Source organism: Bacillus sp. BC08 (assembly GCF_054326875.1).
In genome coordinates, this window is record NZ_JBTGPA010000035.1 from 1 (window position 1) to 113,023 (window position 113,023).

Sequence of the window (113,023 nt, forward strand, 5' to 3'; positions counted from 1 at the left end):
GTAACACCCGAAGTCGGTGGGGTAACCTTTTTGGAGCCAGCCGCCTAAGGTGGGACAGATGATTGGGGTGAAGTCGTAACAAGGTAGCCGTATCGGAAGGTGCGGCTGGATCACCTCCTTTCTATGGAGAATTGATGAACATTGTTCATCAATATAAGTTTCCGTGTTTCGTTTTCGTTTAGTTTTGAGAGTTCAATTAAGTATTGACTCTTAAATGAGGATATGATATAAATAAATCCTGCAATTTGTATGGGCCTATAGCTCAGCTGGTTAGAGCGCACGCCTGATAAGCGTGAGGTCGATGGTTCGAGTCCATTTAGGCCCACCATAATTGTTCCGCAGTAGCTCAGTGGTAGAGCTATCGGCTGTTAACCGATCGGTCGTAGGTTCGAGTCCTACCTGCGGAGCCATATTATAGAGAAGTACCCAAGTGGCTCAAGGGGCTCCCCTGCTAAGGGAGTAGATCGCGAACGCGGTGCGAGGGTTCGAATCCCTTCTTCTCTGCCAGAATTGGCCCGTTGGTCAAGTGGTTAAGACACCGCCCTTTCACGGCGGTAACACGGGTTCGAATCCCGTACGGGTCATACTAAAAGAGATAGCATAATCTGCTATCTCTTTTTTGTTGTGTAAAAGTGGACTTTAGATAGTCTGCTTTTTTTATGGAATAAAAGAAAGATGAAGGATACAGTTGAATAATAAAAATTGAAATATGGGTCGCTCAACCAAAGGATGCTTTAATTGAGCTTTTTAATATTGAAATTGCTGTATTAGGAGCTAATGCGGAAAATAAATAGTATAAATAGAAAAAAGCTGTCTTTCAATAGGTGATCTACTGGAGACAGCTTTTTTATGCTGTTATTATTGTCGGTAAGTCAATATATTGCAAAAATCGCTGATATAATTTCACCTACCGAAAAAACTTTTCACAATCTAAAGAAAACGCCTCCATTGAGATTGATTTCATACTTGATTTAATAACTTTACACTCTATGTGAAAAAGTTCACAAATAGGTCATAATTTGTGAACTTTTTCACAATAATACGTGCTACAATATGAATGTAAAGAAGTTAAACAACATTAAATTAGTATTTTAATTAATTACTTAAACAATCATAAAAAAATAGATGTGAACAATAGAGAGGGGAAACTAACATGAAAAAAGGTATCAATCGTGTAGTATTAGTAGGAACAGGAGCTGTAGGTTGTAGTTACGCTTACTCAATGATCAACCAAGGTGTAGCTGAAGAATTCGTACTTGTAGATGTTAATGAAGCAAAAGCAGAAGGGGAAGCAATGGACTTAAGCCATGCGGTACCATTCTCTCCATCACCAACAAAAGTTTGGAGCGGTAGCTATGCAGATTGTAAAGATGCAGATTTAGTAGTTATCACTGCTGGATTACCACAAAAGCCAGGTGAAACTCGTTTAGATTTAGTTGAGAAAAACACAAAAATCTTTAAACAAATCGTTCGCGGTATTATGGATAGCGGATTCGATGGAATCTTCTTAATCGCAACTAACCCAGTTGATATTTTAACTTACGTAACTTGGAAAGAATCTGGTCTACCAAAAGAACGCGTAATCGGTTCTGGTACTACTTTAGACTCTGCTCGTTTCCGTTACATGTTAGGTGACTACTTAGATGTAGATCCACGTAACGTTCATGCTTACATCGTTGGTGAACACGGTGACACTGAACTTCCAGTATGGAGCCATGCTACTATCGGTGTACAAAAACTAGAAACAATCTTAGCTAACAACGAACAGTACAAACAAGAAGACTTAGATAAAATCTTCGAAAACGTACGTGATGCAGCTTACCATATCATCGAGCGTAAAGGTGCAACTTACTACGGAATCGGTATGTCACTACTTCGTGTAACTAAAGCAATCTTAAGCAACGAGAACAGCGTATTAACTGTATCTGCATACCTTGAAGGACAATATGGTGAGAAAGATGCTTTCGTAGGTGTTCCAGCTGTTATTAACCGTGAAGGTGTACGTGAAATCGTAGAACTTGAGCTAAATGAAGATGAAAAAGCGAAATTCGCTCATTCTGTAAAAGTATTAAAAGAAACAATGGCACCAGTACTATAATAATTGTTAAACCGTTCAGAGGCGGGACACTGCTTCCTACCTCTGAATTCATATAATTTAATATAAATTCCTTTTCCGGTTTCCCTTGTATATCCCCAATATACCCCTTTTGCTGGATAAAGGTCGTTTATAGAAAAGAGCACTCTACTTTATATAGAGTGCTCTTTATTATTATTTTTTAGGAGTTAGTCCTAATTTCTTTAAAATATCTGCAAGTGTGCCGCTTTTTGATTTTTCAACAGGCGTTTGTGATTTAGATGCATCTGGACCTTTCTTCAAGAAGTTCTTTTCAACGAAGCGAATATCTTTTTCGTCGACAATACCATCTTTGTTAAGGTCGCCGTCTTTCACAGATAGTCCTTTTTTACCATAGTTGCTAGCGATAATTTCGGTTTGATTTAGTTTTCCTATTTATTTTGCCTCTGATATAATCAGCCTTATAAGAGGAGACTTTTGGTATAACCATGAAATTAAATAATAGTAGCTCAATGTTCATGTTGTGTTATCACCTTTGGTGGCTCGCCGTGGATAAAGTAAAACAGTTTATGGGAAATCAAGGTGAAAAGTGAGATGAATTAATATGACAAAGCATAATAAGGCGTAAAAATTTCCTTCATCATAAGTCTAAAGAATTAGCTACAAACTTTGATGTTGTAGCAATCGAAGACTTACATATGAAAGGAATGTCACGAGCACTTCGCTTTGGTAAGAGCGTAGCAGATAACGGTTGGAGGATGTTCACGACATTTTTAGCGTATAAGCTACAAGAACAAGGAAAACAGCTTGTAAAAATAGATAGGTGGTTTCCTTCTACAAAGATGTGTAGTAATTGTGGAAACAGAAAAGATATGCTACTATCTGAACGCACGTATGAGTGTTCTTGTGGACTAACAATAAGTCGCGACTATAACGCAGCTATTAATATTAAAAGAGAAGCCATACGCCTATTAGCTAGCGATAGCGTAAATAACACAAAATAACCTTTGGAACAAGGGTGTTAGCTCGGCTGTCCTAGGACAAATTCGTTAGCTATCAAAAGTAGCGACTAACCGAGAAGCCCCCACTTCAAGTAAGCTCGTAAGATATGCTAAGTGGTGGGTAGTTCACTTCTGATAGTTTTGTTTCCCACAAAATTTCATGATCATCGTTTGGATTAGATGGCTTTCCATCATTCACTAAAAATTTGACGATGATGTGATCGCCTAAATCTTCACCATCATTATTTTGCTTTGCATCTGTAACTTCATAGGATGTTTCAAGTGCTACCTTTGCAATATCCAATGTCCCTTTATTTTCAAGCTTGAAGTTTCTTTCGATCAAATCACCTGGTTTTAAATCTTTCACATTAACAATTACACTTGGGTTAATAGAAAGATCTAGTGTACCAGCTTGAAATGAGTTACTAGATGTTTTAGAATCACTGAAATAGGCGGCGAATACCCCGCCGAATGTAAGGGATAAACCAAGTGAAGCTGTGACAACTCCCATCCCAACCTTTTGTTTTAATGACATAAGAAAGCCCCCTAATTTAATTTTTATCAAACTTTCGCCTGGAGTATGGATAGAGTAAACATAGTATTTCAGTATGAATTATATTTGCGAAGGTTCTATGTTCTTTATTGAGAACAAGTATATGCTTATGAATTTTCCATTTCAATAAAATTATGACAAAAAATGTTGAGAAACATTTTTTTATGACAGATTATTTTGTTGTGATTTTAAGTGATAAATAGCGGGCAAAATAGGGTCAATCTAATAAAATAAAGGTTGAGAAATAAATAATAGGATGAAAGACTAGTAGGAAATGAAGCGTTTGCAATGAATATTCGTCAAAATTCGATATTTTACACAGTAAATTTGAATATTTTAAGTGAAAATAAAGAAAAAAACGAATATTTTTTAAAAAATAACAAGGATATTTCAGTTTTTCGCAGAAATGATAAAGAGTAAAAAATTTCTGTCATCTTAGTGAGGTGAACATATTGGATGTAATAAATTGTGAAGAAGTGAAACGAGATGAGTTTCATACAGAAAAGTACTATGACAGTTATAACATCTTTGGGGCACATATTGTGACGGAAGATGGGATGCGAGGTGTACGATTCACAGTATGGGCTCCTCATGCGAAAGCAATGAGTGTTGTTGGAGATTTTAATGAATGGGATTATGAGCAACATAAGATGCTACAAGTGACAGAAGAGGGGATTTGGTCCTTGTTTGTACCGTATATTGAAGAGAATGAGATATATAAGTATGCGATTGAAACGATGGACGGTAACGTGATTTTAAAAGCAGATCCTTACGCAGTATATGCAGAAGTAAGACCAAATACGGCATCTGTAGTTTTTGATATAGAGGGATATGAATGGAATGATAAAAACTGGATTCGTAAGAGAAAGAAAAAATCGATTTATAAAGAAGCGATGACAGTTTATGAATTACATTTCGGTTCTTGGAAAAAGAAAGAAGATGGCGCTCTGTACTCTTACAGAGAAATGGCCGAGGAGCTCATTCCGTATGTGGTGGAACATCAATTTACACATATTGAAATTATGCCGCTTGTTGAGCATCCATATGATCGTTCTTGGGGATATCAAGGAACGGGATATTATGCAGCGACAAGTAGATTCGGCACGCCACATGATTTGATGTATTTTGTCGATGAATGTCATAAATATGGAATCGGTGTCATTTTGGATTGGGTGCCGGGGCATTTTTGTAAAGATGCTCACGGTTTATATTTGTTTGATGGGACACCGACTTATGAATATAAAGATATAGATGTACAAGAAAACCTGGTATGGGGAACTGTTAATTTTGATTTAGGGAAGAGGGAAGTACGTAATTTCTTAATTTCAAATGCGTTATTTTGGATGAAGTATTTCCACATTGATGGTTTCAGGGTGGATGCAGTTGCGAATATGTTGTACTGGAATAAAGAAGGACAGGAACAAAGTAATGAGCACGCTGTTTCATTTTTACGAGAGCTAAATGAAGCGGTATTTGCAGAAGATGAAGATTTTCTTATGACAGCAGAAGATTCAACAGCTTGGCCACTTGTAACAGCTCCAACGTATGAAGGTGGGCTTGGATTCAATTACAAATGGAATATGGGCTGGATGAATGATGTGCTGAAATATATGGAGTGTGCGCCTGAGTACAGAAAGCATATTCATGAGAAAATAACGTTCTCATTACTATATGCTTACTCTGAAAACTTTATATTACCGCTTTCTCATGATGAAGTCGTTCATGGGAAAAAGTCGTTATTAAATAAAATGCCAGGAGATTACTGGGATAAGTTTGCTCAACTTCGTTTATTATATGGATATTTCTTTACTCACCCAGGTAAGAAATTACTCTTTATGGGTGGAGAATTCGGGCAGTTTGATGAGTGGAAAGATCTTGAAGATTTAGATTGGAATTTACATGACTTTGAAATGCATCGTTATATGCATGATTACTTTAAAGAGCTCATAGCATTGTATAAGCGCTCCAAACCACTTTGGCAGCTTGATCATTCACCGGAAGGATTTCAGTGGATAGATGCTAATAATCATGAGCAAAGTATTTTCTCATTTATCCGCCAAGGGGATAAACAAGAAGATGCGTTAGTTGTCGTATGTAATTTTACGAAAGCTACATATGAAAACTATAAAGTAGGTTTGCCAGATTTCGAGTATTATAACGAGATTTTAAACAGTGACGCTGAGCAATATGGCGGATCGGGGCAAGTGAATAAGAAACGTCTCAAGACGATTCAGGAACCGTATCATAATCAAGCAGCACATGTAGAAATTACAATTCCACCATTTGGCGTATCCATATTACGACCAGTGAAGACGAGAAAGGGGAGCAAAAAACAAGATGGCTCAAAAACAAAAATGCGTAGCAATGTTACTAGCAGGGGGAAAAGGTAGTCGATTAAGTGCATTAACAAAAAATTTAGCTAAGCCAGCTGTGCCATTTGGTGGTAAATATCGCATTATTGATTTTACGCTAAGTAACTGTGCGAATTCTGGTATTGAAACGGTTGGGATTTTAACGCAATATCAACCACTCGAACTTCATAATTATATCGGAATCGGCAATGCTTGGGATTTAGACCGAGTAAGCGGTGGAGTCACAGTGTTACCTCCTTATGCGGAGTCTTCAGGGGTGAAATGGTACACAGGTACGGCAAGTGCCATTTATCAAAATTTAAACTATTTAAGTCAATACGAACCAGAGTATGTTCTGATTTTATCAGGCGACCATATTTATAAAATGGATTACAGTAAAATGCTAGATTACCATGTGGAGAAAGAAGCGGACGTTTCGATTTCTGTTATTGAAGTACCATGGGATGAAGCGAGTCGTTTCGGTATTATGAATACGAACGAAGAGATGGAGATTGTTGAATTTGAAGAAAAACCGCAATTTCCAAGAAGTAATCTTGCATCAATGGGAATTTATATTTTTAACTGGGCAATTTTGAAAGAGTATTTAGAGATGGATGCAAGAAATCCTGAATCTAGTAATGATTTCGGAAAAGATGTACTTCCGCTTTTATTAGATGAAGGGAAAAAGCTGATGGCGTATCCGTTTGAAGGATATTGGAAAGATGTTGGAACGGTGAAAAGCTTATGGGAAGCGAATATGGATTTACTTCGTGATGAAACATCGCTGAATTTAAACGATCGTAATTGGCGTATTTATTCTGTGAATCCAAATGAGCCACCTCAATATATTGCGGAACAGGCAAAAGTAGAAGAATCACTTATTAACGAAGGATGCGTCATTGAAGGGGACGTGAAGCATTCTGTGTTATTCCAAGGGGTGACGGTGGAAGAAGGTAGTATGGTTATTGATTCTGTCGTTATGCCGGGGGCGAAGATTGGTAAAAATGTTGTGATTGAAAGAGCGATCGTTGGATCAGAAATGGTTATTGAAGATGGAACCATTATTCGTCCAGAAAAAAATGTCGACGATGTAGTACTCATTGCTGAAGGGAAATAGAAAAGGGGGATGAAATGAATGGGAGAAAAAATGTTAGGAATTATTAATGCAACGGGAAGTTTTCCTTCCTTAAAGAAAGTAACAGGGCATCGTTCACTAGCGGCGTTACCGTTTGGGGGCCGCTATCGACTCATTGATTTCATGCTTTCAAATATGGTGAATTCTAATATTCATAGTGTAGCGGTTTTTACAAGTCATAAAAACCGTTCGTTAATGGACCATGTTGGTTCAGGAAAACAGTGGGATTTAGATAGAAAAAGAGACGGACTGTTTTTATTCCCTCCAAATTGCCAATGTGACCAAGATGAATTTGGATCTTTTGCACATTTTAGAAGACATATTGATTATTTTCTAAGAGCTAGAGAAGAATACGTTGTTATTACGAATAGCCATCTCGTAACAGCATTAGATTTTCAAGCGGTGTTAGAGCGACATATACATACGGCAGCTGATATTACTGAAGTTTGCCATGAAGGGGTTTCGCTTCAAACATACGTGTTAAAGAAACAATTATTGTTAGATTTATTTGAGACATATAAAGATGTAGAGCAATACAGTTTATTTGATGTAGTGAGAGAAAAGCGCGGAAAATCACTGCACATTGCTACGTATGAGCATACAGGATATGTAGCTATTATTGATTCGATTGAAAGTTACTATAAACATAGCTTAGAAATTTTGCAGCCTGCTATTTGGAAGCAATTATTTAAGAAAGAAGCACCGATCTTTACGAAAGTAAAAGATGAACCACCAACTCGTTACCTGAAGGGTGCAGCCGTGAAAAATACAATGATTGCAAACGGCAGTATTATCGAAGGTGAAGTAGAAAATAGTGTTATCTCCCGTTCTGTTAAAATTGGCAAAGGTTCAATTGTTCGTAATAGCATTATTATGCAAAAGAGCAAAATTGGAGATAATTGTATAATAGATGGTGTTATTATTGATAAAGACGTGAAAATTGGTGACGGTGTTGTACTAAAAGGAAACGCCGATGAGCCATATGTTATAGAAAAAGGAAGCGTTCAAAATAGTACGATTAATAGTTATTCTTAAAAGAATCAGTGGGGGTTTTTCCTCCACTGATTAAAGCATTCATTTAAATGAAAACTCGAAGGGAGGAAGCTGCAAGGGAAGTAGTATAAGCTTTTCGTGCAGTGGGACAACAAGTGAATATTTTATTTGCAGTATCAGAATGTGTACCATTTGTTAAATCGGGAGGATTAGCTGATGTAGCAGGTGCGCTCCCAAAAGAGCTAAAAAAATTAGGCGTGGACGTTCGCATTATACTTCCGAATTATAGTCTTATTCCGCAAAAATTAAGAGATGGATGTACGTTACATAAAGTAATTAACGTCCCGCTTGGGTGGAGAAATCAATATTGCGGAATTTTAAAAGGTGAGCAAGACGGGATTACGTATTACTTAATAGATAATGAATATTATTTTAAGCGAGATTCTCTATATGGTCATTATGATGACGGAGAGCGTTTTTCTTATTTTTCTAAAGCAGTTTTAGAGTGTATTCCTCACCTTGATTTCGAAGTGGATGTTCTTCATAGTCACGATTGGCATACAGCTATGGTGAATTTCTTACTACGTGAAAAGTATCAAGATAATCCATTATATGAGCATATTAAAACGGTATATACGATTCATAACTTGCAGTTCCAAGGTGTATTTTCTCCTGAAGTGATGTACGACTTGTTAGAACTTGGCGACGAATATTTTCATAGTGAGCAGCTAGAGTTTTATGGAAATGTGAACTTTATGAAGGGCGGGATTATCGCTTCTGATCAAATTACAGCGGTTAGCCCGACATACAAAGAGGAAATTCAATATGAGTTTTTTGGTGAGAAGTTAGATGGGTTGTTACGAAAAAATAATGGTAAGCTTAGCGGCATCGTAAATGGAATTGATACGAGCGTATATAATCCAGAAACGGATTCGTATATTACTGCTCAGTACGATGCAGAGTCATTAGAGGAAAAGAATGAAAATAAACGCGCCTTGCAGCGTTATTTTGGTTTGCCAGAAAAAAAAGATACACCAATTATTTCGATGGTAACGAGATTAACGAAGCAAAAAGGTCTTGATTTAGTGCGTACTGTATTCCGCGAAATAATGGAGGAAGATGTACAATGTATTATTTTAGGATCAGGTGATTCGGAATATGAGCAATTCTTTGAGTGGATGGCATACGAGTATCCTGAAAAGGTAAGAGTGTATATCGGATTTAATGAAGAATTAGCTCACCAAGTATATGCGGGAAGTGATTTATTCTTAATGCCATCATTATTTGAACCGTGTGGACTTGGACAACTTATCGCATTAGCGTACGGTACGATTCCGATTGTAAGAGAAACAGGCGGATTAAATGACACGGTACAATCTTATGATGAAGAAACTGGAGAAGGAAATGGTTTCAGTTTCACGAACTTTAATGCACATGACATGTTGCACACGGTTCGTCGTGCAATTGAATTTTATCATGATAAACCGGTATGGGAGCAGCTTGTAAAGCAAGCGATGACTGAAGATTATAGCTGGGAGAAATCAGCTCTTGCTTATAAGAAATTGTATAAAAGTCTCATGGAATAACATGTAGGTGGTGAAGAAATGTTTACTCATGTTGAAAGTTTCAAATCAGCTTTTCTAGAAAAGTTAGAGACGATGTATGGTAAAAGTTTCAAAGACTCTACAACTCGTGATCAATACAATACGCTTGGATACATGGTACGTGAGTATATGAATAGCCAATGGATTGCAACGAACGAAAGCTATCGGTCTGGAGAGCAAAAGCAAATGTATTACTTATCCATTGAGTTTTTACTTGGGCGTTTGCTTGGAAGTAACATATTAAATTTAGGCATCAGGGATGTATGTGAGCAAGGACTTTCTGAGCTTGGGATTTCGTTGCAAGAATTAGAAGAGGTGGAAGCAGATGCAGGTCTTGGAAATGGTGGACTTGGACGATTAGCAGCCTGTTTTCTTGATTCACTTGCATCGTTAAATTTACCAGGTCATGGCTGTGGCATTCGTTACAAACACGGCTTATTTGACCAAAAAATTGTTGATGGTTATCAAGTTGAATTTCCAGAGCAGTGGCTTCTTCATGAAAACGTATGGGAAGTAAGAAGGCATGATCAAGCTGTAGAAGTAAGCTATTTCGGTAATGTTGAACCGCTATACATTGATGGACGTTTAGAGTTCAGACATACGAATGCAGAAGTGATTATGGCAGTACCATATGACGTTCCAGTAGTAGGTTATGAGACGAGTACTGTAAACACACTTAGACTTTGGAATGCTGAACCAGTTCCTTTCCCGCAAAATTGCAAAGATATTTTGAAATATAAGCGTGAAACAGAGGCGGTATCGGAGTTTTTATATCCAGATGATACGCATGATGAGGGAAAAATACTTCGTTTGAAACAACAGTATTTCCTTGTATCAGCAAGTTTGCAAAATATCGTTCGTCTGCATAGAGAAAGATATGGTGATCTTCGTCAATTGCATGAGAAAATTGCGATTCATATTAATGATACACATCCAGTTTTGGCGATTCCAGAACTGATGCGTATTTTATTAGATGAAGAAAAACTAGCATGGGAAGAAGCTTGGCACATAACGACGCAAACAATTTCTTATACGAATCATACGACGTTATCAGAAGCACTTGAAAAGTGGCCAATGCACATTTTTAAACCGTTATTACCGAGAATTTATATGATTATTGAAGAGATTAATGAACGTTTCTGTCATGAACTTTGGGAACGTTATCCATATGAATGGCATCGTATTGAAGAGATGGCGATTATTGCGCATGATCTTGTGAAAATGGCTCATTTAGCAATTGTCGGTAGCCATAGCGTTAATGGTGTAGCGAAAATTCATACGGAAATTTTAAAGCAACGTGAAATGCGATTATTTTATGAGTTTTATCCAGATAAGTTTAATAATAAAACGAATGGAATCGCTCATAGACGCTGGTTAATGAAGGCGAATCCGCAGCTGACGAACCTTATTTCAGAGGCGATTGGAACAGAGTGGAAGAAAGAACCGATTAAGCTTCAAGCGCTGCAATTAGTTCAATACGATGCGAGTTTCCAGGAGAAATTTGCAGAGGTAAAACAAGAGCGTAAAGAGATTTTAGCGGAGCGTATTCATAATAAAATGGGGATTACAATTGATCCTAATTCTATTTTTGATGTGCAAGTAAAAAGACTGCATGCTTACAAACGACAATTATTAAACGTTCTTCATATTTTATATTTGTATAACCGTTTGAAAGAGGATGCTAGTTTTACATTTTATCCGCGAACTTTTATTTTTGGAGCGAAAGCATCACCTGGCTATTACTATGCAAAAAAAATTATTAAATTAATTAATGAACTCGCAAGGAAAGTGAATAATGATCCGTACGTCAGCCAATATATGAAAGTTATCTTTCTAGAAAACTATCGAGTGTCTTTAGCAGAAGATATATTCCCAGCTGCGGATGTTAGTGAGCAAATTTCAACTGCGAGTAAAGAAGCATCAGGAACAGGTAATATGAAATTTATGATGAATGGTGCGATCACACTCGGCACGTTAGACGGAGCTAATATTGAAATAAAAGAGAGAGTCGGTGATGATAACTGTTTCATTTTCGGTTTAACGGCCGATGAGGTTCTTCATTACTATCAAAATGGTGGATATCGTGCGAGTGATTATTATCACCACAATATGCATATTAAAAAAGTAGTAGATCAGTTAACGAATGGTTTCTTTGCACATTCGGGAGCTGAATTTGAAGCGATTTACGATTCTCTCGTAATTCAAAATGATGAATACTTTGTTCTGCGAGATTTTGGTCCATATGCGGAAAGGCAAGAAGCTGTTGGTAGAGCTTATGAGAACCGAACGAAGTGGCTAGAAATGTCGATTTTAAATATTGCACAATCTGGTCATTTTGCGAGCGATCGAACGATTTTGCAGTATAGTAACGAGATTTGGGGTATTGGTAATGCGGTTACACAGTATTAAATGAAAGTCCCTTTTAAAAGAGGAATATAATCGCTTAAAAAACCGAGCTTAATCTCATTAAGCTCGGTTTTCCTTTTTTGCTTAAGAAAGAAATGGAATAGCGGTATAGATTATACCAGTTCCACCATATTCTCCTGTCGCAAAGTATGAAAATGTAAAGAAACCTGTAAACGTAAAAATTACAATGAGAAAAAGTGCAAAGATAAATTTTAGCATGTAAGGTCCCCTCATCCAAAAATAACTTCATATATTATTATAGTATAAGGATATTCAATTTCCAATTGTTTACTGGTTAAAAATGAGAAGTCAGACATGTTTTGTATGTTGTAATGGCATGATTATTTGTAATAGATTTTGTGTTTTTTGTAAATGTCATGTTGTGATGAACGTGTGCATATTCCCAGTCTTGATCATTAAAATGGACATTGCGCGGAGGGAGAAGGGGAACGACATCAAATAAATTAACGAAGCGAAAGCTACTAGCTACTTGTAGTTTATAATAATTCCGAAATGCAATATCGCCCACTTTGGGAGAGGCAAATGTATAAAGACCGTACTGTGCAAATGCGGTGTTGATACGCGCATCGAGTATATGTAGTGTAGCGAGTGCACCACCTAAGCTATGACCGGTTGCAAGAAGTTTTTTATGGGCTGGTAGTGATACGAGCATATCCATAATAGAATCTCGGCAAGATTCATAAATGGAAAGAAAGCCGTTATGGACATTTCCGCTGTTTAAAGCATATGGGTATGGTTTTTGGTTAACGAGTGAATCGATAATCCAGTCTGTATCTGTTTGTGTCCCGCGAAAAGCTACAATAATCGTATCCTCAGACTCTAGTATGAATCCGAACCATTCTGTCGTTTGAATGGTTTTTCCTTGAAAGCCTTGTACATATTGAAAACCATCTGGTATTTCGAAAATCCCATTTTGTTTATATTGTTCATACGTTAACTCACAACAAGAAGCTAACAATATGGCAGTATCTTTATCGAAGGATAAAGGAGTACGCATTAAGGAAGCCCTCCTTAAGAAAAGGTATAGTTCAATATATGCAGTGAGGGACTTGATTCATTCTTTGGAGGAAGTTTGAAAATTAAGCTTGAACCTTTATAAATATGAAGAAGAAGCGCGGCCAAATGAGGCTATGGAATTCAAAGTGGTTTATACAGTCAAAAAAAAGATAGTTCCCTATGAAGGAGACTATCTCTTTTTTGTTTTATCCCGCTTTAATGGGCAGTAAGACCCCCACCTCAAAGTTCAGTGAAAGCAAAGAAGTTAGGTGGGGGTCGGGCTGCCCATTAAAGTCCGATTGGTGAGGGCTGATTAAAGTTTCACTTTATTCTTTCCCATCTAAAAGACGTCCAAGTCCGCCTAAAACGCTGCCTTCACCGCTGTTTTGAGCTGCTGGGCTTGTAAGGCGTGCTGCTAAACGGCTAAGTGTTAAGGACTGAATCCAAACCGTTCCAGGGCCTTCTAACGTTGCGAAGAATAAACCTTCGCCGCCAAATAGAGCTGTTTTTACTTTTCCAACGAATTGAACATCGTAGTTAACGTCTTTTGTCATGGCAACGAGACAACCTGTATCGATGCGAAGTCTTTCGCCAGGTTTTAATTCACGCTTGTATACAGTTCCGCCTGCATGCATGAAAGCAAGTCCATCACCTTCAAGTTTCTGCATGATGAAACCTTCCCCACCGAAGAAACCAGTTCCGATTTTTTTCGTAAACTCGATTCCGATAGAAACGCCTTTTGCTGCACAAAGAAACGCATCTTTTTGGCAAACTACCTTTCCTTGATATTCTGTTAAATCTACAGGAACAATCTTACCAGGATAAGGAGCGGCAAAAGATACTTGGCGCTTGCCGTGACCTGTATTTGTAAAGACAGTCATAAACATACTTTCACCTGTAACGAGACGTTTACCAGCGCCCATTAATTTACCGAATAGACCACTAGATGGGCCAGAACCATCACCGAAAATGGTTTCCATTTCGATATGATCTTCCATCATCATCATTGCGCCAGCCTCTGCGATAACGCTTTCTTCTGGATCTAATTCAATTTCAACAAACTGCATATCATCGCCATATAATTTATACTCGATTTCATGTGCTTGCATTTTTTCACCTCATCATATGTAGTAATTATATTGTACCGAAATCAAAGAAATTAGAATACTGTAGATTTGTTAATTTGTGAATAAAAATAGAATGAAAATTTAAGGTTATACTAGGATTATAAAAAAAGATGGGTTGAAAGTGTTCTCATTTGACGTTTTTGATATAGCATGATATAGTGAAAGCACTATTGAGCTACATAATGTGGTACGGAAATAAAGCACGTTGTATTAAAGGCTGTAAGCTTGTTATACATTCATGTCCTTTATATCCACCTTTTCATGTGGATTCATAGTTTCATTTTTATTTAGGAGGTACATGACATGCAAACAGGTAAAGTTAAATGGTTTAACGGCGAAAAAGGTTTTGGCTTCATCGAAGTTGAAGGCGGAGAAGACGTATTCGTACATTTCTCAGCTATCCAAGGCGAAGGCTTCAAAACTTTAGAAGAAGGTCAAGAAGTTTCTTTCGAAATCGTTGAAGGAAACCGCGGACCACAAGCAGCTAACGTTACAAAAAACTAGTTAGCTAGCGATAAAAAGCATTCCGATTTTCGGAATGCTTTTTTTTATTCTTTGGAACTCGATTCATTTGAGGATAATTCGCCCTTAAAGGTACGCTCTTCAAAGTCATCAAGCATTTGTTCATATTCTTCATGCTCTTCTGTAGCGAAAATTTGCGGATTTTTTCCATACATATCTGTACCGATAAAGTTTTCGAAATCCTCTACGTAGCCTACATTTTCCTCGCTATTTACGTACATGCCATTATAGTTTTTGGAATCTTGTCTTTCTAAATCAGACGGCGTTTCAGACGTTCCGTAATTGGCAACATCTTGCCATGCGTCTTCCGCATCGTATTCAACAGAATGATCTTCATCGTGTTTGTGGAAAGAAGGGGACAACACTTCTTCTTCAACTGGTCGTGTATTCATATTTAACTTACTTGTCGTGTGCTGGATGCATGTTGTAGCGGTCGGCATTGCTTCTAATCTTTCAAATGGAATTTCTTCGCCAGACACTTCGCAAATGCCGTACGTACCTGCTTCTATTTTTTGCAGGGCGTGTTTCGTATCCTCTAGCTGTTTATGCCAAAGTTCAATAAGCCCGAAGTCTTTTTCGCGTTCATATAGCTCTGTTGCCATATCAGCTGGATGGTTATCGTAGCTAGATAATTCTCCAACGGAATCACGTTCAGATGCACGATCTTCATTTTCATGTGTTTGTATCGTTTGCTCTAGTTCTTGTTTTTGTTTTTCTAAAACGGATTTAAATTGATTTATTTGTTGTGGAGTTAACATAGTCGTCCACCTTCCTACAATTCAGTTTCTTTACATAGTATGAACGTTGAGAGTGGGAATTATGAGCTGAAATTGGTATACGAAAAAGGAGCCGCGTCAGCAGCTCCTTTCTATAGAAAATATCCAAGCAATAATCCGATTCCCATGAGGAGACCGAAGATTGTATTTGTTTTTGCTGTGGCGATCATTGCAGGTACCATTTCCATTGGAATGCTTTTGCCGATAAAGCCTTTCGTCGCTTTAAATGCTTTCGGTGCACTTAAAAATACGATAAGCATCCATGGTGATACGATGCCCACGATAATTAGAGCAATTGTCCAAATGTAGGAAACGATGAACATAGAAGCAAGTACACCAACGGCTCTTTCACGTCCAACGAGAATCGCTAACGTTTTACGGCCATTTTCTTTATCACCATCTAAGTCACGAATGTTATTAGCTAATAATATGGCACCAATTAAAATGGAGCTTGGGATAGATAGTAAAATGACTTCTGATGTTACAGTTCCAGTTTGAATAAAGAATGAAATCCCAATAATAATGACACCCATAAATAGTCCGGCTGTTAACTCTCCAAATGGTGTATATGCAATTGGAAGTGGACCGCCTGTATAAAGGTAAGCAACAGCCATACAAACAAGACCGATTGCCGCAAGCCACCAGCTAGAATTCATACAAATATAAACACCTAATAGTATTGCGATGCCGAAAAATCCAAATGCTAAGTTAAGCACCGTTTTTGGCTGAATGCCATCGCGAACGATAGCGCCGCCGATACCAACTGACCCTTCGTGATCAAGTCCTCTTTTATAATCAAAGTATTCATTAAACATGTTTGTTGCTGCTTGAATGAGAAGACAAGCAAGAAGCATCATAAGGAAAAGAGGGAGATGTATTTGATTTATGCCTCCGACCTGCATTGCATATGCTGTTCCGATGAAAACAGGAACGAAAGCTGCTGTTAATGTATGGGGACGTAGTAAACTCCACCAAATGCGCCAGCCTGTTTGCTTACTTGGCTTTGGCGCCGTAGGAGAGGAATTCGTTTCGACGTTCATTTCCATGTTGAATCCTCCTTTGGTCACATATTGTACACAACTAAGTGTAGAAAAAGCATCATTTAGTGTCAACGTTTATTTTCTAGGAAGAGAAGGTGAATTTCTCAGAAATGCTAAACGTTGACAGGCCTTTCGTTTGAGGTGTATCTTAAAATCAAGCGTAATTATGACTATTTTTCGCCCATAGGGGGGAGACAATTGTGATTCAAACGAAACAAATAGGCTTGCAAGAAGTTCTTGCTGCAGCTATTAAGCGTGCAACTGATGAAAAAATATTGGTGAGCTTCGTAAGACAAATAGACTGGATGGATCCGCTTCTGTTTTATGCAGCAGGTAAAAGGATTGCATTCGAAAATAGATGTTATTTTGCAGACCCAGCTCAGCATGTAATATTTGCTGGAATTGGCTCTGTTTTCACTATAGCAACTGCTTCTCAAAAACGCTTTCAAACTACTCGTGACGAGTGGGATAAAGTAAAAGAGAAAGCATTTGTACAAAGAGAAAAATACGAATTTGGAACAGGTCCTCTTTTATTTGGTGGATTTTCATTTGATCAAGAAAAAGAGAAAACGGACTTATGGAAAGAATTTGATGATACGACATTTTCACTACCAGCATTTTTATTAACTGTAAAAAATGAAAAAGCATGGTTAACAATGAATACATTCGTTTCAGCAACAGATTGTGCAGAAACTCTTTATAAAGAAATTGTTTCTTTAGAGGAGGAAATTTTACGAGAGAGTAAATGCGCACTAGAAGGATCGAAATTAACAGTTACTTCTAAAGTAGAAGTGGATCCGAAAGGCTGGATGAAGGCCATTGAGAAAGTGCAAGATGAAATGAAGCAGGGGAACGTGCAGAAGGTTGTATTAGCGAGAGAGCTAAAAGTAGAGATGAATCATCATATTGATTCTGCTCTCGTTTTAGAAGCACTTCGTATAGGGCAACCAGATTGTTACGTATTTTCTTTTGATTATAAAGGAGCATGCTTCTTAGGAGCGACGCCAGAGAGATTAATTCGCAAAGAAGATGAGAAGTTTACTTCGATGTGTCTTGCTGGTTCAACTGGTCATGGTCAATCTATAGAAGAAAGTAAACGAAATAGTAATGCGCTTCTTCATGATGAAAAGAATTTAGCTGAACACGGTTATGTTGTGAACATGATCAGGTCGGTATTAAATGAGCACTGTGAATCTGTTAATATTCCGGAAAGTCCGGGCTTATTAACAACGAAAAACTTAATTCATTTATATACACCTGTAGAGGCAAAAGGCGATGCGAGTCTTTTAACAATGGTAGAAGAATTACATCCAACACCAGCTCTTGGCGGGACACCTCGTTTGGAAGCGATGAAACTGATTCGTGATGTTGAATTGTTAGACAGAGGATTATATGGTGCACCGATTGGCTGGATAGATGATGAAGGAAATGGTGAGTTTGCGGTTGCGCTTCGCTGCGGATTATTAAATGGCGAGAAAGCATCCTTATTTGCCGGTTGTGGGATTGTAATTGATTCAGTACCGCAACTTGAATATGAAGAAACAAGCTTGAAGTTTAGACCGATGCTTGGTGCTTTGGAGGAATTAATGAAATGAACAATCATATAGAAGCATTATCATATTATTTAGGCGCGTTCGTGGATGAACTGACGCGTCTAAATGTATGTGATGTTGTCATTAGTCCAGGCTCACGGTCAACGCCGATTGCTTTACTAATGGAACAACATGAAGGAATGAACACATATTTACATGTAGATGAAAGGTCGGCAGGATTTTTTGCGCTCGGCATTGCAAAAGCGAAAAAACGTCCGGTTGCATTATTATGTACATCAGGAACGGCAGCAGCGAACTACTATCCAGCTGTATGTGAAGCTTTTCATTCGCGAGTGCCGCTTATCGTCTTAACGGCAGATAGACCACATGAATTGAGAGACGTCGGTGCACCACAAGCGATGAATCAAATTAATTTATACGGTACATTTGTGAAGCAATTTACAGAGATGGCACTTCCAGAAGCGAGTGAAGCGATGTATCATTATGCTCGCATGACGACGCAGCGCACGATAGCAAGCGCACTTCTAGCGCCGCAAGGACCTGTTCATCTTAATTTTCCAGTTCGCGAACCGCTTATCCCGGACTTTTCATTAGAAAGTTTATGGGATAAAGGACGCAGGGAATATACAGGAGTAGTTCAGCAAGGGAACGTGACGATGCCGAGTGAATATGTAGATTCTCTTGTAGGGCGCCTTTCACATATGGAAAAGGGGCTTATTATTTGTGGAGATGATAGCGATCCAGAAATTGCAGCGTTTGCAACGCAACTAGCTGAAAAAACGGGATATCCAATATTAGCGGATCCACTTTCTAACATTCGTAGCGGACATCACGATAAAACGATGGTAATCGACTGTTACGATACATTTTTACGAAATGAATTGTTAAAGGAAACGTGGAGGCCAGAAGTCATGATTCGCTTTGGTGGTATGCCTGTTTCGAAAGCATTAACGCAGTTCATTAAAAAACAGACGAAAGCCGTTCATATCGTTGTTGAGGAGTCTGGACAATGGAGAGATCCAGCTCTCGTTGCGACAGAAGTGGTTCAAGCGAGTGATATTGCCTTTTGCAAGGCACTAATAGAAAAAATGCCAGTTATGAGAAAGAATGATTGGTTCGGAATGTGGCAACATATAAACGAAAAAACGAAGGAAACGCTTCGTGAAATGGAAACATATGATACTGCATTTGAAGGGAAAGTTATTACGGATATTGTCCGCGTATTACCAGAAGGGGCAACGTTATTTGCGAGTAATAGTATGCCAATTCGTGATACAGATTCATTCTTCTTCACATCGGATAAAAATATTCAAGTGATGGCAAACCGTGGTGTAAACGGGATTGACGGAATTATTTCGACAGCTTTAGGAGCGAGCGTTATTTGCGATCCGCTCGTATTAGTAATTGGTGATTTATCATTTTATCACGATTTAAACGGGTTATTAGCTGCAAAATTACATGAATTAAATATAACGATTGTTGTCGTAAATAATGACGGTGGCGGTATTTTCTCATTCTTACCACAATATGAGAAAAAGGAACACTTCGAATCATTATTTGGAACACCGATTGGGCTTGATTATGAGCATGTTGTCAAAATGTATGGCGGTTCATTTAGCCGTGTAAATGGTTGGGAGCAATTCCGAGAAGAGGTACAAAAAGGAACGACGACGGAAGGTTTACACGTTGTAGAAATTTGTACGAACCGTGATGAAAACTTAACGTTGCACCGTAAATTATGGGCAAAAACACAGGATGTAATTACTACATCATTGCACGGTGAATCAAAATGAACGTAACGCTGCAAGGTGTATCGTATGAATATGAAGTAGTCGGAAGCGGAGAACCACTTCTACTTCTTCATGGTTTTACGGGAAGCATGGAAACGTGGCGTTCTTTCGTTCCTTCTTGGAGCGAGCAATTTCAAGTCATTTTAGTAGACATTGTTGGGCACGGAAAAACGGAAAGTCCTGAAGGTGTGACTCATTATGATATTCGAAATGTAGCATTGCAAATGAAAGAACTACTAGATTACCTTCATATTGAAAAAGCGCACATACTTGGCTATTCGATGGGCGGTAGACTGGCGATTACGATGGCATGTCTATATCCAGAGTATGTACATTCTCTTTTATTAGAAAATTGTACAGCTGGGCTCAAAAGTGAAGAGAACAGAAAAGAACGTCGTGAAAAAGATGAGCGACTTGCTCATAAAATTGAGCGAGAAGGCATCGAAAGTTTTGTATCAATGTGGGAAAATATTCCGCTGTTTGAAACGCAAAAAAGTTTAGCACAAAACGTACAAGAAGCGGTGCGAAAAGAACGACTTGCTAACGATCCAAAAGGACTTGCAAATAGCTTGCGCGGCATGGGAACAGGGGTTCAGCCTTCATGGTGGGACGAGCTGCCAAACTTAAAAATGCCTATTCTTTTAATGAACGGGGAGTATGATGAAAAGTTCTTTCACATATTAAAAAACATTGAAAAATGCGCCCATGACGCGAAATTTGTCAAAATTGATGGTGCTGGCCATGCAATTCATGTGGAACAACCGGAAAAGTTTGATACAATAGTAAAGGGATTTCTAAAAACTATGCAGTGATGCTTTTTTTCATCTAAGAAGGAAGCCACACTTATAGAGGAGATCAGAAATATACAAGGAGGTAGTTGTAATGGCTATTGAATGGGTAAAAGAAGGCAATTACGAAGATATTATTTATTCAACATACAATGGTATCGCAAAGATTTCGATTAACCGCCCTGAAGTACATAACGCATTCCGTCCTAAAACGGTAATGGAGTTAATCAACGCTTTTGCACACGCTCGTGATGATGCAAATGTTGGCGTTATCATTTTAACAGGTGAAGGTGGACGTGCATTCTGTTCAGGCGGCGACCAAAAAGTTCGCGGTCATGGTGGATATGTAGGTGACGACCAAATCCCTCGTTTAAACGTATTAGACTTACAACGTCTAATTCGCGCAATTCCTAAACCAGTTATCGCAATGGTAGCGGGTTATGCAATCGGTGGTGGACACGTACTTCATATCGTATGTGACTTAACAATCGCTGCAGACAACGCTGTATTCGGACAAACAGGTCCTAAAGTAGGAAGCTTTGACGGTGGATACGGAGCTGGTTACTTAGCTCGTATGGTAGGCCACAAGAAAGCTCGCGAAATTTGGTACCTATGCCGTCAATACAGTGCTGGGGAAGCGCTTGATATGGGCTTAGTAAACACAGTAGTACCATTAGAAGAGCTTGAAGCAGAAACAGTACAATGGGCACAAGAAATCTTAGCAAACAGCCCAATGGCACTTCGTTTCCTAAAAGCTGCATTCAACGCAGACACAGACGGTCTAGCTGGTATTCAACAACTAGCTGGAGATGCAACGTTATTGTACTATACAACTGACGAAGCAAAAGAAGGTCGTGACGCGTTCAAAGAAAAACGCAGTCCGGACTTCGGTCAATTCCCTCGTTTCCCGTGATCAAACCAAAAGCGGAAGCGGCTTGCTTAGAACAAGAGGGCGTTGGAACTCCTGACGTAGAGGCGCTTTTTGCCTCGTAGGGAGGCGTGAAACGGCCGACTGTTCTAGCCGCTATAGCTAGATGAGATCAAACCGGAAACAAAACAACTAAGAGACTTGATGTCATATCAAGTCTCTTTCTTTCATGAAAGGAGAATGGATGATGGAGACGATGCCAAATTGGTTAAAGCAACGTGCATTTTTAACACCAGACCGCACTGCAATTGAAATAGAGGATGAAAAGGTTACTTTTATGCAGCTGCATGAAAAAGTAGTATCTGTTTGTGAACACTTCACGCATGTAGGAGTGAAGCGTGGGCAAAAGGTGGCTGTTCTGATGAAAAATGGTATGGAGATGATTACAGTTATTCACGCCCTATCTTACGTAGGTGCAGTAGCTGTGCTTTTAAATACGCGTCTTTCAAGAGAAGAGCTACTTTGGCAAATGGATGATGCTGAAGTTATTTGTTTAGTGACGGATCAAGATTTTGAGGCTAAAGATGTTCCTGTATATTCATTTGCTGAAGTGATGAATGGACCGAAGGCGGAAGCCTCTATACAAGAAGAATTCTCTTTAGGAGAAGCGATGACAATTATTTATACGTCTGGGACGACAGGTAAACCGAAAGGCGTTATTTTAACGTACGGCAATCACTGGGCAAGCGCGGTTGGCTCTTCGCTTAATTTAGGGCTTCGTGATGATGATTGCTGGTTAGCTTGTATGCCGATGTTCCACGTTGGCGGGTTATCGCTTCTAATGAAAAATATTATGTACGGCATGCGCATTTTACTCGTTCCGAAATATGATGCTGATTTTATTCATAAAGCACTTCAAACGAGAGGCGTAACGATTATTTCTGTCGTTTCTAAAATGTTAACAGATCTATTAGAGAGACTAGGAGAAGAGACATATCCATCTTCTTTACGATGCATGTTACTGGGCGGAGGACCAGCGCCGAAACCGTTACTTGAAACATGTGTAGAAAAAGGAATTCCTGTGTATCAAACGTACGGTATGACAGAAACGTCGTCGCAAATTTGTACGTTATCAGCAGATTACATGTTAACGAAAGTAGGATCAGCCGGAAAACCACTATTTCAGTGCCAACTTCGTATTGAAAAAGATGGCGTAGTAGTGGCGTCGTTTGCGGAAGGCGAGATTGTAGTAAAAGGACCAAACGTAACAGGTGGTTATTTTAACCGTGAAGATGCGACGCGTGAAACCATTCAAAACGGATGGCTGCATACTGGTGACCTCGGTTATTTAGATGACGAAGGATTTTTATACGTATTAGATCGACGCAGTGATTTAATCATTTCTGGTGGAGAGAATATATATCCAGCTCAAATTGAAGAAGTGTTGCTTTCTCATCCGATGGTAGCGGAAGCAGGTGTTGTCGGGATGACTGATGATAAATGGGGCCAAGTACCTGCTGCTTTTGTTGTAAAAAATGGAGAGGTAACAGAAGAAGAAATTCTTCATTTTTGCGAGGAGAAATTAGCGAAATATAAAGTACCGAAAAAAGCATGTTTCTTAGAGGAAATGCCACGAAACGCTTCGAAAAAATTGTTAAGACGAGAGTTAAGACAATTAGTGGAGGAGATGTAGGTGGAAATAAAAAAAGCGACACTTCATATAACGGAAATGCCACTCGTAATCCCGTTTGCTGCAAGCTACGGAACGTATGAGAAGCGTGAGAGCATCGTTATTGAATTAGAAGATACAGATGGACACATTGGATTCGGCGAGGTCGTTGCTTTCTCTGAACCGTGGTATACGGAAGAAACAGTGAAGACAGCATTGCATGTACTTCAAGATTTTTTATTACCTGATTTATTAAAGGCGGAGATTTCTCATCCGAATGAAGTGCCAGGTTTGTTCCAACATATAAAGAGAAACAGAATGGCAAAGGCGGGAATTGAAGGGGCTGTTTGGGACTTATATGCGAAGCGTGAACAGAAATCGCTAGCGATGTTACTTGGCGGAACTAGGACTGAAATTGAAGTTGGTGTTGTGGTTGGTATCAATACAATTCCAGTTATGTTAAAACAAATCGAGAAGTACGCAGAAGAAGGGTACGAGCGTTTTAAAGTGAAAATAAAGCCAGAGCATGACTACGAGTTATTGAAAGAAATTCGTAAAGAGTTTCCGCACATCCCGTTAATGGCTGATGCAAATTCAGCCTATACACTAGCGGATACGGAGAAGCTGAAACGATTAGATGAATTTCAATTGATGATGATTGAACAACCACTAGCGGATTACGATTTTCTCGATCATGCACAGTTGCAAAAGAAAATTGAAACGCCAATTTGTTTAGACGAAAGTATCCATAGTTTAGAAGATGCGCGCGTTGCGATTACGCTTGGCAGCTGCCGCATCGTTAATATTAAACCAGGGCGAGTGGGCGGATTAACAGAATCTATTCAAATCCATAATTATTGCATGGAGCATAATATACCCGTTTGGTGCGGCGGTATGGTAGAGATGGGGATTTCAAGGGCGCAAAATATTGCGCTTGCTTCACTGCCAAACTTTACGATTCCAGGTGATATATCTGCCTCTAGTAGGCACTGGGAGAAGGATATTATTTCGCCGGAAGTGATGCTTGAGGGCGGAAAAGTGATTGTACCACAAAGTGTTGATACTGAGTATGAAGTAAACCGCGGAAGGTTGGCGGAAATTACGAAGCAGCGAATTGTTTTGGAGCGGTAGGTTGAATCTTGAAAATAGCGGGCGAATTTCGTCGTTAATTGTCGGTAAGTCGATATAATTGGAAAATCGTCGATATAATTTCATTTACTAAGGTTACTCCCGTGAGTAACCTTTTCGTATTGTACAAATTGGATAGACTAGTTTACAATCGAGCGTATAAAGTGAAACTTTAATCAGTGGGGCATCCCCACTGATTATTAGCCCGCACCAATCGGGCTTTTATGGGCAGTGGATCTCCCACCTAACTTCTTTGATTCATTCGAAATTTGAGGTGGGAGTCTTACTGCCCGCAAATAGCGGGATAAAGGGGGAGTAATATGAAGCGCATTTCAATTTTAATAGCGGATGATGAGGCAGAAATTGCTGATTTAATTGAGATACATTTAGAAAAAGAAGGCTACCACGTCGTGAAAGCAGCTGATGGAGAAGAGGCAATTCATATTATTGAAACGCAGCCAATCGACTTGGTGGTTTTAGATATTATGATGCCGAAAATGGATGGTTATGAAGTGACGCGCCAAATTCGTGCGAAGCACCATATGCCAATCATTTTTTTAAGTGCGAAAACATCTGATTTTGATAAGGTGACAGGTCTTGTATTAGGTGCAGATGATTATATGACAAAACCTTTTACACCGATTGAATTAGTTGCGCGTGTAAATGCACAATTACGCCGATTTCTTACGTTAAATCAGCCGAAAGTAGTGGAGAATAAATCTGCTTTAGAGGTAGGCGGAGTCGTTATTGATCCTGAGCGAAGAACAGTAAATGTGTACGAAGAACAAGTTGAATTAACACCGAAAGAGTTTGATATTTTATATTTATTAGCGAGCCATCCGAAGAAAGTGTACAATGTAGAAAATATTTTTCAGCAAGTATGGGCAGATGATTATTTTGAAGGCGGAAATACAGTTATGGTACATATTCGTACGTTGCGGAAAAAACTTGGGGAAGATAAAAGAAAGAATAAGTTAATAAAAACAGTGTGGGGAGTAGGTTATACTTTCAATGGCTAAAAAGATGAGAAGCTTTCGCTCGAAGATGGTTATGCTATTTGCGTTAAGTATGATATTTGCTGGCGGTGTAACGTATATCATTTATGAAGGGTTACGTATCTATTACAAATTAGCCGTTCGTTTTGAGGATCCGTTAGCTCAATTTCGTTCCATGGTAAGGCAAATTGGGGATGTTAATTTCTTTTTAATTATTTTCATCCCTCTATCCATTATGTTTTTCTTCTTCCTTACTAGGCCATATTTAAAATATTTTGATGAAATTTCAAATGGAATTCATCATTTGGCAAACGGAGATTTTACAAATGAAGTGCGCGTGTCATCAAATGATGAGTTTGGATATATCGCACGTGAAATTAATGTAGCGAGTGAAAAATTAAAGGAAGCAGTGGAGCGAGGAGACTTTGCGGAAAGTAGTAAAGACCAGCTTATTGTTAACTTAGCTCACGATTTGAGAACGCCGTTAACGTCTGTTTTAGGTTACTTAGATTTAATTCTTAAAGATGAGAATTTGACGAAAGAACAAATTAAACACTTTTCCACAATTGCTTTTACGAAATCTGAAAGGCTGGAAAGTTTAATTGATGAGTTATTTGAAATCACAAGAATGAATTATGGGATGCTGAAGCTGGAAAAAAGATCGATTGATATAGGTGAATTGCTTATTCAGTTAGATGAAGAATTATATCCGTTATTAGAAAAGAAGGAATTAGAAGCGAGATTGAATATCACGCCGCAGTTACCTATTAACGGTGACGGGAAATTATTAGCGAGGGTATTTGAAAATCTTTTAACGAATGCGATTCGCTACGGGTATGATGGAAAGTTTGTTGATGTGAACGGGTACATTGAAGGTGAAGAGGTAGTCGTACAAATTATTAATTACGGAGATAGTATTCCGGAAGAAGATTTACCGTACCTTTTTGATATGTTTTATACAGGTGATAAGGCAAGATCTGAGCAGCAAGGTGGTACAGGTCTTGGGCTATTTATTGCGAAAAATATTGTTGAGCAGCATGATGGAAAGATTTCTGCTGAAAGTAATGTGATTAGAACGATATTTGAAGTGAGATTGCCAAAAGAAGAGAGCGAAGTAATTTAATAAAAATTTAAACTTTACCCCACTTTTTATTTTAATAGTTTTTTCTATTCTATACGTAAGTTACATTAAGGAGGAACTAGAAATGAAAAAGTGGGTATTTATTTCTTTTTTTATAGCATGCACAATCTGTGTAGGGGTTTATATATCACCATTATTTCAAAAAGAGATCGATGTTAAAATTGCCGAAAAAGATAATACGGTAAGAGCTGCGAATACGGAAAATATAGAGGTTACAAAAGAAGAAATTTATAAGGGGGATCTGTTATTAGTTAATAAAGATTACCCAGTTAAAAAAGATAGTATTAGGTCTGACATTATAAATGTAAATCATAATAGTGAATTAGTAAGAGGTTACGTCATATTTGATAGAAATCTTCGCTTATCAAAGGGTGTTGTGGAAAATTTTTTGAACGTTGTCGATGCAGCTGGAAAAGATGGAGTACAGCATTTCTTAATGAGTAGCGGATATCGAGATTTTAAAGAGCAAAGGAAATTGTATAAAGAAATGGGATCTGACTATGCACTTCCAGCAGGATACAGTGAACATAATTTAGGGTTATCACTCGACGTTGGATCTACGCAAAAGAAAATGGAGAGAGCCCCTGAAGGAAAGTGGATTGAAGAGAACGTATGGAAGCATGGTTTTGTTTTACGTTATCCGAAAAATAAAAGTCATATTACAGGCATTCAATATGAGCCGTGGCATATACGTTATGTCGGCTTACCTCATAGTGCAATTATGCAAAAAGAGAAAATTACATTGGAGGAATACTTAGACTTCTTAAAAGAGAAAAAAGAAATCACAACCGATGTGGAAGGTAAGAAATATACGGTTTCTTATTATAAAGTGTCAGGGAACAGGAAAGTGAATGTTCCAGCGAATAAGCAGTATGAAATTTCGGGGAATAATATGGATGGGATTATTGTGACGGTTCAGGAATAGATAAAGAGGTTGTTCCCTTTTGGAGCAGCCTTTTCGTATATAAGAAGGGGATTGGCGTTTTTTGTCGGTAAATCGATACTCCTTGTTGAAGCGGTGATATAAATTCCTGTACTATCATTATTTTGAGGAGTATCTTTTATTTCACCTTTAAACATTATAACGTTATATTTACTTCTCCCTTTTTTTGTGTTACGCTAAATGTGTGAAAGAGATATAAAATGAAACTTTAATGTAAGCGTATTCTTATGGCTTCTTATAGAAAAGGGTGGAAATACAATGACAGAACGATTCGTACTACGTAATGTGAAACGTGTGAACGGGGAAGAGATTGACATTGTAATTGAAAATAACAAAATCGCACAGGTGACGAAAGCTGGTGCTGGTGAGGGTGGAAAGGTTCTTGATTACTCTGGTACTTACGTATCGAGTGGCTGGATAGATTTACACGTTCACGCTTTTCCAGAGTTTGATCCGTATGGCGATGAGGTGGATGAAATTGGCGTTAAGCAAGGGGTAACGACAATTGTTGATGCGGGTAGCTGCGGAGCTGATCGTATTGCAGATTTAGTAAAAAGTAGAGAGCAGGCGAAAACGAATTTATTTGCCTTTTTAAATATTTCTCGCATCGGTTTGAAACGAATTGATGAATTATCCAACATGGAATGGATAGATAAAGAGAAAGTAATAGAAGCAGTAGAAAAGTATAAAGGTGTAATCGTTGGGTTAAAGGCGAGAATGAGTAAAAGTGTCGTTTGTGACAGCGGAATTGAACCGCTTCATGTTGCACGCTCGTTATCTCGTGAAACATCATTGCCGATTATGGTACATATCGGTTCAGCCCCTCCTCGCATTGAGGAAGTTGTACCTCTTTTAGAAAAAGATGATGTGATTACACATTATTTAAACGGGAAAGAAAATAATTTATTTGATGAAGAAGGCAAACCGCTACCTGTATTACTAGATGCAGTGAAGCGCGGTGTTCATTTAGATGTTGGTCACGGCAATGCTAGTTTTTCCTTTAAAGTAGCAGAAGCGGCGAAGCGTCATGATATTGCTTTTAATACAATTAGTACAGATATTTACCGGAAGAATCGTATACACGGTCCCGTGTATAGTATGGCTCACGTTCTTTCGAAATTCCTTTACTTAGGTTATCCGCTAGAAGAAGTAATTGATGGGGTGACGAAAAATGCGGCAGAGTGGCTGAAAAAACCAGAGCTTGGTCGTATTCAGGAAGGCGATATTGCAAACTTAACTTTATTTACGGTGAAAGATGAACCGATTACGTTAATTGATTCAGAAGGGGATCAGCGCATTGCTGAAAGAAGAATTGATACGAAAGGGGTTGTAATCAATGGGTCATTCATTGAATGCTAAGTACGGATTAAAAAGAGTAATTAATGCGAGCGGTAGAATGAGTATTTTAGGTGTATCCGCTCCTACAGATACAGTTATGGATGCGATGAAACATGGTGGACAAAATTATGTGGAAATTGCTGATTTAGTAGATAAAGCGGGAGACCATATTGCGAGAATTCTAGATTCAGAGGCAGCGGTCGTTGTGAATTCAGCATCGAGCGGAATTGCACTTTCTATCGCTGGTATCGTGACAGAAGGAAATCGCCGTAAAAGTGAAAGACTTCATCAAGAGGTCATCGCGAAAAACGAAGTGATTATGTTAAAAGGACATAACGTTCAATACGGTGCTCCAGTCGAAACGATGATTTATTTAGGCGGCGGTAAACTTGTAGAAGTTGGCTACGCAAATGAAGGGAAAGCAGAGCATATTGAAGATGCGATTGGTGAAAATACAGCAGCCATTCTGTATGTGAAATCCCATCACGCCGTTCAAAAAAATATGATTTCTGTTGAAGAAGCATGGGAAGTTGCGCAGCGAAATAACGTACCACTTATCGTTGATGCGGCAGCTGAAGAAGATATTCAAAAATATGTGAAGTATGCAGACCTTGCCATTTATAGCGGTTCAAAGGCAATTGAAGGACCTACTTCTGGTATTGTTGGCGGTAAACGAAAATATATTGAGTGGCTGAAAGTGCAATTACATTGCATCGGAAGAAGTATGAAAGTAGGGAAAGAAACAACTTTCGGTTTACTTCAAGCGCTTGATGAGTACGGAGTAAAAGAAGATAAAAGTGAACAAGAAAAAGAGTTATTACAAGTACTTATGCCGCTGAAAGAATTAAACGGTGTAAATGTAACGATTGTTCAAGATGAAGCAGGAAGAGCGATCTTTAGAGCACGTATTCAAATTAACGAGAACGAGTTAAATAAATCAGCAAAAGACGTCGTAACAGCATTACGCGAAGGGGAAATTGCCATTTACACACGTGATTACGGTGTAAGACAAGGATTCTTTGATATTGATCCACGTCCACTTCAAGGTGATGACATACATGTAATTGAAGAAAAAATGAGAGAAATTGTAGGGGGAAACTAAAATGACAAACATTCAAAAACGTTTTTATAAAGGCCGTGTAGCATTAAATGTATTAGCGAACAATACCCGAAATGCGAAAGATATTTTTGAAGCAGCAGAAGGTTATGTAGTAGTAGGAGTGTTATCAAAAGACTATCCAACAGTAGAAGAAGCAGTTACAGCGATGAAAGCATACGGAAAAGAAATTGATGACGCGGTATCGATCGGACTAGGAGCAGGAGATAATCGCCAAGCGGCAGTTGTAGCTGAAATTGCAAAGCATTATCCTGGCAGTCATATTAACCAAGTGTTCCCTTCAGTTGGAGCGACACGTGCAAATCTTGGCGGAAAAGATAGCTGGATTAATAGTTTAGTATCACCAACAGGAAAAGTAGGGTACGTAAATATTTCTACTGGTCCAATTAGTGCAGCTGGAGAAGAAAAAGCAATCGTTCCAATTAAAACAGCGATCGCACTTGTACGTGATATGGGCGGAAATTCATTGAAATACTTCCCAATGAAAGGTTTAGCTCATGAAGAAGAATATCGCGCAGTTGCGAAAGCATGTGCAGAAGAAGGATTTGCATTAGAACCAACGGGTGGAATTGATAAAGAAAACTTTGAAACAATTGTGCGTATTGCATTAGAAGCAAACGTAGAGCAAGTTATCCCGCACGTGTACTCTTCTATTATTGATAAAGAAACTGGTAATACGAAAACAGAAGATGTTCGTGAATTATTAGCGGTAGTGAAGAAGCTAGTTGATCAATATGCGTAAGAAAATTGCAGCATTTGGCGAAGTAATGATGCGCCTGCAAGTACCAGGATATGAATTGTTGTCGCAAGCAAATACGTTAAAATATTCATTTTCTGGTACAGGTGTGAACGTTGCAGCAGCACTTTCTCATCTTGGACATGAAGGCTTTCTTATTTCAATCTTACCGGAAAACTCTGTTGGGGATGCTGCGATATCACATATTCAAAAGTTAGGCATTCGGGCGCCGTTTATTTCAAGAGGCGGTAAATATGTCGGCATGTACTTTTTAGAAAATGGATTTGGCGCACGTGCAAGCCGCGTTACATATTCAAATCGATTAGAAAGTAGCTTCAATACAGCGTCTGAAGAGATGTACCAGTTTGAAGAAATCGCCAAGGAAATTGATATCGTTCATTTTTGCGGGATTACACTTGCGATGAATGATACGGTGCGCCATCATATGAAATCTTTAGCGAAAGCAGTTAAAGAAAACGGAGGCATTGTCGTTTTTGATTGCAATTATCGTCCATCGCTTTGGGGAGAAGATGGATATGAGCAGGCGAAACCGCATTATGAAGAAATGCTAGTTCTTGCTGATATCGTTATGATGAATGAAAAAGATGCCATGTTCGTTCTTGGAATGCAAACAGAAGAGACAGATCGAGAGGCGCAACTTGTTGATCTTATTCCGAAAGTGGCTGAAACATATCATATTGCTACAATTGCTGGTACACATCGCTCTATTAATAGCGATAATACACACTCGCTTCGCGGGTTTATATGTAAAGATGGTGCGTTCACTTTTGCAAAAACACTTACGTTTTCTGTATATGATAGAATAGGTGCTGGAGATGCTTATACGAGCGGGATTATTCATGGCGAGATAGAAGAGTTTGCACCAGAGAAAGCTGTTTCATTTGCGTCAGCAGCTGGAATGCTTGCACATACAATCGTCGGTGATACGCCAATGTCATCAGAGAAGGATATACTTCGGGCAATGACGGCATCAGTAGGTGATGTAGAAAGGTAGTGGGTGTAACGGTGAACGTAACGAGAAAAAAAGGACCATTATATTTACAAATAAAAAATATTATTCGTGATCGAATATTGCATGGTGTATATGCGATTCATACAAATATTCCTTCCGAACCGCAGTTAGAAGAAGAGTTCAAAGTAAGCAAAATTACAGTGCGGAATGCGATTAAAGAACTTGCTCAAGAAGGATATTTGGAAAAGAAAAGCGGTAAAGGAACGAAAGTCATTCGTAATACTTCTGCGACAAAGTTGTCAAAGGGTAAGAAATTTACAGAAGTGTTAGTAGAAGAAGGATATAAAGTACAGAAGAAATTGCTAAAAGCAGAAATCGTTCATAATGAAGAAGGAACAGTGCCGTTTCGATTATTCGGTAAAGAGAGTTTCCGTATCGAACGTTTATATGCGTTAAACGATGCGCCGTATATTCATTATACGCACTATTTCTCAGCACACATGGCAAGTACAGATTTATCGGACTTTGACTTGCAATCACTTTATGATTTAGTTGAGGATCGAGGTATACATTTAGAAAACTTCAGAGATGAATTCGCTGTTGGACTTGCGCCTAATTTCGTTGCAGAGGCGTTAGGTGAAAAAGAAGGGACAGCGTTATTAAAACGTATGCGCTATTCTTACGATGAAGTTGGCGAAGTAATTGAATATAGCGAAGGCTACTACAATACAGAAATGCAGCATTATGTAGTGAATTATGACGTATAAAAAGAGGGGATTGTCCCTCTTTTTTTATAAAGTGAAACTTCAATTGGATTCATCCCGCATCAATTAGGTATTTACTGCCTGCAAATACGGGATAAAAGTAAGGGGAATGAGAGATGGATATATACTTATTAATCGTCACGTTACTTGCAATCGCGATTGTTATTTTAGGGGTATCATGGTGGAAATGGCATGCATTTATTAGTTTAACAGTTGCGAGTTTATTTTTAGCTATTATGTCTGGACTGAATTTAACGAAAATAGTGACTGCCTATGAAACTGGTGTTGGTAGTGTACTAGGGCATTTAGTTGGTATTTTGGCTCTCGGAACAATTTTAGGGAAAATGATGTCCGATTCGGGGGCAGGCATGCAAGTGGCAGATTTCTTTATTCGATTTTTCGGTGTGAAGAAACTACCTTGGGCTATGTTATTTGCAGGATTTGTTATAGGGATTCCAGTATTTTTCGAAGTGGGGATCGTCATTTTATTACCACTGGTTATTTCAATTCGAAAAACGACGAAGCAAAATATATTATTAATTGCGTTACCTGTTATTGCTGGATTATCTATTGTTCACGGGCTCGTGCCACCACATCCAGGGGCGATGACAGCAATCGGTATTTATAACGCGAACTTAGGAAAGGTTCTTTTATATTCATTAATTATTGCGTTACCAACAGCTATTATCGCAGGGCCGATATTTGCAAAGTGGGTACATAAAAGGGTTATACCTGAAAATGAACCAGAGCTTGTTCGAGTTACGACTGTATCAACAGATTTACCAAGTCGTAAAGTTTCATTCTTTATTATTTTATTACCAGTTGTATTGATGATTTTATCAGTAGTTGCACCATATATTTCATTACTGAAAAAGATAACTGAATTTTTTGTGTTTATAGGAAGTCCAGTAATTGCTTTACTTATTTCATGTTTCGCAGCGTTCTATTTACTTGGAATAAGACAAGGAATTAATAAAAAGGTAATTAAAAAATTAACGGATGAAAGTTTACTACCAGTCGGTTCCATTATTTTAATTATCGGTGCAGGCGGTGGGTTTAAACAAATATTAATTGAAAGCGGCGTTGGAACGGCGATTGCGCAAATGGCAGAGCATATATCGTTATCACCAATAGTATTAGCTTTCATGGTAGCTGGATTAATTCGAATTGCAACAGGTTCAGCGACAGTAGCATTAACGACAGCAGCAGGAATTGTTTCACCTGTTATTCAGCACATGTCTGGTGTAAATTTAGAATTGCTCGTTATTGCAACGGGCGCGGGATCATTAATGTTTTCTCACGTAAATGATGCAGGATTCTGGCTTGTAAAAGAGTATTTAGGATTAACGGTGAAGGAAACGTTTAAAACGTGGACAGTGCTGGAGACATTGTTATCATTTATTGCATTTGGTTTTGCACTTTTATTGAATATGTTTATTTAGAAGATACCTTAATTGGTATCTTTTTTTTGATAAAGCCCATTTCCGAAAACAAGCCCGTTTTTAAGAAAGCCAAGCTTCCTATTCGCCCTGAAAACATACTATAAATGGAATCCCCTCATTTAGAGCAAGGTGAACTTGTTATGAATGATACTAAAGGAGGAATAGAGTAATGAGCGAAAAGTGTGAACACAGACATGATGATTGTAACCGCAGACACCATGGTTGCGGAGGCGGTTTTGCGCTTCTAATCGTATTGTTTATTTTATTAATTATCATCGGTGCTAGCTGCTTCGGCGGAGGCGGCGGTTGTGGTTATGGTGGTTACGGCGGTTATGGCGGCGGTTATGGTGGATATTGCTGCTAATTAAAAACTATTGAAAATAGCCTTGTGCATACTGCACAAGGCTATTTTATTCATACTTTAATATGCTGTGATAATTTATTAATGTACAGAGAACGGATTAAGAAGAAGAAAATGATCTCGATAATCCCGAAAAAGGTGAGTATAATCAATAACTCTTTTAGTAATGGGAAAGAAAACATGCTTTGTAAAAACTTAACCGCAAATAATGTGTGAATACCAGCAACGATGTAAGGAACGAAAAATAAAATTCCTAACTGAATCGTTGCAGAGTGAAACATTTCTGATTCAGTTAAGCCAAGCTTTGTAATCGTAATATACTTTTGTCTCTCAGTTGTTAAGTCATTATACATACGGAAGTATAAAACACTAGCTGCACCGATAAAGAAGATAAAGCCAAGAAATGCCCAAATAAAGAATTGAGCAACTGCATTTTCTTTATTGTGAATGAGTTCATCGGTAGCCGTATGAATGTAAAAAGGAGGCTGCACATTTTCTTCTTTATGTTTTTCAAAGAAATTACCCATATCATTATTAATCGTACGTAAAATATTTTTGGTCGGAACAATCGCATTTTCCCACTCTTCAACGAAATAGTTATAAACTATGGTCGTTTCAATATGAGGAATCATGTTATCAAAGATATAATCTTGTATAACAATGGAATGAGGCAATGCAAAAGATGGTTCGATTCCTTTATTAATAAAACCTTTAATATGAAATTCTGTTTTGTTAGAACCAAGCGTAATCGTATTTTGTTTAGCAAATGGGTTTGATACAAGATTTAAAAGTTCTGGTGAGTGACGAGAAATAATATAAGCTTCTGTGGAATCAAGTGTTATTTCCGGTCTCTTTAATTGTTTAGCAATTGCGTTATAATCACTCATTTTCATTAGCACAATGTCTTCTTTTAATGCTGTATCTTTTAATACTGTAAATTTATATTTTTTGTAATCAAAATTGTTATTTATAAGCTCGGTTTCAATTGCATTAATATGTTTTTGTTCAAGTACATTCTCTCCTTCAGATGTATATGTGAAGGGAATAGGGTATCGCTCTAGTATGGATGCCTTCGTATTATTATTAGCAGCGAATAATCCGATAATAATTGTAAATGCAAGTGCAGATAACATAGAAACGATAAAGAGCACATTAATATTACTACGGGTACGGGCGACTAAATCTGAAATCCATAACATATTTATTTGTTTTAAATAAAACTTTCTGCGCTTCTTTAAAATATAGATAAAAAGAAGAAATGTTTGTGAAAAGAATAAATATGTTCCGACTACTACGAGCGGCAAAATAGATAATATAATAAAGAGGACAGATCCATTTTGCACATTTTCTTCTGTTACGTAGCCTTGCGGATAACCAGCGATGTAATAACACAGCCCTAAACAAATTAAAGCAAATAAGGAGATGAGTATAGACGGCCTTTTTTCGGCTTTCACTTTCTTGTTCCCTTTAATAAGATGAACTGTTTTACGAGTACGAATGAACATCGGTGTAAACGTAGAAACGATTAAAAATAAAATGATAAATGTTATGGTTGTAACGATAATCGCCTCTGTTGGCCAATATAAATAGAGGCCTTTCGCACTTGTTAATTTCGAAGTGACTAATAAGAAAAAGTTAGAAAATACAAGACCACCTTGTATCCCGATAAAAATAGATAATATCCCGATGATCATGTTTTCAGTAAATAGCAGTTTTTTTAATTGTCTCTGTGAGATACCGAGAATCGTGAGTATCCCGAATTGTTGCTTCCGTACATTTAAAAATGTTCCAATTGAATATAAGAGAAAGAAGAACGAGAACATAACGATAACAAGCTGTGCTGTACTAGCTAAGTTCATTAGAGGATCACGTTCTTGAAAGCTTTGTACATCTTGTAAGCGCGGATGATACGCGTATACAGTAAATGAAAAGAAAACCATGATAGAAAAAGCACTACTTACAAAATAAGCGAAATATGCTTTAGAATTACGCGAGACATTTTTAAATGCAAATTGCCAAAATGTCATCCACGTCTTCCTCCTAATAATGCTAAAACATCTAATATTTCTTGATAAAACTTCTCGCGATATAGCCCGCGATGTAGTTCGTTGTAAAGCTCGCCATCTTTAATGAAAATGACGCGGTTACAATAACTTGCTGCGAATGGATCGTGCGTAACCATTAAAATTGTTGCATCTTCTTCTTTATTCAACTTCGTAAATAACTCCATTACGTCAATTGCCGCTTTTGAATCTAAGTTTCCTGTTGGTTCATCGGCAAGTAGAAGTGACGGATGATGAATAACAGCACGCGCTACTGCGGTACGCTGTGCTTGTCCCCCAGAAACTTCAAAAATACGTTTGTCTAAAATATGATCAATGCCAAGCTTTTTTGAAATGTTATCAAGCTTTTCGTCCATTTCTTTTAACGGAACATTATCTAATGTTAAAGGTAGTACGATATTTTCACCGATTGTTAGTGTATCTAGTAGGTTGAAGTTTTGGAAAACAAATCCTAACTCTTGTCGGCGGAAAATAGCTAACTTCTCTCTGCGAAATGTGTGCGGTTTTTTTCCGTTAATCACGACATCACCAGAAGTAGGTGAATCAATTGTAGAGATAACATTTAAAAATGTAGATTTACCGCTACCAGATGGTCCCATGATAGCGACAAATTCACCCTTATCTACATGTAAATTTATATTTTTTAAAGCAGTATGAGGGACTTTTCCTTCATACACTTTTGAGACGTTTTTTATGTGTAAAACTTCTTCCATAGTAATCACCTTTCTATCCTTTAGAACTTAATGTGTTGTGATAATTTTTGCATATAGAAGGAACGAATTAAAAGGAAAAATAAAATTTCAACCGTTCCAAAAATCATAAGTACGACTGTAATCTCAGCGAAGAACGAGAGATGTAAAACTTCTTGTAGCATCTTTGTCGCAAACATCGTATGAATCGATGCCATAATGTATGGGACAAAGAAAAGAATCGCAAGTTGAATTGTAGCAGATCGTTTCATCTCAGCTTCTGTTAAACCGATTTTTGTAATCGTTACATACTTTTCTTGCTCATTTGTTAAATCTGTATACATCCTGAAGTAAAGAACACTGCCAGCACCAATAAAGAAAATAACACCTAAGAAAGTACCAATTAAGAAGAACGAAGCGACATTTTGTTTTGTTGTGTATAGAGAATCGCTCGCTTCACTTGCATGGAAAGGCTTGTGCTCTGCTTGAATGTTGTTCCCGTCGGTATTAATTTTGTCTATGAATAACGAGCCGATGTTATTAGCTTTTTCCCAGTCCTTAACTTTAAAGCTATATACACTCATCTGTTTTGAAACGGATGATAACGCTTCTACATTTTCATCGGATAATACGAGTAATTGTGAAATTAAGCTGTTTGGGAATGGGTTATAACTTTTATATTCTTTTATGTGTAACTGCAAAGAATTTTGATTTAAAGTAAGAGCATTTCTCGTTTTTTGATCATGAAGTGTTTCAAAAACTTGATTATCTAAATCTTTTATAAGGACATACGATTCATTATTCTTCACGTGGAGATTTTCCCAGTTTAATGCTTTAGCCATTATATTATAGTCACTTTGTTTAATTGCATAATAACGCTGCGGGGGTTCTTCCGCTGAAGATACTTCATATATATCCGTTTTAAATTGTTTATAAATAAATTGCTCTTCGTTAAACTTTTGTTTTAACCAATTCAAATGTTCATCCGCTAACGTATTTTCAGTATGTGATAAATATGTAAAAGGAAAAGGATTTTCCCTTACAGCATCAAATTTTGTGAATTTCCCAAAACCGTATAAGAATGTAATCATAGTAAAAGCGAGTGTTGATAGCATTGCTACAATAAAGAGCATGTTAATATTTGTCCGAATACGCGCTGCTAAATCAGAAATCCAAAGCATATTCGTACGCTTCATATAAAATGTTCTTCGTGTTTTTAATATACGAATGAGTAAAAAACTAATTTGTGAAAAGAAAAAGTATGTTCCAGCTGCAACAAGTGACGGAATGAGAAATATACTGGTGGTGGCGTACAAAATCCCAATTACGTCGCCAAGAGATATGAAATATAGCGGATTTGCTGCTAGTATGTACCCACATATTAAACATGTCGCACCAAATAGAGAGATGAGCACGGATGCTTTTCTTTCTTTTTGTTTTGTTCCTTCTTTTAAAAGACGTACAGCCTTTCTCGTCCGAATGAGCATCGGCGTAAAAGATGAGACGAGAATGAAGAGTCCTAGAAAAATGATCATAGTTAAAATAATGGCACCCGTTGGCCAATATAAATATAAACCAGGCACATGTGTAATTTTTGCGGTAACTAATAAAAAGAACTGCGAGAAGACAAGGCCAAGTTGAATACCGAAAAAGATGGAAAGTACACCAATTAGCATGTTTTCTAGAAATATGAGTCTCTTTAATTGTTTTTGAGATATGCCAAGTACTGTTAAAATCCCAAATTGCTTTTTGCGTACTTTTAAGAAAGTACCGATTGAATAGAGTAAAAAGAAAAACGAAAAGAATACAATGACAACTTCTGAAATTGTCATTAATATGTTTAGAGCAGCATTCACGCCTGTCATATGCAGTTTAGGATGAAATAAATAAACTGCAAACGAGAAAAAAATTGCAATGGAAAATGCACTACTTACAAAATAGGCGAAATAAGCTCTGGCGTTCCGCGTTACGTTTTTGAATGCAAACTGCCAAAATGTCATCCACCTAAACCTCCTAATAAAGTGAGGATGAAAAGAGTTATGGAAGATACTCTTTTCATCACGTTTGTTTTAAATAATTTGTCCATTCGTATACTGTGATAATTTTTGCATATAAAGTGAACGAATGAATAAGAAAAATACAATTTCAACGACTCCAAAAATAATAAGAACAGCTGCAACTTCTTTGAACAAAGATAAACCAATTACATCTTGTAGCATTTTCGTTGCAAACATTGTATGAATAGATGCCATAATGTAAGGAACGAAAAATAAAATACTAAGCTGAATGGTTGCAGATCGTTTCATCTCTTTATCTGTCACACCAATCTTAGAAATTGTTATATACTTCTCTTGTTCATTCGTCAAATCTGTATACATTCTAAAGTAAAGAACGCTACCAGCTCCAATGAAGAAAATAACTCCTAAAAATGTTCCGATTAGGAAGAATGCGGCGCTACCAGATGTTATTTTGTATAATAATCCCGCTGATTCAAAGGCATGAATAAGAGGTCCTTCATACTGGGATTTGTTGCGATCTTTTTGCACCTTTTCTATAAAATCATCCGCAATTTTATATGTCTGTTCCCAGTTTTGAATTTTGTAATTGTATGCTGATATATGTTTTACCGTGTTGGGTAAGTTATTTACGAGAATATCAGGCAAAACTATCGTTTGATATGAAAAGGCAGATGGAATTGCATTAACATGCTCATAGCCTTTTACTTTTAATTTCGTATTTGTACTAGAGAGTGTAATGTAATCTCTTTTGTAGCTTTGCTCAAATTCATTAAATATAGTGATATAAGAGGTCCCCGTTAACACGTATGCTTCGTTATCATCCATAAATAGTTGTTTCATTCGTAAAGAAGCAGCAAGTTTGTTATAGTCACTTTGCTTAATTGCGTATACGTCATTATAAATGGATACACCTTTATCTTCTTCTAGTGGTGTTTCATATATATCAGTTTTGATTTTCTCATAAGGAAAATGCTCTTTTTGTAACTGTTGTTCAAGCCAATTTAAATGCTCAGTAACAAAAGGATTTGCATCATAAGAAAAATAAGAAATTGGGAAAGGAGAAATTCTATTAACCTCTAGCTTAATAAACTTCCCAGATCCATATAGGAACGTAATCATTGTGAAAGCAATTGTAGAGAGCATCGCTACAATAAAAAGCATATTAATATTCGTTCGAATACGGTTTGCTAAATCAGAAATCCAAAGCATATTAACACGTTTCATATAAAACTTTCTTCTCGTTTTTAAAATGTAAATGAGTAAGAAACTAATTTGTGAAAAGAAAAAATATGTCCCGATTGTAACAAGCGTTGGGATAACAAAAATACTTGAAAGCATATATATAATACCTATTTGCGGGCTTACTGATACGAAATATTTAGGATTTCCAGCTAAAGCATAACCACCTAATAAACAAAGCGCACCAAATAAGGAAACGAGTATGGATGGTTTTTTTTCTTTTTGTTTTCCTCCATTGGTTTTTAAAAGGCGTACCGCTTTTTTGGTACGGATAAGCATTGGTGTGAATGTAGATACAATGATAAAAAGACTAAGGAAAACGATAGTCGTTAAAATAAACGCGTTAATAGGCAAGTATAAATATATGCCTGGCACGTGCGTAATTTTTGCTGTCACTAATAAGAAAAATTGCGAAAAGACAAGTCCAAACTGCATACCGAAAAAGATAGATAAAATACCGATTAACATATTTTCCATAAAAACAAGACGATGTAATTGCTTTCTCGATATTCCTAAAACGGTCAAAACTCCAAATTGTTTTTTTCTAACTTTTAAAAAAGTGCCAATGGAATATAGTAAAAAGAAGAAAGAGAAAAATACAATTACAACTTCTGAAAATATCATTAATCCTGAAATTTCAGCGGTCATGCTAACGTTTTGTAATTTCGGATGGAATAAATAAACAGCAAACGAAAAGAAAACAGCAATGGAAAAGGAACTGCTTACGAAATAAGCAAAATAAGCTCTGGAATTACGCGTTACATTTTTAAAGGCAAACTGCCAAAATGTCATAATATGTACCTCCCGCTAGAAGGCAAATATGTAGTTTTATTGCAAAAAATGTATGAGAGTAAGTTCTCATACATTTTGCTAGCATATGTTAGGGTCATGCTTCGGTCACCTTCTCTGTATGTTCTGCTTGATTATTTGCAGCATTGTGGAAGATGATTTTAATCGTCGTTCCTTTACCAACTTCAGAGTCTAGTTTGACAGAGTGACCTAAATAATCACAAATTTTACTTACAATATAAAGTCCCATACCAGTAGATTCTCCGAATGCGCGACCGTTTTTCCCAGTGTAAAACGGTTCAAACACTCTTCGAATATCTTCTTGCGGAATACCAACACCTTCATCGCGAACTTCTAAAATAATATCTTTTCCGTTTCGATAAGCAGATAAGAAAACTTTCTTCCCGCGCTCACCAGAGTAACGAACTGCATTTGTCATTAACTGATAAATGATGAACTTTAGCCATTTCGCATCAGAAGCAACTTTTAAATCGGAATGAACTTCTAAAACAGGGAAGACCCCATTTCGAATGAATAGTTCTTTTAATCCGTTAATATTTTTTGTTACCGCATCTTTTAATGAAATCGTCTCAACGTGGAAATCTTCATGGAAGTTATTTAATCTTGCCATATATAAAGCCATATCGAGTCCTTGATTTAATCGTTCTAATTCTTTTTTGAATTTCGGAATCAAATGTTCATCTTCCATTTCGAGCACCATGAGTTGCATAACAGACACAGGTGTCTTCATTTGATGCACCCAGTGGTTAATGAATAATTGATGTTCTTGTTGTTTTACTTCATACGACTGTAGTTCCTTTTGGAAGAGACGGTACTGTGTGCGCACGAGTTCATTTACACCGTGAGGCATCGGAGCAGTTGCTCTTTCAATAAACGCATCTTCCATTTTCTCTGGTTGCTCACTTAATCTATGGTACATTCTACGATTACGAACGTAACGATAAGCGAGGAAACAAATGAATAAATATAAACTTAAAACGACGAAGTAAAATTTATTATTTTGAAATCCATCTACTGCATCATAAAGAACGAAGATGATACCGAAGTTTAATACGTATAGTAGAAAAACTGCAAAATGATCACGTAAAAATAGCTTCATGCTTATTCACTCCAAGTTGCGTTAAAACGATACCCAAGTCCACGTACTGTTTCAATAGCATTTTCAATACCAAGCTCATTGAACTTTTTACGAAGACGCGTAATGTTTACGTTTAATGTATTTTCTTCAACGAAGCTTTCGTCGTCCCATAGGGCAGCTAATAAATCTTCACGGCTCGCTGTACGAGGGAATTTAGATAATAACATTTCTGCTAAAATTGCCTCTTTCTTCGTTAAAAGAACTTGCTCAGCACCGAAATGAATTTCTGGGCGTTCTGGGAATAGTTTTAAACCTTCTACTTCAACGATACGTTCAGAAATATTTGGTGCATAATCACCGTAAATACGGCGTAATTGACCTTTAATTTTTGCCATTACAACATCGTAGTGGAACGGTTTTGTAATATAATCATCCGCACCGCTTTCAATCGCCATAATTTGTTCCATTTCACCAGCACGAGCTGAAATGAAAATAATAGGACAAGTAGATTCATGACGAATTTGACGGCACCAGTAGAATCCATCGAATTTCGGTAAGTTTACATCAAGTAAAACAAGATGTGGTTTCACTGCGTTAAACGATTCCATAATGTCATCGAAGTTCTCTGCAACAACAGCTTCATAGCCGTATTTTTGAATGTGAGATTGTAGTAATGATGAAATATTTGGATCGTCTTCAACGATTAAAATTTTATACATATGTATATTCCTCCTAAGAAAACAATTGTAGCTATAGTGTATCATGTGTTTCAAGTCTTTTCATTATGTTGAAAGATAAGCTAATAAACAGTATAGGTCAAAAGTGTGAAAAGTAAAAAGTATTATATTTTTTTATGAAATTTGGAACTTTATTTTGCTTACTGTCCAATATATAGTGAGAACATCGTTAAGGAGGGGGCACTACTTGGTAAGTAATGAAGAGATACATATTTGGATAGAGCGTTTACTACAAGGTGACGAGGAGGCTTTTGAATTTATATTTGACTTAACGAGTCAGAGAATCTATGAAACCGTCTTTGCTATAGTTAAAAATCGACATGATACAAATGAAATCGTAAATGAAATCTACTTCCAACTTTGGAAATCTATTTCAACATATGATCAATCTAGACCGTTTCTATTTTGGTTGAATGGAATTGTTTATAAGCAGATTAGTCAGTGGAGAAAGCACATATGGAAGAGGATGCGCTTATTTGAAAAACAACAATTAAATGATGAGACAGTTGTAGAGGTTCCGGAAAAAATATTATTAAGAAAAGAAACAGAAGAGCAGTTATTAACGGTGATACGAGAACTACCATTTAAGTTTAGAGTAGTGATCGTTTATCGCTTTTATCATGATTACACGTATGAAGAAATTGCAGAACTATTACAAATTCCTATAGGTACAGTAAGGTCTAGAATTCACAGAGCGTTAGAAAAAATTCGGAATCAATCTAGTATAGAAATAGATGAGGAGGAATCTAATTCAAATGTCGTTTTCAAATGAATGTAAAAAAGCAATGAAACAAGAGGTCCCAAAAGAGGTTAAAGAGCGTGCTTATCAATCCTTTAGTCAAATGTATAAAAAAGATAATAAAAAGAAAACGAAAAAGAAATTATTAATAGCAGGTTTAATAGCGGCTGTCATTATACCGACGAGTACAATGGCATTAAACAATTCCTATTTTGCAAAGCCAGAGGTAAAGTTAAATGAAATGATTGGTGAAGAAGTTAAAAAGGATGCTGCGAATGGAAAGTCTATACAGTTAAACGAAAAAGTAGTGGATAATGGTATTACTCTTCATGTAAAAGAAATATTAATTCAAGATGCTAAAATACTTATTTACTATCGGTTTGAACAACAAGACGGATCGCTTGTTCCTTATAAATTTAATACAACGGGGCTCGATATTACAAACGATGGTAAAGAAGACGGGAAACAAGTAGGGAGCCCACATTATAAAAATAAGAAATTCAATGCTGTTCAATATTTGCATTTTCTTAGTAACACGCATATGGATAATTATCAAAAAGATCGTATTGGTAATCCGGATGCAATAGAGAATAGTACACTGTATTTAACGAATCAAGCGGGAGAAAGTTTTGAGACGGTGTTAGCTGATCATGATAAACCAGAGGGAGTAATAGTTTTTGAACCGTTAGAAGGTGAAAAATTCCCAGAGCTTTTATTTATAAATATTAATATTAACAGAGTTGGAGGAACGGAAGGAACTTGGACAACGAAAATTCCAGTGGATATGGTGCATAAAACTGTCCAAAAGGACTCTGCAAAGAACGAATGATAATCCATACTAGGTGTGTGAAAGCATGATTAGTTATTGGCTAGATGAATTCGGAACGATAGTAGGTATGTCCTTTATTATAAGCTTGCTAATTTTTTCGATTTGTTCGTTTGTTAATAAAATAATAAAGTTTAAATAAAGGTTGCTCTTTCTTTGATGGAAGAGCAACCTTTATTTTTTCCAACGTGTAATCTATGCAGTTTTAAGTAGTATAGTAATTGATGTTGGTCAAAAGCGTGAAAAGTAAGGGCGTATGCCGAATTGACAATTAACTAGAATCATTTTAACATTTAGATAAATATCTAAATGTCTAATTAGTGAAGGGAAGAAAGACATTGAATCAAGCATTCAAAGCATTAGCAGACCCAACAAGGCGAAAAATTTTGGACTTATTAAAAGAAAATGATCTAACTGCGGGTGAGATTGCTGAACATTTCAATATGACAAAACCAAGTATTTCACACCACTTAAACGCACTTAAAAATGCTGAACTTATTCAAGATGAAAAAAAGGGGCAATTCGTTATGTACTCTTTAAACACAACTGTATTTCAAGATTTGTTAACTTGGGTGTTTACGTTTACGAATAAGGGGGAAGAAGGGAAATGAAAAAACATATATTTCCGTTACTACTAATTGCTTTAACGATTATTGCATGGTGTGCCGCGTGGCCGCATTTACCGGGAGAGATTCCGAGTCATTGGAATGTGGCTGGTGAGGTAGATGGGCGTATGTCAAAAATGGGCATGATGATTTTAGATGTTGCAGTTATGGTTTTTATATATGCTTTATTGACTTTATTGCCTAAGATAGATCCGAAGCATGAGAATTATGAGAAATTTTCTAAAGGGTATAATGTAATAAATTATAGCGTATTATTCCTATTATTTTTAGTAAGTATCATTGGAATTGGAGCTGGATTAGGTTATGACATTCCCATGAACAGTGCACCGTATATTCTTGTTGGTCTTTTATTTATAGTCATCGGAAACTATTTACCACAGTGCAAACCAAACTACTTTGTAGGTATAAAAACACCTTGGACATTAAGTAACGAGGAAGTGTGGAGGAAGACACACCGTTTTAGTGGAAAGGTATTTGTTGTATTAGGAATTATTATGATGTTAAGTATTTTTGCTCCAGTGGCATGGAAAGGTTTCTTGATAATTGGAATTATTATCGGTGCAGTAGGAATAACGATGGGATATTCTTATGTCGCTTATAAAAAAGAAATAGGGGCTTAATAAAAAAATTATGGGGGAGAGAAGATGAAAAGGCATGTACTACCATGGAGTTTAATTATTGCAATTGCAATTGGATGGTATATTGTATGGCCGTATTTACCAGAACAAATTCCACGTCATTATAACGCTGCGGGAATGGTAGATGGATATTTCTCGAAAGTGGAGGCAAGTTCTTTTTCAATAGGCAGCATGGTGTTGCTGTATTTGATAGGGCTAGCTATGGGGTATATTGATGTAACGAAAGATAAGTATGAACAGCATGTTAAAGTTCTTTCTGCAATTCGTTATGCCATTCTCTTTATAGGATTTGGATGTAACATATTTGCGCTATTAGCAGCGTCTAATTATATTGCATCGGCCTCCATTGCGTTTAATTTCGGGCTTGGAACGTTGTTTCTTGTACTCGGCAATTATATGCAACAAACGAAGCCCAATGGTTTAGTAGGAATCCGATTGGACTGGACATTAGAAAATCCTGTGGTTTGGAGAAAAACACATAGGTTTGCTTCGAAAGTATTTGTAATAGGTGCACTTTGTATATATGCTGGGGCGTTACTTCCAGATCCATTTAATATTTTTATGGGGATTGGAATGATATTAATATGCCTCTTTATATCAACGATAAAGTCATATGTTATTTATAAAAAAGAACTAAAAATGTAAAAACAAAGCTGCTTTTCCTTCTAAGGAAAAGCAGCTTTGTTTTTAGGATATTCGGATTACTATATTTAATAAGTTATATTCAAATTTTTAATTAACCAAGGCTTTATTAAAGGCAGAACTGTTATAGGTTGCATAGCTTTAGTATGATCCATATCATTTCCTTTTAAGATTTCTATATTCCATCCAAGATGTTCTAACTTTTGTTTGTTTTTTTGAAGTATACCGATAATATCAACTGTTACACTGCCAAAGTTTTCTCCGTAAACAATAGTGTCTTTTTCTCCAGCAAACGCCAATCTTGGAATCACTAATTGATGTTGAATGTCTTGATCATCAAACTCCATCAAATTTTTGTACATGGTAACAAACTGTTTAGTCTGATTCGTGTCGATCTTTATCTGTATGTTATCCCACTCAATTTTTCCTGGACTAAGATGTTCTTGATCAACAGCAGGAGAATTTTGATTATGCACAGCTTGCTCGTATGTTTTATTTGTCACTATCATCATTTCTTTATATGGACCATCTATTGGCGGAAACCCACCCATGATTATACTATCTAACCTGTCCGTTCGAATGGCTAATTGTAATCCAGCTAAAGCTAACCAAGAGTAACCATAATAGCTAAACTTATTAATATTCATTTCATCAGCAACTGTTAATAGGTCTTTTACTATATTTTCAGGTGTGAGGTTCTCTGGATTTGGATGTTGCAAACGATGGCTTTCGTAGTCAAAATATAAAATCTGAAACTTGTCTATGAGTCCATCAATAAAATGTTTTCCAAATTCAGGATCTACTCCCCACAATTTTAAAGTTTCGGCATCTTGTCCATATACAGATTCTTTAGCAACTGGGAGCATAATTGTTCTGAATTTTGGATTTCCAACCAAACGAACCTTTAATTCTGATTCATCCGTAAGTTTTATGATTTTCTCCATTTCTATCACTCCTAAATTGTTTATACTAAAATCATATAACATTCATGCAATCTTCCGGATTGATGTTTTTCAATCCCGTATATATCCGGATTTTATTTGAAATGTGTTACTGTAGCACTTGAAGGTTTTACTTTAAAAAGGAGTTAATAAATGGAGACATATAGCCCTAAACAAATTGCAGATGTCTTAAATGTTAGCACAACAACTTTGAGAAGATATGAAGAACAAAATCTCATTCCTGTTGTACCAAGAACGGAAAGTAATCACCGTTTCTATACATCGATACACTTCCAAGCATTTATTACCATTAGAGCATTGTTAAAAGGATATGACATACCTATTGTTTACAAAGTCATGAGAATGATTAAAAACGTAAAGTTTGAAGAATCACTTTGGTTAGTTAATGAACAGCAATTCAATATTCAAGTGGAGAAAAAACGAGTAGAAGAAATACTTAACATGATTCGAAATGCTGATTTTACGAAATATAAAAATATAGAGTTAAATGAAAGTATGAGTATTGGAGAGGCTGCAAAAATAGCAGGCGTAAATACTTCGGCTATCCGTCATTGGGAACATGAAGGGTTAGTCCGCTCAGAAAGAAATAAAGAAAACGGTTATAGAATGTTTTCAATATCTGAACTGCGTAAAATACTAGTCATAAGTAGTTTGAGAAAAACCGTGTACTATATAGAAAATATGAAAAGATTGCTAGAGGATTTAGACTCATCACACTATGACAAGATCGAACGTTCCTTTCAGTTGGCTTTAGAAAACTTGAATAATCAATTATTACTTCAATTGAAAGGAATCGAAGAACTGATGAAATACATACACTTTTACGAGTAAGTAAATATGTAAAAAAGAGCTAAGCACAATGCTTAGCTCTTTTCTTTTTGTTATTATTTCTTCAAAACCGGTATCCAAATTTCACTTTTAAAGTTTGGAGAGGATGTATCTTTCTGTTCATTCCACAATATTTCCGGTCCTTTTGCTAGTTCATAGTTGGAAGAAGGAAACCATTCGGAATAAATGCGTCCCCATACATTTTGTAATGTTTCAGGAAATGGACCGACAGCTTCAAAGATAGCCCACGTTGAAGCTGCGACTTCAAGTTGTGCGAATTGCTCTGGACAATCTTTCGTTGTGGCTACTCCAATGTAGTGATCGAGTTCTCCCTTTTCCTCCATTCTTCCTTCAGAAAAGTTAGTAGAGGCACTAATGATTCCATTTGGTTCCATGTTTGAAAGTGACTTTAACATTTGAATGGACTCTGGATTTAAACTTTTCCACATAGAAGCAATTTCTTCATTTACACCGTTAAATACAATCGGTACGCGTTTTGTAATACCAATGATTTGAAATTGTTCTTTTTCTTCAATTCGATAATTCATTTCGTTTCCTCCTTGAATCGATAACTGGAAGGTCATTGGTGAATAAGCTTTCAAAGAATGACTACTCTTTCGGGCCTCTGAAGGTGTTATACCGTGCAAGTTTTGAAAGGCACGTGCAAAAGAATCTGGTGAGTTGTACCCATATTTGATAGCGACATCAATGACTTTCGCATCGCTATCTTTTAGTTCAAAAGCAGCAAGAGTAAGACGTCTACAGCGAATATATTCTGATAATGATATGCCAGCTAGAAAAGAAAACATTCTTTTGAAATGATATTCAGAGCAGTACGCTATTTTTGCGACTTCTTTAAAATCAATTTCATCTGTTAGATTGTTTTCAATATACTGCATTGCCGCATTCATGTTTTTAAGTGAGTCCATATGATGACCTCCTTGTTAAATAGAATAGCAGGAACAAACTAAGTCCATCCGACATTTCATGCACAACTTTGTAGGGTACATTTTTAACCTTACAAAATTGTAATGTTCCTGTAAGGAGAATGAATGGATGGCATGATATCCCAATGTTATAGTAACAAAGTACTTTCGTTCAGTAGGTTAAATTTTGATTTCTCTGCTTACCGGTCTTACATAACTGTCATGTTTGTGTAAGAAACATCGATAGTGGCAAGAGTAGAGAGTGTATATAGTTAAAAATAGAGAATAGAAGAAATGAGGGATGTCGAGATGAAAACAGTGTTAGAAGCAAAAAATATTGAAAAAGTGTATGACACGGGTGGTAATAAATTTGCAGCGTTAAAAGGTATTAACTTACAAGTAAAAGAAGGTGAGTTCGTTGGAATTATGGGACCTTCTGGTTCAGGTAAGACGACTTTACTAAACGTTCTTTCTACAATTGATAATGCGACGAACGGTGAAATTTTAATTGATGGAAAAGATATCGTGAAGATGAACGATGATAAGCTAGCGTTATTCCGCCGCGATCATTTAGGGTTCATTTTCCAAGATTATAATTTATTAGATACGTTAACGGTGAAAGAGAATATAGCGTTACCTCTTGCGTTATCAAAGGTGAAAGCGAGCGAGATTGATCGCCGCGTTCTTGAAATTTCAAAGAAATTCGGTATTGATCATATTTTAAGTCAGTTCCCATATCAAGTATCAGGCGGACAGAAGCAGCGCTGCGCAGCATCACGTGCGATCGTTACAAATCCAAGTATGATTTTCGGGGACGAGCCGACTGGAGCGCTTGATTCTAAATCAGCGACAGATTTATTAGAAAGCATGAAGTCGTTAAATGAATATGATAATTCTACAATTTTAATGGTAACGCACGATGCATTTGCGGCGAGTTATTGTAAACGAGTTATTTTCATTAAAGATGGTGAGTTATATAAAGAACTGCACCGCGGTGAAGCAACGCGTAAGCAGTTCTTCCAAAAAGTTGTTGACGTAATGTCTTCTATTTCCGGAGGTATGGCTGATGACCTTATCTAGCATTGCCCTCCGCAACATACAGCGGAACTTTAAAGACTACTTTGTATATTTTGCATCTATGATCTTTAGTATCGTTATTTATTTTACATTTAAGGCGTTGCAGTATAATTCACAAATGGAAAAAGCTGCGGAAGGTTCAAAAAAAATTAGCGGTGCGTTTCAAGTATCAAGTGTCATGCTAATCATTTTCGTGGCAGTGTTCATTATATATTCAAACGGCTTCTTTACAAGGAAGCGTAAAAAAGAAGTTGGACTATATTCCTTATTAGGTATTCGAAAAAGACAAATTGGTAAAATGCTCTTTTATGAAAATATGTTAATGGGATTAATGTCTTTAATTATCGGAATTGCGATTGGTAGTGTCCTTTCGAAACTATTCCTTGAACTGCTCGTAAGCATGATGGGATTAAATTTAAATGTTCATTTTGAAGTACCGATGGCTGCAATTGTTGATACAGCACTTATTTTCTTTGTGATTATTTTGTATACATCACTGCAAGGATATCGTTTAATTTACCGATTTAAGCTTATTGAACTTTTCCGAGCAGAACGTGAAGGAGAAGCAATGCCAAAAGGATCAGTAGTGATGGCATTAATTTCAGTTTTCTTAATCGGTTCAGGTTATTTCTTAGCGTTAATGTACGTGAAGGCACTGCAGTACGCAGACTTTATGGCAGTCGCACTTTACATTTTACTGGCGACAGTATTAGGTACGTACTTACTATTTATGTTCTTTACAGTATTCGTATTAAAACGCGCAAGAAATAATAAATCATCGTTTTATAACGGCATGAATATGGTAACAACATCACAGTTACTATACCGTATTAAAGGGAATGCAAAGTCACTTGCGACAATTTCTATTTTAAGCGCAGTAACATTAACAGCGGTTGGTACGTCAGTTACGATGTATTACAACACATTTACACAATCAAAAGCAGTCGCACCTTATAGTTACTCTTATGAGAAAAAAGATGCAGAGCTTGATAAGAAAGTAAATGCAATTTTTGCAGAAGAGAAGCAGAATCATCCTGTCAAAGATCAATTTGAAATTGAGACAGTTCCTGTAAAAGGGAAGTTTGAAGGAGATAAAGTTGATTTCATTCTGAATATGAACTATACGATTTCAGAGAAATATCAGTTTATGTCACAGTCTGAATTTAACAAACTTGCTAAAAAAATTGATGCGGAAACAGTGAATGTAGCTGCTGGTGAAGCATTTATATATGATAGTGCCTATATTGAAGGGCATGAGTTTAGTCCACAATATAAAGGAAACAAAGCAGTATTCCAAATTGGAAACGAAACGAAGCAATTAAAAATCCAAGGTGCGAATGACGTTGCACTTACAAATTTAGGTGAATTAGTTGTTGTCGTTTCAGATGAAATGTATGAGCAAGCGAAGCAAGCATTTGGAACACGCGTTGTAAAAAATATTGATGTAAAAGATGAAAAAGATAGTAAAGTGTTAACAGAAAAATTAACAAAAGTGATGCCAGCTGGTGAATCAGAAATGGTCCCACCATTTAGAGACTTCTATACTGGTTTCCAGATGGGGCTGGAAGGAACAGGATTAATGATGTTCATTGGAATGTTCTTAGGACTTGTGTTCTTACTAGCAACAGGCTCTATCATTTACTTCAAGCAATTAACGGAAGCAAATGCTGACCGTGAACGTTACGTTGTACTTCGTAAAGTCGGTGTAACGAAACAAGAGATGAAAAAAGCTATCGCAAAACAAGTAAGCTTTATCTTTGCGATTCCGTTAGTCATCGGAATTCTGCACAGCCTATTTGCACTAAAAGGCTTAGCGAACTTACTACCATTCGAAATTATGATCCCGCTCCTAATTAGTATTGGAGTATATGGCGTCATTTATATCGGATATTACTTCCTAACAGTTCGTTCTTATTATAAGATTGTGAGTGCGAAATAATAAGTGAAAATAAGAAAGCCATTTACCTAATTTTTTATGAGGTGAATGGCTTTTTTCGTTCTAAATACTACCGCGCATCGATTATGTCGATGAAACTAAAAGTATGTTTTTTGTCAAAGGCATCTATGCATATTAAAGAACGTTTCAAAGGATTTAATTCAATTACAGTCATATAACTTGTAGGGAAATAACGACCTTTATAATAAGTGATCAATATTTCTTTTTCTGAAATGAATGAGCGTAATAAAGTATCTTCAATTCTTTCTCTATCATCGTATGGTGATACTTTTCTCGATTCTTTCATGTCAGTCGATTGTTTAGACATAATAGTCATTAGAGCCGGTTTTACTATATTTGTACTACTCATGCTTTCTATTCTCCTAACAATATATTTTCTATATAGGAAGGTTAATCAGTGTAGCTACTACTGATCATTCATAAGTACCTTATGTTCGTTTTATTATGTATGATTGGAAGTCGAATTTGCTTAGTACTAAAAAATTATCAAATTCATTCACTTATTTATAGTAATTATTTGTCATTCTTGTACTTTTTTGAATGGGAGTAAAACTTTATTAAGGGGAATAAATGGATTTGAAGAAGGTGAGCCAGTAGGATAACTATTTCACCTTCTGTTAGGAAAGTGTTTTCATCCCGCTTTAATGGGCAGTAAGACCCCCACCTCAAAATTCAGCGAAAGCAAAGAAGTTAGGTGGAGGATCAACTGCCCATAAAAGTCCGATTGGTTCAACTAATAATCAGTGGGGGATGAAGAAAACCCCCACTGATTAAAGTTTCACTTTATATAACGGTATGATTTTCACGATATTGTCTAGGCGTCATACCTGCAATTTTTTTGAAGACTCTTGTGAAATAACTTTGATCATTAAAATTAAGCCAGGCACAAATATCTGATAATGGATAGGTTGTTAATGTTAATAATTTTTTTGCTTCTTCTACTCGTTCTCTTTGGATATATTCAATTAAAGGAATTCCCACTTCTTTTTTAAACAGTTTTGATAAATAAGTAGGGGAAATATGTAAAAGAGTAGCAAGATCATTCAAAGATATTTCATCGTAAATATGCTTGTTAATATAATTGAGGCACGTAGTAATGGAATTAGAATATGATTGATTACTATATTCTTTCACACGTTCTGCAAAAGTGCATAATGCATCTTCAATTAACCTATTTACGGAATACATGTTATCTAGTTTTTCAATCGTTTGTATATATAAAGTACCGAGTGAAAAAGCAATATGTGATGGAAGGTTACCGTCTATCGCATATCGAATAGCTAGTGTAATGGCGATAATACCATTATTTTTTTGGTTTCTAAGCTGATCTCCTTTAGACCAAATTGTCGCATCTTCTTGTGGGAATGAATACGCATATTGTATGACCTTTTCTGTATTGCCTTCTTTAATGGCTGAAAAAAATTTGCGTTCCAATGATATGTCATAATTTTGCGGATCATGCCGGCGACGTTTTGAAATGTATAAATCAGGATTTACGATTTTATAAGAAACATCTTCGAGTAATTTATTCTCTTTCCAGACAATATCTCTATCTAATTTTTCATTAAAAATGACGTAATGTAACCAAATACTTATATCAATTAACGTGCTTTTTTTAATCTCGGGTAGAAATTGATAGTAATCTACTCCTTGTTGCATTTTATTATTACAGTTGAAATATTTCATCAGTTTAATAGCCATTTCATCTGATACTTTTGGATAAGTAGTCGGGCCAATTATAATTGTTCCTTTTATATGTTCATGATTTGTTATATGGATACTAATGAAATTCTCAAGATACTTATTTCCTTTAAAAATTGGAAAATTGCAAGGTACGTTTTCTTGATACACTTCATTAAGATGTTCTTCTTTAGCAGAATAAAATGGACTACTAATTGTATGAGAAGTAGATTCATATACAATTTTTTTATCAGTAGATAGAAATTGAACAGGAACATGAAACGTTCTATGTACAAGGTCACATAAGTGCTGTAGGTCGATGGAATTATTCATTATCTTCTCCTTTTAAATAGTTTTGAGTACGTATTAATTAAATCTACATTTGTTTCTATAAAATATAAATTTCTTATTATTTGAATTTTTTGCTCGCACAAAAGGTGATGTACAGATTAATCTCCGCAGATGTTGTATGAAAATAGACGTAGCGATAGCACCTTCCATAAAAGTCCATTTTATATCTATTATACCAAATTAATAAATATAAAAGAGGTATTTATATATGGAATAAGGAAATGTTTCATTCTTCATAAAATCTTAAGAAATCTCCTTAATTTTTGTTAAGAAACGATAGTTATACTTAGAACCAAGTTAAAAACTATTGAACGAATGGGGAGAGGTTTACATGCAACTCATAACATTCTTACATGAATTTATTAAACATCCGAAACATACTGGTGCGATAGCGCCAAGTTCAAAAATATTAGCAAGGAAAATGGTAGATGTAATTGATTTTAATAGAGCGAAATGCATTGTAGAACTAGGACCTGGTACAGGGGTTTTCACGAAAGAAATTATGAAGAGAAAGAGGAAGGAAACAATATTTCTTCTTATTGAAATTAATGAAGTGTTTTGCAAAGAGTTAACGAGAAAGTTTAAAAATGAGCAGAACGTCATTGTTGTACACGGTTCAGCTGAAAATATAAAGAAGTATATGGAAGAATTCAATATAGAATGCATTGATTACGTCTTATCGGGATTACCTTTTACTTCTTTACCAGAAGAAATTTCAAAGCGTATTTTAAACAATGTAATGGAAGCGATACATGAGAACGGTGAATTTATTACATTTCAATATTCACTAGTGAAAAAAGGGTTTATACAGCATTTCTTTCCTAAAATTACGCTCGAAAAAGTGTGGTTCAATTTCCCGCCAGCTTACGTCTTTAGTTGTAAAAAAGAGCTAAGGAGAGCATATGCATAATGGAATTACATGAATTATTATCTTATATTGAACAATACGGTTATTGGGCATTATTTTTCTGTTTATGGTTAGGTATTATCGGTATGCCAATTCCAGACGAAATGATCGTAATGAGCGGTGGTTTTGTCTCTTCACTAGGGATATTAAGTGTCATTCCTGCATTTGTATTAACCTATTTAGGCGTTGTATCTGGGCTATCTTTAGGTTATATATTAGGAAAAATATTTGGTACGAAAGTACTTGATAAGCTAACGAAAAAGAAAAAGGCGAAATATCTTTTGAAATCTCAACAAATGGTAGAAAAGTATGGTCATTACGCGTTAGTCACAAGTTACTTCATACCAGTTGTAAGACATATCGTACCGTATTTAGTGGGAATGAATAATATGTCATTTAAGACATATGCTTTGTATTCCTATACGACAGGATTTGTTTGGACATTCGTTTACTTTGTGCTCGGCTCTGTATTTGGACAACATATTGAAAGTATTGTAGCAGTTGCGATAGAGTATGGCGTGTATTTTGGCGGGATTGTTTTTGTTGTTGCGAGTGGTACTTATTTGTATAAGCAAAGAAGAAGTACAGTGATGAGTAAGTAAATAGAAGCAAGGTTTACGCTTATTAAGAGCATATAAAAGGGAGCGTTATTTTGTAAAATAACGCTCCCTTTTAATGTAATAGTTCCTTATTACTTTCATTAGGTGTTGTCTGAAATACAGTTATATAAATTGTTAATATGGTTGTATTGATTAGATTAGCTAATACAGTCATAAAATCACTTGATGGAGCGATAAGAACGAAGATTGAAAGTATGGCAGAAGCAAGTGGAATAAACTTTTGTAGTGTAGTTAACTTTCCATTTTTATGAAGATTCGAAGATTGAAAGAAGCAAAGTAAGAAAATAAAGGATGTAAATAATAATCCTAAATATCCCCATCCATCTTCAATATACCAAGGTAAAAAGCTCATTCTTGATGTGAAAATAAATAAATTGAATACTAACGTGCTAATGATTAGCGTGTTTAAAATGGTAATATTACTCTGTTTTTTCATTTGAATTACACTCCGTAATTTATTTTATACTGCTATTTATGGGCAGCAAAAAATACTGATTAAAATTTCACTTTACTGAGATGTTTTTGCCATTTCCATAAATCGCTGTTCAATTTCATCTAGTTCGAATGAATGGCATATTCTACGGTCTTCTTTATCTAAAATTCTATAATGTTGAGATAAAATATTTTGTTGTATTTGATAACCGTTTAATTCTTTTATTTGTCGCCACCAAACTTTTCCTCCTAAAGTCTTCGGGAAGTTCGTATTGTAATGTGTAAAAGCGATTGTTTTTATAATTTCATTCACATCATCTCCAAATGTCATTTGGACTGTATCACACTGTTCGAAGAGTGTTACGACACAAACTGCACCTGACCATGTTAGCGTGCGTCTTCCTTTTTCAATTTCGACTAATGTTTTCTTTGATAAACCAATAATTTCTGACATTTTATCTTGTGATAAATCATTTTCAACACGGATAAGTTTTAATTTTGAATTAACGAGTTCAATAAATTCTTGTTTATTCATCATGCATCTCCTTTTTCTTTATAGTGTAAAATTACACTATAGGTGTAATTTTGTCAATTGTAGTGTAAAGAGTTTCTTTTTTATTTTTTTCGCTTACTAATTAAAATTTCACTTTTAGTTTAAGAAAATGTTAAGAAACAGTACGAGTTTTTATTAAGAAATAAGCCCTATACTTAGAAACACCTTAAAGAAAACAGAATGAAAGGCGGCATATAGATGAAAAGATTTATTTTTGGATCATTACTTGTTATCGTCGCAGGAGCGGCATATTTATTAAATGGGAGTACTGCGATTGATAGAATGAATCCATTTCTTGATATAGAGCACCATTATGCAATAATTGATAACGATGGTAAAGAGTTAGGTGGAAATAAAGGTCGTGAATATAAAGTGAAAGCCTACGATGAAAATGGTAAGGAAAAAGAAGTTACAATTGAGGGAGTAGATGAATTACCAAAAGGGTCGTACTGGTATGTGCTTACGAGAGGGAAGCTTTTACATGACAAAGTACAAGTAATGCCAGATGAAATTCCTGATGGAGCGAAGGCGAAGTTAGGACTATAAGTATAAAACCGATTCTCAATGAGAGAATCGGTTTTGTTATTTTATGGTAATATTTAGTGAGAGGGGGCGAGAGAGTGATGCTACTCATTTTTAGTCTTATTTTAATCGGGGTTATGTGTAGTATGAGAATAGTATCTTTGCATATGATAGAACGAGAAAAGATAGAAGAGCGATATGTATATTGTCCAAAATGTGATGGGAAAATTAGGAGAGGTAATTCCGCTCCTTTTTGTTCGAAATGTAATTTAATATTTTAACTATAGGGAATCCGAAATCATTTTGTATGATTTTGGATTTTTCTTTTTAAGAAAATATTAAGAAACCCTGTGACTATTTGTTAAGAAAGTTTATTTATACTGAGTTCTGTTGTTTAAAGAGAACATCAAGAATCAAAACAGGAAGTATAAATAGATGAAAACAATGCTAGAAGCGAAAGGGGTTTCCAAAATATATAATACAGGTAGTAATACATTTGAAGCGTTGAAAGATATTCATTTACAGGTGGCAGAGGGAGAGTTTATCGGCATTATGGGGCCGTCTGGTTCTGGGAAAACGACACTTCTAAATGTTCTTTCTACTATTGATACAGCGTCAAAAGGTGAGATTTTAATTGATGGAAAAGATATTGTGAAGATGAATGATGATGAATTAGCATTATTCCGCCGTAATCATTTAGGATTCATTTTCCAAGATTATAATTTATTAGATACGTTAACAGTGCGAGAAAATATTGCATTGCCTTTGGCCTTATCGAAAGCGAAGGCGAAAGAAGTAGAATCTCGTGTTGAGACGATTGCAAAGAAATTTGAAACAGAAAAGAGATGGAAAAACAATCTCTTTTCTGTTTCAATGTTCTACGCTATTATCTATTTTCTTTCGATTCACATATAGGAAATGCATCTTGTAGATAAGGAGAAAGATAATCCTTTATTTTAATATTTAAAGGGGAGAAAAGCAGGAGTTAGAGCTTTTGTAATAAACGCTCGCTACTATTCATATCATTTTTGCATAATGGACATTTTGGCTCTTCTTCTAATGAAAAATTTTTACGCATCCATCCAAGGCAGTCTTCTGCCATGCATTCCCATACAGCTATTGCTTCGGGATCTTCTACAGGTTTATCATTTTTTCTCCAATACATGTGATCGCTCCTCTAAAGTGAAAAGTTTTTCTGAAAAAATAAAAAGGTTGTTAACGTTTTTTGTTAACAACCTTTTACTTATTAATTATACTGTATTTATCGCAAAAATGCGAAGTTTAGTAATTATTAAAGTATAATAAAATATTAATTACACAACCGCAGGATTATAAATCATCGTAAAGTGTCCTTGTAATAGTTCAATATGACAAGGTGTATGAAGCGAGCTTTCTCCATCTGTATCTACTTCTTTTTCTTCCTCTGTCTCAATATGAATGGATTTCGCTTTTACGTGGAAGATGTCATTTTCATTTGAGTCTTCAAATAGTTTCTTTCCGATATAATCTTTAAATGCTTGAATGCCTGTTGATTTTACAACGAAAATATCAAGTGTTCCGTCGTCGCACTTTACGTTTGGGATAAAGGACGGGATACCGCCAAGGTACTCACCGTTTCCAACCATAACAAGGACAGCCTCGTCTTCATATACTTGTCCATCGTACGTAATTTTTACTGGGAATGTTTCAGCATTTTTGACAGTTCGAATGGTGCTTAAATAGTAACCAATTTTCCCAAGCTTTGCTTTCTCTTCTGCATCGATGTTGTTTGATACTTCAGAGACAAGTCCAATGCCCCAGAAGTTTAAAAAGTGTAGGTCATTTGCTCTTGCGACGTCAACTGGTTTTACATGTCCTTGTGTAATAAGTTTTGCAGCTTCTGCGATGTTTTGCGGAACGCCGAGTGTGCGAGAGAAGTCGTTGCAAGTTCCGCCTGGAATGATTGCAAGTGTAGGTCTAGTTTCAAGAGGTGCTAAGCCATTTGTGCATTCAAATACAGTGCCGTCACCACCAAAAACGATAATTAAATCTACTTTACTAGCAAACTCTTGGCAATATTTTGTTGCATCACCTTGCTTTTTCGTATGAAGGATATGTAAGTCAGGAAAAGCTGCCGCAAGAGGTGGTACGATTTTCGTTAAGTTCGTATGTAAATCGCCTTGTCCAGCTTTTGGATTTACGATGAGGAGTACTTTTTCAAATTTTGTCTTTTTCATTTTTATTCTCTCCCTTTGTCTTTTACGAATCGTGATAGAAAATAAACTTCCACCAGTAATTGATGGAAGTTTATTCTATTATATTATTTCGTTACAACTGAAGCGATAAATGGTAAGTTACGATATTTTTCTGCGCAGTCGATACCGTAGCCAACGATAAATTCGTCCGGAATTTGGAAGCCAACATATTCAGCTTTTAAGTCCACTTTACGTCGCTCAGGTTTATCAAGTAACGTACAGAATTTCAATGCTTTCGGTTTATGCATAAAGAAGTGATCTTTTAGGAAGTGAAGTGTTAAACCAGAATCGATAATGTCTTCAACAACAATTACGTTTTTTCCAGTAATGTTTACATCGATATCTTTTAATAGTTTTACTTTTCCAGTTGTTTCTGTTTGATTTCCGTAGCTAGATGCAGAAATAAAGTCGATTGTTACATCGTTTTTAATGTGACGAATTAAATCAGCAGCGAATACGAAAGATCCTTTTAATACAGCGATTACTACGATTTCTTCTCCTTCAAAGTCACGTTCGATTTGAAGTGCTAGTTCTTTTACTTTTTCTTGTAATTGTTCTTCAGAGATTAAAGTGTCTTTTATTTCAATATTCATTGGAGTCCTCCTACAGTGTAAAACTTGTGAACATTTCGACTGTAAAGGATAGAAAGGAAAAAGTCAAAGAAGATATAAGTTTTTTACAGAAATCCCCACAAAATAGTCAGATGATATGATATACTGATCATATTAAGAAAACGCTTCCATAAAGGGTGATTATGATGAGAAAGAAAGAGTATACAAGTGCAACATTTATAAAAGCATTACTTTTAACAATTGTTCTTGGTAGTTTGGCTTACATAATTGATGTACCAGCGATTCGGATTTCACTAATTGGAATGACTTTAGTATTAGGCGCAATTTCCCACGGTATGATGTCACAGCTGCAAGAAGCTGGAGTCGATCATATGAAAGATCATATAGATGAGAAATGAGAAACCTTCACGTATAGAGAGTGAAGGTTTTTTGTTTCTTACAAAAATGTAAGGTAGTTGTAAGGCAAATCGATAGTTGCCTAGTAGTGTTTTGGATAAACTATAGGTGTAAGGTAAAAGGCAAGCATATTTTAGGTGAATTAAGTTTTAGGCACTCTATATGTGAAAAAGGAGTAGGAGGGCATGGAGAAACGTTGGACGACCTTTTCTTTTTTAGCAACTAGCAATACCGTAATGCTAGCTGGCGAAATGGATTTTTTGCACTTGTTTGATCGAGAAGACGATCATTCTTCTTCTAAATTTACAATGAAATGGAATAAATGGAGCGAAAGTTGTAGATTTGAAGAAGAGGCCCCTAACGAAGAGCAAAAGATTATTTTGACAAACCCTATTAAAGCGTGGGTTGTTCAACGTCGTAAGTGTAACGTCAAAAATCACTTAAAGAAAACTGAGCCGAGACAATTAGTTATCGCTCCGGCCCGTTCTACTTCTACATCACGCGAAAGTAACATGTAAATATTGAGACACACACCCGAAAAAACATCGTATATATTGCGATGTTTTTTTATTTGTCTACCATGAAATCTTTAAATGAAATATATTTCATCTGCATTTTATATTTATATCTCTTGTTTATTCTAGTGATACATCCGATGCGAAGTGATGTGATGTGAATAAAGTATAAGGGGAGAATTGAAGATGAAAAAGAATCTATTACCAATCTGTGCAATGGCATTGTTAACAGTAGGATATTCTTCAGTAGCAAGCGCGGATACTGGAACAGTAACGAAGGAAGAAGCGGCGCAACTGCAGCAAGATAAAGAGAAAAAAGAAGCAGTGATTAAAGAACAGCAAAAAAGTGAAGAAGAGAAAAAGAGAATAGCGCAAGAACAATTGAAAAATGATAAGGCAAAAAAAGAAGCATTGATTAAGGAACAGCAAAAAAGTGAAGAAGAGAAAAAGAGAATAGCACAAGAACAATTGAAAAATGATATGGCGAAAAAAGAAGCAGCACAAGTACAACAAAAAAATGGTGCAGTAAAAAAAGAAGCAGCAAAGCCAGTTGTACAAGGTGAAAAATTACCAAACACAGCATCTAATAATGTAGCAATGATGGGACTAAGCGCATGTCTTGTAGGGATAGGGACATTATTTGGCTTGAAACGTCGCAATAAAGTTAAGGCGTAAATAAAATATTGTCCTATAAAGAATGGAATAATTTCATATATTAAAAATGGTAGGTTATTCCTACCATTTTTGGCATGGAGGGATGAAACATGAAGTTACTCAATTATATCGGTATCATATTGATGGCGATAGGACTATGTATGGGATCATATTACGCTATGGAATGGTATAGAGGAAAAAGCTCTGCTCAACAATTAACGAAAGAAGAACTAAAGAGCCTTGAAAATATACAACATAATCAACTTTCTTACGAAACACCTGTAACTTCCCAAGTACCTTCTTCTCAAACGGAACATAAAGAAGGAGAAAAGGTTGCACTATTAAATATACCGAAAATAAAGAAGAAGTTTTCTATATACTGGGGTGCGGATGAGACAACGCTGAAAAAAGGAGTTGGAATGTTCGTTAGTGATGTAACGACAACGCCATCTGGAGGGGGACATACTGTACTGAGTGGGCACCGGGACACTGTATTTACTGATTTAGGAGAGTTAAAAGAAAAAGACACTCTTGTTTTAGAGTATGATAATAAAACGTACACATATGAAATTCAAAAAATATGGATTACCCATGCGGATGATCGTACTGTTATTATAAAAAAAGAAGAACCGATATTAACACTGACGACGTGCTATCCGTTTGATTATATAGGGGATGCACCAGATAGATATATTATCGAGGCGAAGTTAAAGGCTAGTTATTCAAAATGAAGTTGTAGTTTTGAAAGCGAGAGGGGGATATATAAGTTATGTCAAAAAACATTTTAATTGTGGAAGATGAAGATATTTTACGTGAAATATTAAAAGATTATTTTTTGAGTGAGCAATATGTAGTGTTTGAAGCAAGAGATGGGAAAGAAGCTTTAGTTGTATTTGAGGAAGAAGAGGTTGATTTAGTTATTTTAGATATTATGTTGCCGGAACTTGATGGGTGGTCCGTTTGCCGAAGGATCCGTAAAACATCCGAGGTTCCTATTATTATGCTGACAGCTCGTGTTGATGAAGATGATACGTTACTTGGATTTGAACTTGGAGCAGATGACTATGTGACGAAGCCGTATAGCCCACCCATTTTATTAGCTAGAGCGAAAAGGTTGTTAGAAAGTAGAAAAGTAACAAAGCAACTTTTAGAGAATGAAGATGATACATTATCAATTCATGGTATTCACGTCCATTTTCCGTCGCGTACTGTTACGATAGATAGAACAGACATTAATTTAACACATACAGAATTTGAAATATTAGCGTATTTTATGAAAAATCAAGGGATTGTTTTAACACGAGAGCAATTAATTTCAAGGATTTGGGGATACGAATTTGCCGGTGATGACCGAACCGTTAATAGCCATATTCGTAATTTGCGAAATAAATTAGGAGAGAAAGCAAAGTTCATTACAACTGTAGTACGAACAGGTTATAAATTTGAGGGGAATGTATGAGAAAAGGGATTGTACTAAAATTATTTACCCTCACAACAGCATTATGCATGTTAATTTTAGCGACAATATTTATTGGACAAACAATATTTTTTAAACAATATTATGCGAATCGAAAAGTAGAAGATATTAAAGTGAATTTAAATTCTTTTGAAAAGAATTATTTGAACTATGCAGGAAATGCAGAAGGAATTCAGAAGCTAGAGCAAGATTTTTTAAGAGAAAATAATACGTGGATTACGACATTAGATCAGAACGGGAATTTAAAACATGCAGATGATTTTTATTTTGAGGTAACGATAAATCGTTGGCAACAAAAGAGCTTTGGACAACAAATATTCAAAATCCCCCTATACAATCTCGTCAATATAGAGGAGATTGATAATAAACCATCAAATCAGTTTTTAGGCCAAGAAATTTATTTTTCTGGAGTGAAAAAAGAAGATAGTTTTATTCCGTTTTCTTTCTCGCTATCTAAGCAAAATTTAAGCGGATCGAATAAACCGTTAGAAAAAGCATTTAATGAGAAGATGAGTAAATTAGATCAAGAGAAAAAGAAAGCAGTTGGGGAACAAGCTGGTAAGGAAAAGAGGCCGGCCGTTCAGGAACCAGCTGCTCAAGAGCCAGATGCTTACATAGTAGGGCATGTTACGAAAGTACAATTCCCCGATGTAAAAGGACCCGTAAATCCAATTTATAAAAACACTTTATTTTTGGATAGTATAAAAGAATTTCAAACGGATGTAGTACTAAAAGAGAGTAATCAAATAGAATATTCAACAAAGACAATGGATTATGAAAAAAATGATATAAAATATAAATTATTAATGAAACCGATAAAAGAAAAAGATGGATCTGTAACATATATATATGCGATGGCTTCCTTACAACCTGTAGATGAAGCTGTACAAATGGTGCAAGATTACTACATTTACATCATTGCATTTGTAGTCGTTCTCATTTTTCTAGCTTCGTTCTATTACTCTAAACAAATTGCAAAGCCGTTATTAAAAATAAATGATACAACGAAGAAAATAGCGCACTTAGATTTCACAGAAAAAATACCGATTACTTCAAAAGATGAAATTGGGGATTTATCGAAAAATATTAATGTGCTATCGAATAAACTCCATTCGCATATTGGACAGTTAGAAGAAGATATTGAAAAGGAAAGAAAGTTAGAAAATACGCGGAAAGAATTCATTTCTGGTGTTTCGCATGAACTAAAAACACCGCTGAGTATTATGAAAAGCTGTATTTCTATTTTAAAAGATGGAGTAGCTGAGCATAAAAAAGAGTACTATTTTCAAGCGATGGAACGAGAAGTAGACAAAATGGATACTTTAATTTTGGATATGCTGGAGTTAGCTAAATTTGAGTCAGGCACATATAAAATGAAAAAGGATCCATTTTATATTGATACAGTAATTGAAGATATATGTGAACACCTTTCTGTGGACATAGAGAAAAAAGAACTGCATGTGCATAAAAATATATGCTCATTTGAAGTAGTCGCAAATCAAGGACGGATTGAACAAGTCATCGTGAACTTCATTACGAATGCCATACGTTATACACCAAATAAAGAAGATATTATTATTTCTACAATAGATGAAAAAGATTGTATAAAAGTATGTATTGAAAATAAAGGTACTCACATTGAAGAAGAACAATTAGATAAAATTTGGGATCGTTTTTATCGCGTGGATACAGCTCGTCAGCGTTCACAAGGTGGGACGGGGCTTGGGCTTGCCATTTCAAAGAACATTTTAGAACTACATGATGCTGAATATGGGGCAGAAAATACAGAAGATGGTGTATTATTTTACTTCTATTTATCGAAAAAAGCGTAGACAATGTAATCTACGCTTTTTTAACTTATTTTCATATTATCTTTACCTAATCTTTATTTTTAAGCGATATAATCTGGTTAGAAAATGAGGTTATGTAAGGAGTCGATGAACCGTGCATAGCAAGTGGCTAAGTATAATGGTATTTATTTTCTTTTGTGCATTTATTGTATTTTTAATCGATATTACGATATGAAAAAAAGAGCGCTCATTAAGCGCTCTTTTTCTTCGAGTTCAGTTGATAAGCATTGATGCTTTTGAATAAACGTGGTGAAGTAAGAAATAAAAAGATAAGTAAAACGGTACATAGAATATAGGAACCAATCATTGTGCTACCGTTAAATATTAAAGAATATAGAACTGCTGATTGACCTTTTGGTGCATATTGTCCCCAGAAAATAATTCCAGCGATAAAGTGACAGAAGTAGCGAGCGAAGCTACCAACAAATGTAGCAAGAATAATGTAACCAATAACTTTCTTTCCTTCGTTTTGTTTTTGTAAAGGTTTGTCTTTACGGCTACTTAAACTGGATTGTTCTAAGCTATTTTCATTGGATGTTAAAAGTGCTTTTTGAATTGGACGATAGAATAGACCAGCAAATCCAATGAATGCGAAAGCAACGAAGTATTCAATTAGTACTTGAATTGGTGTGACGATAATGGCATCGCCTACGACAATTTGTAATAATCCCCAAATTAAGCCTCCTAAGAAAGCCATTTTGAAGCCCCAGCGGTATGCGATAATAAAAATAGGAATCATAGCGAATGAGATGGAACCGCCTGTTGCTGATAGTTTGATTGAAAGTGGTAAAATGTCGATGACCAAGGCGAAGGCTGCAAGAATTGCAGATTCGATCATCGCTTGTAAATTGGTGTTACGCATGTTGTCTCCCCCTAAATCCAAGTTGTACAAAAAAGAATAGATATCATAGGAGGATACGAAATACGTAAATAAAAAAGAGGTATGTATTTCGGACGTTTGCACAATCCCTGCGTTAGCATTAACTAACAGGTTCGAAGGGTCGGAACGAAGTGTTCCCTCTCAGCGGCATGGCTCCCCCAGTGATAACGAGATTCTTTATTTGCTATTGTTTATTGTAAGCGAAATGGATGAGAATGGCAAACGAATGTAGTATGACAATTATTGAAATAGAATTGTAGTGAAATGTTAATAAATATGAAGCAAAAGGGTATAGTCCAATTGAAATAGAGTGTGCTATAATTTTTCTGAAAATAATTATCATTCTCTTCTGAGGGGGAAGGTTATGAGCTTAGTAGATATTAAAATCGGTGAGAAAGTGCTAGTGAAAAGTGTTCAGTCTTTAGATTATTTACTAAAGAGAAGATTGGCTGCTTTCGGTCTTTCTGAAGGAAGCGAACTTCGCATGAAGCAAAAGGCGATGTTCAAAGGTCCTTGTACATTGGAGTGTCGTGGACAGTTAATTAGTATTCGTCATTGTGACGCGAAAATGATAAAGGTGGAATTAGCGTGAATAAGGTAGCTTTGCTAGGGAATCCAAATACAGGGAAGACATCATTATTTAATGCACTTACTGGTTCTTATGAGTATGTAGGGAACTGGAGCGGTGTAACAGTAGAAAAGAAAGTTGGTAAATTAAAAGATAAGCAAGGGACATTAATTGATTTACCAGGTGTTTATGATTTGAATCCAGTTTCGCGTGATGAAGGTGTCGTTACAAATTTTCTACTAACAGATGAATTTCATCATATGTTAAATATAGTGGATTCTTCACAATTCGAGCGAAACATGCATTTAACGCTGCAATTACTTGAATTTGGAAAGCCAGTCTCAATCGGATTAAATATGGTTGATGTGGCAAAGCAAAGAGGCATTGTAATTGATGTAAAACGATTATCAGAACGATTAGGTGTAACAGTCGTTCCTGTCGTTGCAAGAAGCGGAAAAGGCTGTGAAGAACTACTTGCTACTCTTAAAGAAAATGATAAAAACGAGAAAAAGCCATTCATTATTTCATATGGTGTACAGATGGATGAAGGAATTGGACAGGTAATTTCTCTTTTAGAGAAAGCGAATTACAAGCATCCAAGATGGTTAGCTCTTCAATTTTTAAGCAATAACGAAGTAGTAGAAAAAGAAATGAAAGCATTACCAATTTATAAGGAACTTGTAGCCATTCGATCTCGCTTAGAAGGAAAACTTGATTGTACGTTGGAAGAGCATATTTATAAAACTCGTGAAGCGTATATTGAAAAGTTAAAAACAAATGTTATGCAGCATGAGAAAGAAGGAAAGATTCCTTTTTCGGAAAAAATTGATAGATTAATTACACATAAAATTTTCGGACTTCCAATCTTTTTAGCAGTTATGTTTTTTATTTTTCAGGTTACGTTTACGTGGATTGGTACACCTTTATCGGATATGTTAGATGAGTTTTTTGGTGGACAGCTTACGGATTGGGTAACGGCTGGGCTTACAAGTGTTGGAGCTTCTGATTTTATTCAAGCACTCGTTACAGAAGGTATTATTGCCGGTGTTGGTGCTGTATTAGTATTCGTTCCACAAATTTTTGCATTATTCTTTTTCATTTCATTATTAGAAGACTCAGGATATATGGCGCGAATTGCAGTTGTTATGGATAGAATTATGGAGTTTTTCGGCTTAAACGGAAAAGCGTTTATTCCGATGATTATCGGTTTTGGATGTAATGTTCCAGGTATTATGGCAGCGAGAACGATTGAACAAGAAAAAGAACGCTTACTTACAGTTCTTGTAACACCGTTTATGTCCTGTTCGGCACGTTTACCTGTATATGCATTATTTGCGGGAGTATTCTTCCCTCATAGTCAGGCAACTGTTGTGTTTTCTTTATATGTTGCAGGTATTGTTCTTGCGTTATTAGTTACAAAAATTATGTCTCTGACAATTTTAAAAGCGGAAAAGTCTATTTTCGTCATTGAACTACCTCCTTACCGCGTGCCACAAGCGAAAACGTTATGGTTAAGTACGTGGGAGAAAGGGAAAGGATTTGTTCGTAAAGCAGGTACATTCATCTTCGGTGGTTCTGTTGTCATTTGGTTATTAAACTATGCAGGTCCATCAGGATTTGGTGTTGATATGGGAGACAGTTACTTAGCGATGATTGGTGGATTTATCGCACCACTATTTGCACCGCTTGGATTTGGAACGTGGCAAGCTGCGGCATCCCTTTTAACAGGATTTTTAGCGAAAGAAGTTGTCGTTTCTACAATGGCAATTATTTATGCGGTGAAAGAAGATGTGTTAGGAAATGTTATGGGAGCACATTATACGGCGCTATCAGCATATGCATTTATGTTCTTTATTTTATTATATGTTCCGTGTTTAGCGACAGTAGCCGTTATTAAACGTGAAACAGGATCAGCGAAGTGGACGATTTTCTCTGTCGTGTATCCACTCGTTGTTGCTTATGTATTAACGTTCATTATATACCAAGTTGGATCCTTACTCGGATTCTAGAAGGAGATGTATTAGAGTGATGGTCAATATTATAATTGGAGCTATCATTTTTGGTTATGCAGCATACACGTTAGTTAATTTTGTAAAGAGAAGTAAAAAGGGAAAATGCGCAGCATGTTCTTTAAATAAGTCATGTCAGTCTCAAACTTGTAGTCCGGATATGGAGCAAATTGCTCATAAATAGAAAAAAGCTTTGCGAATTTGAATTGAACCCAAAAAGTTAGACAAATATATTAAGCAGCTACTAAGGATTGAACTCTGTATTGCACAGGGGACAATCCTTTTAGTTTTGTTTTAATTCTTTTGTGATTGTAGTAATGAATATAAGTTTCTAGTTCTTGCTTAAATTGTTCCATTTACTGCTTGTATTTTATCTTTTGAAGAAAATTTAGCCATAAAAAATGTACCTCCAATTGTTAATTATGTGTCTAACAATTGGGGTGCACTTCATTACAGGCAGTCTTTTTAATCTACTTCAATATCTCGTCCTTCTGTCATCACTTTATTTCTCCAAAGCAAAAGTAATCTCCTAAATTCTGAAGTTTCTAATTTACATTGATTATTTGGTGGGCTAATGTAATAATTAATCGCGCTTGTATATTTAGGCTCAATAAATACAGCAGCAGCATTGTATTCTAGTTCATAACTAGGGTACTTTCCCTCTACGACATGGTCTAAAACTTCTATGTATTCATCCGCTTCATCTTCATCTAGGTTTTCTATAAAGTCAGATACAATAGCAATTTCTTTTGGTAAACGAATTCTTAGTCCACCAAATGGGTCACGCCAAAATTCATGTGAATAATTCATTAATACAACCTCACTATCTTCTCGTATATTTTGGATAAGCAGTGGTAATTTCTCCGTTTTCAATAATCATCTCAATCTTAAATCCAGAAGAAGTTTGCCCTACGTATTTATTTGGAGCGATTTGAACACGATTGGTATATGCTTCTTTAATAGAATCAACTACCTGGACTCTATTCCAATCCTTAGGAAAAAATGAAGATTTAGCTTGTTTTACAATACCATCAACCTTTACTTCTGCAACATATACTCCTGCAGGATTTGGTGGCCTAGTAACGCGAATTATCTCTCCCCCCATCATATTCTCGTGATGATAACCAACAGCTTTTAATCCCCACCATTTTTCTCTTACTTCACCATGAAAAACATGCTCCATAAGTGATGAGTCAAATTTATATGGCGTGTTCCCACTGGAAGCTCCTTCACGACTAGCAAACTGATGGGTCGATAGCTTTTCCTCAGCTGCCCTAAAATCAGGTGTATCAAATACAGAGCGTATATTATTTCCACCAGCTAAAGCAAACTCATTGCGATTACGATTGAATAAGGATGCAGCGTCTTGCAAGCTTTGATTAGAAGTTCGTGAAATCTCAGCTAATTTTGTGCCAGGATTCAACATTGTAATTTTATCCACGCCTTTTGTTCCTACGAATAGTTGTCCAACAGCCAATATAGTATGACCAGCCGCGCTTCCATACCATTCTGCACCACTATACGAGTCACCATTGGTAACATCACGATTCCAAGAATCAGAAATTGTTTGTTTTATCACATTGAACGTCTCAACTGGGTGAGAAACGGCTTCAATCGTGTTATTAAATGTGTCAATTGGATGGATAACTGCATCTGCAAGTCCTAATAATTCATCACCTATAGCGTCGCCCATTCCCTTTTTTAAGTGATAGGGGACACCTAATCCAGCTTTTTCAAAAGCAGATTCGATTTCATCATCTATAGTGTCTTTTATTTTATTCACATCTTTATACGCTGCATCAATACCATGTTTAAATTTATCATATAAAGACTCATCGGAATTTTTTACTTTACTAAGATCCTCATAAGTTTCCTTGAGACCATGCCAAACCTTGTCACGTAAAGATCCATCATTTTTCTCACTATTTAACTTACCACACATTGCTCCTTCTTCAAGATTTCCATCATATGAAGCATCTGCGGTACGGAATTTTTCGGCAATTCGTTTCAAATCCTCTTCCACTTTTATAATCGAATTGATAGATGTAAAAGCTTTTGGCCTTGCATCATTGAACATTTGAATGAACTGTTGGTTAGAGGCACCAATCCATTGAAAACACAAATGATCTATTTCATTACATAGATTATTATGTATAGTTTCTAATGCGATTCTGGTATTATTTGCACGATTAGCAACTTCTTCTAGCATTTCAGGTGTTACTTTGATTTGAACCATTTTTTTCTCCCTTTCCCCAATTAAAATTATGAGATAAAAAGAAAAAAATATAAATACGGAAACTTTAGATTAGTATAATAATATTTATGTGAAATAAAATCTGCTTAATTGTAAATAAAGCTTATGTGTATGTAAAGTAACAATAAGAGACACGATTGTGAGCGGTTTTTTATTTTGCATCAATAATATCAATAAACTTCAAAGTCATATTATTATAAAATGCATCCGTACAAATTATAGATTTATTCAGCGGATCAATGTCAACGACAGTCATATAGCAAGTAAGTAAAAAAACACCTTCAGTACATTCTAGATATCGTTTTACTGCTTGTATTTTATCCTTTGAAGAAAATTTAGCCATAAAAAATGCACCTCCAATTGTTAATTATGTGTCTAACAATTGGGGTGCACTTCAATTTCGCAAAGCTTTTTTTGTTTTACTTTTTAATTTTTACAAGCTGAGAAGCTTCTACTCCATTTGCTCCAGGTAGCTCTTTGCTTGGGTCTTTATCAAATTTCAAAATACCTACAGATTTTTCTTCACCTTTTACATTTACATATGTTGCATCATCAACGATAGCAAACATATCTGCATAAGAACGGCCATCACCGATAATTGTGTTGCCTTCATATTTTAATTTTGCTCCATCAAGCGTAGCATTTTCTACCTTTTCTTTTGCAAATAGCACGCCTTCTGCTGCTGTTACAGCTGGTAATTTATCGATTGCCTTTGTATCATCATTTTTACCGACTTTTTTAAGTAGTTCTTTCTTAACAAGTTCATCACCAGTTTTCTTATCCATTACAAGTACTTTTTTACCTTCTAATGTTGCCATTTTCATTTTATAGAAGTCTTTTTCTTTTACTTCTTTCTTATTTTGATCTGTAATTTTTTGAACTTGCTCTTCTGATCCGTATAATACTAAGCCGTTCGCTTTCTCTCCTAATAAAGAACAACCTGATAATGCTCCAAGTGAAATTGCTGCTGCTAATCCGATTCCTACTAATTTTTTCATGATGATTTCTCCTTTTATATGTTTTATAGTCAATACATTTTTTGTATTAGTTCTGAAATGATGAGAAGCTTGTTTGTTGCTTCTGGTATTAGTGTATAAGAAATATCGGAATGCAACTATCGAGTTAGCTTACAGTAACATTACAATAATGTAATTTAGTGAAAGTGCATAAAAATAAGTCAATTCTGAAGGGGATTAATGAGAATATATTAGGAATACAATATTTTATCTATAATGTCATATTATATTGGCTGTATTTTGGAAATAACATGTAAGGACATATTAGTTTTGTTATAATGAACACATAGGCTGTAAAAATGAATATTCTTTACTGTTAAGGGAGATTTTTCAGTTTTCCAAGTAGTGAATTTGAAATATGAGGTAAGTCATAGGAGGAATTAGAATGTCTGTATTTAAACGATTAAGAGATTTAACAATGTCGAATGTATATTCATTAATTGAAAAAGCAGAAGATCCAGTTAAGATGACGGATCAGTATTTACGCGATATGCAAGCAGATGTGCAAGAAGCTGAGAAAAGTGTAGCAGCTCAAATCGCACTTGAGAAGAAATTCAAAATATTATTTGAAGAGCAAGAAGCACTTGTGAAAAAACGTGAAGAGCAAGCTCATACGGCTGTTCAAGCAAGCAATCTTGATCTTGCGCGCCGTGCTCTTGAAGAAAAACAAAATGCAGAGCAAAAGATGAATGAGTATAAAGCAAGCTATGAGCAAAACAAAGCTGCTGCTGATAATCTTCGCCTGAAGTTAGAGGAAATGCGTAAGCAATTAACAGAGCTGAAAAATAAACGTGAAACACTTGTAGCACGTGTAAATGCAGCGAAAGCACAAAAGAATATTAATCAGGCGATGTCTGGATTTGATTCAAACTCAGCAAAAGCTGGTTTAAGCCGTATGGAAGAGAAAGCTCTTCAATTAGAAGCTGAAGCAGAAGCAAGCGGTGAAGTTTATAAAAAAGAAAAGTCATTAGATGATGAATTTGCAAGCTTAAACAAAAATTCTGCTGTTGACGATGAATTAGCTCGTATTATGAAGCAGTATGAGAAATAATATAGAATAGAGACAAATGAACCGACATGTCTAAACAAATTCATGTCGGTTTTCTATTACTTTTTAGAGGAGGTTTTGCAATGACATGGACAAATGTGTTAGCCATGCTTGTATGGACTGGAGCAAGTGCAGTACTTTTATTTGCAATTATGTGGGTTGATTCAATTTTTACTAAATACAATGATTTAAAAGAAATAAAGAATGGGAATACAGCTGTAACAACGCGTTTCGTTATGAAATTATTCGCGCAAGGGTACATTTTATCTCAATCGATAACGAAAGCAAATGACTTATGGCAAGCGCTACTTGCATCAGCAATTTCTTTCGTTATTTTATTAGTGGTAGAAATGTTTATCGAATTTGTGTTAAAGAAAATGGCTGGTTTAGATTTAGAAGAAGGTACGAAAGAAGGCAGTGTTGCACATGCGATGTTGGCCGGATCATTACATATCGTTGGTGCACTTATTTTAGGTGCTTGTTTATAAAGAGAGAAGGAGGGGTAGATCGTGAGTTTATTTAAACGAATTAAAAATATAATGAAGAGCCCAGAGCCGCCGAAACCAGAGAAGGGTTTGTTAACGTTAGCTCCTGGGGATATGATTGAAGTTTCATTAGTTATGTACGAATTAACTGGGAAAACGAGTATGCATTCCCGTAAAGAAATTGTTTTAACGCTGCAAGACGGGAAAGATATTCGTTATTTAAAAATTGAAGACCGTGAAAATACGTATTACAAATTATATACACCCATCGATGGTCGCTTAGATTCGATTGATGAAATTCCGACGACAATTGAAATGGATGATACAGAGTACCATATGGAAGAGCAATATAACGGACGTGTTGTTGTGATGGGGAAAACACCATTCTCTGCTTCAGAGGAACAGCATGTATGGGAATTCCAATCCGATAACCGAAAATTATTGCGTATTGAATGGCAAAATGGTCGCACAATGATGTATGAGGGAGAAGCAATTATTCCTGCTGATGTACAAATTATAAGAGCAACGTAAGGGGGCGTAATCATGTCAAACCGATTGTTTACCATGATTAAATCGTTCGTGATCCCTATACTTGCTATCGTTACATTACTTGTTGTTGCTGGATATGCCTTATCAGGTTGTCAAGGCGGGCAGACAAAGTCGATTCAAGATCGTTATCCACTTGAGTCTGTTGCAAAAGAAGGTAAACAAGAATCTTACGTGTATAGGGCCGCCAATCGGTCAGTTCCTGAAGTCGCGAAGGAACTTATAGCTGAAAGGAAACCGAAGCAAGCATCTAAAGAAGACGAAAATCAAATGTTCCTCGTTTATTCTGATAAAATGTATAATTTGCAAAAGGATAAAGAGAAACCATCTGATACGTTAATTGAAGTAAGCAATGAAGAATTTGTCCGTCAAAATTACCAACCATCCTTCCTGCAAGGATATATTATGGGGAGTATTTTAAACGATATATTCGGTTCACGAAAATCGTCATACGGTGATTATCGAGGATATAATGATAGACAAAATCATAAACCGATTATTCCAGAGAGACCACCTACGAAAGAAGAAAAGAAAACCCCGCCTCCAATTACGAAGGAAGGGAAAGGATCTATCATTAAGCGAGGCGATAATGTAGATTCGAAATCTTCTGTAGGAGATACAGGAAGTATTACGAAAAAAGGAAGTAATACCCCTCCGCCGTCTACTGGAAGCAAAGGGAAAATTACAAAAACACCAGGTGGCTCGAGTGGATCAGATGTGAAGCCGAAATCATCTATTAAAACGCCGCCAAGAAATACATCTCCTCCGAAAACGAGGGTCGGTGGTTCAGGAAAAATTACGAAGAGAAGATAGTTATAGAGACCGAAAAGTGGAAGTTGCTTTTCGGTCTTTTTGTTATGGGAATTTATTCCTTGTAGCTGGTACAATTAATGTATAAGGAGGGATTAGTATGACTCTATATAAAAGGTTTAGTTTGATTATGTTCCTCGTCTTATTCCTTAGTTTGTTTATTAGCACAACGATGAAATTCCACTTTGTAGTAGGTGTTCTATGGATACTATGTACATGTACTCTTTTTCTATATGTTCCGCTTCGTTTTCAACAAGAAGTACCCGTTTTTCAAAAATACGTAGCATGGATTAAGAGAGGAAGAAGATGGGGAGAGTGAAGATATATCAGCGATTATCGAAATATATCGACTTACCGACAACGACCGCAACTTCATAATAAGAAGAGGGTGTGCCAAATTGTTGGCACACCCTCATTATTCATAATGATTAATGAATATCACGTTTCTTAAAGTTACCGCCTTTTACTTCTGCTACGTCATAAACTGTAATAAAGGCATTTGGATCAATTTCATTAATCAAATCCTTCATTTTACTTTCTTCTAAACGGTTAATTACACAAGAAATTTCTTTAAATTTCTCTCTTGAATAACCACCATAAACTTCGTTGTACGTTGCGCTTCGGCCTAAACGATCACGAATTGTTTCTACCATTAATTCAGGTTCTTTCGTAATAATTTTAAATGTTTTCGAACCACTTAAACCAACTTCAACGATATGAATCACTTTCGAAGCGATAAAGTAAGCAATTGCCGAAAGGATAGCTCCTTGAAGACCGAATACTGTTGATACGAAAATAAATACGAACATGTTTAAGAATAAAATAAGGTCACTTGTTCCAAAAGGTAACTTACGAGAAAGTAATACAGCTAGCATATCGATTCCATCTAATGCGCCGCCGTTACGTAATGCTAGTCCCATACCGAAACCGATAATAATACCACCAACAACTGTAACGAGTAATGTATCGCCTTCAATAATAGTTGGTATTCCGTGCATGACAACGGTACCGATTGCTAATGAAGCAATCCCGATAATAGAATAAATTGCAAAGCTTCTACCTATTTGTTTATATCCTAACCAAACGAAAGGAATGTTAATAACTGCGATTAGAGCTCCTAATGGCAATCCAAATAATCTTGAACTAACGATACTTAAACCAGTCACACCACCGTCTGATACGTTATTTGGAATTAATACCGCTTCTAATCCGTACGCTGTGATAAATGCCCCAATAATAATCATCAAAGCTTTTGAAGCGATTTTTAGCTTATTGGGCTTGTTTTTGATAATTTTCTCCATGTAATTTCCTCGTTTCAAACTAGTTTCTTATTTGTTACGTCATTCACACCTATCTTCCATTTTAACATTTAATTTGAAAAAATTCTCCTTTAATGGATGTATGCAGGGGATATTATGACCATATTATCTTTAAAATATTTTTGAAATAAGTATAAGAAATCCCATCCTTTCAAAGGATGGGAGGTTATTAAGAAATGATAAAACTAAGTACGGATAGGAATAAAGAGAATCCTAAAATAGCTCCGCAAACTTTCATATGACGTTTACGTCCCATCACAACAATTGCAACATATTCACGAATCATTGCATTAGGCCAGTAATAAAATGCAGTTTTTGATCCGATTCCTTGGCTATTAAGCCCAGCTTGTCTTGCATATATACCAGCGCGGAAAAGGTGGAAATTATTCGTTGTAAAAATACTTCTATATTTACCTTCAGACTTTAAAGAATCCATAATTTCTTTAGAGAACGACATATTTTGATATGTGTTTACAGAGCGATTTTCTTGAACTGTATGTTCAATTGGAATTCCTTTTTCAACAGCGTACTTTTGCATCGCTTCTGCTTCTGGAAGGCCTTCATCTGGACCTTGTCCGCCAGAGAAAATGATTGTTGGCGCTGTATTCACAGCCGCCTGTTTCCAGTAAAAATCGATTGCTTTATTAATACGACTTGCAAGTAAAGGTGGTACTTTATCATTAATTAAGCCGCTACCAAGAACGATGATGAAATCTTGATTACGCCTTGGTCTGTTGAATTGATATAGAAAATAAGCGCTTAAGAAGTTAGATAAGTGTATAAAGAAATATAAGGTTATAAGAGAAATTCCACCAAAAATAGGTTGCAAATGCGGTGAGAAGAAACTTGCTGGACTTATGAAAAAGAATAATATAAAGAATAAAATACCTAAAGCAGCAATGAGTGTTAAACAGTTAGTGAAACGTCGTCCTTCTCGTTTCATTAAAATTCTAGCATTCAGAAATAGCCCAAACATTAAAGCAACAACACCGAAAGGAATCATAACGACAAATGCTAAAATAGGTAACACTATTACGTAGCCTAGGATAGTGTTACTTGAGTCCCAAGATACAATCACACAAAACAGAAGGAAAAAACAGAAAAAGACATTAAATAAAAAGCCATTTATTATTTTCCGTGGATCCTTTAAATAAGAGATAAGAAAAATAATAAATAATATAAGAGGAATAATTCCAAAAGACATAAATATAGTACACCTCAATTTGTATAATAATTTGACATACCTTTTATATTACATGATTTTATAATTGAAAATGAAAGGAAAAATGATTTTGAATTTTCTCAATAAAATATATAGATGCATATGTTACAATGTATGTAAGGCGATATATTAAAAGTAAAATGGTTGAAAAGGCACTCTATGGAGTGCCTTTTCTTTTTGGTATGTAATTATGCATATTATATTTATTTTCAAGTGAAGAGGATTAAAATATAAGTGGTAGGCAGACTATATAAAGCAGAATTGTAGACAAACATTTCCCTCTACTTTTTGTATCTAACAATCGTATAACATAAAAAAATTCTGTTTTATAGTGTTTGTTTATGAAAGGTGCCTTCTTTGAAGGCACCTTTATGTTGTTTTAATGCAGATGATTTTCACTGTTGATATAGTGGAAAGTATCTATACTAAACATTAGCAATCTTCCGTATAAACATTATCAATTTACTGTATATTCCAGTGGTGTTAACCTACATATGAAAGGCTTTCTTTTTCAAAATATTACCCCTAATAAATTTTTGAAGAAGTCAACTGTCTCCAAAATTGCCATTCATGCTTAGCAAAAAAGAATCCTGCTGGATTCTTTTTTGTGTTCGACATAATGCGACAAAATATATTTAAATAATTTGTTATATTGTTAAATGGTTATTATAGGAAAGAGAAGGAGACTCAAATATGGGATTTAAAAAATTAATTTTAACAGGTGCAATTGTTGCAACTACAGCATTTACTTCAATTGGAACAGCGCAGGCAAGTGTAAATTTTAAAGATGTTCCAAACAATCATTGGTCTTATAAAGCAATCATGGATTTAGCAAATAAAAACGTTGTTGCTGGATACGGAAATGGGATTTTTGGATTTGGTGATGATGTAACACGTGAGCAAGTTGCAGCTCTTATGTTCCGTCATTTAAAACCGACAGTAAAAGAACAGTATAACAATCCGTATAAAGATGTTACGGATCGTTCAACTATGTTTAAAAAAGAGATTCTTGCTTTAACAGAGATGGGTGTATTCGTTGGAGATAACACAGGAAAATTTAGACCGAAAGATGCGTTAACTCGTGAAGAAATGGCACAAATTTTGACAAGGGGATTCCAATTGCAAATAAGAGGCGATCATAATTTCCCGGATGTAGATAGAAATGGTTGGGCGAATCCTGCGATTACTGCAATTAAATCAAATTATATTACGGCTGGAACTGGTGACGGTAAATTCGCACCTAAAATGTATGTAAGTCGTGAACAATACGTTCAGTTCTTATATAATGCAACGTTACCATTTGAAGAAAGACCAGGAGCAAAACAACCACAACCAGAAGTGAAGCCAGAAGTAAAACCAGAAGTAAAACCTGATCCGAAACGTTTTGCTAACTGTAAAGAAGCAAACGATGCTGGATATTATGATATTACAAGAGACAGCCCGTATTATGGTAAGCATTTAGATCGTGATGGCGATGGAATTGCTTGTGAAAAAAAGAAAAAAGGTAAATAAGAAAAAGCACTCAATCTGAGTGCTTTTTCTTATTGAAACATGCTATTTTTTTAGGCGCCTTTCATAAAATAAAAGTAACGAAATGAAAGTAGGTGACAAAATGCCGTCAGTTGTGGAAGGGGTTATTATTGAAAATTGTAACGGAACAATTAACTTAGGTGATAAATATAACGTGCAGCCAATTGAAAAAACGAAAGCTTATAATGGATCGGGATCATCGAATACAGGAAAAACAGTACAAACATTTAGTGGTATTAGTACAGCAGATGTAAGGGATAGCGATGCGAATGATCAGGGAATACAATTTACTTTATAGAGAAATATGTAAAATTGCATAAAATAATAAACTTGCCCTGTGCTACAATCTAGCTGTGAGCTGTTAGTGATTCTTCAGAATTATAGTTGTTAGATTAGAAATATAACATCTTATCGAAAATCATACGTACAAAAAAGACACTTCAAACGAAGTGTCTTTTTTCATCCCGCTTTAATGGGCAGTAAGCCCCCCACCTCAAAATTCAGCGAAAGCAAAGAAGTTAGGTGGGGGATCAACTGCCCATTAAAGTCCGATTGGTTCAACTAATAATCAGTGGGGGATGAAAAAACCCCCCACTGATTAAAGTTTCACTTTATTTTAGTGATACCCTTTAGCAGAGTCTTTATGAATTTTATTTTTAAAGATACTGTAGCTCCAAAGTTGATATCCAATAACAATTGGTACCATCACCATTGCAACGAAGAACATAATTTTTAAGTTTAACTGACTACCTGCCGCGTTGTATAACGTTGTGCTGTATGCGTCGTTAATACGTGACGGTAACATTCTTGGGAACATGCCCGCAAAACCAGTCGTCATAAACATCGCGATTGTTAAGCAAACGAATGTGAAGGCAAGACCGATTTTATGTTTGTACACCATAATAAGTGCGAGTACACTCATTAACATAGCAAGTACGGGAAGAATGAATAGTACTGGATACTCTGTGAAGTTTTGGAATAAGTTTGTACGATTTGCAGTTGCTACATAGAAAATAGCTAAAATGATAGCAGCTGCCATTGAAAATGGTCTTGCGATTTTATAAGCACGATCAGATACTTCACCAGTCGTTTTGATCATAACCCAAAGGGCACCAGATACGACGAATATAGCAGTGAAGAACAGGCCACCTAAAATACCGTAATGATTTAGTAAGCTAAGTAAATTTCCTTCGTAGCCATTTTTTCCGATTTGTAGTCCGTAGTAAAGGTTAGCGAACGTAACTCCAAATAAGAAGGCGATTAGGAAACTACCAATTGTAAATGCCCATTTGCAAGTTTTTTGCCAAATTGGTGAATCGTCTTTATGCATAAATTCAAGTCCGGCAGCACGAGCAAACAGTGCGAGTAATACTAAAAATAGTGGTGTATATAGGTAACTAAACATATTTGCATACGTGATTGGGAAGGCAGCAAATGTTGCACCACCGGCTGTAATTAACCATACTTCATTACCACCCCAGAACGGGCCGATTGCTTCTTGTAATTGATTTCGTTCTTGTCGGTCTTTCGCAACGAAAGGAAAAATCATTCCGTTACCAAGTGCATACCCATCAAGAATGAAGTAAACTGTCCAAATTACGCCCCATAAACCGAACCAGATGATTGCGAGCATATCATGAGACATGAGCGGCACCTCCTTCAGTAGCAGGCTCTTCTAATGCAGCAGGTCCTTTTTTCGCGAACTTTAGCATTAAGTATACGTCTGCAATTAAGAGTAGAGTATAGAATAATATTAAGCTAATTAATGAGAACCAAATTTGCGGAACAGATATAGGTGATACAGATTCTGCTGTACGCATTAGTTTATAAACTGTCCATGGTTGACGACCTACCTCGGCAACAATCCAACCAGCGTTAATTGCGATATATGGTAGTAAAACAGACCACATTGTAATTTTTAAATAACGTTTTGAGTTTTCTAGTTTTCCTTTTCGGTTTAAATAGAAGCCATACCAAGTTAATGCCATAAAGAACATACCAAGTGCAACCATTAAGCGGAAGCTATAGTACACGAGGTTAACATTTGGACGATCTTCTTTGGGAATATCTTTTAAACCAACAATCTCTCCATCAAATGAGTTTGTGTAGAAGAAGCTTCCTAGTTTCGGAATCGTAAGGAATTCAAAGTTCTTTTCGTTTTTTACATCAGGAATTTGAACAATCGAGAAGCCTTGCCCTCTTCCAGTTTCCCAAACAGCTTCCATCGCAGCTCCTTTTGCTGGTTGATATTTAGCTGCGGATACACCAGATTGATGTCCCATAAACGGTGTAACAGTTGCGGCGAATAAGCCTAACAGTAAACCAAATTTGAATGATTTTTTGAAGAATTCCACTTCGTTTTTACGTAATAAATGATAGGCACTAATTGCCATAACGAAGAAAGCACCAACGATATAACAACCAATTACAGTATGGAAGAACATGTTCCAAGCATATGGATTTGTAACAAGTGCCCAGAAATCATTTAATTCAGCGCGGCCGTTACGTACGACGTAGCCAACCGGATTTTGCATAAAGCCGTTTGCTGTAATAATCCAAAGGGCGGAAATATTTGTTCCAAGTGCAACCATCCACATACAGAAGGCACGGAACTTTGGTGAGATTTTGTCTTTACCGAATAACCATATTCCCATGAAAGTAGATTCTAAGAAGAAGGCAACGAGTGCTTCGATTGCGAGAGGTGATCCGAAAATATCTCCCATATATTTGGAGTACTCAGACCAGTTTGTTCCAAATTGGAACTCCATCGTAATCCCGGTTATAATCCCCATGACGAAGTTAATTGTAAATAATTTACCCCAAAAATTTGCCATTTTGCGGTATGTTGGATTCAATGTGCGGGCGTATTGCGTTTCCATACATGCCACTAAAATAACAAGTCCGATTGTCAAAGGTACAAATAAAAAGTGATAAAAAATAGTAATTGCAAATTGAAAACGACTCAGTAACAGAACGTCGGACATAATAAATATTCACTCCTTTTTTACATTATCTACAATTAGTTTATAGTGAAAATAGGAGTGTAGTATGTGAGACTTGTTACAAAGCTGTGTGTATATTTTGAAAGAATTATGACGGTTATCTGAAAATATATTGATTTTATAATAATACAATATTCTTTTTGTGTTTTTCATATTTTGGTACACTGTTTATGTAGTGTAAATGAGAGAAAAGAGGGTTCCTTACTATGAAGTCATTAGAAGAGATTTTGCAGTACAATGAAAAATTCGTTAAAGAGAAGAAATATGAAGAGTTTGTAGCAGGGAAATTTCCAAACAAAAAGATGGTAATTATCTCTTGTATGGATACACGTCTTGTTGAACTATTACCGAAAGCAATGAATATGCGTAACGGTGATGTGAAAATTATTAAAGTAGCAGGCGCTGTTATTTCACATCCTTTCGGAAGTATTATGCGTAGTATTTTAGTTGCTGTATACGAGCTTGGTGCTGATGAAGTATGTGTAGTTGGTCACCACGATTGCGGTATGGCTAAAATTCAAGCAAGCAGTACAATTGAGAAGATGAAAGAACGCGGTGTAACAGAAGAAAAATTAGATACACTTCGTTATTCTGGAATCGATTTAGAACAATTCTTACGCGGTTTCTCTAGTGTAGAGGAAAGCGTAGAACATAGCGTATCAGTACTTCGTAACCATCCATTACTTCCTGAAGAAGTACCTGTTCATGGTCTTGTTATTAACCCTGACACAGGAAAATTAGATTTAGTTGTGAATGGCTACGACAATTAAGAATTTACTTTGTCATCCTTTTTATCTGGGACAGGATCAAATCCTCCCGGGTGGAAAGGGTGACATTTTAATATACGCTTACAAGTTAGCCAAAATCCTTTCAGGGCACCATGTTTTTGAAATGCTTCTAATCCATAATGAGAGCAAGTTGGGTGAAAGCGGCACGTTGGTGGTGTCATCGGAGAAATGAACTTTTGATAAAAGCGTATAATCCCAATAAAAATCTGTTTCATAATGGTCTCCTTTTCAGCATAGTCTTAAAGTATTATAGCACGACTGTACATAATACTTTACTAATGTTGATTTCCGTTATATCATATTGGATATAACGGAATTAAATTAAAAGCGGGAGAGATGTTGTATGCCATCAGTAGAAAGCTTTGAATTAGATCATACGATTGTAAAGGCGCCTTATGTAAGACATTGCGGGGTTCACAACGTAGGTAGTGACGGTATTGTAAATAAATTTGATATTCGTTTTTGCCAACCGAATAAACAAGCAATGAAACCAGATGTTATTCATACGTTAGAACATTTATTAGCATTTAATTTACGTAAATATATTGATCGTTATCCGCATTTTGATATTATCGATATTTCACCAATGGGATGCCAAACAGGATATTATCTTGTAGTAAGCGGAACACCAACAGTTCGAGAAATCATTGATTTATTAGAACTAACATTAAAAGATGCGGTTCAAATTACAGAAATTCCAGCTGCAAATGAAACACAATGTGGCCAAGCGAAGCTTCACGATTTAGAAGGAGCACAACGCTTAATGAATTTCTGGTTAAGCCAAGATAAAGATGAACTTGAGAAAGTATTTGGATAAGAAGGAAAAACTGCCTGTGAAAGGGCAGTTTTTTTATTTGTAGAAATGTATGTATGAAGAGTATTGACTTTAACGTATACGTCAAAGTTTATAGTGAAGGTAAATAAAATAAGGTGTGAGGAGGAAATAATGGATAAGTATAGCATTGGCGAAATTTCAAAGGAAACGAATGTAACGACGAGAACACTTAGATATTATGAGGAAATAGGACTGTTACAACCGTCTTATGTTGCTGATTCAGGATATCGTTACTATTCAAAAGATGATGTAATTACATTGCAGCAAATCACAACTTTTAAAAAGCTTGGTTTTAAGCTTTCAGAAATAAAAGAAGTATTAAAAGAAGAAAAGGGGATTTTAGAAGAAGAAAGATGGAAGAATGCGATTCAAAATGAAATTCAAACGATACAAGGGGAAGTAAAAAGATTACAGGATTTAGAAAAGCTACTATATACAACATTTCATTCTATTGAATTAACAGGGGAGCTTAGAACAGAAGATTTAATGTTATTTATAAAATCCGTACAGGGAATTGATCAGAGGAAGAAATTTTGGAAAAGGTATTTTAATGAGGAAGAGCAGCAGATTATTCAGGGCTTACCAACATTTGAAGAAAATGATAAAAGAACGAAAGAGTGGTTGCAAGTATTAAGAGAAATTCGCGAGCGTATAAATGAACCAGTAGATTCACCAGAAGTTCAACAATTGGCGGAAAAAGTAGTGGGTTTTTCCATGCATGTATTTCAAGAAGATGAACAATTAATAAATAAGTATTGGGAATTAATTAGACCTGAAGAGGGAGAGATTGCGAAAGTATATGGACTTGATTCGGAAACAATGAAGTATATAGATGAAATAGTAGAGTGTTATTTGAAAAAGGAGGAAGATAAATGACAGCTATGCAAAAAGAGAAGCTATATGGAAAGGAGCACGCGCGATTAGAGCGGCAATACTTTTATAAACATGTGGGTATTTTCATTCTTGCACAGCTTTTATTTATTTTTGTCATAGGGCTTGTACCAGCTCAAGTGCTACCAAGTGGATCTTATATTCTTCATATGAAAGAATGGTTTTTGAATAAACAAATAGGCTTTTATCAAAATGAGACTATTAATACCATTGTCAGTGTTTGGACATCGGTACTTATGATTCATTTTATATGGGCGATGTCTTACATTCTTTTTCCGAAAAAGAAACGTAGCTCTTCAAAACAAGAAATACGACAAGAGGTAAAAGAAGAAGTGAAAAAGAAAAAGGAGATTAGTACAAATCGGGCTTGGCTGTATTTAGTTTTTGGTGGCTTAATCGAAATATATTGGGCCACAGGATTAAAAACAAATTCAATGAGTATTTTGACACTTATTGCAATTTTAGTTAGTTTTCATCTCTTAATTGAAGTAACGAAAAGAATCCCAATTGGAACCGCATATGCAGTATTTACTGGAATTGGGACAGTGGGAACGATAGTAGTAGATATTTTATATTTTAAAGAGCCATTTTCGTTTGTTAAAATTTTCCTTGTTTGTTTATTAGCACTATTTATTATCGGATTGAAATTTAGTGGCGACAAGGAAGAGGTGAAATAAAATGGCGTGGATGTATTTAATTATAGCTGGGCTTTTTGAAATTGTCGGTGTAATTGGGATAAAGAAAGTAGCAAAAGATAATAATTGGACGAATAATATTATTTTAATTGGTGGCTTTATTATTAGTTTTCAATTTTTAACGATGGCGCTTCAAGAAATTCAGTTATCAATTGCATATGCAGTTTGGACTGGAATTGGGACGCTTGGTGCAGCAGTTGTCGGTATTTTAGTCTTTCAAGAGCCGAAAAATGCTTTTCGAATTATTTGTATCGTTGGAATTATGGGGACGATTATTGGATTGAAAATGGTGAGTTAAAGAAGAGCTGAAATGCTCTTCTTTTTTTATGAAAGTATACTAGACACCCCAACATACAAAACAAAGGCAGAACCGAGAAAATAAAGTGAAACTTTAATCAGTGGGGGGGTTCTTCATCCCCCACTGATTATTAGTTGAACCAATCGGACTTTTATGGGCAGTTGATCCCCCGCCTAATTTCTTTGCTTTCGCTGAATTTTGAGGTGGGGGTCTTACTGCCCATTAAAGCGGGATAAACAAATGCTTTTGCTTTTTGCCGCTCTTTTATTTCATCGATTCCAAAAAGGATAAACATAATACTCAAAAGGATAAAAACGTATGGTAACAGCATAGAGAGGTTTGCGAAGAAGCTAAATAGGGCGAGAATAAGTGCGATAGTGGCAATTATAATTCGAATGTTTTTTAACATATAATCCTCCTTTAAAAGAACATTATAAATGGAATAACAAAAACAATCGTAAAAAGACGTAAACCGATGCTAATAGCTCCAATTTGTTTTTGCTGTTTTTGAATCGTCTCAATTCCTACTAAAATACCATATAAACTAAAGAGGAGAAAAATGATAGGTGAAAAGATTTGAAAGTTCATTGTAAATGTGCTGTATAAACATAAGATCAAAGTAATAAAAACGATGGTTAGCTGTAATTTTCTTATATGCATTTGAACCTCCTAGTAGAAAATAATTACCGAGAGACAAAAATGATAATAGCAACGATTAAAGTGAATACACCAGAAAAGAAGGAGAGTGTACTGTGTACTTTCTTTTGTTTCTGTTTTTCTTCTGCACTCATGATGAAGGCCATAATAGATAAGGTGATGAGCATATAAGGCATTGTAACAAGAGCGTTTGTCAACATTACGGATAGAGCGAGAGCCATGACGATAAGAGCAGATACAATTCGTAATGTTTTTAGTATACAAATCTCCACCTTTTAAATAGATTATTTACCGAAATAGTTCTGAGAAGCTAAGAAATAAAGCACCGGCTCCAGCCATGAAAGCGAGTATACCGCTAGATTTTCTGTCTTGTTTTATTTCTCCTAGCGCTACAGTGAAAGCCATTAATCCTAAGAAAAAGAACATATAAGGCATTATTTCTCTATTGCCAGTAAAAAATCCATAGATTGCTATACATAAAGCGATAAGTGCAAAAGTAATTCGAATACCATTTAACATAAAAACGCTCCTTCTATTTTATTTGTTCAATGGCAATGAGAAACAGTAAAGCTCCTAATAGAAATTGTGAAAGTGGTAGAAAGTTATGTTGAACTGTCAGGAAATTAATACTGGATAGGATGTGGGCTAAAATAAGTAGTATATGAAGCGTATTATGAATTCTTCTTGCTGTTTTTTGTATAAGGATTATCTTCTGGTTTATCAACAGAATGTTTATATGCGTAGCCTTTATTAATCGTCATGACGGAGAGTACTAGTATGACTAGGACGATTATAATACCGATAATTAATATTTTGAGCATAAAATCCCTCCTTCTCTTTATTTTACATAATTTTGTAATTGATGAAAACAATAGAAATTAAAAGGATGAAAGAAGGGTGTTACATGGAGACGAAAAAAACATATTATATATCAATAGGAAACGGTCAAATTTCACAAGTGAAGACGGCGGATACGTATAATTTTGAAATTTCCGCAAGTGATGAGGAAATTACGGAGTTAAGAGAGTACTTCGATCAAGCATATGTAGAGGATTTAGGTTCATTTGTACGTTCTCACGTTCCGTTTGTTGAGTATCATCACGATTCAAATAATGACCGATATGATGAACAACTACAAAAAGCATATAAAATGATTTACGATTTAGGAAATCATGAGACGAAAGAATTAGTCGCGCAAATGGGAATAATCAATGGATTGTAATTGGATAATATTATGCAGAAAAGCGAGAATATGCTACAATTTGTGGTAGGAAAAACTTGTAACCATCAATAGGGGAGTAATGGCATGTACAAATTTAAAGATTATTACCACAACACTGTACAATTATCGTTTGAACGTTATCCATTTTCTCCTGAGCCAAAGCATGTTTGGGTTGTATGCCGGTACGGGGATCAATGGTTATTAACGCATCATTTACGTCGCGGTCTTGAATTTCCAGGTGGTAAAGTAGAACTAGGGGAAACACCGGAAGAAGCGGCAGTTCGAGAGGTTCATGAAGAAACTGGCGGCATAGTTTCTGATTTAACTTACTTAGGACAATATAAAGTATCTGGAAAAGACAAAATAATCATTAAAAACATTTATTTTGCAACAATTAGTGCGGTAGAAGAACATACGCATTACGAAGAAACGAAAGGGTCTGTTTTATTAACAGACATTCCTGACAATATTAAAACGGATAGAAAATTTAGCTTTATAATGCGCGACGATGTATTAGCGCGTACGATGAAACATATAGAAGAAATCGGCTGTTTTACGAAGTAAAGTGGCTGGTTTCTTTTTTTTTTTTTTTGTAAGAAAAATGTAAATATATCTTTACATCATTTTGGGTATATTATACAATTTTGTAAAGATATATTTACATTTTAGGAGGGGAAGATGGATAACAGAAAAGAAACAACTGTTACTGTTTCGATGGTTAAATTAAATATTTATGCATTTCTTATAATATTCGCTTTGGCGTTTGGAATTGGTTATTTGCATATATTTCTTTCAGGCGGGGTTCAATTTGAATTTACATTGCCCGTTATGTTTCTTTTGATTATTGGAATGATTGTTTTCGTTTGTATTCATGAGGCAATACATTTAATTGGATTTCGTTATATCGGAGGTGTTCCGTGGAGTGAACTAACATGGGGCGTCAATTGGAAATTAGGTGTAGCATACGCTCATTCTAAAAAAGAAATTACAGTAAAGCAAATGAAGAAAGTGTTAATGTTACCGTTTTTACCGACTGGAATTTTGCCAATTGTATTGGGATTAGTTATGAATCTGGAGCCACTCTCATTTTTAGGAATTTTACTAACAGCGAGTTGTATCGGTGACATTGCCTTATATCAAAAAGTTTCAAAGTTTCCAGATGATGCGCTAGTTAAGGATCATCCGAGTGAACCGCAGTTTACAGTTTATGAATCATAAAGGAGGAGGCGCTAGAGTAGCGACCTCCTCTTGTTATTGTCACTTTTTGTCGGTAAATCAATATATTGCAAAAATCGCTGATATAATTTATTAACTATTATTTTGTTTTCATCTCTACCTCTAAAAACGAAAGCACCTCCAACAAATCGTTCACCGTGCGTGAATGCTCAAAGTCACCCCAAAACGAATCTCTCTTCCAAACACCAAGAATTCCTACTCGTTCAGAACCAAGCACATCGTTTTCTGGATGATCTCCAACGTAAAGACATTCTGTGGCCTTAACGTCTAGTTTTTGCAAAGCTCGTTCGAAAATTTCAGGATGTGGTTTTTTAATCCCTTCCGCTTCTGAAACGAGAATTGTATTTGTATACGTATGTATGTTTAGTGCACGAAGATTGTTCATTTGAAAGTCAGTAAAGCCATTTGTAATAATACCAATTTTAATATTTTGTTGTGTTAAACGTTGAAGTAATTCATGCGTGTTTTGGAAAGGGATACAATGATGTTGAAAATTTGTAATGTAGTCGTGCAGCAGTTGCTCTGGCGTTAAAGTGGTAATATTGTATTCGCAAAGGAGAGTAGCATATACTTTATCTTTCCACGTATAGCCATTATTATCGAGTTCAAGAAACCGAGAACAATACTCTGTTTTTTCTATGCTCCTTAAGTGAGAGGAAAAACGATTATATTGATCATGAATAAATTGTTCTAGAGATTGGCGCCGATCTAATAGTGTTCCATCTAAGTCGAATAAGACTGCTCGAATCATGAGAAACCTCCTTATAGTTTGTATAATTAAGTATCGCATATTCTTTAAAAAATGATTATGATACTTTTGTAGAATGGAACGATGGAGGTTTATATGAAGGAACTGTATAGAAAGTTAGTAGGGTTTATCGTCGCAATTGGTTTAATAACAGGATGCGATATTTCTATGAAGAGTGTGAAGGAAAAAGAAATTTGTAAGACAGAAGAAGAATGCGTGGAAATAGGAGATAAGAAACTTCAAAAAGTATATGAAAAAATAGATGGATTATCTGAGCTTGAAGCAGTAGAAGATTATGATATAGAAGAGCATGAAAGTGTGGATATGAAAGAGGCAGAGCAGAAAAAAGAGAATGACGAAAATTATTTCTTTTTAGCTTCTTATTATATTGATGGTGATGAAATTGTAGATCCTTATTTTGAAAAAATAGAACGGAAACGTTTAAATAAAGTATTCGCTGAAGATAAAGAAGCGAAAGAAGAGGTGCTACAACAACGTCAAGATAGAGGTTATCATGAAGATTTATGGGATATGTACCGCACTCTCATCCCGGCTAAATATCGCGGGAATATAACAGAATTTGATTTAATAACGGACGGTTATGACGGTGTTGTTGCTCACGTTATGCCTAGTATGGAGAATCCAAAAGATTGGACGCTAAGCTTAGATACACTTGATTCTGCGGTAAATATCGATGAAGTGATGAAAACATTAATTCACGAGACGGCTCATGTGTTGACACTCGGACATAAGCAAATACCAGTAGATGAAAAGTATTTGAAGGATTTTGAAGAAGATAAAGATATTTCAACGTACAGAAGTAACTGTGAAACGCTTTTCTTACAAGAGGGGTGTGCGAGGGAGAAATCTTATATTAATCAATTTTATAACTCTTTCTGGAAAGATATTGAGCAGGAGTGGACAGAAAAGAAAGTGGAAGAAAGTGAAGAAACTCAAATTGAATTTTTTAAAGAAAAGCATGAGGAGTTTGTATCACAGTATGGAACGACCAATGTAGCGGAAGATATTGCAGATACGTTTACAGCGTTTATTTTGCAAGATTCCAAAAAGGTGAAAGAAGGATCGGAGTTAAAGTATAAAAAAATTGCGTTCTTCTATCAGTTCCCTGAACTTGTGAAAATGAGAGCGGAAGTGTTGACGGGGTTATATGATGTTTCGAAAACGATAGAACAACAAAGTGGACACTAATACGAGTTTTTAGCCAAGAAAACGTAAAGAATTTTAGTTCTTTGCGTTTTTTATGTTGATAAAATTGAAAATTCTGTCTTTTTATAAAAAGAAGAAGGAACTGACGCTTTAAAAGAGAATTAGTATAAAAATGTCACAAATTAGACACAATTATAATGCGCATATTGTAGGGACTAAAAGTTTACTCTCAAGGAGGTAATGAAACGTATGAAAACGATTCTTGCGGTTGCTGGTCTCATTTGGGTAATGTCTCACGGTTTTCCGATTTTTGAAGGAGAGCAAATTCGTAGTGCATTAAATAAAAAGTATGATGATTATCATGTAATAGATCGAAAAGAAAATGTCGTTACAGTACGTGTGAAAGATTGTTTCCATACAGTTACGGTTGCGGATGGCAACGTTACAAATGAAACAAAGATGTGTGATAAAAGGTAAAGAAAGAAGCTGACTATAGTCTATCGTCCTAAGTCAGCTTCTTTTTCGTTTTCCAATTAGAAGTTTTTCAAATGCCTCAACAAACACATACATAAGTGTTGCGAGGACACAGGTGAGTAGTACGCTCAGTAAGACGAGCGTGAAATTAAATACTTGGAATCCGTAGCTAATTAAGTAGCCAAGACCTTGTTTAGAGACGAGAAGTTCACCGAATATAACACCAACCCATGATAAACCAACGTTCACTTTTAACGTGGAAATAATTGCTGGGAAGGATGCAGGGAGAACTACTTGCTTATAACATTGCCACTTATTGGCTCCAAATGTGTCCATCACTTTTATATAGTTAGAATCGACTTCTTGAAATGCGCTGTAAATAACGAGAATGGTAATGATGATGGAAATGATTACTCCCATTGCAATCGACGAAGAAATATTTGGACCGAAGATTACAATGATAATAGGTCCAAGGGCCACTTTTGGCATGGCATTTAGGACGACGAGATAGGGATCGAGTACGCGGGCGAGAAGTGGCATCCACCAAAGGAAAGTAGCGATAATAGCCCCGAGCACTGTTCCAAGAATGAAGCCTACTCCAGTTTCAAGTAGTGTCGTCCATATGTGGACCCAAAGCGAACCGTCAAGCCATTTACTAAGGAAGAGATCCCAAATGCTTGAAGGAGAGCTAAAGAGTAAAGGATCAATCCACTCTTTTTTGCTAGCTATTTCCCATAGTGCAAAGAAAAGAATGAGCAGTAAAAGCTGCAGTGAGCGTGCTAACCATGCGCGCTTGCGTTCTTTTTTCTGAAACTGTTCATGTAGTTGCTTTATATTATCCAAGTCGCTCCAGCTCCTTCCATATATCTTGGAAGAGGTTTGGGAAGTCATGGTGGTGGCGTGATTCTAACGGTGATAAGGAACGGATGCTTTCTGGGACGATAAATGTTTTTGCGATTTTTCCAGGATTTGCTTGTAGTAAATAAATACGATCACTCATCGCAATGGCTTCTTCGATATCATGTGTCACGAGTAGTGATGTTTTCTTATATTTGCGTAGTAAGCTGAAGACGAGATCTTCAAGTTTCAACTTCGTTTGATAATCGAGAGCCGAAAAAGGTTCATCTAGCAATAAAATTTTCGGATCGGTCGCTAACGTTCGAACGAGGGCGGCACGTTGACGCATACCGCCTGACAGTTCACGAGGGTATTGCTCTTCTACATCATGTAGACCGACTTGTTTTAAAAGTTGTAAAGTATGTTCTTTCGTCTGTTCATTGTAAATTTTTCGTGTGTGAAGTCCAAGCATAATATTCTCTTCAATTGTCTTCCAAGGGAACAAGTAATCTTGCTGCAACATGTACCCCATAGATGAAGTTTTCGTTGTAATGGGTTCACCATCTAAAAAGACGATACCTTCAATTGGGTCAAGCAGTCCGGCAATAATGGAGAGGAGTGTTGTTTTGCCGCAACCACTTGGACCGAGTATAGAAATAAATTCGCCTTCTTCCACTTGTAAACTCATGTCTTCGAGAATCAATTTAGCATTCTCTTTTGCGAAAAAGCAGTGAGAAACGTTACGTATTTGTAAAAAACTCATACACTTCGCCTCTATTTCTTAATAACGCTTTCGGCAATTTTTGTATTGACGAGCGCTTCATGTGGAACTTCTTTTTGTAATTCGCCAGCTTCTTTCATAATCGTTTGGAGCTGTTTCCATTCTTCAGCATCTAATAGCGGATTTGTCGCATAAGAATGTTGCTTTTTATAACGCTCAATTACTTTTACTGTAATGTCTTTTGAAGTGTCTTTAAATAATGGAGACACGGCATCAGCAATCTCTTCTGGACTATGTGTATCAACCCATTGTTGTGCTTTATAGAGCGCACGTGTGAATTTCTCAGCAGCAGCTTTATCATTCTTTAAGAAGCTTTCTTTTGCCATGAACGTTGTATACGGAACAGTTCCAGATTCATTTCCGAACGAAGCGACGATAAAACCTTTTCCTTCTTTTTCAAATATACTTGCAGTCGGTTCAAAGAGCTGTACAAATTCCCCGGTACCAGATGCAAAGGCACTTGCAATGTTAGCAAATTCGATGTTTTGAACTAAGTTCGTATCTTTGTGAGGATCAATGCCATTTTTCTTTAAAACGTATTCTCCAACCATTTGCGGCATGCCGCCTTTACGCTGTCCTAAAAACGTAACACCTTTTACGTCATTCCAATTAAAAGAGTCTAATTTTTTACGCGAAACTAAAAATGTTCCGTCTGTTTGTGTAAGCTGTGCGAAGTTAATGACAGGGTCTTTTGCACCTTGTTGATGAATGTAAATAGACGTTTCAGAACCGACGAGAGCAATATCAATTCCGCCAGATAATAGGGCGGTCATCGTTTTATCTCCGCCAGCTGTTGTTTGGAGGTCAATATTTAATCCTTCATCTTTAAAAAATCCTTTTTCAATCCCGACATATAACGGGGCGTAGAAGAGAGAATGGGTAACTTCGCCGATGCGAATGTTTTGCGTTTGTTCTTTCGTACCTTCCTTTTTACTACTGCAAGCAGCGAATGTGAAAACAGCTAGTAACATGATGCAAAAAACAGCTATAAATTTTTTCACTATATGACACCTCCTAGAAGTCACTCTACAAGCATGATATGTAGGTAAGTGCCCATATGTGAGTGTAGATAGCAGGAATTTTTTGGGTGATAAAGAAGTACAAATATAAGGGGTGATAAAATGGAGTACGAATATGATGATAGCGTACATTTACATCTTGATTATTTCGGAACAGAATGTGATATGGAATCGATTGCTTATAAGCGGAAGAATGAAGACGTGTGGGATGTGTATTTTAATTTTGGAGCATACGGTCTTCAGAAAGATGAAATCGAGACAGGTAGATTTATGGACGAATATGCTGGTCATTATGTTTTTTCTGTACATGCTCGTGATCTTAGTTGGGAATTTGGAAGTGCTCAATTTGAAGAGTGGGTTTTGAGAAATCAAATAGTAGAAAAATCGCTGCAAAAATAGGGAGGAATTTTGTGGTCGATTTTCTCATTTTCTTGTTCATTTTCGTAGTCGGATTTTTTATTATGCAAGTACTCATTTACCGATTTGCAAAGAAAAACATTCAAAAATATACAAAAATAAAATGGGTTCATATGTGGCTAGAGATGAATATGAAAAAGGGTCCGAGATTAGATCTTTTTGATTTTGTAGTTATCGTGTTTGTATGTATTATATGGAAAGTATGGATGTATTCTCTTCTATAATACATATGCTCATGTCTGTTAAAATGAAGGAGAACCTGTCAGTGTTGATAGGTTCTTTTTTTATGGTAATAATTTTGTGAAGCATAGTTCATTGATGCTGCTAGAATATAGAGCGAAGAAGGTTTATCACGTTCAATCCTGAATGGAGCGGACACATTAAAGTTTCATTGTATTTTTAAGGGGAAATTAAGGATACAAGTGTATATTACAAGCACATAGGGAGACTAGCCGCATACAAATATGGTATTTTGTATAGGACAATATGTTTGTGGATGCGAGACGAAGGGGTAAAGGAAAGAGGGAATAAATTGCGTTTTGATTTTTTAACACAACAACGAAGAAGAGATGAATTTTATCTTAGTTTTTCTCCTCAAAAGCCGAGGAAGAATCTATTAATTTCTATCATTCTTAGTGGAATGTGGGCGATTTGTTTAGAAACGCTGTTTTTTGTTATGTTAAGATCTTTCGAATTCGAGAGAACTAAAGAATTTTTTAATGGGAAAATACAGCTAAGTATACTCATTATTGTTTTGTGGGGTGTACTACTATACATTATTCATTTAAATAAAGGCATCGGTCATAAACTTAGGCCGGCTATTAGAGCTTACGCCTTACTATTTTTAATTGCCCATACAATGAATTGGATGTATATCATGATGCAGGAGAATATGAACCTTGTATTAGTTAATAACTGGGTTTACCAGCGATACGGACAGTATATACTAAGCCTATTATTTATTTATATGATATATGTTTTTGTGTATAGTTTGCTTGGACGAATCTTTTTGAGTGTCACGATAACAAGTTTGGTGTTAATTATCTTTGGTATTGTGAACCATTTTAAACTTATTTTTAGAGGAGATCCATTCTATCCGTCTGATTTCATACAGATTACTCAAATGCAGTCCGTTATACCAATGGTTATGGACTATTTTAGTTGGTGGACTATATTTTTGGGAATATTCGGGATTACTCTGCTTGTATATTTAGTTATGTATATACGAAAGCATATTCCAGTTATAAAACCTAATATAATTACGAGAATTATTTTAATATGTGGTTCTACGTTTATGGTGTATGCATATAGTAATTATCCTACTACATTTATGAGTAATGTATTGCAAAAATATGGGGTAACCTTCGTGGCTTGGAATCAAAATGTAAACTATGCTGATAATGGTTTTGTTTTAGGATTTGTCAGTAACTTGGACACAACTGTTATTGAGAAGCCAGAAAAATATTCAAAAGAAACTATGCTACAAATTTCAAATGATATAAAGAAACAATATGGAAACAATGTAGGAAAAAAAGAAAAGAGCGAGAAGCCGAATATTATATTTTTCATGAGTGAAGCTTTTTGGGATCCAACAAAGCTAATGAACCTTTCATTTAGCGAAGATCCGGTGCCGAATTTACATCACTATATTGAGAATTTTCCAGGTGGACAAACAGTATCTCCTGTATTCGGGGGAAACACAGCGAATACAGAATTTGAAGCGTTAACGAGCTATTCAATGAGCTTTTTAAAGCAAGGTTCTATACCATATCAACAAGCGGTGACAGGACAAAGAGAAATTCCTTCTATCGCAAGTGAATTGAAAAAACATGGATATTATACGAATGCAATTCATGCTTATGGAAGATCATTTTATAAGCGGGATGATGTATACAATGTTTTAGGAATTGATAATTTCAATGCAGAAGATACAATGCAAAACGTAGAGGTAGATGGGGATTATATTAGCGATGTATCTATTAGTAAAGAAATAATAGAGGAATTGAATAAGAGAAAGCAACCTACGTTTATTCATGCAGTTACGATGCAAAATCATTTCCCATTCAATCCAGGACGATTTGAAGAAAAGCAAATAGAAATTAGCGGATTAACAGAAGAGGGATCGAAAGCAGAATTAGAAACATATACTGAGGGTGTACGTCGTTCTGATGAGGCTCTAAAATATTTAGTAGAACAAATTCAAGAGCTAGAAAGGCCTACTATATTGGTCTTCTTTGGAGATCACTTACCGATATTAGGGGTAAATAAAGCTATCTATGAAGAAGCTGGATATATAGAAAATGAAGAAACTCTCAATGAAAGATTAGCTATGTCAGAAACGCCATTGTTAATGTACGCAAATTTCGATTTGCCAAATGACAATTTAGGTTTAGTCAGTCCAATTTATTTTTCTAATCTTGTTTTTGATTATGCAGGGATAAATAAATCACCGTTTTATCAATTTTTATCGGAAATGCATAAAGAAATACCAGTCCTTAAAGAGGAGTTAAAGGTTAATAAAGATGGAGAAGAGATAACAAATTTAACAAAGAAACAAAAAGAAATGTTAGAGCAATATAAAATGATCCAATATGATTTACTTGTTGGAAAGCAGTATAGTAAAGATATACTTTTTAAATAGAAAAACAAAAAGAACTTGTATAACGATACAAGTTCTTTTTTTATAGTATTTAACGGGGTAACCAGACAAGCTGGGTTTAGGGAGTATTACCTGTACATTTAGTATAAATGATAATGTAATCGTTTTATTGATTAATTTGTGAGAAATGTGTGAATTTTATTTCTTATCAAAACTCCATTCATATGTGTAAAATACAGCATTGATTTTTAATTTTTTTACATATGGATACATTTATGAATGCAAAAACTTTATAAGTTCTTCATTTAATTCATCTGCTTGATCGATTGGAGAGCCGTGACCGCTATTTGTAAGAGGATGTAACTGAGAATTTTTGATCCGCTTTTGCGTGAGTTCAGCACTTTTGTAAGGGATAAGTTGATCGTGAACACCGTGGAATATTTTTGTTGGGACGTTAATTTTACTTAAATCTTTCGTTACATCTTCATTTGCGGCTGCTTGCAATATTTTGATGAGAGCGTAGGAAGCAGACTGCATACCGAGATAAGAAAACCATTCTAACGTAGCAGATCCTAAGTTTCTATTAAAAAATGATAAAGATACATCATTTAAAAATTTTGGCATATTGGCATACATTTGATTAATGAGGGTATCTGCTTGTTCTTTTGGGACACCATAGGGAGATTCTTGATTTTTAATGAAAGAGGGGGAAACAGCATCGACTAATACAAGTTTAGAAATGCGATGGCCATTGTAGCGGGACATGTACCGAATAGAAAGAGCGCCACCTACTGAAAAACCGACTAATGTAGCATTTTCTACTTGAAGTGCTTCTAGAACAATAGCAATATCGTCTGCTAAACGATCGTATGTGTAACCAGTCCATGGTTTATCAGATTGTCCGTTTCCGCGTATATCCATAGCGATGCAGCGGAAACCGTGCTGTGGTAACACATTGAGTTGATATTGGTACATTTGATGATTTAAAGGCCACCCATGGACGAAGAACACGGTTTTACTACCAGGTCCGGGATTAACGTCTTGCACAAAAATATGCACATCTTTCTCGACGGTAACAAACATAAATTATCCCCCCTAACCTATTCATATGCTCTATCCCAAAAGCGTTGTTTCGTCATAGCTTTAATGAATTCGTTTGCAAATTGCGTAGGGTTTTGTTCTATTAAGACACCAGGCTTTCCTTCATTCTCACGGGTGAAGGCTTCCAGTTGTTCTGTTTTTTTATTTTTTTTGCCGTCCATATAAAACACCTCCCATAATATACGTATTATTGTTTATAGCTTTTATGCTTATATATAGTCTGAAGATACTTTGCTTTATTGGGATGATTTTCCTCAAATGTTCGATTTATCTTTGTTTGTCTATGAAAATCATTTATTATAATAAATGGTATTCTTCGAGATATTATTTTGAAGGGGTGTTGAAGTGAAAGAAAGTTTTCTATCATATAAAGAAGAAGAAAGGAATGCAAAAATTTTTTTATGGGTGTTGTATGTCGCGGTTGGTGTATACCAAGGTTCTTATGCAATCGTATTAGAAAATAAAGCATTAATAGAAAACTGGCATAGAGGAATGTGGCAAGTTTTATGTGGAGTAGCAATACTATGCGTGAATATATACTTAGTGAAAAGAGAAAAAGCAAACCTTGTGAAATATACATGTATATTCGTATACATAGGGATAGAAATCCTGAATATACTTTCGTATATTTTTTATAATAAGGTGGCATTTGAGGCGACGAATATAATAGAGATTATATTTATTTTCTTTGTACCTATATTTATAAATAAAAGATTTTTTGTGTGCGTACTTGTCACTATTATAGGGAAATATTTAATTTATTTATTTGTATTAGAGGAAGTAAAAGCGTTTATGTTCCTCATTATGTATACACTTGTATTAATAGCAGCATATATCATTTTAAATCGATTTATACAATACCTTTCAGCGGTAAGGAGAAGTATTAAGATTGCTAGTGAATCACAAAAATTAGCAGTAATCGGAAAAATGGCAGCGACTGTAGGACATGAAATTAAAAATCCACTTGCTTCATTAAAAGGGTTTACGCAATTACAACGAGAGAAGCATGGAGAGGACCCTATTTACAAACAGATGATTTATGAAATAGAAAATATGAATAGTATGATAAGTGAGTTGATGGAAGTTGCTACATGTAAACCTTCTATTTATAAGAAACATAATATAGGAGAAATTGCAATGCAAGCAGTAATAATTGTTCGCGAAAAAATAAATGAATCCAACATTCAGCTTGTTTCTAATATGGAAGAAAAGGTGTTAGAAGTTGAATGTGATGAGCGGAAAATAAGAGGAGTCTTATTATATGTCATCAACAATGCTCTGGAGGCAATGGAGCAAGGTGGCACATTAGACTTACGATTAGAAAATAAAGGACAAGATTATGTAATGCTAAGTGTAATCGATAATGGTTACGGTATTAAGAAGGAAAATTTATTCCGTGTTAAAGAGGCCTTTTATACAACGAAACAAGATAAAATTGGTCTGGGACTTACTGTAGCAGATCGAATTGTCAACGAACACCTTGGTAAGTTACATATTTCAAGTGAAAGAGATAAGGGAACGAGAATAGATATTATTCTTCCAAAAAAGTGTGGAAATAATGAAATACAAGTGGGAGAAAAGCTAGGAGTTACCATATGAATAAAAATGATATATTTAAAAATGAAGAAATAAAGGCGTTGAAAATATATTTAAGTTTATTTTTTATTATATTTTTTGTATACGATCTTGCCTACGAATTTATTGTACCTTTACTAGGAGGGGAGCAAGAAGGAGTAGGGGAATTTGAAGATGGTTTAGGGTTATGGCTCTATTTTCTGATGGTGATCTTATTTTGCACTGGAATATACTTTATGAAATGGAAAAATCCATTTGCAGTAAAATATATTATTTTAATTGGATATAATCTATTAGATTTCATCCATAATTTTATGATTTATTACGGTAGTGACGCTGAGTTTGATGGTGGGAATATAGTAGAAGGATTTTTTATTTTATTTGCACCAATCTTTGTGAATAAAAGGTATTTTTGGTTAGTTACGGGGATACTTGTTGGAAAGTATGCTCTTATAGGAATCATGATTCAATCGTCACTCGTTTTAATCCCAATGGCATTATATAGCGTATTTACTATTATATGTTGGATTATGTTTTTGAGATTTCAGTCTTACGTTCGTACGCTTGAGATGATGGATAAAGAAATAGAACAAACAGAAAAACTAGCGACTGTTGGGAAAATGGCAACAGTTATTGGCTACAAAATTAGAGGACCTCTAGCGAATTTAAATAAATTTGTGAATAAGCAAGCAAATAAATATCCAGAGGATAAAATATATAGTGATATTATGAAACAAGAAGTAGAACGCATTCATACAATCGCTACAGAACTTAGTGGATTTGAGAAATCTAAATCAGCAGAATCAGAAATTCATAATATAGAAGAAATTATCGCTTATGTTATTCGAGTTATGGGGAAGCCTGCTTTAAAGCAAGGAGTGCACATACAAGGTATTTATAGTAAAGACATACCATCGATTACATGCGATGAAAAACGATTAAAGCAAGTATTTTTTAATTTAATTAAAAATGCCATTGAAGCAATGTCAGTTGGCGGAACGATTACGATCAAAGTGACTGTGGAAGATGCAATTATTGTTCAAGTTAAGGATGAGGGTTGCGGCATTCCAAAAGACAAAATTCCGAAGCTAAATGAAGCTTTTTACACAACGAAAGAAACAGGAACAGGTTTAGGTTTAGTAGTTACAGAAAAAATTATTAAAGACCATAACGGTAAAATGAGTTTTGAAAGTGAAGTTGGGGTTGGAACGACAGTGAAGGTTATATTGCCGATAGAATGAAAAACTAATTTTAAAAGGGAGATCACTTATTTGAGAGTGATCTCCCTTTTTTATCGTGGATGAGAGGAAGACATGTTGATAAAGGTAGGAAAGTTAGTTACATTAACATAATGTATATAATTGATAAATCCAATATATGGATTTATTTACAATGACAGTATATAATGAACTTGTCTGTTATTTGTTTTAGTTCATTTGTATTTCTATTTGTTGGGCCCCAATTATTGGGGCCTTTTTTGTTAAATAAATTACTGTTAAGAAGGTACTAAATATTAGTGATTAGAAAAATAGAATATACAGCACTTGCAGTAATGCCAGGGGTAATATAAAGGGATATAGCATCTCCTCTCGAAACTGGGTTTCCAGTTGTAACGCTAGTCCAAATTACAGTAGCGGGACCTACCGCTGGAGTGGGATTAAACACTTGAATTTGTCCTGATCCAGTATCCGTCGGTTTAATTGAAAATATCATAGTTCCGGTAATTTTGTCAGAGGTAGTTAAGGTAATAGTAGATAGGATGTAACTAGACGTAGGGGCAGTGAGGTTTGTTGGGACATTCCTGCAAATATTAATCGTATAAACAGCAGCAGGTAAATTATTTATATTTATAGACGCAGAAAATCCAACTATACTACCGGCTCCAGCAGTGACATACGGAATAACATTAGAGTCAATTCCAGGAGAACCCGCTATACGTTGAAAACCAGCATTTGTTCCTTGAAAAACAATACTTTTTGCTGATGCACTACCTACAGTTCCAGTAGGTCCAGTGTTCCCAGTAGGTCCAGTGTTCCCAGAAGGTCCAGTATTACCCATAGGTCCGGTACTGCCGGTAGATCCAGTATTACCCGTAGGTCCAGTGATGCCGGAAGGTCCAGTGATGCCGGAAGGTCCAGTACTACCAGAAGGTCCAGTATTACCCATAGGTCCGGTACTGCCGGTAGATCCAGTGTTTCCAGTAGGCCCACTTTCTACTAATACGATATAATCTGGAGATACATTTGGAAATCCTTGAGGTGCATCCTTTTTTACAACATAGCCGCTGCTCGTATAAGTGACAACTTGTCCTTTTTTATAGGTGGGAGCGGCTGCTAGACTAAAGGCGGTAGTACTTTGAAAACCAGCTCCGGAAGGCCCGACAGAGCCCGAAGGTCCAGTGATGCCGGAAGGTCCCGTGCTACCAGTGGGCCCGGTGTTTCCGGTAGAGCCACTGTTGCGTCTGCCGTCGCAACTAAAACAATTACGTGGGTACATGTATGTTCTCCTTTCTATATTTTGAAAAACTAGTTTTAAAAATAGAATTACTATATACATATTATGAATTCTATATTTTTGTGTGTTCGATTGTATTGTATGTCTAGATTTCAAAAATAGGGGAGAAATAGATTGTGCTAGATCTAACGATGAGTGACATGTTTGTTTTTCCTGCTTAACAGAATTCCGCCTGGTTAGTTTTTCTTATTTTTCATAGCAAAATAGGAAGCGGATAGGAAACAAATAAAACCTGAAATCCAGCCAATAGAAGGAGAATAGGGAAGTATATGTTGTAATACGATTCCGCTAGAAATAAAAAAGCTACCGAGTAGCCCTAAGAAGATGGGGTATCGCAGTAATTTGAACATGAGTGATACAACCTCCTTTATGACATACATCGTATATTAGTCTTAATTTTCTGTATACAATGTTTTGGAAAAATAGTGGTACAATATATGAATGATACGAGAGAGGATGAGCATTAACATATGTACGTTACTGTAACAGAAGCAGCATATAAAAAGATTATGGATACGATTCCAAATGAAGCGAAATATATAAAGTTATTTTACGATAATGAAGGTTGCGGTTGTGTCATGAGTGGAATTATCGATTTAGTAGCTGTAGCAGAAAAAGATGAGCGCGATGTGGATATCGAATCTAGCGCAATGAATTTTATTGCAGATCGCACAAAGCTTGTATTTATGGATGATAAGTTAACAGTTGATTGGCATGAAGGTGGAGGCACTTTTCAGTTGAAGAGCCCGAGTCAATTTTATAATCCAAATATGAAGTTACACGTTCGAGTGTAGTAAAGGAAAGGTGGTTCCAAAATGTGTTTTGGAACCACCTTTTTTAATTGTATAAGTCGATATATTCGAAAAACCGCTGATATAATTTTATGTACCGAAGAAAAACTCTCCATGTAATACAAAGATTTTTTCACATAATGAAATGTACATATGATTGAATTTTCTGTATAATCTTATTTGCGGAGGGGATACGCATGAGAAGATGGGGGATTGAATTTTTAATTTTAACAGTCGTTATTATTTGGGGGATCAATTTTACGATTGCGAAATATGGGCTTTTAGAATTTACAGCAATTGAGTTTACTGCACTTCGGATGATATCGGCGGCACCGCTTATGTTACTCCTTACCTTTTTTATTGAAAAGTCGGTTTATATGGAACGAAAGGATATACCTAGATTAATCATCGTTAGCGTTGTAGGTATTGTACTGTATCAAACATTGTTTATGGAAACTGTCAAATATACATCCGCTACAAATGCCTCTTTACTCATTTCTATTTCACCTATTTTTACAACTTTATTTGCGATTTTTTTGAAACAAGAAAAGTTTTCTTCTCGAAAGTTTATCGGTTCTATCATTGCCTTTGGCGGTGCAGCATTAGTTTTAGTAGCAGGACATTCACTTGCTAGTTCTTTTTATGGAAATGGAATGGGGCTAATTGCATCAATATGCTGGGGGCTTTATCCTGTCTTAGCAGGTCCATTAATTAAAAAATATTCAGCATTACGTGTTACCGCATGGTCAGCATTAGTTGGCGCGATTCCGCTTTTATTGTTAAGCGGTCCATACGTGTTTATAATGCCATTTCACATTACACATGGAATGACACTGTTTGCTTTACTATATTCGATTTTCTTTGTAACAGTATTTGGTTTAGTGATGTGGTATGTTGGTATTCAAAAAATTGGAGCGTCACATACGATGGTATATATGTATATAACGCCACTTGTAGCTGTTTTATTTGCAGCTATATGGGCAAATGAATATGTATCGTTTCAACAAATAATCGGTGGCATTATTATTTTCTCCGGTCTATGGCTTGTGAAATCGGAGAAAGTAAAAATTCATTCTATTGCGGGGGAGCCTATATCAAAATAGGAAAACAGATCACCTATGATCTGCTTTCCTATTTTTTTATTTTTGGTAAGAAGACGAGAAATAAGATAGCAGTAATAAGTGGAATTAAGTTTAAAAATGGAATACGGAAGAGTGTGATAAGAATAATACCTGGAAGAAGAACACCGAGGACAGCGTAAAAAATACTATGATTTTTCGTGTACCAATACAATGAAAGTCCAATAAGTGCAGGGATAATGAGGTGAATGAGAGCCATTAAAAAATAAATCATTAGACGCCCCCTTTATTTGTGTGCTTATTACATCATATCCGTATGTTCATAGATTGATATCACTTTTTTCATAAATGGACGAAAAATGTTTGGAAAAACGTCACAAATTATGAGAATATGATGTTTGAAATCTTGTATAATATTATTTCCTAAAAACATTAAAAACAACATAAACATACTGTTTATGTTGTTTTTAATTTGAGTGAAATGGATGTAAGTAGTATAAACTGGAAAGAAATTTTTTGTTGGATAGATAAAGTGAAACTTTAATCAGTGGAGGGGGGCATCCCCCACTGATTATTAGTTGAACCAATCGGGCTTTTACGGGCAGTTGATCCCCCACCTAACTTCTTTGCTTCCGCTGAATTTTGAGGTGAGGGTCTTACTGCCCGTTAATGCGGGATAAAAATTACTGAAGAGGAGAACAGCATGATTAGTATGTCATTAAGATCGTTTAAAATTCAATCGTATTATTTACTAGGTTTTCTTTTACTAGGCTGGATGTTAACGCCGTTTTCAGCTCATTTTCTAGGTGCAGGAATTGGACTTATTGTAAGTATGTATTGTGTTTGGCTTTTAGGGAGACGAATTGAGAAGCTTGGAGATAGTATCGTAAAGAAAACGAAAGCACCGACGCTTGGTATGTTTAATCGTTTTGCAGCAGCTATTTTGGGTGCTGTTATTATGTACGAAATTGAACATCATATGGTTATGTGGGCATTTGCAGTAGGGATTATGGGTGGCTATTTCTTAATTGTTGTTAATTTAGGTTACTATAGTATGAAGGATGAAAAAGAATTAAAGAAGAGCTAAAAAGATAAAAGACTGTTTTAGCCCCATGCGATGTGAAACGAGAGAGGTAGTGAGTAGGGATATAATTTATATATTCGAAGCCGTAATTCGTCTATGTAAAAATGGGTTAATCTGGGATCAGTGATGATATTACAATAGGAAGCGTAACTTTGTATAAAATGCAGGTTTCTGCTTCCAATAAGTTGATATGAAATTACGTATTAGTATGACCCTTACTTAGGTTCTTTAAAAAGGTGGATATAATACAACAAGTTATTCCAGTAATTAGAATAATATATTTTATCGTTTCACTTGTATGCTGAAATAAATTAACGTTAAGCATCACAAGTCCCCAAAATAGTTGGATCGCTCCGTAACTGAATAAAATTTTTCCTGTACGAGACAAATTTTTCATAGGACTCACCCTTTCCTGTATATGTAAATTTTATCATAAAAAACGAAAATCGAATAATTATAAAATGAATTTTCTGTAATTTTTCCGAACTACATCACGGATGAAGAGAGAAGATATAGAAAGAAGCTTACGTAAAAAACGTAAGCTTCTTTTTTATGTAAGTGTGTGTAACCGTTAAGCCGCATTGGGTTTTGTCGGTGAGTACGCGGAACTTTACGGTTACACGACACTTATTCATATGAGTAAAAAGGGTTATTCCAACAGAAAGTTTGTACTTAAGCGATTGGACCGCCTAAGTTAATAATATCTTCAGAAACGCTGTCGAACTTTTTGAAGTTCTCTTTGAATTCGCTCGCAAGCTCGATTGCTTTTGCTTTGTAAGCAGCTTTATCAGCCCAAGTTTGTTCAGGCATTAACACTTCGTCAGGTACACCTGGTACGTGAAGTGGAACTTCAAGACCGAAGATGTCATGTTTAGCTGTTTCTGTTTTTGCAAGTTCGCCGCTTAATGCTGCTTGAATCATTGCACGAGTGTAACCTAAGTTCATACGTTTACCAACGCCGTATTCGCCACCAGTCCAGCCAGTGTTTACTAAGAATACTTTCGCATCGTGTTTCTCGATTTTTTCACCAAGCATTTCAGCATAGCGAGATGCATCAAGTGGTAAGAATGGTGAACCGAAGCAAGTTGAGAATGTTGCTTGCGGAGATGTAACGCCGCGCTCTGTTCCTGCTAGTTTACTAGTGTAACCACTTAAGAAATGATACATAGCTTGTTCTTTTGATAACTTACTGATTGGAGGCAATACGCCAGATGCATCAGCAGTTAAGAAAATGATTGTATTTGGGTGTCCAGCAACACTTGGCAGTACGATATTGTCGATCGCATGCATAGGGTATGCAGCACGAGTATTTTCTGTTAAAGTAGTATCGTTATAGTCTGCGATACGCGTTTGGTTATTAATGATAACGTTTTCTAAAACAGATCCAAATTTGATTGCATCGAAAATTTGTGGTTCTTTCTCGTGAGAAAGGTTTACACATTTTGCGTAGCAACCGCCTTCAATATTGAATACACCGTTATCAGACCAACCATGCTCATCATCACCGATTAATTTACGGTTTGGATCAGCAGATAATGTTGTTTTACCTGTTCCAGATAAACCGAAGAATAGTGCTACGTCGCCTTCTTCACCTACGTTTGCAGAGCAATGCATAGAAAGAATATCTTGTTCAGGTAGTAAGAAGTTCATAATAGAGAAGATTGATTTTTTCATTTCTCCAGCGTATTCTGTACCACCAATTAGTACGATACGTTTTTCGAATGAAACCATAATGAATGCTTCAGAGTTTGTACCGTCAACAGCTGGATCAGCTTTGAAATTCGGTGCAGAAACAATTGTGAACTCTGATTCATGAGTTGTTAATTCTTCTTCAGTTGGACGAATGAATAATTGATGTACAAATAAATTGTGCCATGCATATTCGTTAATAACTTGGATTGGTAGGCGGTAATTGCGGTCAGCGCCTGCAAATCCATTGAAGATGAATAACTCTTCTTTTTCTTTTAAGTATTCTAAAACTTTAGTATATAATTTATTAAAATGTTCTTCAGAAATCGGTTGATTCACTGCTCCCCAAGCAATTTTGTCAGCAACCGATGCTTCTTTCACAATAAATTTATCTTTAGGAGAACGTCCTGTATATTTTCCTGTTGAAGCAGAAACGGCACCAGTAGAAGTTAATTTCCCTTCATTTCGCATTAATACTTTTTCCACTAATTGCGGAACACTTAGTTGAATCTGTGCATTGCTTCCGTTCAATAATTCGTGTAAACCAATTTGGACATTCACAGTACTCATATTTATATACCATCCTTTTCATTTAATGAAATATTTCTCGTAATCCCCAACAAGAGTATAACACAATTATATAAATAATGTATACTATTTATTTCTTTTTGTTTGTGTGAATGCATTATTTCCTTATTAATATTTCATTTCAGGCGTATTGAGAAAAACTTTCAGGAAAATGTGAATATTAATTGACAAATGAATATCATTTCTTTAGTATAGGTTGGGACGGATACTCTCTTATCCCGAGCTGGCGGAGGGACAGGCCCGATGAAGCCCAGCAACCTCACTTGTAGTGGTAAATACAGGTGAATAGGTGCTAAAACCTGTGCGAGGCTACAGGTCTCGAACGATAAGAGCGAAGGGCAAAAAGCAGTATGCAAGTAGCAAATTAAACCTTTCCTCTATGTAAAGTGGGAAAGGTTTTTCTGTATGCTTGTGGGAGAATAAATGTATGTCGCAGTTTGTGGCAAATTAAGGATGAGTTCCGTACAATATATACAATTACTGTAGGGAGGTTTACCACATGACAAAAAAACGTCATCTGTTCACATCTGAGTCTGTAACTGAAGGACATCCAGATAAAATTTGTGACCAAATTTCTGATTCAATTTTAGATGCGATCTTATCAAAAGACGCAAATGCACGTGTAGCTTGTGAAACAACTGTAACAACTGGTTTAGTATTGGTAGCGGGGGAAATTACGACTTCTACTTACGTAGATATTCCAAAAATCGTTCGTGAAACAATTCAAGGCATTGGTTACACACGCGCAAAATACGGATTCGATGCAGAAACTTGTGCAGTTTTAACATCTATCGATGAGCAATCTGCTGACATCGCTATGGGTGTTGACCAAGCGCTAGAAGCACGCGAAGGTCAAATGACTGACGCTGAGATTGAGGCAATTGGTGCAGGAGACCAAGGTTTAATGTTTGGTTTCGCATGTAATGAGACACAAGAGTTAATGCCACTTCCAATCTCACTTGCTCACAAATTAGCTCGCCGTTTAACTGAAGTACGTAAAGATGATACATTATCATACTTACGTCCGGATGGAAAAACGCAAGTTACAGTTGAGTATGATGAAAATGGTAAACCTGTACGTGTAGATACAATCGTAATTTCTACACAGCATCATCCAGATGTTACATGGGAAGAAATCGATCGCGATTTAAAAGAGCATGTAATTAAAGCTGTAGTTCCAGCAGAATTAATGGATGGAGAAACGAAATTCTTCATTAACCCAACTGGCCGCTTCGTAATTGGTGGACCACAAGGTGATGCTGGTTTAACAGGACGTAAAATCATCGTTGATACTTACGGTGGATACGCTCGCCACGGTGGCGGTGCATTCTCTGGTAAAGATGCAACGAAAGTTGACCGTTCAGCAGCATATGCAGCTCGTTATGTTGCGAAAAACATCGTAGCAGCTGGTCTTGCTGATAAAGCAGAAGTACAACTTGCATACGCAATCGGTGTAGCACAACCAGTATCAATTTCAGTTGATACATTCGGCACTGGTAAAGTATCTGAAGACGTACTAGTAGAACTAGTTCGTAACAACTTCGATCTTCGCCCAGCTGGTATTATTAAAATGCTAGACTTACGTCGCCCAATTTACAAACAAACAGCAGCTTACGGCCACTTCGGACGTACTGATGTAGATCTAACATGGGAACGTACAGACAAAGCTGTAGCTTTAAAAGAGCAAGCTGGTCTATAATATATGAAAAAAAGCTTTGCGCCGTGAGCGCAAAGCTTTTTTTATTTTGTTTTATTTACTACTTGGATGCAAGAACCACAATAAACTTCTCCTTCTAGCTCAATGTACTTTTTCATGTTCGTCATACCACTTGCCGGAAATGGCGTATGAATGTATGCTTTTTCATACGTTTGTATTTCTTTTTTACATGATTTACAAAGGATAGGTTTCTTGCGGAACATAGACGGTCACCCTTTCAGTTGGCGTGCTTTTCCTGCACAAAAGGCACTGCTTAGTAAAAATAGTGTTGCGAATATAATGCTTACTAATGTAGCGTATGGAATTGCGCCTTTTAAAGAAAAGCCAACAGTAATGGAAGCGACGAATAAGAGGATAAATGTTGTTGTTAATTTTTTATAAAATTCCATAATATGTAGACCTCCTTATTTAGAGATAGAACGTTTGAATATAAAATCTACTATATAGGCAAGTACGAGAGGGATTAATGTGCTAGTCAAATAGTAGCGAATACCACCATCAGGCATAAGCACATACAATTTTAAAAAGTTAATATCGAACCTGTAAGCGATGCATTGAAAAAGGGATAATATAATTAGGAATGGTATAATGGGTACGTATCGTGTCATATTTTGAATCATGTAAAGCTCCTTTATATGGATAAATATACTTATATTGTATCATATTGAATTCTTTAATTTATACATAATTTTACAAAGTTAAATGAAAGGAAAGATGAAAAATGAGCGTAACTGAACATAAAAAACAAGCACCGAAAGAAGTGCGTTGCAAAATCGTAACGATCTCCGATACACGTACAGAAGAGACGGACAAGAGCGGACAACTACTACATGAATTGTTAAAAGAAGCAGGGCATACAGTGACCTCTTATGAAATTGTAAAAGATGATAAAGAAAGTATTCAGCAAGCGGTGTTAGCTGGTTATCATAGGGAAGATGTTGATGTCGTGTTAACAAATGGCGGTACTGGCATTACGAAACGTGATGTGACGATTGAGGCAGTATCAGCTTTATTAGATAAAGAAATTGTCGGGTTTGGTGAGTTGTTCCGCATGATTAGTTATTTAGAAGATATCGGAAGCAGCGCAATGTTAAGTAGAGCGATTGGCGGTACAATTGGGCGCAAAGTTGTCTTTTCTATGCCAGGGTCTAGCGGAGCAGTTCGCCTTGCGATGAATAAATTAATTTTACCGGAATTAGGTCATATTACATTTGAGCTGCATCGCCAATGAGTAAGTATGTTGGAATTGTATTGGCGGGCGGTATGTCGAGTCGATTCGGTGAGCCGAAAGCTTTAGCGAGCTGGCAAGGTAGTACTTTTATTGAGCAGATTTTGAAAGTGATGACAACTGCGTTACAAGAAGTTGTGGTCATTAGTAACTCCGATATAAAAGAGCGAGTAGAGGAACTTGTACAAGTTCCTGTTATAGAAGATATTCCGCATTATAAAGGAAATGGACCACTTGCTGGAATTGTATCAGGAATGGAATATATAGAAGCAGATTGGTATGCTATTATGCCTTGTGATGCGCCAAATGTTTCGCATGAATGGTTTACCATTTTACTAGAGCAAACGAGCAATGAATATGATGCGGTTGTCCCTATTATTAATGGAAGGAAACAACCGTTACTTGCAGCGTATCATAACCGTGTGAAAGAGAAGGTTTATGCTTTGCTTCAGGAAGAAAAAAGAAGTATGGGCCAGCTTTTATCACAATGTAATGTGAAGTATGTTTCTGGAGAAGATGTACAAGCGAATGCGGATTGGTTTATGAACGTAAATACGAAAGAAGAATATATGCAGGCTCAAAAAAACCTTTCAAATGAATGAAAGGTTTTTTGATATACAGAAATTGGGGAACAATTACTGTATAAAGATATCTGAGTAAGTTGATTTTAAGGGGAATTTCTTAAAATCATCATACAGTAAAAATACTGTATAACCATATATTAATTTTTATGGGTTTTTATTACAAGTCTGTTTAGTTATGTATCTTTTTGTTATAATGAATATAGGAATAATGTGATACTTCACCTTATGTATCATTTATTAAACTAAAATTTATGACCATGTAATAAACTCCCTTCATTTTTGAAGGGAGTTTTTCTGTTTAAGCAAGTAACTCTGATGAGGTGTGCTGAAGGACTTCTTTATACTGGTCAAGTAAGCCACGAAAGATCTCATCCCAGCTTTTTGATTGGGCATAAGACGAAGCCGTTATGCCCATTTGCGTAAGTTGCTCTTCATTTTGCAATAAAGAATAAATGGATGATAGAAATGCGTCCTCATTTTTTGGGGGACAAAGAACTCCCGTTTTTCCATCTGTAATAATATTTTTAACCCCGCCACTATTTGCACCAATGACAGGTGTACCACATGCAAGTGATTCGAGTACGACATTTCCGAACGTTTCAGTAGCGGATGGAAATACCATGATGTTAGAACAGGCATATGCTTCAGCTAAATCTTTTCCTTGTAAATATCCAGTAAAAGTGATATTTGCACGCGGAACAGCTTCACGCAAATTTGTTGCTAGCGGGCCGTCTCCCGCGATGAGCCAATGAATGTCATTTCGAGTATGCGCTGTTTTAATGATAAGGTGTTGCAATGTATCAATATCTTTTTCAGGGGCAATCCGTCCAACGTAGGAAAGGACATACTTCGCTGTAATATTATATTTTTTTCGGAATAGGTCTGTATTGTAAGATGGATGAAAGAGTGTACAATCTACACCACGTCCCCATATGGAGAGGGCCTGAAAGTCTTTGTTTTTTAGTTGGTGTAACGTTTCAAAGGAAGGAACGAAATTTTTTTGCATATGACTATGAAACCATTTTAAATAGTTCCAAAGCATATTAGAGAGAAATTCGATTTTGTAATAGCGTAAATAAGCATCGAAATCAGTATGATAAGAACCGACAACTGGGATGTTTAACTTTTTTGCATAATACAATCCACAAAGTCCCATGTTGAAAGGTGTAGCAATGTGAATAATGTCAGGTTTAAAGGAAAGAAGTTCTCGTTTAATGCGCGGAGTAGGAAAAGAAAAGCGGCATTCTGGATATAATATGGTTAACGGGATACTTCTCATCTTGTTCACATTGGCTACGAAATCATCTTCAGCTGTATGCTGAGGGGCGAAAACAGAATAGGCGATCTTTTCTTTCTGAAAGTAACGTGTTAATCGTTCTAATGTTTTCGCAACCCCGTTGACTTGTGGTGTAAAAGTATCGGTAAAAATGGCGACTCTCATCATATCACTCCTTTATGTGAAAAGTGGGATGAATTGATAAAAAGAGATGATGCCAGAGCAAGTGCCGAGGCAAATACCGACGAATACATCAGACGGATAGTGAAGCCCTAAATAAATACGAGAAATACCGACGCATAATGCTAAAGGTAATAGAAAAACAAGTAAGTTTGGATTATAGCAAATAAATGGAATGAAGACAGAGAAAACGGCTGTTGTATGACCAGACGGGAAAGAGTGGTCTTTTAATGGATGGACTGGATATTTCGCATCCTGAATTGTTAAATAAGGACGTTTTCGCGGATACCATCTTTTTAATATTTGTACAGGAATATGGCTAATTGCTAAAGAAATAGCAGTTGCGATTGCTGCTTGATGCAAAGTCCCTTTTGCAAAAATTAAAAAGAAAAGTGTGAGTGTGATTGAGAAAGTAGCGCCACCGATATGAGTAATATTGCTGAAAAAGATATTTAATATTTTTTGATCAAAGTATCGGTTAATTCCTTTGAAAATGTAGCATTCTATTTTATACAGTCCACTGACCTTCATGAAAATTCTCCTCCCTCGTTTACATATATATGGAGATATTAGCTTTTATTTTAATAAGATTTTATTGAGGGAGTAATAATGTTTTGTAAAGAAAAAGTTAGTTTTTATCCCGCTTTAATGGGCAGTAAGACCCCCACCTAAAAATTCAGCGAAAGCAAAGAAGTTAGGTGGGGGGTCGGGCTGCCCATTAAAGTCCGATTGGTGAGGGCTAATAATCAGTGGGGGATGAAGAAAACCCCCACTGATTAAAGTTTTACTTTATATAAAAAGCTGCCACTTTAATGGCAGCTGGAAAAGTTACTTCTGTAATGATTTATAATACTGGCCTTTTTCAACATATTGTGTGCGAATGCGCTCCATGTCTTTACGGTCTTCCTCTGTTAACTCACGAACGACTTTAGCTGGGCGACCGAAAGCTAACGTGTTTGGTGGGATTTTCTTTCCTTGTGAAACGAGGCTTCCAGCACCGATAAAGGCTCCTTCGCCAATTTCAGCACCATCTAATATAATAGATCCCATTCCAATTAAAGCATCTTTTTTAATATGACAGCTATGTAAAATAACTTGATGCCCAACTGTAACGTCGTCTTCTAAAATAAGAGGATACTGTGGGCTTTGGTGAAGTGTACATTGGTCTTGTACATTTACTCGGTCTCCAATGATTGTTGGTGAAACATCACCGCGTATGACTGTATTAAACCAAATACTTGATTCCTCACCAATGGAAACATCGCCTGTAATGGTAACATAGTCAGCGATAAAAGCACTACTCGCAATTTTCGGATTTTTTTCTTTGTAAGGGTATATCATGTAAAGCCTTCCTTTCCTAGAGACTAGTTTTAGTGTATCAAATTATGAGAAAGAGTGAAATGGAGGAGAGCCGTATGTGGAATTATGAAGCAGAGGAAGC

At 36.0% G+C, this 113,023-nt stretch carries 124 protein-coding genes, 4 tRNA genes, 1 rRNA gene, 6 pseudogenes and 2 riboswitches (1 of these 137 cut by a window edge); of the genes and pseudogenes, 80 read left to right on the top strand and 55 right to left on the bottom strand.

Annotation, left to right across the window (positions count from 1 at the left end; all coding sequences use genetic code 11):
- The 6 genes from ACXVYO_RS17950 to ACXVYO_RS17975 all read left to right on the top strand — a co-directional run.
- Nucleotides 1–121 (top strand): 16S ribosomal RNA (locus ACXVYO_RS17950); the annotation flags it as partial.
- A gap of 130 nt (nt 122–251) precedes the next feature.
- A tRNA-Ile gene (locus tag ACXVYO_RS17955) sits at nt 252–328 on the top strand.
- Nucleotides 329–335: 7 nt separating this feature from the next.
- Nucleotides 336–410, top strand: a tRNA-Asn gene (locus ACXVYO_RS17960).
- Between the two features lie 6 nt (nt 411–416).
- A tRNA-Ser gene (locus tag ACXVYO_RS17965) sits at nt 417–507 on the top strand.
- A 5-nt stretch (nt 508–512) separates the two neighbouring features.
- Nucleotides 513–584 (top strand) — tRNA-Glu (locus ACXVYO_RS17970).
- Nucleotides 585–1,153: 569 nt separating this feature from the next.
- On the top strand, nt 1,154–2,098 hold the full coding sequence (locus tag ACXVYO_RS17975) for an L-lactate dehydrogenase (RefSeq protein ID WP_000715344.1): 945 nt from the start codon (nt 1,154–1,156) through the stop codon (nt 2,096–2,098).
- A 171-nt stretch (nt 2,099–2,269) separates the two neighbouring features.
- Here ACXVYO_RS17975 and ACXVYO_RS17980 read toward each other — a convergent pair.
- Nucleotides 2,270–2,500: pseudogene (locus tag ACXVYO_RS17980) on the bottom strand (hypothetical protein); the annotation flags it as partial.
- A 194-nt stretch (nt 2,501–2,694) separates the two neighbouring features.
- Between ACXVYO_RS17980 and ACXVYO_RS17985 the strand changes: the two are divergent.
- Nucleotides 2,695–3,078: pseudogene (locus tag ACXVYO_RS17985) on the top strand (RNA-guided endonuclease InsQ/TnpB family protein); the annotation flags it as partial.
- A 124-nt stretch (nt 3,079–3,202) separates the two neighbouring features.
- Here the strand turns inward: ACXVYO_RS17985 and ACXVYO_RS17990 are convergent.
- Nucleotides 3,203–3,610: pseudogene (locus ACXVYO_RS17990) on the bottom strand (TasA family protein); the annotation flags it as partial.
- A 470-nt stretch (nt 3,611–4,080) separates the two neighbouring features.
- Here ACXVYO_RS17990 and glgB point away from each other — a divergent pair.
- From glgB to glgP, 5 genes are all read left to right on the top strand, one after another.
- Entirely contained in the window at nt 4,081–6,018 is a 1,938-nt protein-coding gene (gene glgB, locus ACXVYO_RS17995) for a 1,4-alpha-glucan branching protein GlgB (protein ID WP_458468083.1), read from the top strand.
- Nucleotides 5,966–7,096: a glucose-1-phosphate adenylyltransferase gene (glgC, locus tag ACXVYO_RS18000; RefSeq protein ID WP_061679986.1), complete on the top strand. Its 1,131-nt coding sequence runs from the start codon at nt 5,966–5,968 to the stop codon at nt 7,094–7,096. Before glgB ends, glgC begins: the two co-directional genes overlap by 53 nt.
- Before the next feature lie 18 nt (nt 7,097–7,114).
- Complete coding sequence (glgD, locus tag ACXVYO_RS18005) at nt 7,115–8,149, top strand: glucose-1-phosphate adenylyltransferase subunit GlgD (protein WP_458468084.1); 1,035 nt, start codon at nt 7,115–7,117, stop codon at nt 8,147–8,149.
- A gap of 113 nt (nt 8,150–8,262) precedes the next feature.
- Complete coding sequence (gene glgA / locus ACXVYO_RS18010) at nt 8,263–9,693, top strand: glycogen synthase GlgA (protein WP_458468085.1); 1,431 nt, start codon at nt 8,263–8,265, stop codon at nt 9,691–9,693.
- 18 nt (nt 9,694–9,711) lie between these two features.
- Complete coding sequence (gene glgP / locus ACXVYO_RS18015; RefSeq protein ID WP_458468086.1) at nt 9,712–12,120, top strand: glycogen phosphorylase; 2,409 nt, start codon at nt 9,712–9,714, stop codon at nt 12,118–12,120.
- A gap of 81 nt (nt 12,121–12,201) precedes the next feature.
- Here the strand turns inward: glgP and ACXVYO_RS18020 are convergent, their stop codons facing one another.
- The 3 genes from ACXVYO_RS18020 to ACXVYO_RS18030 all read right to left on the bottom strand — a co-directional run bounded on the left by ACXVYO_RS18020 (nt 12,202) and on the right by ACXVYO_RS18030 (nt 14,243).
- On the bottom strand, nt 12,202–12,336 hold the full coding sequence (locus ACXVYO_RS18020) for a hypothetical protein (RefSeq protein WP_000911073.1): 135 nt from the start codon (nt 12,334–12,336) through the stop codon (nt 12,202–12,204).
- 76 nt (nt 12,337–12,412) lie between these two features.
- Complete coding sequence (locus tag ACXVYO_RS18025; protein WP_073516886.1) at nt 12,413–13,135, bottom strand: lipase family protein; 723 nt, start codon at nt 13,133–13,135, stop codon at nt 12,413–12,415.
- A 325-nt stretch (nt 13,136–13,460) separates the two neighbouring features.
- On the bottom strand, nt 13,461–14,243 hold the full coding sequence (locus tag ACXVYO_RS18030) for a TIGR00266 family protein (protein ID WP_458468087.1): 783 nt from the start codon (nt 14,241–14,243) through the stop codon (nt 13,461–13,463).
- A gap of 321 nt (nt 14,244–14,564) precedes the next feature.
- Between ACXVYO_RS18030 and cspD the strand changes: the two genes are divergently transcribed.
- Nucleotides 14,565–14,765 (top strand): cold-shock protein CspD, encoded by a 201-nt coding sequence (gene cspD, locus ACXVYO_RS18035; RefSeq protein WP_001193053.1) that lies wholly within the window; start codon nt 14,565–14,567, stop codon nt 14,763–14,765.
- Nucleotides 14,766–14,809: 44 nt separating this feature from the next.
- On the opposite strand, the gene ACXVYO_RS18040 is transcribed toward cspD, so the two are convergent.
- Complete coding sequence (locus ACXVYO_RS18040) at nt 14,810–15,541, bottom strand: yteA family sporulation protein (protein WP_458468088.1); 732 nt, start codon at nt 15,539–15,541, stop codon at nt 14,810–14,812.
- 110 nt (nt 15,542–15,651) lie between these two features.
- Nucleotides 15,652–16,605 (bottom strand): 1,4-dihydroxy-2-naphthoate polyprenyltransferase, encoded by a 954-nt coding sequence (locus ACXVYO_RS18045; protein ID WP_000425753.1) that lies wholly within the window; start codon nt 16,603–16,605, stop codon nt 15,652–15,654.
- A gap of 194 nt (nt 16,606–16,799) precedes the next feature.
- Between ACXVYO_RS18045 and ACXVYO_RS18050 the strand changes: the two genes are divergently transcribed.
- The 16 genes from ACXVYO_RS18050 (at nt 16,800) to ACXVYO_RS18125 (ending at nt 34,208) form a co-directional block, all read left to right on the top strand.
- Entirely contained in the window at nt 16,800–18,194 is a 1,395-nt protein-coding gene (locus tag ACXVYO_RS18050) for an isochorismate synthase (protein WP_458468089.1), read from the top strand.
- Complete coding sequence (menD, locus tag ACXVYO_RS18055; RefSeq protein ID WP_458468090.1) at nt 18,191–19,945, top strand: 2-succinyl-5-enolpyruvyl-6-hydroxy-3-cyclohexene-1-carboxylic-acid synthase; 1,755 nt, start codon at nt 18,191–18,193, stop codon at nt 19,943–19,945. Before ACXVYO_RS18050 ends, menD begins: the two co-directional genes overlap by 4 nt.
- Nucleotides 19,942–20,754 (top strand): 2-succinyl-6-hydroxy-2,4-cyclohexadiene-1-carboxylate synthase, encoded by an 813-nt coding sequence (gene menH, locus ACXVYO_RS18060; RefSeq protein ID WP_458468091.1) that lies wholly within the window; start codon nt 19,942–19,944, stop codon nt 20,752–20,754. The genes menD and menH overlap by 4 nt, the downstream gene beginning before the upstream one ends.
- Nucleotides 20,755–20,824: 70 nt before the next feature.
- Entirely contained in the window at nt 20,825–21,643 is an 819-nt protein-coding gene (gene menB, locus ACXVYO_RS18065) for a 1,4-dihydroxy-2-naphthoyl-CoA synthase (protein WP_000963887.1), read from the top strand.
- A 202-nt stretch (nt 21,644–21,845) separates the two neighbouring features.
- Complete coding sequence (locus ACXVYO_RS18070) at nt 21,846–23,291, top strand: o-succinylbenzoate--CoA ligase (protein ID WP_458468092.1); 1,446 nt, start codon at nt 21,846–21,848, stop codon at nt 23,289–23,291.
- Entirely contained in the window at nt 23,292–24,398 is a 1,107-nt protein-coding gene (gene menC / locus ACXVYO_RS18075; RefSeq protein ID WP_458468093.1) for an o-succinylbenzoate synthase, read from the top strand. It abuts the gene before it with no gap.
- 317 nt (nt 24,399–24,715) lie between these two features.
- Nucleotides 24,716–25,414 carry a response regulator transcription factor gene (locus tag ACXVYO_RS18080; RefSeq protein WP_458468094.1) on the top strand — a complete coding sequence of 233 codons (699 nt, stop codon included), beginning with the start codon at nt 24,716–24,718 and terminating at the stop codon, nt 25,412–25,414.
- A complete protein-coding gene (locus ACXVYO_RS18085; protein ID WP_458468095.1) occupies nt 25,407–26,513 on the top strand; it encodes an ATP-binding protein in 1,107 nt (368 codons plus the stop codon). The genes ACXVYO_RS18080 and ACXVYO_RS18085 overlap by 8 nt, the downstream gene beginning before the upstream one ends.
- 82 nt (nt 26,514–26,595) lie before the next feature.
- Nucleotides 26,596–27,456, top strand: a complete 861-nt coding sequence (locus ACXVYO_RS18090) for a M15 family metallopeptidase (protein ID WP_458468096.1) — start codon at nt 26,596–26,598, stop codon at nt 27,454–27,456.
- A gap of 276 nt (nt 27,457–27,732) precedes the next feature.
- Entirely contained in the window at nt 27,733–28,833 is a 1,101-nt protein-coding gene (locus ACXVYO_RS18095; RefSeq protein ID WP_458468097.1) for an amidohydrolase/deacetylase family metallohydrolase, read from the top strand.
- Entirely contained in the window at nt 28,811–29,914 is a 1,104-nt protein-coding gene (locus ACXVYO_RS18100; RefSeq protein WP_458468098.1) for a DgaE family pyridoxal phosphate-dependent ammonia lyase, read from the top strand. The genes ACXVYO_RS18095 and ACXVYO_RS18100 overlap by 23 nt, the downstream gene beginning before the upstream one ends.
- 1 nt (nt 29,915) lies before the next feature.
- Entirely contained in the window at nt 29,916–30,671 is a 756-nt protein-coding gene (gene dagF, locus ACXVYO_RS18105; RefSeq protein WP_002191030.1) for a 2-dehydro-3-deoxy-phosphogluconate aldolase, read from the top strand.
- Complete coding sequence (locus ACXVYO_RS18110) at nt 30,664–31,680, top strand: sugar kinase (RefSeq protein WP_458468099.1); 1,017 nt, start codon at nt 30,664–30,666, stop codon at nt 31,678–31,680. The genes dagF and ACXVYO_RS18110 overlap by 8 nt, the downstream gene beginning before the upstream one ends.
- The gene (locus ACXVYO_RS18115; RefSeq protein ID WP_061677598.1) at nt 31,680–32,405 is read left to right on the top strand and encodes a GntR family transcriptional regulator; all 726 of its coding nucleotides are present in this window, start codon (nt 31,680–31,682) and stop codon (nt 32,403–32,405) included. Before ACXVYO_RS18110 ends, ACXVYO_RS18115 begins: the two co-directional genes overlap by 1 nt.
- A 113-nt stretch (nt 32,406–32,518) precedes the next feature.
- Complete coding sequence (gene gntP, locus ACXVYO_RS18120) at nt 32,519–33,844, top strand: gluconate permease GntP (RefSeq protein WP_458468100.1); 1,326 nt, start codon at nt 32,519–32,521, stop codon at nt 33,842–33,844.
- 169 nt (nt 33,845–34,013) lie between these two features.
- On the top strand, nt 34,014–34,208 hold the full coding sequence (locus tag ACXVYO_RS18125) for a YjcZ family sporulation protein (protein WP_029440268.1): 195 nt from the start codon (nt 34,014–34,016) through the stop codon (nt 34,206–34,208).
- A 50-nt stretch (nt 34,209–34,258) separates the two neighbouring features.
- Here ACXVYO_RS18125 and ACXVYO_RS18130 read toward each other — a convergent pair whose 3' ends face one another.
- The 6 genes from ACXVYO_RS18130 to ACXVYO_RS18155 form a co-directional block, all read right to left on the bottom strand.
- Entirely contained in the window at nt 34,259–36,232 is a 1,974-nt protein-coding gene (locus tag ACXVYO_RS18130; RefSeq protein WP_458468101.1) for an ABC transporter permease, read from the bottom strand.
- Complete coding sequence (locus ACXVYO_RS18135) at nt 36,229–36,981, bottom strand: ABC transporter ATP-binding protein (RefSeq protein ID WP_000393250.1); 753 nt, start codon at nt 36,979–36,981, stop codon at nt 36,229–36,231. Before ACXVYO_RS18135 ends, ACXVYO_RS18130 begins: the two co-directional genes overlap by 4 nt.
- 20 nt (nt 36,982–37,001) lie before the next feature.
- On the bottom strand, nt 37,002–38,957 hold the full coding sequence (locus ACXVYO_RS18140) for an FtsX-like permease family protein (RefSeq protein ID WP_458468102.1): 1,956 nt from the start codon (nt 38,955–38,957) through the stop codon (nt 37,002–37,004).
- A 69-nt stretch (nt 38,958–39,026) separates the two neighbouring features.
- The gene (locus ACXVYO_RS18145) at nt 39,027–41,006 is read right to left on the bottom strand and encodes an FtsX-like permease family protein (protein WP_458468103.1); all 1,980 of its coding nucleotides are present in this window, start codon (nt 41,004–41,006) and stop codon (nt 39,027–39,029) included.
- A 94-nt stretch (nt 41,007–41,100) separates the two neighbouring features.
- Nucleotides 41,101–42,123 carry a sensor histidine kinase gene (locus ACXVYO_RS18150; RefSeq protein WP_458468104.1) on the bottom strand — a complete coding sequence of 341 codons (1,023 nt, stop codon included), beginning with the start codon at nt 42,121–42,123 and terminating at the stop codon, nt 41,101–41,103.
- A gap of 2 nt (nt 42,124–42,125) precedes the next feature.
- A complete protein-coding gene (locus ACXVYO_RS18155; RefSeq protein ID WP_000276736.1) occupies nt 42,126–42,821 on the bottom strand; it encodes a response regulator transcription factor in 696 nt (231 codons plus the stop codon).
- A 205-nt stretch (nt 42,822–43,026) separates the two neighbouring features.
- Here ACXVYO_RS18155 and ACXVYO_RS18160 point away from each other — a divergent pair, with 205 nt between their 5' ends.
- The 5 genes from ACXVYO_RS18160 (at nt 43,027) to ACXVYO_RS18180 (ending at nt 46,313) form a co-directional block, all read left to right on the top strand.
- Nucleotides 43,027–43,611 (top strand): sigma-70 family RNA polymerase sigma factor, encoded by a 585-nt coding sequence (locus tag ACXVYO_RS18160; RefSeq protein ID WP_458468105.1) that lies wholly within the window; start codon nt 43,027–43,029, stop codon nt 43,609–43,611.
- Nucleotides 43,595–44,407: a DUF4179 domain-containing protein gene (locus ACXVYO_RS18165; RefSeq protein ID WP_458468106.1), complete on the top strand. Its 813-nt coding sequence runs from the start codon at nt 43,595–43,597 to the stop codon at nt 44,405–44,407. Before ACXVYO_RS18160 ends, ACXVYO_RS18165 begins: the two co-directional genes overlap by 17 nt.
- Nucleotides 44,408–44,742: 335 nt before the next feature.
- Entirely contained in the window at nt 44,743–45,015 is a 273-nt protein-coding gene (locus ACXVYO_RS18170) for an autorepressor SdpR family transcription factor (RefSeq protein WP_087958403.1), read from the top strand.
- Nucleotides 45,012–45,650: an SdpI family protein gene (locus ACXVYO_RS18175; RefSeq protein WP_458468107.1), complete on the top strand. Its 639-nt coding sequence runs from the start codon at nt 45,012–45,014 to the stop codon at nt 45,648–45,650. Before ACXVYO_RS18170 ends, ACXVYO_RS18175 begins: the two co-directional genes overlap by 4 nt.
- 24 nt (nt 45,651–45,674) lie before the next feature.
- A complete protein-coding gene (locus ACXVYO_RS18180; protein WP_458468108.1) occupies nt 45,675–46,313 on the top strand; it encodes an SdpI family protein in 639 nt (212 codons plus the stop codon).
- A gap of 65 nt (nt 46,314–46,378) precedes the next feature.
- Here the strand turns inward: ACXVYO_RS18180 and ACXVYO_RS18185 are convergent, their stop codons facing one another.
- Nucleotides 46,379–47,254 carry an alpha/beta fold hydrolase gene (locus tag ACXVYO_RS18185; protein WP_458468109.1) on the bottom strand — a complete coding sequence of 292 codons (876 nt, stop codon included), beginning with the start codon at nt 47,252–47,254 and terminating at the stop codon, nt 46,379–46,381.
- Between the two features lie 150 nt (nt 47,255–47,404).
- Between ACXVYO_RS18185 and ACXVYO_RS18190 the strand changes: the two genes are divergently transcribed.
- A complete protein-coding gene (locus tag ACXVYO_RS18190; protein WP_458468110.1) occupies nt 47,405–48,103 on the top strand; it encodes a MerR family DNA-binding transcriptional regulator in 699 nt (232 codons plus the stop codon).
- 53 nt (nt 48,104–48,156) lie between these two features.
- Here ACXVYO_RS18190 and ACXVYO_RS18195 read toward each other — a convergent pair whose 3' ends face one another.
- Nucleotides 48,157–49,029 carry an AraC family transcriptional regulator gene (locus tag ACXVYO_RS18195; RefSeq protein ID WP_458468111.1) on the bottom strand — a complete coding sequence of 291 codons (873 nt, stop codon included), beginning with the start codon at nt 49,027–49,029 and terminating at the stop codon, nt 48,157–48,159.
- Nucleotides 49,030–49,335: 306 nt separating this feature from the next.
- Here ACXVYO_RS18195 and ACXVYO_RS18200 point away from each other — a divergent pair, with 306 nt between their 5' ends.
- Together ACXVYO_RS18200 and ACXVYO_RS18205 are read left to right on the top strand one after the other, a co-directional pair.
- Nucleotides 49,336–50,106 (top strand): ABC transporter ATP-binding protein, encoded by a 771-nt coding sequence (locus ACXVYO_RS18200; RefSeq protein ID WP_458468112.1) that lies wholly within the window; start codon nt 49,336–49,338, stop codon nt 50,104–50,106.
- Nucleotides 50,093–52,042: an ABC transporter permease gene (locus ACXVYO_RS18205; protein WP_458468113.1), complete on the top strand. Its 1,950-nt coding sequence runs from the start codon at nt 50,093–50,095 to the stop codon at nt 52,040–52,042. Before ACXVYO_RS18200 ends, ACXVYO_RS18205 begins: the two co-directional genes overlap by 14 nt.
- Nucleotides 52,043–52,109: 67 nt before the next feature.
- Here ACXVYO_RS18205 and ACXVYO_RS18210 read toward each other — a convergent pair whose 3' ends face one another.
- The gene (locus tag ACXVYO_RS18210; RefSeq protein WP_458468114.1) at nt 52,110–52,409 is read right to left on the bottom strand and encodes a YolD-like family protein; all 300 of its coding nucleotides are present in this window, start codon (nt 52,407–52,409) and stop codon (nt 52,110–52,112) included.
- Nucleotides 52,410–52,843: 434 nt separating this feature from the next.
- Entirely contained in the window at nt 52,844–54,073 is a 1,230-nt protein-coding gene (locus tag ACXVYO_RS18215; RefSeq protein WP_236792894.1) for a helix-turn-helix domain-containing protein, read from the bottom strand.
- A 349-nt stretch (nt 54,074–54,422) separates the two neighbouring features.
- On the opposite strand from ACXVYO_RS18215, the gene ACXVYO_RS18220 reads away from it, so the two are divergent.
- Both ACXVYO_RS18220 and ACXVYO_RS18225 read left to right on the top strand, forming a co-directional pair.
- Entirely contained in the window at nt 54,423–55,001 is a 579-nt protein-coding gene (locus tag ACXVYO_RS18220) for a class I SAM-dependent methyltransferase (RefSeq protein WP_458468115.1), read from the top strand.
- Nucleotides 55,001–55,600: a DedA family protein gene (locus ACXVYO_RS18225; RefSeq protein ID WP_458468116.1), complete on the top strand. Its 600-nt coding sequence runs from the start codon at nt 55,001–55,003 to the stop codon at nt 55,598–55,600. The genes ACXVYO_RS18220 and ACXVYO_RS18225 overlap by 1 nt, the downstream gene beginning before the upstream one ends.
- Nucleotides 55,601–55,670: 70 nt before the next feature.
- On the opposite strand, the gene ACXVYO_RS18230 is transcribed toward ACXVYO_RS18225, so the two are convergent.
- Together ACXVYO_RS18230 and ACXVYO_RS18235 are read right to left on the bottom strand one after the other, a co-directional pair.
- Nucleotides 55,671–56,054, bottom strand: coding sequence for a hypothetical protein (locus ACXVYO_RS18230; protein ID WP_458468117.1), 384 nt, complete (start codon nt 56,052–56,054; stop codon nt 55,671–55,673).
- Nucleotides 56,055–56,126: 72 nt separating this feature from the next.
- Complete coding sequence (locus ACXVYO_RS18235; protein ID WP_458468118.1) at nt 56,127–56,585, bottom strand: helix-turn-helix transcriptional regulator; 459 nt, start codon at nt 56,583–56,585, stop codon at nt 56,127–56,129.
- A gap of 216 nt (nt 56,586–56,801) precedes the next feature.
- Between ACXVYO_RS18235 and ACXVYO_RS18240 the strand changes: the two genes are divergently transcribed.
- The 3 genes from ACXVYO_RS18240 to ACXVYO_RS18250 all read left to right on the top strand — a co-directional run bounded on the left by ACXVYO_RS18240 (nt 56,802) and on the right by ACXVYO_RS18250 (nt 58,040).
- The gene (locus ACXVYO_RS18240; protein ID WP_458468119.1) at nt 56,802–57,149 is read left to right on the top strand and encodes a YxeA family protein; all 348 of its coding nucleotides are present in this window, start codon (nt 56,802–56,804) and stop codon (nt 57,147–57,149) included.
- Nucleotides 57,150–57,226: 77 nt separating this feature from the next.
- Nucleotides 57,227–57,406: a hypothetical protein gene (locus tag ACXVYO_RS18245; protein WP_458468622.1), complete on the top strand. Its 180-nt coding sequence runs from the start codon at nt 57,227–57,229 to the stop codon at nt 57,404–57,406.
- 154 nt (nt 57,407–57,560) lie between these two features.
- A complete protein-coding gene (locus tag ACXVYO_RS18250; protein WP_458468120.1) occupies nt 57,561–58,040 on the top strand; it encodes an ABC transporter ATP-binding protein in 480 nt (159 codons plus the stop codon).
- Nucleotides 58,041–58,110: 70 nt separating this feature from the next.
- On the opposite strand, the gene ACXVYO_RS18255 is transcribed toward ACXVYO_RS18250, so the two are convergent.
- From ACXVYO_RS18255 to hpt, 3 genes are all read right to left on the bottom strand, one after another.
- Nucleotides 58,111–58,290: a cold-inducible protein YdjO-related protein gene (locus tag ACXVYO_RS18255; protein WP_073516853.1), complete on the bottom strand. Its 180-nt coding sequence runs from the start codon at nt 58,288–58,290 to the stop codon at nt 58,111–58,113.
- A 148-nt stretch (nt 58,291–58,438) separates the two neighbouring features.
- The gene (locus ACXVYO_RS18260) at nt 58,439–59,341 is read right to left on the bottom strand and encodes a diacylglycerol/lipid kinase family protein (protein ID WP_458468121.1); all 903 of its coding nucleotides are present in this window, start codon (nt 59,339–59,341) and stop codon (nt 58,439–58,441) included.
- An 83-nt stretch (nt 59,342–59,424) separates the two neighbouring features.
- Nucleotides 59,425–59,952 (bottom strand): hypoxanthine phosphoribosyltransferase, encoded by a 528-nt coding sequence (hpt, locus tag ACXVYO_RS18265; protein ID WP_001019305.1) that lies wholly within the window; start codon nt 59,950–59,952, stop codon nt 59,425–59,427.
- A gap of 161 nt (nt 59,953–60,113) precedes the next feature.
- Here hpt and ACXVYO_RS18270 point away from each other — a divergent pair, with 161 nt between their 5' ends.
- From ACXVYO_RS18270 to ACXVYO_RS18295, 6 genes are all read left to right on the top strand, one after another.
- Complete coding sequence (locus tag ACXVYO_RS18270) at nt 60,114–60,329, top strand: hypothetical protein (RefSeq protein ID WP_061677576.1); 216 nt, start codon at nt 60,114–60,116, stop codon at nt 60,327–60,329.
- A 183-nt stretch (nt 60,330–60,512) separates the two neighbouring features.
- Complete coding sequence (locus ACXVYO_RS18275) at nt 60,513–60,845, top strand: hypothetical protein (protein ID WP_088082676.1); 333 nt, start codon at nt 60,513–60,515, stop codon at nt 60,843–60,845.
- A gap of 183 nt (nt 60,846–61,028) precedes the next feature.
- Entirely contained in the window at nt 61,029–61,517 is a 489-nt protein-coding gene (locus ACXVYO_RS18280; protein WP_458468122.1) for an LPXTG cell wall anchor domain-containing protein, read from the top strand.
- A gap of 89 nt (nt 61,518–61,606) precedes the next feature.
- A complete protein-coding gene (locus ACXVYO_RS18285; RefSeq protein ID WP_090814129.1) occupies nt 61,607–62,227 on the top strand; it encodes a class D sortase in 621 nt (206 codons plus the stop codon).
- 38 nt (nt 62,228–62,265) lie between these two features.
- Nucleotides 62,266–62,955: a response regulator transcription factor gene (locus ACXVYO_RS18290; protein ID WP_458468123.1), complete on the top strand. Its 690-nt coding sequence runs from the start codon at nt 62,266–62,268 to the stop codon at nt 62,953–62,955.
- Nucleotides 62,952–64,805 (top strand): sensor histidine kinase, encoded by a 1,854-nt coding sequence (locus tag ACXVYO_RS18295; protein WP_458468124.1) that lies wholly within the window; start codon nt 62,952–62,954, stop codon nt 64,803–64,805. Before ACXVYO_RS18290 ends, ACXVYO_RS18295 begins: the two co-directional genes overlap by 4 nt.
- A gap of 208 nt (nt 64,806–65,013) precedes the next feature.
- Here the strand turns inward: ACXVYO_RS18295 and ACXVYO_RS18300 are convergent, their stop codons facing one another.
- Nucleotides 65,014–65,685, bottom strand: a complete 672-nt coding sequence (locus tag ACXVYO_RS18300; protein ID WP_458468125.1) for an energy-coupled thiamine transporter ThiT — start codon at nt 65,683–65,685, stop codon at nt 65,014–65,016.
- Between the two features lie 86 nt (nt 65,686–65,771).
- Nucleotides 65,772–65,873: riboswitch (TPP riboswitch) on the bottom strand.
- A gap of 194 nt (nt 65,874–66,067) precedes the next feature.
- On the opposite strand from ACXVYO_RS18300, the gene ACXVYO_RS18305 reads away from it, so the two are divergent.
- The 3 genes from ACXVYO_RS18305 to ACXVYO_RS18315 are packed head-to-tail and all read left to right on the top strand — an operon-like array spanning nt 66,068 to nt 68,464.
- Nucleotides 66,068–66,295 carry a FeoA family protein gene (locus ACXVYO_RS18305; protein WP_000060521.1) on the top strand — a complete coding sequence of 76 codons (228 nt, stop codon included), beginning with the start codon at nt 66,068–66,070 and terminating at the stop codon, nt 66,293–66,295.
- On the top strand, nt 66,292–68,280 hold the full coding sequence (gene feoB, locus ACXVYO_RS18310; RefSeq protein WP_458468126.1) for a ferrous iron transport protein B: 1,989 nt from the start codon (nt 66,292–66,294) through the stop codon (nt 68,278–68,280). Before ACXVYO_RS18305 ends, feoB begins: the two co-directional genes overlap by 4 nt.
- A gap of 16 nt (nt 68,281–68,296) precedes the next feature.
- Nucleotides 68,297–68,464, top strand: a complete 168-nt coding sequence (locus tag ACXVYO_RS18315) for a FeoB-associated Cys-rich membrane protein (protein ID WP_000989597.1) — start codon at nt 68,297–68,299, stop codon at nt 68,462–68,464.
- Nucleotides 68,465–68,513: 49 nt separating this feature from the next.
- Here the strand turns inward: ACXVYO_RS18315 and ACXVYO_RS18320 are convergent.
- The 6 genes and pseudogenes from ACXVYO_RS18320 to ACXVYO_RS18345 form a co-directional block, all read right to left on the bottom strand.
- Nucleotides 68,514–68,627, bottom strand: a pseudogene (locus tag ACXVYO_RS18320) (IS3 family transposase); the annotation flags it as partial.
- 118 nt (nt 68,628–68,745) lie between these two features.
- Nucleotides 68,746–69,090, bottom strand: a complete 345-nt coding sequence (locus ACXVYO_RS18325) for a hypothetical protein (RefSeq protein ID WP_001109640.1) — start codon at nt 69,088–69,090, stop codon at nt 68,746–68,748.
- 13 nt (nt 69,091–69,103) lie between these two features.
- Nucleotides 69,104–70,516 carry a WXG100 family type VII secretion target gene (locus ACXVYO_RS18330; RefSeq protein WP_458468127.1) on the bottom strand — a complete coding sequence of 471 codons (1,413 nt, stop codon included), beginning with the start codon at nt 70,514–70,516 and terminating at the stop codon, nt 69,104–69,106.
- 169 nt (nt 70,517–70,685) lie between these two features.
- A pseudogene (locus tag ACXVYO_RS18335) lies at nt 70,686–70,817 on the bottom strand (YolD-like family protein); the annotation flags it as partial.
- A pseudogene (locus ACXVYO_RS18340) lies at nt 70,812–70,877 on the bottom strand (YolD-like family protein); the annotation flags it as partial. The pseudogenes ACXVYO_RS18340 and ACXVYO_RS18335, both read right to left, overlap by 6 nt.
- A gap of 76 nt (nt 70,878–70,953) precedes the next feature.
- On the bottom strand, nt 70,954–71,532 hold the full coding sequence (locus tag ACXVYO_RS18345) for a lipoprotein BA_5634 family protein (protein WP_458468128.1): 579 nt from the start codon (nt 71,530–71,532) through the stop codon (nt 70,954–70,956).
- 403 nt (nt 71,533–71,935) lie between these two features.
- Between ACXVYO_RS18345 and ACXVYO_RS18350 the strand changes: the two genes are divergently transcribed.
- The 5 genes from ACXVYO_RS18350 (at nt 71,936) to ACXVYO_RS18370 (ending at nt 74,758) form a co-directional block, all read left to right on the top strand.
- Nucleotides 71,936–72,601: a PspA/IM30 family protein gene (locus ACXVYO_RS18350; RefSeq protein WP_098499033.1), complete on the top strand. Its 666-nt coding sequence runs from the start codon at nt 71,936–71,938 to the stop codon at nt 72,599–72,601.
- An 80-nt stretch (nt 72,602–72,681) separates the two neighbouring features.
- Nucleotides 72,682–73,086, top strand: a complete 405-nt coding sequence (locus ACXVYO_RS18355) for a DUF350 domain-containing protein (protein ID WP_458468129.1) — start codon at nt 72,682–72,684, stop codon at nt 73,084–73,086.
- A 21-nt stretch (nt 73,087–73,107) separates the two neighbouring features.
- Nucleotides 73,108–73,614, top strand: a complete 507-nt coding sequence (locus tag ACXVYO_RS18360) for a DUF4178 domain-containing protein (RefSeq protein WP_458468130.1) — start codon at nt 73,108–73,110, stop codon at nt 73,612–73,614.
- A gap of 12 nt (nt 73,615–73,626) precedes the next feature.
- Nucleotides 73,627–74,442 carry a DUF4247 domain-containing protein gene (locus ACXVYO_RS18365; protein WP_458468131.1) on the top strand — a complete coding sequence of 272 codons (816 nt, stop codon included), beginning with the start codon at nt 73,627–73,629 and terminating at the stop codon, nt 74,440–74,442.
- Between the two features lie 97 nt (nt 74,443–74,539).
- Complete coding sequence (locus ACXVYO_RS18370; RefSeq protein WP_458468132.1) at nt 74,540–74,758, top strand: hypothetical protein; 219 nt, start codon at nt 74,540–74,542, stop codon at nt 74,756–74,758.
- Nucleotides 74,759–74,867: 109 nt separating this feature from the next.
- Here the strand turns inward: ACXVYO_RS18370 and ACXVYO_RS18375 are convergent, their stop codons facing one another.
- On the bottom strand, nt 74,868–75,740 hold the full coding sequence (locus ACXVYO_RS18375; RefSeq protein WP_458468133.1) for a YitT family protein: 873 nt from the start codon (nt 75,738–75,740) through the stop codon (nt 74,868–74,870).
- Nucleotides 75,741–75,927: 187 nt separating this feature from the next.
- A complete protein-coding gene (locus tag ACXVYO_RS18380; protein ID WP_458468134.1) occupies nt 75,928–76,962 on the bottom strand; it encodes a YdcF family protein in 1,035 nt (344 codons plus the stop codon).
- Between the two features lie 711 nt (nt 76,963–77,673).
- On the opposite strand from ACXVYO_RS18380, the gene ACXVYO_RS18385 reads away from it, so the two are divergent.
- Both ACXVYO_RS18385 and ACXVYO_RS18390 read left to right on the top strand, forming a co-directional pair.
- On the top strand, nt 77,674–78,492 hold the full coding sequence (locus ACXVYO_RS18385; protein ID WP_458468135.1) for an S-layer homology domain-containing protein: 819 nt from the start codon (nt 77,674–77,676) through the stop codon (nt 78,490–78,492).
- 82 nt (nt 78,493–78,574) lie between these two features.
- The gene (locus ACXVYO_RS18390; protein WP_270731395.1) at nt 78,575–78,808 is read left to right on the top strand and encodes a spore germination protein; all 234 of its coding nucleotides are present in this window, start codon (nt 78,575–78,577) and stop codon (nt 78,806–78,808) included.
- Nucleotides 78,809–79,126: 318 nt separating this feature from the next.
- Here the strand turns inward: ACXVYO_RS18390 and cydB are convergent, their stop codons facing one another.
- Both cydB and cydA read right to left on the bottom strand, forming a co-directional pair.
- Nucleotides 79,127–80,155, bottom strand: coding sequence for a cytochrome d ubiquinol oxidase subunit II (gene cydB / locus ACXVYO_RS18395; RefSeq protein ID WP_061677536.1), 1,029 nt, complete (start codon nt 80,153–80,155; stop codon nt 79,127–79,129).
- A complete protein-coding gene (gene cydA / locus ACXVYO_RS18400) occupies nt 80,145–81,494 on the bottom strand; it encodes a cytochrome ubiquinol oxidase subunit I (RefSeq protein WP_458468136.1) in 1,350 nt (449 codons plus the stop codon). The genes cydB and cydA overlap by 11 nt, the downstream gene beginning before the upstream one ends.
- Nucleotides 81,495–81,718: 224 nt before the next feature.
- Between cydA and ACXVYO_RS18405 the strand changes: the two genes are divergently transcribed.
- Nucleotides 81,719–82,282 carry a beta-class carbonic anhydrase gene (locus ACXVYO_RS18405; RefSeq protein WP_458468137.1) on the top strand — a complete coding sequence of 188 codons (564 nt, stop codon included), beginning with the start codon at nt 81,719–81,721 and terminating at the stop codon, nt 82,280–82,282.
- Here the strand turns inward: ACXVYO_RS18405 and yidD are convergent.
- Entirely contained in the window at nt 82,279–82,515 is a 237-nt protein-coding gene (gene yidD / locus ACXVYO_RS18410) for a membrane protein insertion efficiency factor YidD (RefSeq protein WP_000809328.1), read from the bottom strand. The two genes, ACXVYO_RS18405 and yidD, sit on opposite strands and share 4 nt — an antisense overlap.
- A gap of 128 nt (nt 82,516–82,643) precedes the next feature.
- On the opposite strand from yidD, the gene luxS reads away from it, so the two are divergent.
- The 4 genes from luxS (at nt 82,644) to ACXVYO_RS18430 (ending at nt 85,019) form a co-directional block, all read left to right on the top strand.
- Nucleotides 82,644–83,117: an S-ribosylhomocysteine lyase LuxS gene (luxS, locus tag ACXVYO_RS18415; protein WP_001141371.1), complete on the top strand. Its 474-nt coding sequence runs from the start codon at nt 82,644–82,646 to the stop codon at nt 83,115–83,117.
- A 129-nt stretch (nt 83,118–83,246) separates the two neighbouring features.
- The gene (locus ACXVYO_RS18420; protein ID WP_458468138.1) at nt 83,247–84,011 is read left to right on the top strand and encodes a MerR family transcriptional regulator; all 765 of its coding nucleotides are present in this window, start codon (nt 83,247–83,249) and stop codon (nt 84,009–84,011) included.
- The gene (locus ACXVYO_RS18425) at nt 84,008–84,703 is read left to right on the top strand and encodes a DMT family transporter (protein ID WP_458468139.1); all 696 of its coding nucleotides are present in this window, start codon (nt 84,008–84,010) and stop codon (nt 84,701–84,703) included. Before ACXVYO_RS18420 ends, ACXVYO_RS18425 begins: the two co-directional genes overlap by 4 nt.
- A gap of 1 nt (nt 84,704) precedes the next feature.
- A complete protein-coding gene (locus ACXVYO_RS18430; protein WP_458468140.1) occupies nt 84,705–85,019 on the top strand; it encodes a DMT family transporter in 315 nt (104 codons plus the stop codon).
- Between the two features lie 151 nt (nt 85,020–85,170).
- On the opposite strand, the gene ACXVYO_RS18435 is transcribed toward ACXVYO_RS18430, so the two are convergent.
- The 5 genes from ACXVYO_RS18435 to ytzI form a co-directional block, all read right to left on the bottom strand.
- Nucleotides 85,171–85,428, bottom strand: coding sequence for a YczI family protein (locus tag ACXVYO_RS18435; RefSeq protein WP_458468141.1), 258 nt, complete (start codon nt 85,426–85,428; stop codon nt 85,171–85,173).
- Nucleotides 85,429–85,439: 11 nt separating this feature from the next.
- Nucleotides 85,440–85,679: a hypothetical protein gene (locus tag ACXVYO_RS18440; protein ID WP_458468142.1), complete on the bottom strand. Its 240-nt coding sequence runs from the start codon at nt 85,677–85,679 to the stop codon at nt 85,440–85,442.
- A 23-nt stretch (nt 85,680–85,702) separates the two neighbouring features.
- A complete protein-coding gene (locus tag ACXVYO_RS18445) occupies nt 85,703–85,936 on the bottom strand; it encodes a DUF3953 domain-containing protein (RefSeq protein ID WP_458468623.1) in 234 nt (77 codons plus the stop codon).
- Between the two features lie 28 nt (nt 85,937–85,964).
- Nucleotides 85,965–86,195, bottom strand: a complete 231-nt coding sequence (locus ACXVYO_RS18450) for a YczI family protein (RefSeq protein WP_193672203.1) — start codon at nt 86,193–86,195, stop codon at nt 85,965–85,967.
- Nucleotides 86,196–86,347: 152 nt separating this feature from the next.
- Nucleotides 86,348–86,497, bottom strand: a complete 150-nt coding sequence (ytzI, locus tag ACXVYO_RS18455) for a YtzI protein (protein ID WP_000912935.1) — start codon at nt 86,495–86,497, stop codon at nt 86,348–86,350.
- Between the two features lie 83 nt (nt 86,498–86,580).
- Between ytzI and ACXVYO_RS18460 the strand changes: the two genes are divergently transcribed.
- From ACXVYO_RS18460 to ACXVYO_RS18470, 3 genes are all read left to right on the top strand, one after another.
- The gene (locus ACXVYO_RS18460) at nt 86,581–86,898 is read left to right on the top strand and encodes a hypothetical protein (RefSeq protein ID WP_000448410.1); all 318 of its coding nucleotides are present in this window, start codon (nt 86,581–86,583) and stop codon (nt 86,896–86,898) included.
- Between the two features lie 84 nt (nt 86,899–86,982).
- Nucleotides 86,983–87,462, top strand: a complete 480-nt coding sequence (gene mutTA, locus ACXVYO_RS18465) for an antimutator 8-oxo-(dGTP/GTP)ase (RefSeq protein ID WP_000276386.1) — start codon at nt 86,983–86,985, stop codon at nt 87,460–87,462.
- A gap of 114 nt (nt 87,463–87,576) precedes the next feature.
- Complete coding sequence (locus ACXVYO_RS18470) at nt 87,577–88,116, top strand: DUF3267 domain-containing protein (protein WP_458468143.1); 540 nt, start codon at nt 87,577–87,579, stop codon at nt 88,114–88,116.
- A gap of 97 nt (nt 88,117–88,213) precedes the next feature.
- On the opposite strand, the gene ACXVYO_RS18475 is transcribed toward ACXVYO_RS18470, so the two are convergent.
- A complete protein-coding gene (locus tag ACXVYO_RS18475) occupies nt 88,214–88,885 on the bottom strand; it encodes an HAD family hydrolase (RefSeq protein WP_458468144.1) in 672 nt (223 codons plus the stop codon).
- A gap of 93 nt (nt 88,886–88,978) precedes the next feature.
- Between ACXVYO_RS18475 and ACXVYO_RS18480 the strand changes: the two genes are divergently transcribed.
- Nucleotides 88,979–90,091, top strand: a complete 1,113-nt coding sequence (locus ACXVYO_RS18480) for a recombinase family protein (protein WP_458468145.1) — start codon at nt 88,979–88,981, stop codon at nt 90,089–90,091.
- A gap of 207 nt (nt 90,092–90,298) precedes the next feature.
- Nucleotides 90,299–90,526 carry a hypothetical protein gene (locus ACXVYO_RS18485; RefSeq protein WP_000849118.1) on the top strand — a complete coding sequence of 76 codons (228 nt, stop codon included), beginning with the start codon at nt 90,299–90,301 and terminating at the stop codon, nt 90,524–90,526.
- 33 nt (nt 90,527–90,559) lie between these two features.
- On the opposite strand, the gene ACXVYO_RS18490 is transcribed toward ACXVYO_RS18485, so the two are convergent.
- The 3 genes from ACXVYO_RS18490 to ACXVYO_RS18500 are packed head-to-tail and all read right to left on the bottom strand — an operon-like array spanning nt 90,560 to nt 93,142.
- Nucleotides 90,560–91,366 (bottom strand): ABC transporter permease, encoded by an 807-nt coding sequence (locus ACXVYO_RS18490; protein ID WP_458468146.1) that lies wholly within the window; start codon nt 91,364–91,366, stop codon nt 90,560–90,562.
- Nucleotides 91,359–92,123 (bottom strand): ABC transporter ATP-binding protein, encoded by a 765-nt coding sequence (locus tag ACXVYO_RS18495; protein WP_458468147.1) that lies wholly within the window; start codon nt 92,121–92,123, stop codon nt 91,359–91,361. The genes ACXVYO_RS18490 and ACXVYO_RS18495 overlap by 8 nt, the downstream gene beginning before the upstream one ends.
- Nucleotides 92,124–92,134: 11 nt before the next feature.
- Nucleotides 92,135–93,142: an ABC transporter substrate-binding protein gene (locus tag ACXVYO_RS18500; protein ID WP_458468148.1), complete on the bottom strand. Its 1,008-nt coding sequence runs from the start codon at nt 93,140–93,142 to the stop codon at nt 92,135–92,137.
- Nucleotides 93,143–93,262: 120 nt separating this feature from the next.
- On the opposite strand from ACXVYO_RS18500, the gene ACXVYO_RS18505 reads away from it, so the two are divergent.
- From ACXVYO_RS18505 to ACXVYO_RS18515, 3 genes are all read left to right on the top strand, one after another.
- Entirely contained in the window at nt 93,263–93,559 is a 297-nt protein-coding gene (locus tag ACXVYO_RS18505) for a DUF3986 family protein (RefSeq protein ID WP_000455571.1), read from the top strand.
- A gap of 11 nt (nt 93,560–93,570) precedes the next feature.
- Nucleotides 93,571–93,801, top strand: a complete 231-nt coding sequence (locus tag ACXVYO_RS18510) for a hypothetical protein (RefSeq protein ID WP_073516824.1) — start codon at nt 93,571–93,573, stop codon at nt 93,799–93,801.
- 272 nt (nt 93,802–94,073) lie between these two features.
- A complete protein-coding gene (locus tag ACXVYO_RS18515) occupies nt 94,074–96,218 on the top strand; it encodes an LTA synthase family protein (protein ID WP_458468624.1) in 2,145 nt (714 codons plus the stop codon).
- A 231-nt stretch (nt 96,219–96,449) separates the two neighbouring features.
- Here ACXVYO_RS18515 and ACXVYO_RS18520 read toward each other — a convergent pair whose 3' ends face one another.
- Together ACXVYO_RS18520 and ACXVYO_RS18525 are read right to left on the bottom strand one after the other, a co-directional pair.
- Entirely contained in the window at nt 96,450–97,259 is an 810-nt protein-coding gene (locus ACXVYO_RS18520; RefSeq protein WP_458468149.1) for an alpha/beta fold hydrolase, read from the bottom strand.
- A gap of 17 nt (nt 97,260–97,276) precedes the next feature.
- The gene (locus ACXVYO_RS18525; protein ID WP_458468636.1) at nt 97,277–97,438 is read right to left on the bottom strand and encodes a hypothetical protein; all 162 of its coding nucleotides are present in this window, start codon (nt 97,436–97,438) and stop codon (nt 97,277–97,279) included.
- Nucleotides 97,439–97,622: 184 nt separating this feature from the next.
- Here ACXVYO_RS18525 and ACXVYO_RS18530 point away from each other — a divergent pair, with 184 nt between their 5' ends.
- Together ACXVYO_RS18530 and ACXVYO_RS18535 are read left to right on the top strand one after the other, a co-directional pair.
- A complete protein-coding gene (locus tag ACXVYO_RS18530) occupies nt 97,623–98,876 on the top strand; it encodes an ATP-binding protein (protein WP_458468150.1) in 1,254 nt (417 codons plus the stop codon).
- A complete protein-coding gene (locus tag ACXVYO_RS18535) occupies nt 98,873–100,093 on the top strand; it encodes an ATP-binding protein (RefSeq protein WP_458468151.1) in 1,221 nt (406 codons plus the stop codon). Before ACXVYO_RS18530 ends, ACXVYO_RS18535 begins: the two co-directional genes overlap by 4 nt.
- Nucleotides 100,094–100,358: 265 nt before the next feature.
- Here the strand turns inward: ACXVYO_RS18535 and ACXVYO_RS18540 are convergent, their stop codons facing one another.
- Both ACXVYO_RS18540 and ACXVYO_RS18545 read right to left on the bottom strand, forming a co-directional pair.
- On the bottom strand, nt 100,359–101,348 hold the full coding sequence (locus tag ACXVYO_RS18540) for a collagen-like protein (protein ID WP_458468152.1): 990 nt from the start codon (nt 101,346–101,348) through the stop codon (nt 100,359–100,361).
- Nucleotides 101,349–101,542: 194 nt separating this feature from the next.
- Nucleotides 101,543–101,746, bottom strand: coding sequence for a hypothetical protein (locus tag ACXVYO_RS18545; protein ID WP_458468153.1), 204 nt, complete (start codon nt 101,744–101,746; stop codon nt 101,543–101,545).
- A 90-nt stretch (nt 101,747–101,836) separates the two neighbouring features.
- Between ACXVYO_RS18545 and ACXVYO_RS18550 the strand changes: the two genes are divergently transcribed.
- Together ACXVYO_RS18550 and ACXVYO_RS18555 are read left to right on the top strand one after the other, a co-directional pair.
- Nucleotides 101,837–102,160 carry an iron-sulfur cluster biosynthesis family protein gene (locus tag ACXVYO_RS18550; protein ID WP_000289561.1) on the top strand — a complete coding sequence of 108 codons (324 nt, stop codon included), beginning with the start codon at nt 101,837–101,839 and terminating at the stop codon, nt 102,158–102,160.
- Between the two features lie 194 nt (nt 102,161–102,354).
- Nucleotides 102,355–103,260, top strand: coding sequence for a DMT family transporter (locus ACXVYO_RS18555; protein WP_458468154.1), 906 nt, complete (start codon nt 102,355–102,357; stop codon nt 103,258–103,260).
- Between the two features lie 28 nt (nt 103,261–103,288).
- Here the strand turns inward: ACXVYO_RS18555 and ACXVYO_RS18560 are convergent, their stop codons facing one another.
- On the bottom strand, nt 103,289–103,510 hold the full coding sequence (locus ACXVYO_RS18560; protein ID WP_000639043.1) for a hypothetical protein: 222 nt from the start codon (nt 103,508–103,510) through the stop codon (nt 103,289–103,291).
- Between the two features lie 429 nt (nt 103,511–103,939).
- Here ACXVYO_RS18560 and ACXVYO_RS18565 point away from each other — a divergent pair, with 429 nt between their 5' ends.
- Complete coding sequence (locus tag ACXVYO_RS18565) at nt 103,940–104,323, top strand: ATP synthase subunit I (protein WP_458468155.1); 384 nt, start codon at nt 103,940–103,942, stop codon at nt 104,321–104,323.
- A gap of 193 nt (nt 104,324–104,516) precedes the next feature.
- On the opposite strand, the gene ACXVYO_RS18570 is transcribed toward ACXVYO_RS18565, so the two are convergent.
- Nucleotides 104,517–104,717 (bottom strand): hypothetical protein, encoded by a 201-nt coding sequence (locus ACXVYO_RS18570; RefSeq protein ID WP_458468156.1) that lies wholly within the window; start codon nt 104,715–104,717, stop codon nt 104,517–104,519.
- Nucleotides 104,718–104,992: 275 nt separating this feature from the next.
- A complete protein-coding gene (pckA, locus tag ACXVYO_RS18575; protein WP_073516812.1) occupies nt 104,993–106,579 on the bottom strand; it encodes a phosphoenolpyruvate carboxykinase (ATP) in 1,587 nt (528 codons plus the stop codon).
- 228 nt (nt 106,580–106,807) lie between these two features.
- A riboswitch (SAM riboswitch) is annotated at nt 106,808–106,929 on the top strand.
- 167 nt (nt 106,930–107,096) lie between these two features.
- Between pckA and metK the strand changes: the two genes are divergently transcribed.
- The gene (gene metK / locus ACXVYO_RS18580) at nt 107,097–108,296 is read left to right on the top strand and encodes a methionine adenosyltransferase (protein WP_000163120.1); all 1,200 of its coding nucleotides are present in this window, start codon (nt 107,097–107,099) and stop codon (nt 108,294–108,296) included.
- 41 nt (nt 108,297–108,337) lie between these two features.
- On the opposite strand, the gene ACXVYO_RS18585 is transcribed toward metK, so the two are convergent.
- Nucleotides 108,338–108,517, bottom strand: coding sequence for a hypothetical protein (locus ACXVYO_RS18585; RefSeq protein ID WP_458468157.1), 180 nt, complete (start codon nt 108,515–108,517; stop codon nt 108,338–108,340).
- Nucleotides 108,518–108,523: 6 nt separating this feature from the next.
- Nucleotides 108,524–108,703, bottom strand: a complete 180-nt coding sequence (locus tag ACXVYO_RS18590) for a hypothetical protein (protein WP_458468158.1) — start codon at nt 108,701–108,703, stop codon at nt 108,524–108,526.
- A gap of 332 nt (nt 108,704–109,035) precedes the next feature.
- On the opposite strand from ACXVYO_RS18590, the gene ACXVYO_RS18595 reads away from it, so the two are divergent.
- Both ACXVYO_RS18595 and ACXVYO_RS18600 read left to right on the top strand, forming a co-directional pair.
- Entirely contained in the window at nt 109,036–109,545 is a 510-nt protein-coding gene (locus tag ACXVYO_RS18595) for a MogA/MoaB family molybdenum cofactor biosynthesis protein (protein ID WP_000117133.1), read from the top strand.
- A complete protein-coding gene (locus ACXVYO_RS18600; RefSeq protein WP_458468159.1) occupies nt 109,542–110,144 on the top strand; it encodes a molybdenum cofactor guanylyltransferase in 603 nt (200 codons plus the stop codon). The genes ACXVYO_RS18595 and ACXVYO_RS18600 overlap by 4 nt, the downstream gene beginning before the upstream one ends.
- 280 nt (nt 110,145–110,424) lie before the next feature.
- Here the strand turns inward: ACXVYO_RS18600 and ACXVYO_RS18605 are convergent, their stop codons facing one another.
- The 3 genes from ACXVYO_RS18605 to ACXVYO_RS18615 all read right to left on the bottom strand — a co-directional run bounded on the left by ACXVYO_RS18605 (nt 110,425) and on the right by ACXVYO_RS18615 (nt 112,923).
- The gene (locus ACXVYO_RS18605; protein ID WP_458468160.1) at nt 110,425–111,567 is read right to left on the bottom strand and encodes a glycosyltransferase family 4 protein; all 1,143 of its coding nucleotides are present in this window, start codon (nt 111,565–111,567) and stop codon (nt 110,425–110,427) included.
- A gap of 12 nt (nt 111,568–111,579) precedes the next feature.
- The gene (locus ACXVYO_RS18610; protein WP_458468161.1) at nt 111,580–112,113 is read right to left on the bottom strand and encodes a phosphatase PAP2 family protein; all 534 of its coding nucleotides are present in this window, start codon (nt 112,111–112,113) and stop codon (nt 111,580–111,582) included.
- 297 nt (nt 112,114–112,410) lie between these two features.
- On the bottom strand, nt 112,411–112,923 hold the full coding sequence (locus tag ACXVYO_RS18615) for a gamma carbonic anhydrase (RefSeq protein ID WP_000640199.1): 513 nt from the start codon (nt 112,921–112,923) through the stop codon (nt 112,411–112,413).
- Between the two features lie 74 nt (nt 112,924–112,997).
- On the opposite strand from ACXVYO_RS18615, the gene ACXVYO_RS18620 reads away from it, so the two are divergent.
- A protein-coding gene (locus ACXVYO_RS18620; RefSeq protein WP_048562035.1) for an alpha/beta hydrolase crosses the window boundary here: on the top strand, nt 112,998–113,023 show its 5' portion. Its footprint extends 778 nt past the window's final position; the window shows 26 of its 804 coding nt (coding positions 1–26); it begins with the start codon at nt 112,998–113,000; the stop codon falls past the right edge of the window.

Excerpts from the sequence above, each read along its gene's own strand:
- ACXVYO_RS17975 (WP_000715344.1), top strand. The coding sequence starts at position 1,154 with ATGAAAAAAGGTATCAATCGTGTAGTATTAGTAGGAACAGGAGCTGTA.
- glgC (WP_061679986.1), top strand. The coding sequence starts at position 5,966 with ATGGCTCAAAAACAAAAATGCGTAGCAATGTTACTAGCAGGGGGAAAA.
- glgD (WP_458468084.1), top strand. The coding sequence starts at position 7,115 with ATGGGAGAAAAAATGTTAGGAATTATTAATGCAACGGGAAGTTTTCCT.
- glgP (WP_458468086.1), top strand. The coding sequence starts at position 9,712 with ATGTTTACTCATGTTGAAAGTTTCAAATCAGCTTTTCTAGAAAAGTTA.
- ACXVYO_RS18020 (WP_000911073.1), bottom strand. The coding sequence starts at position 12,336 with ATGCTAAAATTTATCTTTGCACTTTTTCTCATTGTAATTTTTACGTTT.
- ACXVYO_RS18025 (WP_073516886.1), bottom strand. The coding sequence starts at position 13,135 with ATGCGTACTCCTTTATCCTTCGATAAAGATACTGCCATATTGTTAGCT.
- ACXVYO_RS18030 (WP_458468087.1), bottom strand. The coding sequence starts at position 14,243 with ATGCAAGCACATGAAATCGAGTATAAATTATATGGCGATGATATGCAG.
- cspD (WP_001193053.1), top strand. The coding sequence starts at position 14,565 with ATGCAAACAGGTAAAGTTAAATGGTTTAACGGCGAAAAAGGTTTTGGC.
- ACXVYO_RS18040 (WP_458468088.1), bottom strand. The coding sequence starts at position 15,541 with ATGTTAACTCCACAACAAATAAATCAATTTAAATCCGTTTTAGAAAAA.
- ACXVYO_RS18045 (WP_000425753.1), bottom strand. The coding sequence starts at position 16,605 with ATGGAAATGAACGTCGAAACGAATTCCTCTCCTACGGCGCCAAAGCCA.
- menD (WP_458468090.1), top strand. The coding sequence starts at position 18,191 with ATGAACAATCATATAGAAGCATTATCATATTATTTAGGCGCGTTCGTG.
- menH (WP_458468091.1), top strand. The coding sequence starts at position 19,942 with ATGAACGTAACGCTGCAAGGTGTATCGTATGAATATGAAGTAGTCGGA.
- menB (WP_000963887.1), top strand. The coding sequence starts at position 20,825 with ATGGCTATTGAATGGGTAAAAGAAGGCAATTACGAAGATATTATTTAT.
- ACXVYO_RS18070 (WP_458468092.1), top strand. The coding sequence starts at position 21,846 with ATGGAGACGATGCCAAATTGGTTAAAGCAACGTGCATTTTTAACACCA.
- ACXVYO_RS18080 (WP_458468094.1), top strand. The coding sequence starts at position 24,716 with ATGAAGCGCATTTCAATTTTAATAGCGGATGATGAGGCAGAAATTGCT.
- ACXVYO_RS18085 (WP_458468095.1), top strand. The coding sequence starts at position 25,407 with ATGGCTAAAAAGATGAGAAGCTTTCGCTCGAAGATGGTTATGCTATTT.
- ACXVYO_RS18090 (WP_458468096.1), top strand. The coding sequence starts at position 26,596 with ATGAAAAAGTGGGTATTTATTTCTTTTTTTATAGCATGCACAATCTGT.
- ACXVYO_RS18095 (WP_458468097.1), top strand. The coding sequence starts at position 27,733 with ATGACAGAACGATTCGTACTACGTAATGTGAAACGTGTGAACGGGGAA.
- ACXVYO_RS18100 (WP_458468098.1), top strand. The coding sequence starts at position 28,811 with ATGGGTCATTCATTGAATGCTAAGTACGGATTAAAAAGAGTAATTAAT.
- dagF (WP_002191030.1), top strand. The coding sequence starts at position 29,916 with ATGACAAACATTCAAAAACGTTTTTATAAAGGCCGTGTAGCATTAAAT.
- ACXVYO_RS18110 (WP_458468099.1), top strand. The coding sequence starts at position 30,664 with ATGCGTAAGAAAATTGCAGCATTTGGCGAAGTAATGATGCGCCTGCAA.
- gntP (WP_458468100.1), top strand. The coding sequence starts at position 32,519 with ATGGATATATACTTATTAATCGTCACGTTACTTGCAATCGCGATTGTT.
- ACXVYO_RS18125 (WP_029440268.1), top strand. The coding sequence starts at position 34,014 with ATGAGCGAAAAGTGTGAACACAGACATGATGATTGTAACCGCAGACAC.
- ACXVYO_RS18130 (WP_458468101.1), bottom strand. The coding sequence starts at position 36,232 with ATGACATTTTGGCAATTTGCATTTAAAAATGTCTCGCGTAATTCTAAA.
- ACXVYO_RS18135 (WP_000393250.1), bottom strand. The coding sequence starts at position 36,981 with ATGGAAGAAGTTTTACACATAAAAAACGTCTCAAAAGTGTATGAAGGA.
- ACXVYO_RS18140 (WP_458468102.1), bottom strand. The coding sequence starts at position 38,957 with ATGACATTTTGGCAGTTTGCATTCAAAAACGTAACGCGGAACGCCAGA.
- ACXVYO_RS18145 (WP_458468103.1), bottom strand. The coding sequence starts at position 41,006 with ATGACATTTTGGCAGTTTGCCTTTAAAAATGTAACGCGTAATTCCAGA.
- ACXVYO_RS18150 (WP_458468104.1), bottom strand. The coding sequence starts at position 42,123 with ATGAAGCTATTTTTACGTGATCATTTTGCAGTTTTTCTACTATACGTA.
- ACXVYO_RS18155 (WP_000276736.1), bottom strand. The coding sequence starts at position 42,821 with ATGTATAAAATTTTAATCGTTGAAGACGATCCAAATATTTCATCATTA.
- ACXVYO_RS18165 (WP_458468106.1), top strand. The coding sequence starts at position 43,595 with ATGTCGTTTTCAAATGAATGTAAAAAAGCAATGAAACAAGAGGTCCCA.
- ACXVYO_RS18175 (WP_458468107.1), top strand. The coding sequence starts at position 45,012 with ATGAAAAAACATATATTTCCGTTACTACTAATTGCTTTAACGATTATT.
- ACXVYO_RS18180 (WP_458468108.1), top strand. The coding sequence starts at position 45,675 with ATGAAAAGGCATGTACTACCATGGAGTTTAATTATTGCAATTGCAATT.
- ACXVYO_RS18185 (WP_458468109.1), bottom strand. The coding sequence starts at position 47,254 with ATGGAGAAAATCATAAAACTTACGGATGAATCAGAATTAAAGGTTCGT.
- ACXVYO_RS18190 (WP_458468110.1), top strand. The coding sequence starts at position 47,405 with ATGGAGACATATAGCCCTAAACAAATTGCAGATGTCTTAAATGTTAGC.
- ACXVYO_RS18195 (WP_458468111.1), bottom strand. The coding sequence starts at position 49,029 with ATGGACTCACTTAAAAACATGAATGCGGCAATGCAGTATATTGAAAAC.
- ACXVYO_RS18200 (WP_458468112.1), top strand. The coding sequence starts at position 49,336 with ATGAAAACAGTGTTAGAAGCAAAAAATATTGAAAAAGTGTATGACACG.
- ACXVYO_RS18205 (WP_458468113.1), top strand. The coding sequence starts at position 50,093 with ATGACCTTATCTAGCATTGCCCTCCGCAACATACAGCGGAACTTTAAA.
- ACXVYO_RS18210 (WP_458468114.1), bottom strand. The coding sequence starts at position 52,409 with ATGAGTAGTACAAATATAGTAAAACCGGCTCTAATGACTATTATGTCT.
- ACXVYO_RS18215 (WP_236792894.1), bottom strand. The coding sequence starts at position 54,073 with ATGAATAATTCCATCGACCTACAGCACTTATGTGACCTTGTACATAGA.
- ACXVYO_RS18220 (WP_458468115.1), top strand. The coding sequence starts at position 54,423 with ATGCAACTCATAACATTCTTACATGAATTTATTAAACATCCGAAACAT.
- ACXVYO_RS18225 (WP_458468116.1), top strand. The coding sequence starts at position 55,001 with ATGGAATTACATGAATTATTATCTTATATTGAACAATACGGTTATTGG.
- ACXVYO_RS18230 (WP_458468117.1), bottom strand. The coding sequence starts at position 56,054 with ATGAAAAAACAGAGTAATATTACCATTTTAAACACGCTAATCATTAGC.
- ACXVYO_RS18235 (WP_458468118.1), bottom strand. The coding sequence starts at position 56,585 with ATGAATAAACAAGAATTTATTGAACTCGTTAATTCAAAATTAAAACTT.
- ACXVYO_RS18240 (WP_458468119.1), top strand. The coding sequence starts at position 56,802 with ATGAAAAGATTTATTTTTGGATCATTACTTGTTATCGTCGCAGGAGCG.
- ACXVYO_RS18245 (WP_458468622.1), top strand. The coding sequence starts at position 57,227 with ATGCTACTCATTTTTAGTCTTATTTTAATCGGGGTTATGTGTAGTATG.
- ACXVYO_RS18250 (WP_458468120.1), top strand. The coding sequence starts at position 57,561 with ATGAAAACAATGCTAGAAGCGAAAGGGGTTTCCAAAATATATAATACA.
- ACXVYO_RS18255 (WP_073516853.1), bottom strand. The coding sequence starts at position 58,290 with ATGTATTGGAGAAAAAATGATAAACCTGTAGAAGATCCCGAAGCAATA.
- ACXVYO_RS18260 (WP_458468121.1), bottom strand. The coding sequence starts at position 59,341 with ATGAAAAAGACAAAATTTGAAAAAGTACTCCTCATCGTAAATCCAAAA.
- hpt (WP_001019305.1), bottom strand. The coding sequence starts at position 59,952 with ATGAATATTGAAATAAAAGACACTTTAATCTCTGAAGAACAATTACAA.
- ACXVYO_RS18270 (WP_061677576.1), top strand. The coding sequence starts at position 60,114 with ATGATGAGAAAGAAAGAGTATACAAGTGCAACATTTATAAAAGCATTA.
- ACXVYO_RS18275 (WP_088082676.1), top strand. The coding sequence starts at position 60,513 with ATGGAGAAACGTTGGACGACCTTTTCTTTTTTAGCAACTAGCAATACC.
- ACXVYO_RS18280 (WP_458468122.1), top strand. The coding sequence starts at position 61,029 with ATGAAAAAGAATCTATTACCAATCTGTGCAATGGCATTGTTAACAGTA.
- ACXVYO_RS18285 (WP_090814129.1), top strand. The coding sequence starts at position 61,607 with ATGAAGTTACTCAATTATATCGGTATCATATTGATGGCGATAGGACTA.
- ACXVYO_RS18290 (WP_458468123.1), top strand. The coding sequence starts at position 62,266 with ATGTCAAAAAACATTTTAATTGTGGAAGATGAAGATATTTTACGTGAA.
- ACXVYO_RS18295 (WP_458468124.1), top strand. The coding sequence starts at position 62,952 with ATGAGAAAAGGGATTGTACTAAAATTATTTACCCTCACAACAGCATTA.
- ACXVYO_RS18300 (WP_458468125.1), bottom strand. The coding sequence starts at position 65,685 with ATGCGTAACACCAATTTACAAGCGATGATCGAATCTGCAATTCTTGCA.
- ACXVYO_RS18305 (WP_000060521.1), top strand. The coding sequence starts at position 66,068 with ATGAGCTTAGTAGATATTAAAATCGGTGAGAAAGTGCTAGTGAAAAGT.
- ACXVYO_RS18325 (WP_001109640.1), bottom strand. The coding sequence starts at position 69,090 with ATGAATTATTCACATGAATTTTGGCGTGACCCATTTGGTGGACTAAGA.
- ACXVYO_RS18330 (WP_458468127.1), bottom strand. The coding sequence starts at position 70,516 with ATGGTTCAAATCAAAGTAACACCTGAAATGCTAGAAGAAGTTGCTAAT.
- ACXVYO_RS18345 (WP_458468128.1), bottom strand. The coding sequence starts at position 71,532 with ATGAAAAAATTAGTAGGAATCGGATTAGCAGCAGCAATTTCACTTGGA.
- ACXVYO_RS18350 (WP_098499033.1), top strand. The coding sequence starts at position 71,936 with ATGTCTGTATTTAAACGATTAAGAGATTTAACAATGTCGAATGTATAT.
- ACXVYO_RS18355 (WP_458468129.1), top strand. The coding sequence starts at position 72,682 with ATGACATGGACAAATGTGTTAGCCATGCTTGTATGGACTGGAGCAAGT.
- ACXVYO_RS18365 (WP_458468131.1), top strand. The coding sequence starts at position 73,627 with ATGTCAAACCGATTGTTTACCATGATTAAATCGTTCGTGATCCCTATA.
- ACXVYO_RS18370 (WP_458468132.1), top strand. The coding sequence starts at position 74,540 with ATGACTCTATATAAAAGGTTTAGTTTGATTATGTTCCTCGTCTTATTC.
- ACXVYO_RS18375 (WP_458468133.1), bottom strand. The coding sequence starts at position 75,740 with ATGGAGAAAATTATCAAAAACAAGCCCAATAAGCTAAAAATCGCTTCA.
- ACXVYO_RS18380 (WP_458468134.1), bottom strand. The coding sequence starts at position 76,962 with ATGTCTTTTGGAATTATTCCTCTTATATTATTTATTATTTTTCTTATC.
- ACXVYO_RS18385 (WP_458468135.1), top strand. The coding sequence starts at position 77,674 with ATGGGATTTAAAAAATTAATTTTAACAGGTGCAATTGTTGCAACTACA.
- ACXVYO_RS18390 (WP_270731395.1), top strand. The coding sequence starts at position 78,575 with ATGAAAGTAGGTGACAAAATGCCGTCAGTTGTGGAAGGGGTTATTATT.
- cydB (WP_061677536.1), bottom strand. The coding sequence starts at position 80,155 with ATGTCTCATGATATGCTCGCAATCATCTGGTTCGGTTTATGGGGCGTA.
- cydA (WP_458468136.1), bottom strand. The coding sequence starts at position 81,494 with ATGTCCGACGTTCTGTTACTGAGTCGTTTTCAATTTGCAATTACTATT.
- ACXVYO_RS18405 (WP_458468137.1), top strand. The coding sequence starts at position 81,719 with ATGAAGTCATTAGAAGAGATTTTGCAGTACAATGAAAAATTCGTTAAA.
- yidD (WP_000809328.1), bottom strand. The coding sequence starts at position 82,515 with ATGAAACAGATTTTTATTGGGATTATACGCTTTTATCAAAAGTTCATT.
- luxS (WP_001141371.1), top strand. The coding sequence starts at position 82,644 with ATGCCATCAGTAGAAAGCTTTGAATTAGATCATACGATTGTAAAGGCG.
- ACXVYO_RS18420 (WP_458468138.1), top strand. The coding sequence starts at position 83,247 with ATGGATAAGTATAGCATTGGCGAAATTTCAAAGGAAACGAATGTAACG.
- ACXVYO_RS18425 (WP_458468139.1), top strand. The coding sequence starts at position 84,008 with ATGACAGCTATGCAAAAAGAGAAGCTATATGGAAAGGAGCACGCGCGA.
- ACXVYO_RS18430 (WP_458468140.1), top strand. The coding sequence starts at position 84,705 with ATGGCGTGGATGTATTTAATTATAGCTGGGCTTTTTGAAATTGTCGGT.
- ACXVYO_RS18435 (WP_458468141.1), bottom strand. The coding sequence starts at position 85,428 with ATGTTAAAAAACATTCGAATTATAATTGCCACTATCGCACTTATTCTC.
- ACXVYO_RS18440 (WP_458468142.1), bottom strand. The coding sequence starts at position 85,679 with ATGCATATAAGAAAATTACAGCTAACCATCGTTTTTATTACTTTGATC.
- ACXVYO_RS18450 (WP_193672203.1), bottom strand. The coding sequence starts at position 86,195 with ATGTTAAATGGTATTCGAATTACTTTTGCACTTATCGCTTTATGTATA.
- ytzI (WP_000912935.1), bottom strand. The coding sequence starts at position 86,497 with ATGCTCAAAATATTAATTATCGGTATTATAATCGTCCTAGTCATACTA.
- ACXVYO_RS18460 (WP_000448410.1), top strand. The coding sequence starts at position 86,581 with ATGGAGACGAAAAAAACATATTATATATCAATAGGAAACGGTCAAATT.
- mutTA (WP_000276386.1), top strand. The coding sequence starts at position 86,983 with ATGTACAAATTTAAAGATTATTACCACAACACTGTACAATTATCGTTT.
- ACXVYO_RS18470 (WP_458468143.1), top strand. The coding sequence starts at position 87,577 with ATGGATAACAGAAAAGAAACAACTGTTACTGTTTCGATGGTTAAATTA.
- ACXVYO_RS18475 (WP_458468144.1), bottom strand. The coding sequence starts at position 88,885 with ATGATTCGAGCAGTCTTATTCGACTTAGATGGAACACTATTAGATCGG.
- ACXVYO_RS18480 (WP_458468145.1), top strand. The coding sequence starts at position 88,979 with ATGAAGGAACTGTATAGAAAGTTAGTAGGGTTTATCGTCGCAATTGGT.
- ACXVYO_RS18485 (WP_000849118.1), top strand. The coding sequence starts at position 90,299 with ATGAAAACGATTCTTGCGGTTGCTGGTCTCATTTGGGTAATGTCTCAC.
- ACXVYO_RS18495 (WP_458468147.1), bottom strand. The coding sequence starts at position 92,123 with ATGAGTTTTTTACAAATACGTAACGTTTCTCACTGCTTTTTCGCAAAA.
- ACXVYO_RS18505 (WP_000455571.1), top strand. The coding sequence starts at position 93,263 with ATGGAGTACGAATATGATGATAGCGTACATTTACATCTTGATTATTTC.
- ACXVYO_RS18515 (WP_458468624.1), top strand. The coding sequence starts at position 94,074 with ATGCGAGACGAAGGGGTAAAGGAAAGAGGGAATAAATTGCGTTTTGAT.
- ACXVYO_RS18520 (WP_458468149.1), bottom strand. The coding sequence starts at position 97,259 with ATGTTTGTTACCGTCGAGAAAGATGTGCATATTTTTGTGCAAGACGTT.
- ACXVYO_RS18525 (WP_458468636.1), bottom strand. The coding sequence starts at position 97,438 with ATGGACGGCAAAAAAAATAAAAAAACAGAACAACTGGAAGCCTTCACC.
- ACXVYO_RS18535 (WP_458468151.1), top strand. The coding sequence starts at position 98,873 with ATGAATAAAAATGATATATTTAAAAATGAAGAAATAAAGGCGTTGAAA.
- ACXVYO_RS18540 (WP_458468152.1), bottom strand. The coding sequence starts at position 101,348 with ATGTACCCACGTAATTGTTTTAGTTGCGACGGCAGACGCAACAGTGGC.
- ACXVYO_RS18545 (WP_458468153.1), bottom strand. The coding sequence starts at position 101,746 with ATGTATGTCATAAAGGAGGTTGTATCACTCATGTTCAAATTACTGCGA.
- ACXVYO_RS18550 (WP_000289561.1), top strand. The coding sequence starts at position 101,837 with ATGTACGTTACTGTAACAGAAGCAGCATATAAAAAGATTATGGATACG.
- ACXVYO_RS18555 (WP_458468154.1), top strand. The coding sequence starts at position 102,355 with ATGAGAAGATGGGGGATTGAATTTTTAATTTTAACAGTCGTTATTATT.
- ACXVYO_RS18560 (WP_000639043.1), bottom strand. The coding sequence starts at position 103,510 with ATGATTTATTTTTTAATGGCTCTCATTCACCTCATTATCCCTGCACTT.
- ACXVYO_RS18565 (WP_458468155.1), top strand. The coding sequence starts at position 103,940 with ATGATTAGTATGTCATTAAGATCGTTTAAAATTCAATCGTATTATTTA.
- ACXVYO_RS18570 (WP_458468156.1), bottom strand. The coding sequence starts at position 104,717 with ATGAAAAATTTGTCTCGTACAGGAAAAATTTTATTCAGTTACGGAGCG.
- pckA (WP_073516812.1), bottom strand. The coding sequence starts at position 106,579 with ATGAGTACTGTGAATGTCCAAATTGGTTTACACGAATTATTGAACGGA.
- metK (WP_000163120.1), top strand. The coding sequence starts at position 107,097 with ATGACAAAAAAACGTCATCTGTTCACATCTGAGTCTGTAACTGAAGGA.
- ACXVYO_RS18585 (WP_458468157.1), bottom strand. The coding sequence starts at position 108,517 with ATGTTCCGCAAGAAACCTATCCTTTGTAAATCATGTAAAAAAGAAATA.
- ACXVYO_RS18590 (WP_458468158.1), bottom strand. The coding sequence starts at position 108,703 with ATGGAATTTTATAAAAAATTAACAACAACATTTATCCTCTTATTCGTC.
- ACXVYO_RS18595 (WP_000117133.1), top strand. The coding sequence starts at position 109,036 with ATGAGCGTAACTGAACATAAAAAACAAGCACCGAAAGAAGTGCGTTGC.
- ACXVYO_RS18600 (WP_458468159.1), top strand. The coding sequence starts at position 109,542 with ATGAGTAAGTATGTTGGAATTGTATTGGCGGGCGGTATGTCGAGTCGA.
- ACXVYO_RS18605 (WP_458468160.1), bottom strand. The coding sequence starts at position 111,567 with ATGAGAGTCGCCATTTTTACCGATACTTTTACACCACAAGTCAACGGG.
- ACXVYO_RS18610 (WP_458468161.1), bottom strand. The coding sequence starts at position 112,113 with ATGAAGGTCAGTGGACTGTATAAAATAGAATGCTACATTTTCAAAGGA.
- ACXVYO_RS18615 (WP_000640199.1), bottom strand. The coding sequence starts at position 112,923 with ATGATATACCCTTACAAAGAAAAAAATCCGAAAATTGCGAGTAGTGCT.